The organism is Microbispora sp. GKU 823 (genome assembly GCF_002027145.1).
GTDB classification, from domain to species: domain Bacteria; phylum Actinomycetota; class Actinomycetes; order Streptosporangiales; family Streptosporangiaceae; genus Microbispora; species Microbispora siamensis.
On record NZ_MWJN01000036.1, the window covers coordinates 1 to 81,640 of the forward strand.

At 71.2% G+C, this 81,640-nt stretch carries 79 protein-coding genes and 10 pseudogenes; 45 read left to right on the forward strand and 44 right to left on the reverse strand.

Annotation, left to right across the window (positions count from 1 at the left end):
• Positions 1-91: 91 nt before the first annotated feature.
• The 3 genes from B1L11_RS20015 to B1L11_RS20025 all read right to left on the reverse strand — a co-directional run bounded on the left by B1L11_RS20015 (position 92) and on the right by B1L11_RS20025 (position 3,154).
• A complete protein-coding gene (locus B1L11_RS20015; RefSeq protein WP_256862722.1) occupies positions 92-997 on the reverse strand; it encodes an AfsR/SARP family transcriptional regulator in 906 nt (301 codons plus the stop codon).
• Positions 998-1,167: 170 nt separating this feature from the next.
• Positions 1,168-2,253: a lysylphosphatidylglycerol synthase domain-containing protein gene (locus B1L11_RS20020; protein WP_079315898.1), complete on the reverse strand. Its 1,086-nt coding sequence runs from the start codon at positions 2,251-2,253 to the stop codon at positions 1,168-1,170.
• 88 nt (positions 2,254-2,341) lie between these two features.
• Entirely contained in the window at positions 2,342-3,154 is an 813-nt protein-coding gene (locus B1L11_RS20025; protein WP_079315899.1) for a PIG-L deacetylase family protein, read from the reverse strand.
• 161 nt (positions 3,155-3,315) lie between these two features.
• On the opposite strand from B1L11_RS20025, the gene B1L11_RS20030 reads away from it, so the two are divergent.
• Positions 3,316-4,413: a glycosyltransferase family 4 protein gene (locus B1L11_RS20030; protein ID WP_079315900.1), complete on the forward strand. Its 1,098-nt coding sequence runs from the start codon at positions 3,316-3,318 to the stop codon at positions 4,411-4,413.
• A gap of 381 nt (positions 4,414-4,794) precedes the next feature.
• Here B1L11_RS20030 and B1L11_RS55000 read toward each other — a convergent pair.
• From B1L11_RS55000 to cysS, 3 genes and pseudogenes are all read right to left on the reverse strand, one after another.
• Positions 4,795-4,872 (reverse strand): annotated as a pseudogene (locus B1L11_RS55000) (hypothetical protein); the annotation flags it as partial.
• A gap of 18 nt (positions 4,873-4,890) precedes the next feature.
• Positions 4,891-5,460 carry a hypothetical protein gene (locus B1L11_RS20035; protein ID WP_079315901.1) on the reverse strand — a complete coding sequence of 190 codons (570 nt, stop codon included), beginning with the start codon at positions 5,458-5,460 and terminating at the stop codon, positions 4,891-4,893.
• A 160-nt stretch (positions 5,461-5,620) separates the two neighbouring features.
• Positions 5,621-6,976 carry a cysteine--tRNA ligase gene (gene cysS, locus B1L11_RS20040; protein WP_079315902.1) on the reverse strand — a complete coding sequence of 452 codons (1,356 nt, stop codon included), beginning with the start codon at positions 6,974-6,976 and terminating at the stop codon, positions 5,621-5,623.
• Positions 6,977-7,102: 126 nt separating this feature from the next.
• Between cysS and B1L11_RS20045 the strand changes: the two genes are divergently transcribed.
• Positions 7,103-7,846 carry a DUF427 domain-containing protein gene (locus B1L11_RS20045; protein ID WP_079315903.1) on the forward strand — a complete coding sequence of 248 codons (744 nt, stop codon included), beginning with the start codon at positions 7,103-7,105 and terminating at the stop codon, positions 7,844-7,846.
• 25 nt (positions 7,847-7,871) lie between these two features.
• Here B1L11_RS20045 and B1L11_RS20050 read toward each other — a convergent pair whose 3' ends face one another.
• The gene (locus tag B1L11_RS20050) at positions 7,872-8,159 is read right to left on the reverse strand and encodes a hypothetical protein (RefSeq protein ID WP_079315904.1); all 288 of its coding nucleotides are present in this window, start codon (positions 8,157-8,159) and stop codon (positions 7,872-7,874) included.
• A 241-nt stretch (positions 8,160-8,400) separates the two neighbouring features.
• On the opposite strand from B1L11_RS20050, the gene B1L11_RS20055 reads away from it, so the two are divergent.
• From B1L11_RS20055 to B1L11_RS55005, 5 genes and pseudogenes are all read left to right on the forward strand, one after another.
• A complete protein-coding gene (locus B1L11_RS20055) occupies positions 8,401-9,888 on the forward strand; it encodes an XRE family transcriptional regulator (protein ID WP_256862723.1) in 1,488 nt (495 codons plus the stop codon).
• A 16-nt stretch (positions 9,889-9,904) separates the two neighbouring features.
• Positions 9,905-10,819 carry a phosphotransferase enzyme family protein gene (locus B1L11_RS20060; protein WP_204051390.1) on the forward strand — a complete coding sequence of 305 codons (915 nt, stop codon included), beginning with the start codon at positions 9,905-9,907 and terminating at the stop codon, positions 10,817-10,819.
• Positions 10,820-11,030: 211 nt separating this feature from the next.
• Complete coding sequence (locus B1L11_RS20065; protein WP_079315906.1) at positions 11,031-11,234, forward strand: cold-shock protein; 204 nt, start codon at positions 11,031-11,033, stop codon at positions 11,232-11,234.
• Positions 11,235-11,370: 136 nt separating this feature from the next.
• A complete protein-coding gene (locus B1L11_RS20070) occupies positions 11,371-13,041 on the forward strand; it encodes an alpha-amylase family protein (RefSeq protein WP_256862724.1) in 1,671 nt (556 codons plus the stop codon).
• Positions 13,042-13,206: 165 nt separating this feature from the next.
• Positions 13,207-13,593: pseudogene (locus B1L11_RS55005) on the forward strand (DUF998 domain-containing protein); the annotation flags it as partial.
• Between the two features lie 90 nt (positions 13,594-13,683).
• Here the strand turns inward: B1L11_RS55005 and B1L11_RS51380 are convergent.
• From B1L11_RS51380 to B1L11_RS20085, 4 genes and pseudogenes are all read right to left on the reverse strand, one after another.
• Positions 13,684-14,694: a hypothetical protein gene (locus B1L11_RS51380; protein ID WP_256862726.1), complete on the reverse strand. Its 1,011-nt coding sequence runs from the start codon at positions 14,692-14,694 to the stop codon at positions 13,684-13,686.
• A 57-nt stretch (positions 14,695-14,751) separates the two neighbouring features.
• A complete protein-coding gene (locus B1L11_RS20080; protein ID WP_372974703.1) occupies positions 14,752-15,630 on the reverse strand; it encodes an NAD(P)/FAD-dependent oxidoreductase in 879 nt (292 codons plus the stop codon).
• A gap of 121 nt (positions 15,631-15,751) precedes the next feature.
• A pseudogene (locus B1L11_RS51385) lies at positions 15,752-16,135 on the reverse strand (FAD-dependent oxidoreductase); the annotation flags it as partial.
• A gap of 103 nt (positions 16,136-16,238) precedes the next feature.
• Positions 16,239-17,216: a malate dehydrogenase gene (locus B1L11_RS20085; protein ID WP_079315954.1), complete on the reverse strand. Its 978-nt coding sequence runs from the start codon at positions 17,214-17,216 to the stop codon at positions 16,239-16,241.
• Positions 17,217-17,690: 474 nt separating this feature from the next.
• Between B1L11_RS20085 and B1L11_RS20090 the strand changes: the two genes are divergently transcribed.
• Positions 17,691-19,556 carry a glycoside hydrolase family 6 protein gene (locus tag B1L11_RS20090; RefSeq protein WP_079315908.1) on the forward strand — a complete coding sequence of 622 codons (1,866 nt, stop codon included), beginning with the start codon at positions 17,691-17,693 and terminating at the stop codon, positions 19,554-19,556.
• Between the two features lie 96 nt (positions 19,557-19,652).
• On the opposite strand, the gene B1L11_RS46970 is transcribed toward B1L11_RS20090, so the two are convergent.
• The 3 genes from B1L11_RS46970 to B1L11_RS20100 all read right to left on the reverse strand — a co-directional run bounded on the left by B1L11_RS46970 (position 19,653) and on the right by B1L11_RS20100 (position 21,324).
• A complete protein-coding gene (locus tag B1L11_RS46970; protein ID WP_179155236.1) occupies positions 19,653-19,829 on the reverse strand; it encodes a hypothetical protein in 177 nt (58 codons plus the stop codon).
• 104 nt (positions 19,830-19,933) lie between these two features.
• Positions 19,934-20,902 carry a 2,3,4,5-tetrahydropyridine-2,6-dicarboxylate N-succinyltransferase gene (gene dapD / locus B1L11_RS20095; protein WP_079315909.1) on the reverse strand — a complete coding sequence of 323 codons (969 nt, stop codon included), beginning with the start codon at positions 20,900-20,902 and terminating at the stop codon, positions 19,934-19,936.
• Between the two features lie 32 nt (positions 20,903-20,934).
• Positions 20,935-21,324, reverse strand: coding sequence for a response regulator transcription factor (locus tag B1L11_RS20100; RefSeq protein WP_179155237.1), 390 nt, complete (start codon positions 21,322-21,324; stop codon positions 20,935-20,937).
• A 195-nt stretch (positions 21,325-21,519) separates the two neighbouring features.
• Between B1L11_RS20100 and B1L11_RS48425 the strand changes: the two are divergent.
• The 4 genes and pseudogenes from B1L11_RS48425 to egtD form a co-directional block, all read left to right on the forward strand.
• Positions 21,520-22,371 (forward strand): annotated as a pseudogene (locus B1L11_RS48425) (glutamate-cysteine ligase family protein); the annotation flags it as partial.
• A 267-nt stretch (positions 22,372-22,638) separates the two neighbouring features.
• Complete coding sequence (gene egtB / locus B1L11_RS48430) at positions 22,639-23,949, forward strand: ergothioneine biosynthesis protein EgtB (protein WP_372974705.1); 1,311 nt, start codon at positions 22,639-22,641, stop codon at positions 23,947-23,949.
• Positions 23,950-23,953: 4 nt separating this feature from the next.
• Complete coding sequence (gene egtC, locus B1L11_RS20110; RefSeq protein ID WP_079315912.1) at positions 23,954-24,655, forward strand: ergothioneine biosynthesis protein EgtC; 702 nt, start codon at positions 23,954-23,956, stop codon at positions 24,653-24,655.
• Positions 24,656-24,664: 9 nt separating this feature from the next.
• Positions 24,665-25,627, forward strand: a complete 963-nt coding sequence (gene egtD / locus B1L11_RS20115; protein WP_079315913.1) for an L-histidine N(alpha)-methyltransferase — start codon at positions 24,665-24,667, stop codon at positions 25,625-25,627.
• Here the strand turns inward: egtD and B1L11_RS20120 are convergent.
• Positions 25,617-26,963 carry a HAMP domain-containing sensor histidine kinase gene (locus tag B1L11_RS20120; RefSeq protein WP_079315914.1) on the reverse strand — a complete coding sequence of 449 codons (1,347 nt, stop codon included), beginning with the start codon at positions 26,961-26,963 and terminating at the stop codon, positions 25,617-25,619. The genes egtD and B1L11_RS20120 overlap by 11 nt on opposite strands.
• Positions 26,964-27,229: 266 nt before the next feature.
• Between B1L11_RS20120 and B1L11_RS46975 the strand changes: the two genes are divergently transcribed.
• Positions 27,230-27,400, forward strand: coding sequence for a hypothetical protein (locus B1L11_RS46975; protein ID WP_179155238.1), 171 nt, complete (start codon positions 27,230-27,232; stop codon positions 27,398-27,400).
• A 199-nt stretch (positions 27,401-27,599) separates the two neighbouring features.
• Positions 27,600-28,070, forward strand: coding sequence for a hypothetical protein (locus B1L11_RS20125; RefSeq protein ID WP_079315915.1), 471 nt, complete (start codon positions 27,600-27,602; stop codon positions 28,068-28,070).
• Between the two features lie 332 nt (positions 28,071-28,402).
• Here the strand turns inward: B1L11_RS20125 and B1L11_RS20130 are convergent, their stop codons facing one another.
• The 5 genes from B1L11_RS20130 to B1L11_RS20150 form a co-directional block, all read right to left on the reverse strand.
• Positions 28,403-28,801 (reverse strand): PPOX class F420-dependent oxidoreductase, encoded by a 399-nt coding sequence (locus B1L11_RS20130; RefSeq protein WP_079315916.1) that lies wholly within the window; start codon positions 28,799-28,801, stop codon positions 28,403-28,405.
• 124 nt (positions 28,802-28,925) lie between these two features.
• Positions 28,926-29,459: a DUF6789 family protein gene (locus tag B1L11_RS20135; RefSeq protein ID WP_179155239.1), complete on the reverse strand. Its 534-nt coding sequence runs from the start codon at positions 29,457-29,459 to the stop codon at positions 28,926-28,928.
• Between the two features lie 101 nt (positions 29,460-29,560).
• Positions 29,561-30,190 (reverse strand): ester cyclase, encoded by a 630-nt coding sequence (locus B1L11_RS20140; RefSeq protein ID WP_079315917.1) that lies wholly within the window; start codon positions 30,188-30,190, stop codon positions 29,561-29,563.
• Between the two features lie 230 nt (positions 30,191-30,420).
• The gene (locus B1L11_RS20145; protein ID WP_079315918.1) at positions 30,421-31,374 is read right to left on the reverse strand and encodes a glycosyltransferase; all 954 of its coding nucleotides are present in this window, start codon (positions 31,372-31,374) and stop codon (positions 30,421-30,423) included.
• Positions 31,375-31,454: 80 nt separating this feature from the next.
• Positions 31,455-32,015, reverse strand: a complete 561-nt coding sequence (locus B1L11_RS20150) for an HAD-IIIA family hydrolase (RefSeq protein WP_239108815.1) — start codon at positions 32,013-32,015, stop codon at positions 31,455-31,457.
• Between the two features lie 186 nt (positions 32,016-32,201).
• On the opposite strand from B1L11_RS20150, the pseudogene B1L11_RS20155 reads away from it, so the two are divergent.
• The 12 genes and pseudogenes from B1L11_RS20155 to B1L11_RS20195 all read left to right on the forward strand — a co-directional run bounded on the left by B1L11_RS20155 (position 32,202) and on the right by B1L11_RS20195 (position 41,644).
• A pseudogene (locus B1L11_RS20155) lies at positions 32,202-33,839 on the forward strand (carbamoyltransferase).
• Positions 33,836-34,858: a glycosyltransferase family 2 protein gene (locus B1L11_RS20160; RefSeq protein ID WP_256862727.1), complete on the forward strand. Its 1,023-nt coding sequence runs from the start codon at positions 33,836-33,838 to the stop codon at positions 34,856-34,858. Before B1L11_RS20155 ends, B1L11_RS20160 begins: the two are co-directional and overlap by 4 nt.
• Positions 34,855-35,913 (forward strand): glycosyltransferase family 9 protein, encoded by a 1,059-nt coding sequence (locus B1L11_RS20165; RefSeq protein WP_079315920.1) that lies wholly within the window; start codon positions 34,855-34,857, stop codon positions 35,911-35,913. Before B1L11_RS20160 ends, B1L11_RS20165 begins: the two co-directional genes overlap by 4 nt.
• The gene (locus tag B1L11_RS20170; RefSeq protein ID WP_218671208.1) at positions 35,910-36,953 is read left to right on the forward strand and encodes a glycosyltransferase; all 1,044 of its coding nucleotides are present in this window, start codon (positions 35,910-35,912) and stop codon (positions 36,951-36,953) included. Before B1L11_RS20165 ends, B1L11_RS20170 begins: the two co-directional genes overlap by 4 nt.
• Positions 36,887-37,105 carry a hypothetical protein gene (locus tag B1L11_RS48435; RefSeq protein WP_218671209.1) on the forward strand — a complete coding sequence of 73 codons (219 nt, stop codon included), beginning with the start codon at positions 36,887-36,889 and terminating at the stop codon, positions 37,103-37,105. Before B1L11_RS20170 ends, B1L11_RS48435 begins: the two co-directional genes overlap by 67 nt.
• 3 nt (positions 37,106-37,108) lie before the next feature.
• Positions 37,109-37,660 (forward strand): SIS domain-containing protein, encoded by a 552-nt coding sequence (locus B1L11_RS20175; protein WP_030512289.1) that lies wholly within the window; start codon positions 37,109-37,111, stop codon positions 37,658-37,660.
• A 93-nt stretch (positions 37,661-37,753) separates the two neighbouring features.
• Positions 37,754-38,332, forward strand: a pseudogene (locus B1L11_RS51390) (PfkB family carbohydrate kinase); the annotation flags it as partial.
• Between the two features lie 235 nt (positions 38,333-38,567).
• Positions 38,568-39,038, forward strand: a complete 471-nt coding sequence (gene rfaE2 / locus B1L11_RS51395; protein ID WP_256862728.1) for a D-glycero-beta-D-manno-heptose 1-phosphate adenylyltransferase — start codon at positions 38,568-38,570, stop codon at positions 39,036-39,038.
• Positions 39,039-39,070: 32 nt separating this feature from the next.
• Positions 39,071-39,751 (forward strand): SDR family oxidoreductase, encoded by a 681-nt coding sequence (locus B1L11_RS20185; protein ID WP_079315921.1) that lies wholly within the window; start codon positions 39,071-39,073, stop codon positions 39,749-39,751.
• On the forward strand, positions 39,742-40,215 hold the full coding sequence (locus tag B1L11_RS51400) for a hypothetical protein (RefSeq protein ID WP_256862729.1): 474 nt from the start codon (positions 39,742-39,744) through the stop codon (positions 40,213-40,215). Before B1L11_RS20185 ends, B1L11_RS51400 begins: the two co-directional genes overlap by 10 nt.
• Positions 40,212-40,688, forward strand: coding sequence for a glycosyltransferase family 9 protein (locus tag B1L11_RS51405; protein WP_256862730.1), 477 nt, complete (start codon positions 40,212-40,214; stop codon positions 40,686-40,688). Before B1L11_RS51400 ends, B1L11_RS51405 begins: the two co-directional genes overlap by 4 nt.
• Positions 40,685-41,644: a UDP-glucuronic acid decarboxylase family protein gene (locus B1L11_RS20195; protein WP_079315922.1), complete on the forward strand. Its 960-nt coding sequence runs from the start codon at positions 40,685-40,687 to the stop codon at positions 41,642-41,644. Before B1L11_RS51405 ends, B1L11_RS20195 begins: the two co-directional genes overlap by 4 nt.
• Positions 41,645-42,060: 416 nt before the next feature.
• Here the strand turns inward: B1L11_RS20195 and B1L11_RS20200 are convergent, their stop codons facing one another.
• The gene (locus B1L11_RS20200; protein ID WP_179155241.1) at positions 42,061-42,510 is read right to left on the reverse strand and encodes a transposase; all 450 of its coding nucleotides are present in this window, start codon (positions 42,508-42,510) and stop codon (positions 42,061-42,063) included.
• Positions 42,511-43,812: 1,302 nt separating this feature from the next.
• On the opposite strand from B1L11_RS20200, the pseudogene B1L11_RS55010 reads away from it, so the two are divergent.
• The 7 genes and pseudogenes from B1L11_RS55010 to B1L11_RS20235 form a co-directional block, all read left to right on the forward strand.
• Positions 43,813-45,036, forward strand: a pseudogene (locus tag B1L11_RS55010) (Ig-like domain-containing protein); the annotation flags it as partial.
• 74 nt (positions 45,037-45,110) lie between these two features.
• Positions 45,111-45,791: pseudogene (locus tag B1L11_RS55015) on the forward strand (LamG-like jellyroll fold domain-containing protein); the annotation flags it as partial.
• A 151-nt stretch (positions 45,792-45,942) separates the two neighbouring features.
• The gene (locus B1L11_RS20215) at positions 45,943-46,824 is read left to right on the forward strand and encodes a LamG domain-containing protein (protein ID WP_079315925.1); all 882 of its coding nucleotides are present in this window, start codon (positions 45,943-45,945) and stop codon (positions 46,822-46,824) included.
• Positions 46,734-48,503: a hypothetical protein gene (locus tag B1L11_RS48440; RefSeq protein ID WP_218671210.1), complete on the forward strand. Its 1,770-nt coding sequence runs from the start codon at positions 46,734-46,736 to the stop codon at positions 48,501-48,503. Before B1L11_RS20215 ends, B1L11_RS48440 begins: the two co-directional genes overlap by 91 nt.
• 69 nt (positions 48,504-48,572) lie before the next feature.
• Entirely contained in the window at positions 48,573-49,178 is a 606-nt protein-coding gene (locus B1L11_RS20225; RefSeq protein WP_079315927.1) for a hypothetical protein, read from the forward strand.
• A 62-nt stretch (positions 49,179-49,240) separates the two neighbouring features.
• Positions 49,241-49,849 carry a hypothetical protein gene (locus tag B1L11_RS20230; protein WP_079315928.1) on the forward strand — a complete coding sequence of 203 codons (609 nt, stop codon included), beginning with the start codon at positions 49,241-49,243 and terminating at the stop codon, positions 49,847-49,849.
• Between the two features lie 114 nt (positions 49,850-49,963).
• A complete protein-coding gene (locus tag B1L11_RS20235) occupies positions 49,964-51,115 on the forward strand; it encodes an alpha-hydroxy-acid oxidizing protein (protein ID WP_079315929.1) in 1,152 nt (383 codons plus the stop codon).
• Positions 51,116-51,143: 28 nt separating this feature from the next.
• Here the strand turns inward: B1L11_RS20235 and B1L11_RS20240 are convergent, their stop codons facing one another.
• Both B1L11_RS20240 and B1L11_RS51410 read right to left on the reverse strand, forming a co-directional pair.
• Positions 51,144-51,791 (reverse strand): DUF6461 domain-containing protein, encoded by a 648-nt coding sequence (locus B1L11_RS20240; RefSeq protein WP_079315930.1) that lies wholly within the window; start codon positions 51,789-51,791, stop codon positions 51,144-51,146.
• A 69-nt stretch (positions 51,792-51,860) separates the two neighbouring features.
• Complete coding sequence (locus B1L11_RS51410) at positions 51,861-52,223, reverse strand: hypothetical protein (RefSeq protein ID WP_256862735.1); 363 nt, start codon at positions 52,221-52,223, stop codon at positions 51,861-51,863.
• Between the two features lie 206 nt (positions 52,224-52,429).
• Here B1L11_RS51410 and B1L11_RS51415 point away from each other — a divergent pair, with 206 nt between their 5' ends.
• Positions 52,430-52,666: a hypothetical protein gene (locus tag B1L11_RS51415; protein ID WP_256862736.1), complete on the forward strand. Its 237-nt coding sequence runs from the start codon at positions 52,430-52,432 to the stop codon at positions 52,664-52,666.
• Here the strand turns inward: B1L11_RS51415 and B1L11_RS51420 are convergent.
• Positions 52,624-52,788: pseudogene (locus tag B1L11_RS51420) on the reverse strand (MerR family DNA-binding transcriptional regulator); the annotation flags it as partial. The gene B1L11_RS51415 and the pseudogene B1L11_RS51420 overlap by 43 nt on opposite strands.
• A gap of 33 nt (positions 52,789-52,821) precedes the next feature.
• Complete coding sequence (locus tag B1L11_RS20250) at positions 52,822-53,475, reverse strand: DUF998 domain-containing protein (RefSeq protein WP_256862734.1); 654 nt, start codon at positions 53,473-53,475, stop codon at positions 52,822-52,824.
• Here B1L11_RS20250 and B1L11_RS51425 point away from each other — a divergent pair.
• Together B1L11_RS51425 and B1L11_RS20255 are read left to right on the forward strand one after the other, a co-directional pair.
• Positions 53,474-53,989 carry a hypothetical protein gene (locus tag B1L11_RS51425; RefSeq protein WP_256862737.1) on the forward strand — a complete coding sequence of 172 codons (516 nt, stop codon included), beginning with the start codon at positions 53,474-53,476 and terminating at the stop codon, positions 53,987-53,989. The genes B1L11_RS20250 and B1L11_RS51425 overlap by 2 nt on opposite strands.
• Positions 53,971-54,108 (forward strand): response regulator transcription factor, encoded by a 138-nt coding sequence (locus B1L11_RS20255; RefSeq protein WP_372974704.1) that lies wholly within the window; start codon positions 53,971-53,973, stop codon positions 54,106-54,108. Before B1L11_RS51425 ends, B1L11_RS20255 begins: the two co-directional genes overlap by 19 nt.
• Here B1L11_RS20255 and B1L11_RS20260 read toward each other — a convergent pair.
• Both B1L11_RS20260 and B1L11_RS20265 read right to left on the reverse strand, forming a co-directional pair.
• Positions 54,062-54,805, reverse strand: a complete 744-nt coding sequence (locus B1L11_RS20260; RefSeq protein WP_079315932.1) for a Mut7-C RNAse domain-containing protein — start codon at positions 54,803-54,805, stop codon at positions 54,062-54,064. The genes B1L11_RS20255 and B1L11_RS20260 overlap by 47 nt on opposite strands.
• Before the next feature lie 40 nt (positions 54,806-54,845).
• Complete coding sequence (locus B1L11_RS20265; protein ID WP_079315933.1) at positions 54,846-55,307, reverse strand: MarR family transcriptional regulator; 462 nt, start codon at positions 55,305-55,307, stop codon at positions 54,846-54,848.
• Positions 55,308-55,378: 71 nt separating this feature from the next.
• Here B1L11_RS20265 and B1L11_RS20270 point away from each other — a divergent pair, with 71 nt between their 5' ends.
• Complete coding sequence (locus B1L11_RS20270; RefSeq protein WP_079315934.1) at positions 55,379-56,242, forward strand: alpha/beta fold hydrolase; 864 nt, start codon at positions 55,379-55,381, stop codon at positions 56,240-56,242.
• A 17-nt stretch (positions 56,243-56,259) separates the two neighbouring features.
• On the opposite strand, the gene B1L11_RS20275 is transcribed toward B1L11_RS20270, so the two are convergent.
• Complete coding sequence (locus B1L11_RS20275) at positions 56,260-57,720, reverse strand: aldehyde dehydrogenase family protein (RefSeq protein ID WP_079315935.1); 1,461 nt, start codon at positions 57,718-57,720, stop codon at positions 56,260-56,262.
• A 1-nt stretch (position 57,721) separates the two neighbouring features.
• Positions 57,722-59,356 (reverse strand): choline dehydrogenase, encoded by a 1,635-nt coding sequence (gene betA, locus B1L11_RS20280; RefSeq protein WP_079315936.1) that lies wholly within the window; start codon positions 59,354-59,356, stop codon positions 57,722-57,724.
• 29 nt (positions 59,357-59,385) lie between these two features.
• Here betA and B1L11_RS20285 point away from each other — a divergent pair, with 29 nt between their 5' ends.
• Positions 59,386-60,228 (forward strand): IclR family transcriptional regulator, encoded by an 843-nt coding sequence (locus B1L11_RS20285; RefSeq protein WP_079315937.1) that lies wholly within the window; start codon positions 59,386-59,388, stop codon positions 60,226-60,228.
• Positions 60,229-60,288: 60 nt separating this feature from the next.
• On the opposite strand, the gene B1L11_RS20290 is transcribed toward B1L11_RS20285, so the two are convergent.
• From B1L11_RS20290 to B1L11_RS20310, 5 genes are all read right to left on the reverse strand, one after another.
• Positions 60,289-61,455, reverse strand: coding sequence for an NAD(P)/FAD-dependent oxidoreductase (locus B1L11_RS20290; RefSeq protein ID WP_079315938.1), 1,167 nt, complete (start codon positions 61,453-61,455; stop codon positions 60,289-60,291).
• Positions 61,456-61,472: 17 nt separating this feature from the next.
• Positions 61,473-61,820: a bifunctional 3-phenylpropionate/cinnamic acid dioxygenase ferredoxin subunit gene (locus B1L11_RS20295; RefSeq protein ID WP_079315939.1), complete on the reverse strand. Its 348-nt coding sequence runs from the start codon at positions 61,818-61,820 to the stop codon at positions 61,473-61,475.
• Positions 61,821-61,985: 165 nt separating this feature from the next.
• Positions 61,986-62,330, reverse strand: coding sequence for an SPW repeat protein (locus B1L11_RS20300; protein ID WP_079315940.1), 345 nt, complete (start codon positions 62,328-62,330; stop codon positions 61,986-61,988).
• Between the two features lie 164 nt (positions 62,331-62,494).
• Positions 62,495-64,936 (reverse strand): M14 family zinc carboxypeptidase, encoded by a 2,442-nt coding sequence (locus tag B1L11_RS20305; RefSeq protein WP_079315941.1) that lies wholly within the window; start codon positions 64,934-64,936, stop codon positions 62,495-62,497.
• Positions 64,937-65,161: 225 nt separating this feature from the next.
• The gene (locus B1L11_RS20310) at positions 65,162-65,824 is read right to left on the reverse strand and encodes an SDR family oxidoreductase (RefSeq protein WP_079315942.1); all 663 of its coding nucleotides are present in this window, start codon (positions 65,822-65,824) and stop codon (positions 65,162-65,164) included.
• A 148-nt stretch (positions 65,825-65,972) separates the two neighbouring features.
• Between B1L11_RS20310 and B1L11_RS20315 the strand changes: the two genes are divergently transcribed.
• Both B1L11_RS20315 and B1L11_RS20320 read left to right on the forward strand, forming a co-directional pair.
• Positions 65,973-66,740 (forward strand): DUF4239 domain-containing protein, encoded by a 768-nt coding sequence (locus B1L11_RS20315; RefSeq protein ID WP_079315943.1) that lies wholly within the window; start codon positions 65,973-65,975, stop codon positions 66,738-66,740.
• Positions 66,741-67,310: a hypothetical protein gene (locus tag B1L11_RS20320; RefSeq protein ID WP_079315944.1), complete on the forward strand. Its 570-nt coding sequence runs from the start codon at positions 66,741-66,743 to the stop codon at positions 67,308-67,310. It abuts the gene before it with no gap.
• A gap of 39 nt (positions 67,311-67,349) precedes the next feature.
• Here B1L11_RS20320 and B1L11_RS20325 read toward each other — a convergent pair whose 3' ends face one another.
• A complete protein-coding gene (locus tag B1L11_RS20325; RefSeq protein WP_079315945.1) occupies positions 67,350-68,378 on the reverse strand; it encodes an aldo/keto reductase in 1,029 nt (342 codons plus the stop codon).
• A 135-nt stretch (positions 68,379-68,513) separates the two neighbouring features.
• Here B1L11_RS20325 and B1L11_RS20330 point away from each other — a divergent pair, with 135 nt between their 5' ends.
• On the forward strand, positions 68,514-69,380 hold the full coding sequence (locus B1L11_RS20330; protein ID WP_218671211.1) for a TetR/AcrR family transcriptional regulator: 867 nt from the start codon (positions 68,514-68,516) through the stop codon (positions 69,378-69,380).
• On the opposite strand, the gene B1L11_RS51430 is transcribed toward B1L11_RS20330, so the two are convergent.
• The 8 genes from B1L11_RS51430 to B1L11_RS20370 form a co-directional block, all read right to left on the reverse strand.
• A complete protein-coding gene (locus B1L11_RS51430) occupies positions 69,263-72,790 on the reverse strand; it encodes a helicase HerA domain-containing protein (protein ID WP_256862731.1) in 3,528 nt (1,175 codons plus the stop codon). The genes B1L11_RS20330 and B1L11_RS51430 overlap by 118 nt on opposite strands.
• Positions 72,787-73,518, reverse strand: coding sequence for a hypothetical protein (locus B1L11_RS20340; protein WP_143737409.1), 732 nt, complete (start codon positions 73,516-73,518; stop codon positions 72,787-72,789). Before B1L11_RS20340 ends, B1L11_RS51430 begins: the two co-directional genes overlap by 4 nt.
• Complete coding sequence (locus B1L11_RS20345) at positions 73,511-74,581, reverse strand: DUF559 domain-containing protein (RefSeq protein WP_079315947.1); 1,071 nt, start codon at positions 74,579-74,581, stop codon at positions 73,511-73,513. The genes B1L11_RS20340 and B1L11_RS20345 overlap by 8 nt, the downstream gene beginning before the upstream one ends.
• 102 nt (positions 74,582-74,683) lie before the next feature.
• Entirely contained in the window at positions 74,684-75,229 is a 546-nt protein-coding gene (locus B1L11_RS20350; RefSeq protein ID WP_079315948.1) for a hypothetical protein, read from the reverse strand.
• The gene (locus B1L11_RS20355) at positions 75,226-75,687 is read right to left on the reverse strand and encodes a hypothetical protein (RefSeq protein ID WP_079315949.1); all 462 of its coding nucleotides are present in this window, start codon (positions 75,685-75,687) and stop codon (positions 75,226-75,228) included. Before B1L11_RS20355 ends, B1L11_RS20350 begins: the two co-directional genes overlap by 4 nt.
• Positions 75,684-76,178 (reverse strand): RNA polymerase sigma factor, encoded by a 495-nt coding sequence (locus B1L11_RS20360; protein WP_143737410.1) that lies wholly within the window; start codon positions 76,176-76,178, stop codon positions 75,684-75,686. The genes B1L11_RS20355 and B1L11_RS20360 overlap by 4 nt, the downstream gene beginning before the upstream one ends.
• A 58-nt stretch (positions 76,179-76,236) precedes the next feature.
• Positions 76,237-76,980, reverse strand: a complete 744-nt coding sequence (locus B1L11_RS20365; RefSeq protein ID WP_218671212.1) for a hypothetical protein — start codon at positions 76,978-76,980, stop codon at positions 76,237-76,239.
• A gap of 143 nt (positions 76,981-77,123) precedes the next feature.
• Positions 77,124-78,890: a 5'-nucleotidase C-terminal domain-containing protein gene (locus tag B1L11_RS20370; protein WP_079315950.1), complete on the reverse strand. Its 1,767-nt coding sequence runs from the start codon at positions 78,888-78,890 to the stop codon at positions 77,124-77,126.
• A 122-nt stretch (positions 78,891-79,012) separates the two neighbouring features.
• On the opposite strand from B1L11_RS20370, the pseudogene B1L11_RS51435 reads away from it, so the two are divergent.
• The 3 genes and pseudogenes from B1L11_RS51435 to B1L11_RS20380 form a co-directional block, all read left to right on the forward strand.
• Positions 79,013-79,402, forward strand: a pseudogene (locus B1L11_RS51435) (DNA polymerase ligase N-terminal domain-containing protein); the annotation flags it as partial.
• A gap of 196 nt (positions 79,403-79,598) precedes the next feature.
• Entirely contained in the window at positions 79,599-80,012 is a 414-nt protein-coding gene (locus B1L11_RS51440) for a hypothetical protein (protein WP_256862732.1), read from the forward strand.
• Between the two features lie 56 nt (positions 80,013-80,068).
• Complete coding sequence (locus B1L11_RS20380; RefSeq protein WP_079315951.1) at positions 80,069-80,437, forward strand: hypothetical protein; 369 nt, start codon at positions 80,069-80,071, stop codon at positions 80,435-80,437.
• A 10-nt stretch (positions 80,438-80,447) separates the two neighbouring features.
• Here B1L11_RS20380 and B1L11_RS20385 read toward each other — a convergent pair whose 3' ends face one another.
• Positions 80,448-81,083 carry a sigma-70 family RNA polymerase sigma factor gene (locus B1L11_RS20385; protein ID WP_079315952.1) on the reverse strand — a complete coding sequence of 212 codons (636 nt, stop codon included), beginning with the start codon at positions 81,081-81,083 and terminating at the stop codon, positions 80,448-80,450.
• 205 nt (positions 81,084-81,288) lie between these two features.
• On the opposite strand from B1L11_RS20385, the gene B1L11_RS46980 reads away from it, so the two are divergent.
• The gene (locus B1L11_RS46980; RefSeq protein WP_179155243.1) at positions 81,289-81,459 is read left to right on the forward strand and encodes a hypothetical protein; all 171 of its coding nucleotides are present in this window, start codon (positions 81,289-81,291) and stop codon (positions 81,457-81,459) included.
• Positions 81,460-81,640: the final 181 nt, after the last annotated feature.

Consider the following 81,640-nt stretch of genomic DNA (forward strand, 5'->3'; position numbering starts at 1 on the left):
GAAAAGAAATCCGCAAGAATCTTGTGCGGATACGCTGCAATTACGGTGCAACTTGCACGAGCGGGCGCGGTAATCTCGGACAGGGCGCCCCTCACCCGCGCGCCCGATCCGCCAGGGCGCGCGCCCACCATCCGGGGCGGGGCGTCGCCGGTGGCGAGCGGCCGGGGCGGCCAGGTCGCGCTGATCTCGGCGGGCCGCCGGGGCGCGGGCAGCACGAGGTCGAGCCCGGGGTCCTGGGCCAGGATGTCCGACTCCAGCTTCCGCAGCGCCGGCCCGGGGTCGATGCCCAGCTCGTCGGACAGGATCGTGCGGGCCGGCGCAGTGCGGCGAGCGCGTCGCCCTGCCGCCCGCACCGGTACAGGCCGAGCGCGAGCAGCCGCCAGCCCTCCTCGCGCAGGGCGTGCTCGGTGGTCAGCGCCTCCAGGTCGGGCACGGTCTCGGCGTGCAGGCCCATCCGCAGCCCCGCGTCGGCGTGCCGCTCCCTGGCCACCAGGCGCAGCTCGCTCAGCCGCGCCACCTCCGCCTCCGCCCAGGACTGGTCGGCGAAGTCCGAGTACGGCGTGCCCTGCCAGAGCGCGAGCGCCGAGTCCAGCCGGGCCCGGGCGGCCTGCGGGCTCTCCTCCAGCCGCTCTCCGGCCGAGCGGACCATGGCCTCGAAGCGCAGCGCGTCCACCTGTTCGGGGGCGGCGCGCAGGGCGTACCCCGACGCGACGGTCACGAGCAGGCGGTTGGGCCCGCCGCGCGGGCGGTTCGGCTCGAGCACGCGGCGCAGCCGGGAGATGTAGACCTGTAACCCCGACTGGGCGCCCTTGGCGGTGTCGTCGTCCCACAGGTCGAACAGCAGGGTGTCCACGGGCACGACCTGGCCGCGTGCCACGAGCAGACGGGCCAGCACCGCGCGCTGCCGCAGCCCGCCGAGGTCGAGCTCGTCGGCGCCGGCGTGCGCCCCCACCGGTCCGAGGACCCGGAACGACACCGGGCTCGTCGGCGGGCTCATCGGGCGCTCCTCCGCTGTCGTGCGTCGTGCCTGCCGGCCGCCGCTGGTCGTCCTATCTCAGGCGTCACCGTATGCGCGCCCGCGAAGGGGCACAAGGCATTCACCAACCCGGACACCCTCACCTTCTCGCCCCGCGAGTGTAGGAGATCGGCAGGGTGACCCGCAGTTGATCAGCGGACGCGGGTGCGGTGCGGGGAGGCGGCCGATCCCGCCTCCGCGGCCGCGGCGCGGGTCTCCCGCCTGCGCAGCAGGGCCCATCCGCCGAGCGCGAGCCCGCCCCACGGGATCTCGATGGTGTAGGTCCAGAAGCCGAACAGCACGGCGGCCGCGGTGGCCCCGCCGGCGGGCTGGCCGAACGCCCCGATCAGCAGCGTGGCGACGCCCCCCTCCATGATCCCCGCCCCGCTGGGCGTGACGAGGGCGCTGGTGAGGACGCGGCTCAGCGCGAAGACGGCGACGGTCTCGGCCGGTCCCGGATAGGAGTCGGTGGCGACCAGGCAGGCGGCCATGATCAGGCACTGCAGGACGAGGAAGGCGACCATCCCGAGCGACAGGCCCGCCCACCGGCTGTGGATGATGTCGGCCGTGTCCCTGCGCAGCCGTTCGATCGCCGCCGACGCCGCGTGCTCCGCCGGGCGGAACCGCGGGGGCGCGAGCCGTACGATCCCGTCGAGGACGCGGCCGAGGACGGCGGCGGCGCGGTCCCAGTACAGCGCCGTGGCGACGACGGCGACGAGGACGAGGATCGAGACGGCCCCGACCCAGCCCGCGTTGGCGACCGTGGGATTGGTGGCCTTGCCCGCGATCAGCAGGCACAGGATCCCCACGGCGGGCAGGATGAACCGGAACAGCGAGTTCCAGATGCCGGTGACCAGCGTGTAGACCACGATCGGCCGGTTGGCGAAGCCCCAGCCGCGGGTCATGCCGAACGTCAGGGCCACGCCCGCCGCCCCGCCGAACGGCAGCAGGTTGCTGACCGCGCTTCCCGCCGCGTTGAGCGTGAGCGCCTGGATGTGCGTGAGGCCGGGCAGCGCGGAGGTCATCACGAACGTGTACGCCCACAGGCTCGCCAGCCACAGGACGGTCATCAGCGCGATCATCTGCCATCCGAGACCGCCGAACTGGTGGCCGATCTCGGTCCAGCTCACGGTGGCGCCGGTCAGCGTGTGCACGATCTCCGGGAGATAGAGCACCAGCGCCGCGGCCAGCCCGAGCGACACCACAGACAGCGCGATCTGCAGCCACTTCCTGTTCACCCGCGTACGCCCCCAGTCCGGTGTCGGTCCTCTCCAGTCTGCCGGGCCTCGGGGGCGGCCGTATCCTCCTGGCGGAGGATCACGACCCTTAAGGGAGTGTCTGCGGGCTGCCGTCGAACGGATGCCGCAGGCGGGTGCCGCGGGGCAGGCCACGGCGTACGTACCACTCGGTGCCGAAGACGAAGCGGTAGGCGAATCCGGGGATCTTCAGCATCGCGCCCAGCGTCCGGTCGCCGTCGCCACCGGTGGCCTGGGTGGCGTGGGCCGCCATCGCCGCCCGCTTGGCCTTGGCGTACTTGCGCACGTTGACCCGGTGCGTGATCGCGTCCCGGGGCGAGTAGGCGCGTTCGAAGCTCCGCACGTCGATCGCCGGGTAGAACCGGGAGGCCAGCCGTACGCCCCTGAGCAGCAGGTCGCGGTCGACCGTCGCCTCCAGCACGATGGGCGTCCCGGCGATCTCGGCGGCCCGGCTGCCGACCCGGTAGACCTGCACGTGGTCGGGGTGGCCGTAGCCGCCGGCCGGGTCGTAGATCGTGAGCAGGTCGGCCGTCTCCTCCTTGAGCACCGCGGCCAGCCGTTGCGCCGCCTCCTCGATGTCGGCGTCGATGAACGCGTTGTCCGGCCGGTCGTCGGCCACGCCGCCGTCGATCGCCAGGCCGGAGTCGCCGTAGCCGAGCAGCACGACCCGGGCGCAGCCCAGGGCCGCGGCCGAGCGGTGCAGTTCGTCCATGCGGGCCCTGCCCAGTTCCTCGCCGTGCGGGAGGTCGGCGAGGCCGCGCTCGCCGGCCGTCGCGACGACGAGCACCACGCGGTGCCCCTCGTTGGCCAGCATGGCCATGGTCCCGGCGGTCAGCAGCGCCTCGTCGTCGGGATGGGCGTGGAAGAACACCGCCGTCCTCATCGCGCCCCACGGAACGTCGTCATCGCGTGCTCCACTCGTCTGCGCCGCCGGTTCCGCCCATGATCCCACGTGGCCCGGGTCGCGTGACGCGGCCCTCCCCGTGAGCAGTCCGGATGGGCGTGCGGTTTGATGGGCGTGGCGCGCTCTGACACGCTGACCCGGTGAGGATTCTTCACGTCAGCGACTGCTACCTGCCCCGGCTCGGAGGGATCGAGGTGCAGGTCGCCGACCTCGTCAGGGCTCAGCGTGAGGCGGGCCACACGGTCGAGGTGGTGACGGCGACCCCGGGGGAGCGGCTGCCCGGAGTGCACCGGGTGGTCGCGAACCTCCCGTTCGACCTGCCGGTCCATCCGCGCGGCACGGGGCACCTGCTCCGGATCATGACGAGCGGACGGTTCGACGTGGTGCACGTCCACACGGGAGCGGTCTCGCCGTTCGCGTGGATGGGAGTGCGCGCGGCGGTCCGGGCCGGGCTCCCGGTGGTCGCGACCGTCCACAGCATGTGGGACCCGGTCACCCGGGGCGTCTACCGGGCGCTGCAGGCGGCCTTCGAGTGGCGGCGCTGGGGCCTGGTCCTCACCGCCGTCAGCGAGGCCGCCGCGCGCCCCATCCGCGCCGTCGCCGGACCCCGGGTGCCCGTGCAGGTGGTGTCGAACGGCCTTGACGTGACCTCGTGGCGGCCCGAGCCCGGCGCCGTACGGGACGCCGGGGACGAGACGGTGCACGTGGTGGCGGTGGGCAGGCTGGCGCCGCGCAAGCAGCCGTTGCGGCTGCTCAAGCTGATGGAGACGGCGCGCAACCGGGTGCCGAGGGACATCGCGATGCGCGCGACGATCGTGGGCGACGGCCCCGCTCGTGGGCGCATGGAGCGCTACCTGCGGGCGCGCCGGATGGGGTGGGTGTCCCTGCCGGGCAGGTACAGCCGGGAGCAGATCAAGGATCTGCTGGCCGTGGCCGACGTGTTTGTGGCCCCGGCCCCGCGCGAGTCGTTCGGCCTGGCCGCGCTGGAGGCCCGCGCGGCCGGCGTGCCGGTGGTCGCGCGGGCGCAGAGCGGCGTGGCCGACTTCGTCAGGCCGGGCAAGGAGGGCCTGCTGGGCCGCACGTTCGACGACCTCGTCGCCTCGGTCGTGCGGCTGGCTCGCGACTCCGCCCTGCGTCAGTCGATCGCCGAGCACAACCGGGAGACGGAGCCGGTCCGGTGCTCCTGGCCCGCCGTGCTCGAGGGCTTCGCCCACTGCTACGAGCTGGCCAGGAACTGATCCGGGCCACCGGGGTCTAGTAGGGGAGGACCCTTCCCGAGGGGGTGCGCAGGTCGACCGGGGCGGGAGTTCTCGGTGGCCGCGGTCGCGGCACGATCTGCACCTTCTTCATCGGGGCCCTCCTTTCGGCGGTGTCCGTCAGCTGGTGCCGTCATGATTCCCATGAATTGGCCGAAATTATCCTCCGCGCGTCAGTTCTTGTTCTTGTAACGTGCGCTTCTCGGTCATCCGGGCGTCGCAGGCGGCCGTCGGAACTACTCGCAGGCCGTGGTCCTGTCCGCGCCGGGGCCGCCGTTGCAGTCGTCGGTGCCGGCCCCGCCGTTGAGGCCGTCGCCGCCGCTGCCCCCGTTCAACTCGTCGTTGCCGGCGTTGCCGCTCAGGTCATCGTGGGCGCGCGCCGCCGTTGAGCTCGTCGTCGCCCGCGCCCCCGCGCAGTTCGTCGTCCCCGGGGCCGCCGTTGACCTCGTCGTTCCGGCGTCACCGCGTACGTCGTCCGCGCCCTGCCGCCGTCGAGGGCGTCGTCGTCGTTCCGCCGCGCAACACGTCGTCGCCGGCCTCGCCGCGCAGGCGGTCGTGCCGTCCCGCCGCGCAGGTCGTCGTCGCCCCGCCGCCGCGCAGGTCGTCCCTGCCGCGCCCGCCCCTGAGCTCGTCGTCGCCGTCGCCGCCGTACACCACGGTGGGCAGGGGGACGTTGATGTCCGCCGCGATGACGACGACGTCGTCCTCGTCACCGGCCACGACCTTGATCTTCTTGATCACATTGCCCACCAGGACGGCCTCCCCACCGCGGGGATCGGGGCTGCAGCCCTTGATCGGGCCCGCCTCGTCCTGCACCGCCAGGGAGTAGCCGGTGAGCCCGGGCGCCTGGACGGTCACCTCGTTGGCCACCCCCGGCGTCGCCGTATAGATGAGCGTCGTCTGGGAGACCGTGCACGTGCCGGCGTAGGCGGGCTCGGCCGCCGCGGCGCCGGCCGGGGGAAAGGCGAGCGCCAGCACCGCCGCCGGTGCCACGAGCAGCCGTCGGCGTGCGAACAGATGACTGGTCATCGGGGAGTCCCTTCCTACGAACCGGGGCAAAGTGAACCTCAGGGTTGTACGCATCGTGAGACGGGTCAATAGACGGCACGGCGGGAAAGGGAACGGTCCAAGTCGCGGGGCCGGGCCGGCCGGGATGTGAGCGCTCACCCACTGGCCGGGCGATCAAGATCTATCTGATAAGCGCGGCGTGCTCGATTTGGCGCCGTTTCGCGAGCGCCCTCTCGATGTGCTGCTCCATGATCCGCGCGCGTTCGTGATCTCCCTGCCGGGCGCTGGCGGCGGCGAGATTACGGACCACCCGGAGTACGGCTCCCGCGACTTCCTGCAGATGCGTTTCCCGATGCCAGGTCTCGCTGAGCGGATCGAGGCCGAGGACATTCAGCATGGCCCGGACCGACCGGCATTTCCGGGTGGCCCGTTCGCGGTCCCCTGCCGCCAGTGCCGCGTTGCCCTCGGCCACCGCGCCGTGCACGGCCGCGAGGGCCTGCGGCACGTTCAGGTCGTTGTCCATGGCCTCGCTGAACTGCGGGGGAAGGGACGCGGCGGAGTCGGAGCCCACCCGCAGCACGAACCTCTCGACACGCCGGTAGGCCGCCGCCGCCTCGTCGAGGGCGTCGGGGCTGAATTCCACCGGCGACCGGTAATGGGCCGCCGCCAGGTAATAGCGGAGTTCGGCCGGCCGTACGCGGTCGAGCAGGGCGGGGACGGCCAGCGGATTGCGGAGGTGTTTGCGTATCTTCTCGCCCCGGTGCGTCACCGGCCCGTTGTGCAGCCAGAATCGTGCGAATGAATCCCCGGCGGCCCGCGACTGGGCCATCTCGTTCTCGTGGTGCGGGAATATGAGATTGGCCCCGCCGCCGTGGATGTCGAATTCCGCGCCCAGATATCTGCGGGCCATCGCGGAACATTCCAGGTGCCACCCTGGGCGCCCCTCGCCCCAGGGTGAGTTCCACACCGGCTCGCCGGGTTTGGCGCTCTTCCACAGCGCGAAATCGCGCGGATCGCGTTTTCCGTGCTCGTTCTCCTCGGCCGCCCGCAGATGCCTTGCCTGCTGGCGTGAAAGCGACCCGTAATGCGGGTAGGAGCCCACCGAGAAATAGACGTTGCCGTCGGACTCGTAGGCGTGCCCGGACGCGACGAGCTGCTCGACCATCTCGATCATCTCCGGGATGTGTCCCGTCGCCCGCGGCTCCACGCTGGGCGGAAGGCATCCCAGGGCGGTGTACGTGCGGACGAAGGCGCGGTGGACGGGATCGGTGATCCGCCACCAGGGAACGCCCTCGGAAATGGCCCGGTTGATTATCTTGTCCTCGATGTCGGTGACGTTCCGGCAGAGCAGGACCTCGTATCCGCTGATTTTCAGCCAGCGGTGCAGGATGTCGAAATTCACCTGCGACCTGAGCTGCCCCACGTGCGGCGGAACGACGACGGTGGGACCGCAGAGATAAATCGACACCATTCCAGGAATTCGGGGGACGAAATCGCGGACGGCGCGGCGATGCGTATCGTAAAGGCGAAGACCCACCTAGCCGAGGGTAAGCGACTTATCCGCTCGCTGTCGATAGCGCGGGCCGACCCCGGCCCGCACAGCGGGAAATGGCGATTGTGAGGCCGGGGAATAAGGACGATCCGCCCGCTGGTTGGGGCAGGCATGGAGTCGACGAAACGGGGCCGCGTCCGGGTGGAGACGACGGCCAAGCGCGTGCGCGTCTACGTCGAGGGCCGGGCGGTGGCCGACACCACCCGGGCCCTGCTGGTCTGGGAGGCCCCCTACTACCCGACGTACTACTTCCCGGCGGACGACGTCCGCGTGGAGGAGCTGAAGGCCACGGGAGAGACGCGGCACTCGCCCAGCAGGGGCGACGCGGCGGTCCATGACGTGGCCGGCCGGCCGGGCGCCGCCCTCGTGTACGGGGACGACGCGCCGCTGGAGCAGATCCGGGGCCACGTCCGGTTCGACTGGAACGCGATGGACAACTGGTTCGAGGAGGACGAGGAGGTCTTCGTCCACGCCCGCGACCCGTACACCCGGGTGGACATCCTGGCCAGTTCGCGCCACGTCCGGGTGGAGGTGGGCGGCGTGACCGTCGCGGACTCGCGCAGCCCGCGCATCCTGTTCGAGACCGGCCTGCCGCCGCGCTACTACCTGCCCAAGACCGACGTGCGGCTGGACCTGCTGCGCCCGTCCGAGACCGTGACGCACTGCCCGTACAAGGGCCGCGCGGTGTACTGGTCGGTCGGCGAGGACGAGTCCGGCAAGGACCTCGTCTGGTCGTATCCCACGCCGCTCCCGGAGTCCCAGAAGATCGCCGGGCTGGTCGCCTTCTACGACGAGAAGGTGGACGTGTACGTCGACGGCGTCCTCCAGGACCGCCCGAAATCCAAGTTCGCCTGACCCCCGCTGCCGCTGAGGCGAGGCCTCAGCGGCGGATGACGTGCAGGACGCTGGCGATGCGCTCGGCGGCGGTGACCACGTCGGAGGCGTGCCCGATCCGGCCGGCCCAGGACAGCCAGTACCACCACTCGCCGTCGCTGGCGTTGGACGCGAGCACGTCCTCGGCCATCGTGGGCTCCATGGGGTTGATGACGCGCAGACGCGGATAGAGGCCGGCCGGCGCCGTCAGGCGTACCTGGAAGGAGTGGGCCTCGAGCTGCGCGGCGAGCCTCTCCAGGTGGTCCATCGCCTCGCTGCGGTCTACCGTCGTCATGGTCAGCCTCCGGGGAACGTCAGGACCTATCACCGGAAAGGGTGAACCCGCAACGACCCACCGGCAATCGCGCGGATTCCCCGAAACCGTGCAATAACCAGGGAACTAACCCGGATTCCGTGGAACACACGCGGGTTCGCGAACACGAAGGCATAACAGTCCCGGGGGGTTGTGTGCCTGCGCGTTTACCGTGGGGAAACAACCGTAAACGGGGACCGCTTCACCAGTGGAGGGCGTGCACATGGCCCGCGGAGAGCACTCACCCGCTTGCGCGCGTCGCTGGCGCGAACAGGCACAGGTACGGCAGTGGACGCTCTGGCAGACCGTCCAGGCGATCCACGGGTGTTGCGGCGTCAGCCTGCTGAAGGCCCACCGGCTCGGCCGGGGGTGGTCGGCCCGGCAGGCCATCGAGGAGCTGGAGCACCTGTGCGAGCAGCAGAACCTCGGCCACCCGCGGGCAAGCATCGACCTGCTGAACGCCTGGGAGAACAACCGGGCCCGCCCGCGTCCCCAGACCATCGACCTGCTGGCCCGGCTCTACCGGGCCAACGCCGTACGGCTCGGCCTGGCCGCCGATTACTGCGAGGACCCGGGCGGGCAGAAGATCGTCGTGGTGGGGCCGGGCCAGACCGCCGAGCAGGCCCGGGCCGAGGACCCGGCCGCCGACGACGCGGAGCGCCGGGCGCTGTTCCACCAGGCGATGCTGATGGGCACGCCGAGCGGCCGGTTCTTCGCGGAGATCGAGGGCCTGCGCCACGACCTCGACCGCACGCTGGCCGGGGGCACGGTGAGCGAGGACCAGCTCGACCGGCTGGACGAGCAGGTGCTGCGCTACCGCAGGGAGTACATGACGACCCCGCCGACGCCGATGCTCTGCCGGGTCATGCTGGAGATCTCCGACGTGCGCCGGCTGAGCGCCGTCCGCCAGCCGTCGTCGGTGCAGCGCCGCCTGCTCACCGCGACCACGATGCTCACCCTGCTCGCCGCCGACGCGCTGATGAAACTGGGTGACACCCGCCAGGCCCACGCCTGGTACGGCACCGCCCGCGCCGCCTCCGACGACGTGGGCGACCTGCGGCTGCGTGCGCTCGTGCGGGCCCAGCAGACCATGCTCCTCTACTACTACGGCGACCTGAACGAGACCGTGCGGCTGGCCCGCGAGGCGCGGATGCTGGCCGGCTCGGCCCCCAGCTCGCCGGCGGCGCTGGCGGCGGCGGCCGAGGCCCGCGCGCTGGCCAGGATGGGGGACGGCAAGGCCGCGAGGATCGCGCTCGCCGAGGCGGAGCAGATCTTCGCCCGCATGCGCGGCATCAGCCAGGACGACCTGGCCTTCGTCTTCACCGAGAAGCGGTTGAAGTTCTACCGCACCGGCACGCTGATCGAGCTGGGGGACGCCCAGCAGGTGCAGGGCATCGACGGGTTCCCCCCGGGCTTCCAGACCATCGACCCGGCGCTGATCCTGCTCGACCAGGCGAGCCACCTGGCCAGGAACGGCGACCACGAGGAGGCCTGCAGAATCGCGGCGGACGCGCTGCGGCAGGTGCCGGCCGAGCACCGCACCTCGATCGTCGTCACCCGGGCCAGGGCCCTGCTGGCCGACGCCGACCCCGCGCTGCCCGCCGTACGGCGCCTGCGGAGGGTGCTGTCGGAGTCGTCGCCCACGCTCGCCCTCAGCGGGCTGTTCCCCGCTGCGGACCTCCCCGTCGCCGAGAACGCCGAGAACGCCTGAAACCGCCATGAGGACGATGGAGCCGGCACCGCTGGCCGAGGAGGCGTTCGGGGTCCTGCGCGAGGTCTGCGCGAAGATCGGCGTGGACGCGCGGGGCGCGCGGCTCCTGCGGCTGCGCAGCAACGCCGTCTTCAAACTGCGAGGGGACACGGCGCGCGGGGAGATGGTGGTGCGGATCGCGACCGCGCCGGACGCGCTGACCCGGCTGCCGGTGGTCGTGGCGGTCGCCCGCTGGCTCGCCGACCGGGGCTTCCCGACCGTGCGGCCCGCCGACGAGATCGCCGACCAGCCGATCGTGCACGACGGCCGGGCGGTCACCTTCTGGCGGTACGTCCCCTCGCGCGGCCGCCCGACGACCCGGCAGCTCGGCCGGGTGCTGCGCAGCCTGCACCGCGAGCCGGTGCCGCCGGTGGGGCTGCGGACGCTCACCGACCCGCTCGCCGAGGTCCGGCACGCGGTGGAGCACCGGGCCGAGGTGCTCACCGCCGGCCAGCGGTCCTGGCTGAGCGACCGCATCGAGGAGCTCACCGGGCGCTGGCGCGACCTGGACACCGGCTCGCCGGTGCTGCTGCACGGCGACGCCTGGATCGACAACCTGCTGCGCTGCCAGGACGGGCACGTGGTGCTGTGCGACTGGGACGGCGTGGCCGTCGGCCCGCGCGAGTGGGACCTGGTGCACACCTACCACGGGCAGCGCCGCTTCGGCCTGTCGGCGGCCGACGTGGACGAGTTCGCCCGCGCGTACGGCTCGGACCTGCGGCTGTGGCCCGGCTACAGCACGCTGATGGAGGTGCGGGACATGTACGCCGTGGGCATCCATATCCGCAACGCCTCCGGCGACCCGTTCTCCCGGCAGGAGCTGCCCCGGCGGCTCGACTCGCTCACCCGCGGTGACGGGCACGCCCGCTGGTATATGGCCGCACCGGCATAGCCTCGGGTAATCGCGGGTACTCTCCGTACAGGCTGCGAGTGTCGCAGTGGACAATTCCTGAAAACATGGTTTGTAAAAAGCGCACCCGGGTCATCCCGGCGGCGGATATGCGCGCACTTCCAGCGTCTCACGCGGTCGCGCAACGAATCCGCTACGCAGCCTCATGCTCCCGACCTGGGAACATGGCGTAGCTTCCAAGAAGGAGAAGCAGTTGTCTGAAGGCACTGTCAAGTGGTTCAACGCCGAAAAGGGCTTCGGTTTCATCGCTCCGGACGACGGCACCGCTGACGTGTTCGTTCATTATTCGGCGATCAACTCGAACGGTTACCGTACGCTGGACCAGAACCAGAGAGTCAGCTACGTGACCGTTCAGGGCAACAAGGGACCGCAGGCCGAACAGGTCACGCCGCTCTAGGACGTGACACACGGTGACATCGCGGCCGTGACCGGCCGCGCCGGCGGTACCACGTCGGCCCGCGCCGCTCCGGCGGCGCGGGCCCGATGTTTTGCCGTTCTTTTACCGGGCATCGGGAACGGTCATGAGACTGAGCATGACCTCCGATCTGTGGTGGAAGAACGCGGTCGTGTACTGCCTCGACATCGAGACCTTCGCCGACGGCAACGGCGACGGGATCGGTGACTTCAGGGGCGCGATCCAGCGCATCGACCATCTGGACCGGATGGGCGTGACGTGCATCTGGCTGATGCCGTTCTTCCCGACGCCGGACAAGGACGACGGCTACGACATCACCGACTTCTACAGCGTCGATCCCCGCCTCGGCACGCTCGGCGACTTCGTCGAGTTCATGCGGGTGGCCAGGGACCGCGGCATCAGGGTCATCGCCGATCTCGTGGTCAACCACACCTCCGACCAGCATCCCTGGTTCAAGGAGGCGCGCTCCAGCCGGGACTCCCGCTATCGGGACTGGTACATCTGGTCCGACAAGCCGGAGCCCGACGATCCCAAGGGCATCGTGTTCCCCGACAAGGAGGACAGCCTCTGGGAGTACGACGAGAAGACCGAGCAGTACTACTTCCACCGGTTCTACCGGTTCCAGCCCGACCTGAACACCACCAACCCCGAGGTGCAGGACGAGATCTCCCGGATCCTCGGGTTCTGGATGGAGCTGGGCCTTTCCGGCTTCCGGGTGGACGCCGTGCCGTTCCTCGTCGAGCAGGTCACCGACAGCGGCGACCTGCCCGACCCGCACGAGTTCTTCGCCTGCCTGCGGGCCTTCCTCAGCCGCCGCGACGGCAGCGCCATCCTCCTCGGCGAGGTGAACCTGCCGTACGACGACCTGGTGCGCTACTTCGGCAACGATCTCGGCGACGAGATCACGATGTGCTTCGACTTCATCACCATGCAGCGGACGTACCTGTCGCTGGCCCGCCAGGACTCCGGCCCGCTGGCCGCCGCTCTGCGGGAGCGCCCCAAGGCGCCCAGGGACTCCCAGTGGGCGACGTTCGTCCGCAACCACGACGAGCTCACGCTCGACAAACTGAGCGACGCCGAGCGCGAGGAGGTCTTCGCGGCCTTCGGCCCGGACAAGAACATGCAGCTGTTCGGCCGGGGCCTGCGCCGGCGCCTGCCCACCATGCTGGGCGGCGACCTCGACCGGATCAAGATGGTCTACAGCCTGCTGTTCTCCCTGCCGGGCACCCCGGTGCTCTTCTACGGCGAGGAGATCGGCATGGGGGAGAACCTGGAACTGGAAGGCCGCCAGGCCGTCCGGACGCCCATGCAGTGGACCCCGCACCGCAACGGCGGCTTCAGCGACGCCGACCCCTCGAAGGTGCAGATCCCCATGCCCACCGGGGACTACGGCCCCGAGAAGGTCAACGTCAGCGCGCAGGAGCGCGACCCCGACTCGCTGCTGTCGTGGATCACCCGGCTGATCCGCCACTACCGCGACTGCCCCGAGTTCGCGTGGGGCGAGTACGCGGTGCTCGACACCGGCGTGGACGCCGTGTTCGCCCACCGCGCCGACTGCGACGGCGAGACGGTCGTGGCCGTGCACAACCTCGGCGAGACCGAGGTCGAGGTGGAGATCGGGCTGGACGGGCTCGACTCGTCCAAGGTCCTGACCGACCTGCTGGTGGACGGCACGGTCGAGATCTCCGACGACGGCCGGGCCCGCTTCCCCATGGGCAGGTACGGCTGCCGCTGGTTCCGCGCCTCCACCCCCGAGACGGCCCCGGCCGATTCCGCCGACGTCTCCTAAGGGATCCCTCAGGGGCGGCTCGGGTGGATCTCCGATGGGCCGCCGCCCTCCCCACGGCCAGAGTGAAGAGCCATGGGGATGGTCTTGGGATACGTGCTGGTGGCGACCGGCGCCGTCGCGATGTTCGCGTTACACCTGGTGGCCGGGCTCGACCCGCTCACGGCCATGATCAGCGAGTACGTCTTCGCGCCGCACGGATGGCTGCTGCCGGTCTCGCTGACGTCGATCGCCGCGGGCTCGGCCGTGCTCGCCGTACGGCTGGCGCGGCTGGACCGGCGCGCGGCGCTGCTGGTGGGCGTGTGGAGCGCCTGCCTGCTGCTGGTGGCCGGGTTCCCGACCGACCGGCCGGGGCTGTCGCTGTCGCTCTCCGGCGGCATTCACCGCTATGCCGCCTTCGCCGCTTTCGTCAGCCTGCCGCTGGCCGGGCTGCTCGTCGCCCGGACCACCCGTTCCCGTCTGGTGCGCGTGCTGTGCGCCGTCGCGCTCGGCTCGCTGCTCCTCGTGGTCCTGCCGTACGCCTTCCGGATGCTGCACCTCGACCCCGGCACGGTGCCGGCCGGGCTCACCCAGCGCCTCACCGTTGTCTCGGAGGTGGCGGCGCTGGTGAGCATGTCGATGTCGGCGGCAAGCTTGACGGCAAGGTCAGCCGCCGCAGCTCTGGTAGGTGAAGGTGCCGGCCCTGACCTTGTAGGAGTCACGCACCCGGGTCTTACCCGTCCGGGTGTCGACCCTGAGGATGGTCACGTGGTCGACCTTGGCCGAGCGGATGAGGTGGAGCGTGACCTCGTGCTCTCCGGTCCAGTCGATCATCTCGACCGCGGCGTCCGACGGCAGGGAGAAGCCGACGGAGCCCGTCGTCTGGTCGGTGGTGGCGTCGTAGAAGCGCAGCCGCGCCTTCTTGCCGGCCCCGGTGACGAACGCGACCGTGCGGTCGTCGGAGGACAGCGCCCACGGTACGTTGGCGGCCACGATCTGGGGCGGGACGACGCGGGCAAGCTCGTCGCCCTCGGTGTCGTAGACGCCCAGCTCGGTGGTGTTCTCGTCGGTGTCCTGCTCCACGAGGACGGCTGAGCCGTCGCCGCTGAAGCCGCTGAACGTGCCGAACGCCGTGATCGTGCCGGTCTCGCGCGCCCCCGGGACGTCGAAGATCCGGGCCCTGTTGCTGCCGTCCTTCACGCTGTAGCCCAGGATCAGGCGGGCGCCGTCCTGGGAGAGCCGCACCCAGGCGTCGTCCATGCCGACGCCGCGGGGGAGAAGCTTCTTCGGCATGACGTGCACAGGACCCATGGCGTGCGCAGAGCCGTGGAACTCGCGCACCACCAGGCGGTGGTCGGACTTGCGGAAGTAGGCCACCGACTCGCCGTCGCCGCTCACCGAGAGCGGGGCCTGCATCTCCTTGTTCGGCTTGCCCTTGGCGGTCAGCGGCCACACCATCGCGTCCTTCAGCGTCACCCGCTTGCCGTCGAGCAGGTCCAGCCGCCAGGTGTGGCACGGCGTCGTGGCGCCGTCCTTGGCCGTGCAGGCGTCCACCGAGGCGTAGCGAATCGAGTGGTGTGCGGCCGCGGCGGCGGGCGTGGCCGCCGCGGAGATCGTGAGCGTGGACAGGGCGAGGCCGATCAGCCCCAGCGTGATCGGCAGGGTGGGGTGCCGCATGACTGTCTCCTTTCTGGGAGGTCATGCATTGGACCCGCCCCGGACCTCTCCGGTTCGTCACAAGTCGATTGCGTACGCCTGGCCGTCGAGCATCTCGAGCGCGTCCTCGATGGCCCGGTGGAAGGTCGGATAGGCGTACATCATGTGCCGCAGCCGCGTCGTGGGGATCTCGTTCTGCACCGCCACCACCAGCGCGCCGAGCACCTCCCCGCCGACCGGCCCGGCGCTCGTGGCGCCGACCAGCACGCCGCGCCGCGCGTCCTCCACCAGCTTGACGAAGCCCTCGTGCCCGGCCCCGTGGATCCAGCCCCGGGCCGACTCCTCGACGGAGGCGAAGCCCACCCGCACGTCGAGCCCGGCCTCCCGGGCCTCCCGCTCCGTCAGGCCGACCGAGGCCACCTCGGGGTCGGTGAACGTGACCCTGGGCACCGCCCGGTAGTCGGCCGGAGGGCCGCCCTCGCCGAGGATGTCGCGGGCCGCGATCCTGCCCTGGTAGACGGCGACGTGTGTGTACGCTCCCCGGCCGGTCACGTCGCCCACCGCCCACACGCCGTCGGCGGCCCGCATCCGCCCGTCCACGGTGACGAACCGGGCGCTCTCGTCGAGGCCCGCGTCGCCGGCGCCGATCGCGGCCAGGTCGGTCCTGCGCCCGGTGGCGACCAGCAGACGTACGGCGTGGAGGGTCCGGCCGTCCTCCAGCGTGAGGGTGAAGCCGCCCTCGTCGTGCCGCACCCGCTCGGCCGCGACGCCGGTGTGCGTCTCGATGCCCTCGCCGGCGAACACCCGGGCCAGCAGCACGCCCGCCTCGGGCTCCTCCCGCGCCAGCAGACGGTCGGCGGCCTCCACGACCGTCACCCACGTGCCGAACCGGGCGAACACCTGGGCGAGTTCGCAGCCGATCGCCCCGCCGCCGAGCACGATCAGCGACTCGGGCACGCACCGCGCCACGACGGCGTCCCGGTTGGTCCAGTACGGCGTGTCCTCCAGGCCGTCGATCGGGGGGGACGGCGGGACTGGTCCCGGTCGCGAGGACGATCCCGCGCCGCGCCCGCAGCACCCGGCCGTCCACGGTCACCTCCCGTGGCCCGGTGATCCGGCCGCGGCCGCGTACGAGGTGGACGCCCGCGCTCTCGAAGTGCTCCGCCCTGGCGTCGTCGCTCCAGCCGTCGGTGGCCTCGCCGCTGATCCGGTCGATCACCGGGGCCCACTTGGGGGAGACCCGGACCGAGCCGGCCATGCCGGGCACCCGCCGCGCCTCGGCCAGCAGCCCCGCGGCACGCACCATCATCTTGGAGGGGACGCAGCCCCAGTAGGCGCACTCGCCCCCGATCAGGCCGGCCTCCACGCCGGCGACGCTGAGGCCGGCCTCCGCGAGCCGTCCCGCGACGTCCTCCCCACCGGGTCCCAGGCCGAGCACCACCACGTCGTACATGCCGTCCATGCCGGTCAACTGCCCAGGCAGACGGAGCCGTACCGTGCGGGAGACCCGGGATGACACGAGGGGCGGGCCCGACGCGGGCCCACCCCTTACCGTGCGCGGTCGGTCAGATGAGACCGAGAGCCCGTACGGCGTCCCGCTCCTCGACCAGCTCGTTGACCGAGGCGTCGATCCGCTCACGGGAGAACGCGTCGATCTCCAGGCCCTGGACGATCTCCCAGCGGCCGTTCCTGGACACCACGGGGAAGGAGGAGATGAGGCCCTCCGGCACACCGTAGGAGCCGTCGGACGGGATGGCGGCCGAGGTCCAGTCGCCCTCGGGCGTGCCGTTCACCCAGTCGTACACGTGGTCGATCGCCGCGTTGGCCGCGGACGCCGCCGAGGACGCGCCGCGCGCCTCGATGATGGCGGCGCCGCGCTTGGCGACGGTCGGGATGAAGGTGTCGCGCAGCCACTCCTGCTCGACCTGCTCGGCCGCGATCTTGCCGCCGACCTCGGCGTGGAAGAGGTCCGGGTACTGCGTGGCGGAGTGGTTGCCCCAGATCGTCATCTTCTTGATCTCGGTCACCGGCACGTTCAGCTTGCCCGCGAGCTGCGAGAGCGCGCGGTTGTGGTCGAGACGGGTCATCGCGGTGAACCGCTCGGCCGGAACGTCGGGAGCCGCGGACTGCGCGATGAGCGCGTTGGTGTTGGCAGGGTTGCCCACGACGAGCACGCGGATGTCGTCGGCCGCGTGGTCGTTGATGGCCTTGCCCTGCGGGCCGAAGATGCCGCCGTTGGCCTCGAGAAGGTCGCCGCGCTCCATGCCCTTCGTACGCGGGCGGGCGCCGACGAGCAGCGCGACGTTGGCGCCGTCGAAGGCCTTGGCCGGGTCGTCGGAGATTTCGATGCCCCGCAGCAGCGGGAACGCGCAGTCGTCGAGCTCCATCGCGGTGCCCTCGGCCGCCTTGACGGCCTGCGGGATCTCCAGAAGGCTGAGCTTCACCGGGGTGTCTGCCCCGAGGAGCTGGCCCGAGGCGACGCGGAAGAGCAGCGCGTAACCGATCTGGCCGGCCGCGCCGGTGACGGTCACTTTGACGGTCATGACGATCCCCATTCGCGATATGTGTGACTCACGGATGCTACCCGTCGGCCCGTATCCCCTCGTGAGCAGGTAGCACTGTGTTTCCCGCGTCGCTCGTCGGAGCGCTCAGATCCGCCATCTTCCCTCGTCACCGCTTGGTCGCTTCGCTCCCGCGCGGCTCCTCAGTCCAGATTGGCGGCGCGCCCCTCCGGCTTGCTCGGTTTCCGGCTTCCGCGCGTCGGGGGCGGTCTGGAGGGGACATCCGGCCCCTGGCCACGCGTTTCGCCTGCGAAAGGGTGAAACTTTCACGAAACACGCAGGTGACTTCAGCCGTAACGGCGTGACGGAATCCCTGCTCGGACGCGGGGTGAACGCCGGGCCGCGACTTCGCCGCACATCCGCCCTTGACGGGTCTCTGTACGGCGCCGGGGGCGGTGCCTATGGTTCGTGGGAGCGCTCCCAAGCGCAGTATTCATCGCCAGGAGGACCTTCCCAATGAGATCCACCCCCCGACCGGGAGCCGTGAGCTCCACGGTGCGCCGCGGCCTGGTCGCGGCGGCCGTGCTCGCGCTCGGTTCCACGGCGGCCGTCGCCACCGCCACATCGGCGAGTGCCGCGGTCTCGTGCAAAGTCAACTACACCGCCAGCGAGTGGCAGGGCGGCATGTCCGCCAACCTGACCATTCAGAACCTGGGCGACGCGCTCAGCAACTGGACGCTCACGTTCACCTTCCCGAACAGCAGCCAGAAGGTCAGCCAGGGCTGGTCGGCCAACTGGAGCCAGTCGGGCAGCAACGTGACCGCGACCGCCCTGGACTGGAACAAGTCCCTGTCCACCGGCGGCTCGACGAGCATCGGCTTCAACGGGTCCTGGAGCGGCAGCAACCCGGCGCCGACCGACTTCAAGATCAACGGCGTCTCCTGCAACGGCACCCCGCAGTCGCCGTCGCCGTCGCCGTCGGCCTCGCCGTCGAAGTCCCCCTCGCCGTCCCCCTCGGCCTCTCCCTCCGCTTCTCCCTCGGCCTCCCCCTCCGCCTCTCCGTCGGCCTCGCCGTCGCCGTCGCCCTCTCCGTCCACCTCGCCGCCGCCGCCCGGGACCCATGTGGACAACCCGTACGACGGTGCGACGGGCTACGTGAACCCGGACTGGTCGGCCAGCGCGAAGTCCGAGCCGGGCGGCTCGCGGGTGGCCAACATCTCCACGGCGGTCTGGCTGGACCGCATCGCCGCGATCAGCTCCGGCTCGGCCGGCAACAACAGCATGGGCCTGCGTGACCACCTCGATGAGGCGGTCAGGCAGGACGCGGCCAACGGCAGCGCGCCTCTGACGATCCAGGTCGTCATCTACGACCTGCCGAACCGCGACTGCTCGGCGCTCGCCTCCAACGGTGAGCTGAAGATCGCGCAGAACGGCCTCGCGCGATACAAGAGCGAGTACATCGACGTGATCGCCGGAATCATGGCGGACCCGAAGTACTCGAACCTCCGCATCGTGACGGTCATCGAGCCCGACTCGCTGCCGAACCTGATCACCAACGTGAACGCGTTCCAGGCGTGCCAGGAGGCCCAGTCCTCGGGCGCCTACGTCCAGGGCGTGCAGTACGCGCTGAACAAGCTGCACGCGATCTCGAACGTGTACACCTACGTGGACGCGGCGCACCACGCCTGGCTCGGCTGGGACAGCAACTTCCAGCCGATGGTGAACCTCTTCTACCAGGTCGCGTCCGGCACCACCGCGGGCGTGAAGAGCATTGACGGTTTCATCGTGAACACCGCCAACTTCTCCGCGACGGTTGAGCCGTACTTCAACATCAACACCACCGTGAACGGCCAGTCGGTGCGCCAGTCCAAGTGGGTCGACTGGAACTGGTACGTGGACGAGCAGTCCTTCGCGGTCGGTCTCCGCAACGCCTTGGTGGCGAAGGGCTTCCCGAACACCATCGGCATGCTGATCGACACCTCCCGCAACGGCTGGGGCGGCGCGGCCCGGCCGACCAAGGCCAGCACCTCCACCGACGTCAACACCTTCGTCAACGAGTCGCGCGTCGACCGCCGTATCCACGCCGGCAACTGGTGCAACCAGTCCGGCGCCGGCATGGGCGAGCGGCCGAAGGCGAACCCCGCCGCCGGTCTCGACGCCTACGTCTGGATCAAGCCTCCGGGTGAGTCCGACGGCTCCAGCACCGCCATCAACAACGACGAGGGCAAGGGCTTCGACCGGATGTGCGACCCGACCTACACCGGTAACAACCTGAACGGCAACAACATGTCCGGTGCTCTGCCGAACGCCCCGGTCTCGGGCCACTGGTTCTCCGCGCAGTTCCAGCAGCTCATGCAGAACGCCTACCCGCCGCTCTCGTAACCCGAGGCGTGCCAGGCGCACAAGAAAGCGGGCCCCGTCGCACTGCGGCGGGGCCCGCCCCTTTTCCCGGCCCTGTTTTCCGGCCATGGGGCCGGGTCAGGTGTAGTGGTTCGACCTGCTGCTCCGGGTGAGCTTGAGCACGACCGACACGATCAGCGCGATGGCGCCGATGATCAGAACCCACTTCAGCGCCCCGAAGATGAGCCCGATGACGGAGCCGAGAAGGAAGAACCCGACGATTACGGCTGCGGCGATGAGGAGAATGCGTCCCATACCTTCACCGTACGGGCCGCCCTCCCGCCGATCACAGGGCCGAAGGCCAAGTTCAGGGCAGACTCAGGGTCATCTCAGGGTGGGGGAGGGGGCCCGCTGGAGCGTCAGTCGTTGGCGTGCAGCGCGGCGTTGAGCTCGATGCCCCTGCTGTCGCGGGACACGGCCTCGACCGCCCCGGTCGTCGAGTTGCGGCGCAGCAGCAGGCCCGACTTGCCCGACAGCTCCCTGGCCTTCACGACCGCCCCGTCCGGCAGGGTGACCTTGGTGCCCGCCGTGACGTACAGCCCGGCCTCCACCACGCAGTCGTCGCCCAGCGAGATGCCGATGCCGGAGTTGGCCCCGAGCAGGCAGCGCTCGCCGATCGAGATGACCTCCTTGCCACCGCCGGACAGCGTGCCCATGATCGAGGCCCCGCCGCCCACGTCGGATCCGTCGCCCACGACGACCCCGGCCGAGATGCGGCCCTCCACCATGGAGGCGCCGAGCGTGCCGGCGTTGTAGTTGACGAAGCCCTCGTGCATGACCGTGGTGCCGCTCGCCAGGTGGGCGCCGAGCCGTACGCGGTCGGCGTCGGCGACCCGCACCCCGGAGGGCAGCACGTAGTCGACCATGCGGGGGAACTTGTCCACGCCGTAGACGGTCACCGGACCACGGGCCCGCAGGCGCAGCCGCACCTCCTCGAAGCCCTCCACCTTGCACGGGCCGTGGTTGGTCCACACGACGTTGGCCAGCAGCCCGAAGATCCCGTCGAGGTTCACCGTGCGCGGCCGGACCAGACGGTGGGACAGCAGGTGCAGGCGCAGGTACACGTCGTGCGCGTCGACCGGCGGGGCCGACAGGTCGGCGATGCCGGTGCGCACGGCCACGACCTCGACGCCCCTGGCGGGGTCGGGGCCGACCAGTTCCGCCATGCCCTCGCCGAGATCCTCGCCCGCGATCGGCTCGGTGCCCACGGCCGGGGGCTCGCCCAGCGCCGGGAAGGGGAACCAGGTGTCCAGCACGGTGCCGTCCGCGGCGATCGTGGCGAGGCCGATGCCGTACGCACCCGAGCTGGTGGAGTCGATAGCTGTCATGTGCACCTACGCTACCGGCTCACGACGCGGCATCACCTGGGCGGACGAGGCCCGACTCGTAGACGTACCGGACGGCCTGGGCGCGTCGACGACCCGGCCCGTGACGGCGGGTCGAGCAGCACCTCACCCCGGGCGGCGCTGCGGATCGCGGCGAACAGGTGCTCGGGGGGCGAGACCTTGAGCAGGAAGCCGCTGACCCCGGTGTGCAGGGCCCGGTCGAGGTTCTCGTCGGTGTCGTAGGTCGTCAGCATGATCACGCGCGGCGGCTCGGGCGCGGACAGGATCCGCCGGGCCGCCTCCAGACCAAACAGCGCGGCCCGCTCCCGCATGCCGATGAGCCCGTGGCCGCCTTCCTGCCCGGCGCAGCTCGTCCACGGCGGCCCGGCCCGTCTCCTCGATCGACGCGAGCACCTGCCGCTCACGCTCCTGGTCCTCGCGCAGCCGGGATCGTCGGCGTCTCGATGATCCGTATGCGCGACGAGGAGTGGGCGACCTCCGCCGCCGCGTGACCTGCGTTAACGCACTGTTTCAGTGGGTTTCAGGTTGAAGGGGGGGATTACGGGGAAAGCTGACTCGGCACGACCGAGTCGCGTAAACATCGGCCCGATGGGGGGCGAATGACCGACGTGCAGAGGTACGCCCGGGACTGCTTCCGCGGGGTCACCTCCGACCGGTTGGGCGTCGAGCTGGAGTTTCTGGTCTTCGACGCGGACAACCCCGCGCTTCCCGTCCCCATCGCCCGGATCGCGGGCGCGCTCCCCGCGCTCCCGGGTGGCAGCCGGGTGACGTTCGAGCCGGGCGGGCAGCTCGAACTGTCCGCCCCGCCGGACGTCCTGCCCGCCGCGATCGCGAAGCTCACCGCCGACGTCGACGCCGTACGGCGCGCGCTCGCCCGGGCCGGGCTGCGGCTGGGCGGCCGCGGCCTGGACGCCCTCCGCCCGCCCCTGCGGCAGTTACGAGAGCCCAGGTATGAGGCGATGGCCGCGTTCCTGGACTGGCCGGACGGCCTGACGATGATGTGCTCGACGGCGTCGGTCCAGGTCAACCTGGACTTCGGCGAGGACCCGCGAATCCGCTGGGAACGGTCCCACGTGCTCGGCCCCGTGCTGGTCGCGGCCTTCGCCAACTCGCCCGCCGGAGGGTGGGTCTCCGGCCGCCAGGCCGTGTGGAGCAGGCTCGACCCGAGCAGGACGGCGCCGGTTGCACGGAACGGCGACCCGGTGGACGACTGGGCGCGCTACCTCCTCGACGCCCGTCTCATGCTGGTCCGGGGGGACGGCGGCCTCCTGCCGGTCCTCGACGGCTCGGCGTTCCGCGACTTCGCCCGCGTGGCCGGGCGGCCCCCCGGCGAGGCCGACCTCGCCTACCACGCCACCACGCTCTTCCCGCCCGTACGGCCACGGGGCTGGCTGGAGGTGCGCTACCTCGACGCGCAGGGGGCCGCCGAGTGGCCCGTGTGTGTGGCCGTCGTCCACGCGCTCGTCACCGACGACCGGGCCGCCGAGGCTGCTATGGAGGCCGCCCGGCCGTCGCCGACCGGTGGGGGACGCCGCCCGCCTCGGTCTCGCCGACCCCGACCTGCGCCGCTCCGCCTCGGCCTGCTTCGCCGCCGCCGCCGAGGCCCTGCCCCGCCTCGGGGCCGAGCCCTCGCTGGTCGCCCGCGTGCGCGCGTTCGCCTCTCGGCACATCGAATCCGGCCGATCGCCGGCCGCCGACCAGATGGAGGAGATGTTGGCGTGACCGATCTCGACGCCGTCCTGGGCAACGCCGGCCCGACCGGCCTGAAGGAGCGGATCGCGGCCGAGCTCGCCGCCGTACGCGAGCGGTCGCTCACCTACACCGACGCGGACGACGACATGCTCGTGCGCCAGCACTCGCCCCTGATGTCGCCGCTGGTCTGGGACCTGGCGCACGTCGGCAACTACGAGGAGCTGTGGGTCCTGCGCGAGGTGGGCGGCATCGAACCGCTGCGCCCGGAGATCGACCACCTCTACGACGCGTTCAAGTATCCGCGCAAGGACCGGCCGTCGCTCCCGCTGCTCGGCCCCGCCGAGGCGAGGAAGTACATCTCCGGCGTGCGCGGCCGGGTGCTCGACGTCCTCGACCGGGTGGACCTGACCGACCCCGATCCGCTGCGGGCGGGCGGCTACGTCTTCGGGCTGGTGCTGCAGCACGAGCACCAGCACGACGAGACCATGCTCGCCACGCTCCAGCTGTCCCGGCGGCCCGGCCTGGTCCGCGACGGGGAGCTGCCGCCGGGCAGGCCCGCCGCCGAGCCCGAGGTGCACATCCCCGCCGGGGTCTTCACGATGGGCACCGACACCGTGGCCTGGGCGTACGACAACGAGCGGCCCGCCCACCGGATGTACCTGCCGGGCTACTGGATCGACCGCCATCCCGTCACCAACGGGGCCTACCTGGAGTTCGTCGAGGACGGCGGCTACCGCGACCCGCGCTGGTGGCTCCCGCAGGGCTGGGAGTGGGTCGAGCGCAACGGCGTGGAGGCCCCGCTGTTCTGGACGCGCGACGGCGACACCTGGTGGCGGGTCCGCTTCGGCCGGGAGGAGCCCGTGCCGCCGGACGAGCCGGTGCAGCACGTCTCCTGGTACGAGGCCGACGCGTACGCCCGGTGGGCGGGCAAACGCCTGCCGACCGAGGCCGAGTGGGAGAAGGCGTGCGGGGGCCGCACGTACCCCTGGGGTGAGGCCGATCCCGGCCACCTCGCGCGCTGGGCCAACCTCGGCCACCGCGCGGCCCGGCCCGCGCCCGCCGGGGCGTACCCGGACGGCGCCAGTCCCTACGGGGTCGAGCAGCTCATCGGGGACGTGTGGGAGTGGACCGACTCCTGGTTCCAGCCCTATCCCGGCTACCGGTGCTTCCCCTACGAGGAGTACAGCAAGGTCTTCTTCGGGGAAACCTACCGGGTGCTGCGCGGCGGGTCGTGGGCTACCCATCCTTGCGCCGTCCGCACGACCTTCCGCAACTGGGACTACCCGATCCGGCGGCAGATCTTCGCCGGGTTCCGCTGCGCCCGCTCGGAGGAGTGAGGGGATGTGCCGCCACGCGGCGTGGCTGGGCCCGGCGCGGTCCCTGACCACGCTCATCAGCGACCCGGAACACGGCCTGCTGCGCCAGTCGTACGCGCCGCGCCTGCAGAAGTACGGCACGGTGAACGCCGACGGGTTCGGCTTCGGCTGGTACGACGGGTCCCGGCCCGTGCGCTACCGCCGTACGGTGCCCATCTGGGCGGACGCCAACATGCCCGGCCTCGCCGCGGCGGCCCGCTCGTCCTGCCTGATCGCGGCGGTGCGATCGGCCACGGTCGGGATGCCGATCGAGGAGACGGCCACCGCGCCGTTCGCCGACGGGCCCTGGCTGCTCAGCCACAACGGGCGGGTCAGGCGCGAGGCCGTCCGGCCCCTCGCGGCCGACGCGGAGAGCGTGTGCGACTCGGCGTGGCTCGCCGCGGCCGTGTTCACCCGGTTGCGGGACGGCCTGCCGCTCGCCGACGTCCTGCCCGCCGTCGTCCGCGCGGCCGCGGAGGGCGACCCGGAGGCCCGGCTCAACCTGCTCGTCACGGGAGGTTCCCACCTGGCCGCCGTCGCGTGGGGCGACACGTTGTTCACGCACCTGGTGGAGGGGGTGCTCGTCGCGAGCGAGCCGCTTGACGACCGGCCGGGCTGGCGGGCCGTGCCCGACCGCAGCCTGCTGCTCGCGTCTCCCGACGGCGTTTCGGTGACACCCATCGATTGAGAGGCGACCATGGTTACCGATCATCTCGGCGGCGACTACCTGCGCCAGGCCCTGGAGAACGACGTACGCGCAGGGCTCACCTCGTCGCCCAAGTGGCTGCCGCCCAAATGGTTCTACGACGCCGCGGGCAGCGAGCTGTTCTCGCGGATCACCCGGCTGCCGGAGTACTACCCCACCCGGCGCGAGCTGGAGATCCTGCGCCGCCGCGCCATCGACGTCGCGGCGCTCAGCCGCGCCGACACGCTCGTCGAGCTGGGCTCGGGCACCAGCGAGAAGACCGTGCTGCTGCTCGACGCGCTGGCCAACGCGGGCACACTGCGGGCCTACACGCCGGTGGACGTGGACGACGTCACGCTGGAGGCCGCGGCGGAGCGGCTCGCCGTACGCTATCCCGGCCTGGACGTACGGCCGGTGCGCGCCGACTTCGAGCAGCACCTGGCGCTGCTGCCGAGGACCGGCAGGCGGCTGGTGGCCTTCCTCGGCGGCACGATCGGCAACCTTCCGCCCGCCGCGCGGGAGGTGTTCCTCAAGGAACTGCGGGCCACGCTGCGGCCGGGCGACACCCTGCTGCTCGGCACCGACCTGGTGAAGGACAGGGAACGGCTGGTCGCGGCGTACGACGACCCGGGGGGCGTGACGGCCGCCTTCAACCGCAACGTGCTGCACGTGCTCAACCGGGAACTGGACGCCGGGTTCGAGCCGGAGGCGTTCGAGCACGTGGCGCTGTGGGACGAGGACAACGACTGGATCGAGATGCGACTGCGGGCCACCCGGCCCATGGAGGTCCCGATCCGGGCGCTCGGGCTCACGGTCGCCTTCGCCGAGGGCGAGGAGACGCGCACGGAGATCAGCGCCAAGTTCCGCAGGGAGGGCGTGCTCGACGAGCTGTCCCGGGCCGGGTTCGCGGTCTGCCGCTGGTACACCGACAGCGCCGGCGACTTCGCGCTGACCCTGGCCGCGGTCACCGGCTGAGCGCCTGCCCACCGCCCACGGGTGAGACGCCCGCGGGCAGCGGCAGGCGCAGGACGAAGCGGGCGCCGCGCGGTGAGTCCTCGACCCGCAGCGTCCCGTGGTGCGCGTCCGCCGTGACGCGGCACAGGGCGAGGCCCAGTCCGGTGCCCTTGGGGTCGCGGCGGCGCCCGTCCTTCAGGCGGACGAACGGCTCGAAGACCCGCTCGCGGTCCTCCGGGGCGATGCCGTCGCCGTCGTCGAGCACGGTGACGACCGCCTCGTCCCCGGCCCGCCCGACCGTGACGTCGACCCTGCTGTACGCGTGGCGCTGGGCGTTGACCAGCAGGTTGGTCAGCACGCCGCACAGCTGGACCCGGTTGCCGAGGACGGTCACCTCGTCCTCGACCTCGACGTGCACGGGCACGCCGTCCGTGCGGGCGGCGGCCTCCTCCCGCACGAGCGCCCCGAGGTCGACCGGCTCGGGTTCGGCCGTCGCGGCCGTTCGGACGCGGGCGACCGTCAGCATCTCGTCGATGATCGCCTGGCACCGCTCGGTGGTGCGCACCGCCGTACGGATCGTCTCGTACGGATCGGTCTCCTCGCGGTAGAGCAGGGCCTCCTCCAGCTGCGTGCGCAGCCCGGCGAGCGGGGTCCGCAGCTCGTGGGAGACCATCGAGGCGAAGTGCCGCTGCTGGCGCACCGAGGAGTCGAGGCGTTCGAGGAAGTTGTTGGAGGCCCGCGCGAGCTCGGCGATCTCGTCGCGCCCGGGCGGCTGGGGGACGCGCAGGCTCAGGTCGCGCACGCTGATCTCGGTCACCATCTCGCGAATCTCTCTGACCGGCCGCAGCGTGCGGCCCGCGGCGCGCCAGCTCGCCCAGGTCCATCCGGCGGTCATCAGCAGCACTCCGATCGCGATGAACAGTTCCAGCCGCCGCGTGGCCAGGAGGGCGGGCTCGGTCCTCCCCGCGTACACGGCGTGCGGCTCGCCGTCCCAGAACAGCCGGGACTGCACCGGCAGGACCCGTACGGCGGTGAGCACGACGCACCGGCCCTGGTCCGGGCACTCGATCCGGTACTGCAGGCGGTCCTGGCCGCTGGGGAAGGGGGAGGTCAGCGGGGCCCGGCCGCTCGCCGACCGGCTGGCCGTGATCACCCGGTTGCGGGAGTCGACGAGCTGCACCAGGTCCTCGTGCGTGGCCGGCGGCTCGGGGATGCCGTTGGGGCCCATCGAGGCGATCCAGTCGGTGGCCACCCGCTGGGTGTCCATGAAGAGATGGCTGTGGATCCGGTTGCGTACGGCGATGTCCAGCCCGAACCCGATCACCGTGAGGACGAGGAGGGAGAGGACCGCGCTCATCAGGGCGGTCCGCGCCTGGATCGAGCGCGGGCGTAAAAGGGAAGGCATGTGCCAGCCCGCCATGACCCCTCCGTTCGTGTCCGTAATGCAATGCTCAGGAAAAAAATGTTAATAAGAGCTATCCGGAAACCGGGCCGCCTGAACGTCCCGGATCGCAACCCTTGCGAAAACAGGGGGAAGGATCGACGATTCCTTTGCCTGATCAAGCATTCGCGCTGGTAGGCGGCCTGGACGACGTCCTTACAGAAGTGAAGGATGTTTTCCCTGTGAAAATCGTGCTCGCGTCGGCCGCGAGGATGAGACAGGCGGCGACGACCGCCGCGACCGTGGGTCAGGGGACGACCAGGGGAACGGCCGGGCTCGCGCCGGGCGCGCCACGAGAGGGCTGCTTCGAAGGACTGCTCACGCTCGCGGACATGAGCGAAGAGGAGCTCTGAGCATCGCCTGGACACGACGTCGCGGCGCGGCCGCTCTCCGGCCCGCGCTCATCGCCGGTCGTCCAGCAGGCGATTCCTGATTCCGGGACGCGAAATTCTCTGGAAATCAGTTTCGGCCGCTCCAAGCCGACTGCAAGTCTCCTCCAAGGAGGATGCGGAAATCTCGGCCGTGACCGATCGGACGAGAAAAGGGGAAACCATGCTCGTGCGTTCCAAGTCCGGCTTTCTTCTTTCGCTGGCAGGCCTTCTCGGGGCGCTGGCACTCGCCGGCGCGACCCCGGCGAACGCCGCCGCGGCCGAAGCCGGAATCGGCCTTACCCTGTACGTATGGGACGTGGACGAGGAGGGAACCTGGAGCAACGGCGACGAAGTCTTCATCAGCGTCGTGCACAACGGATACACTCAGCGCCTCGCCCCGACCAAGGGCACTATCGACGTCAACGAATCCGACGAGGGCCAGCAGGTCGCGATTCCGTCCGCGAATCCCCTCAAGTTTCCGCTGGGCGACAGAGTAACGATCCAGGTATGGGAGGACGACGTCTCAGGGGACGATCTCCTCGCGGAAGCCAGAGACGTCCCCGTCGAGTGCAATCGCCCCTTCAGCGGATTCACCGAAATCGCCAAGCAGAAGTATTACAAGTACTCGTTCGACGGCAAGATCGTCTGTTAGTCCCGCTTCCGGCTCGTCAGGATCCGCGGGTGGTGAGAGCGCGGGACCTCGACGACGTCCCCACCCCGTGGGGCATGCGCACTTCGCGGCGATGACCTGGTCGTGCGCGAGGCGACGGAAACCGAGAGCCCGCGCCGAGTCGGCGGGATCCCCGCCGGCCCGTCGGCGCGGGCTCTTGCGGTCAGTCGGCGGGCCTGAAAACTCGCATCGCCCTTGTGTGGAAGCTGGTGTAGAAGCCGGTGCAGACGTCGAAGCGCCGGGCCCGGAACCGGTGAGGGCGTGCGGGGAAGGCGTGCCGGGCGGCTCCGCGTGCTCGCCCGGCGAACGCCCCGTCAGCGGCCGGCGCTGGAGATGACCTTCTCGGGAACGACGCGTACCGTGATGCGCTGCTCTCCCGGCTGCCGGTAGGGGTAGGTGTCCACCCCGAGGTACTTCTTCGCCAGGCCGTCGATGACCGCGTCCGCGCCGTCGAGCTCCAGCTCGGCGGTGCCCGAGACGCTGACGAAGCGGAAGGCGTTCTGCGGGTCGAGCACGCTGACCGACACCCGGGGGTTGTCGCGCAGGTGCCGCTCCTTCGCCCGCCCCACGGCGGTGTTGAAGACCACTTCGTCTCCGTCGACGTCGACCCACACCACGGTGTTGTGCAGCGATCCGTCCGGCCGGATGGTCGTCACCCAGGCGTGGACCGGTTCCTTCAGCAGGGCTACGGCGTTCTCGTCGAGCTTGCTCATGTGGCTCCTCCTCGGTTCGTCAGCGCTGCCCCCAGATCGACAGCACAGGGCAAGACCACATTCTTCCCCCGAGGATGTGGGACATGATCCGCGCCCTACCGCCGGACCCCCGCACCGCGCTGGCCTAACCGCCCGCCTGAGCCGAGACGGGTTCGGGCGTGGGCATGACGCGCCGGACCTGCTCGCGCACGCGGGGCGCCAGTTCGGTGGTCAGGGGCGCCTTCTCGGTCCGCAGCCGGTTGAGCGCGAGGGCGAGCGCGGTGCCCCACAGCAGGTGTCCCGCCAGCAGCGCGGCCTGACGTCCCGCACGGTCCTTCGGGACGGGCGGGTACGCGCCGATGCTCGGCGCCAGGCCCTGGTAGCCGAAGTACCACACCAGCAACCCGTACGCCGTGCCGATCGGGACGGGCACCCGCTGCCCGGCCGACAGCAGGCCCAGCACCGAACCACAGGAGGAGCCGAACGCGAAGTGCGCGATCGTTCCCAGCACGTTCTCGCCCTTCTTGGGCTTGTCGCGCCCGGGAAGGGTCATCCGTACGAACCGCCGCGGGGGCGGCTCCTCCAGCAGGCCGGCCCTGTCCGCCGCCATCAGCATCGCGCTGTACACGGCCGTCGCGAGCGCGCCGCCGACGGCGCCGTTCACCAGGTTGCGCATCATGAGGAGCCTCTTCCCACCCGGACCGGATCACCTGCCCTCGCGGTGCCCCGTTCTCGGTAAACAATCAAGGTCCCGCCTCGCCGGCACGGACGCAGCGACGGTCACCGGCCGGTGAGTCTGCGGAGAAGCCGGCGGAGGGATCCGGACCGCGACTCGGCGGCAGGCACGGGTTCGGCCTCCCGATCAGGGGTGGCCGCGTGGAGGGGGGCGGCCGCGGAGCCGGGCTCGGTCTGTGCGAGCCGGCAGCCCAACGACATGTAAGCACGCAACTGGTCGTAGTAGATGCGCCCGGTGGCGAACCTGCCGTCTTCCACCGTCCACATCCCGCACCCCGTCCAGGAGACGGGGCGGCCGGTGCCGGGGATCTCGGTGCCATCCGGGAGCAGCATCACTCCCGACTGGCTCCCCGAAGTGACCCATTCGACGGCGATGGTGTCACCGCGGACCCGCATCGTGGTGACCTCGGTCGTCAGGTCGGGCACGGTGGAGAAGAACTGGCCGAAATACCACTCGATCTGTTCGTGCCCCTCGACCATCCCGACGGGGGTCACGATGACGGCATCTGGGTGGAAACAGTCCAGAAGACGCCTCTTGTCGTGCGTGCAGAGTGCCTCCGCGAAAGCGTCATGGATCTCCCGGGAATCGGGCATGGCTCCCCCCTGCCACCCTGCAGGATGTTCCCGCAGGGAAGACCCGCCGGTCTCAACGAGGGGTAAGGCCTTCCCCAACATCAGTAGCGCGACACGGATGGCTGGACGGCGAAGACCGCTGGTTGGCGCTCTTCGGGGAGCGCATCACGTTTTCGGAAGCCGAAGGAATCTGATCCCAAACAGCGCGAGCGCCAGGCTCCCGATTCCATCAGGGGTTCCCGGTGCCGGATTCCGGGGCTCGCGCATGGACCGCAGACGAGAGCCACCGGGGCGACCGGTCCTGGTCGTCGCGGTGGCTCAGGCGGAACAGGTCACCGCATGACGATCGAGGCGAGCAGCTTGTCCCAGTCGGCGAGGAAGCGGTCGAGGTTGTAGCGGGCCAGCGCGGCCGAGCGGGCCGCCTTGCCCGCTTGTACGGCGAGCTCCGGCTCGTTGGCGAACCGGTCGAGCGCGCGCAGCAGCGTGGGCAGCTTGGTCGAGACGACCCCGGCCTCCGGCGGCACCGCCTCCACGGCCTCGGTGGTGGCGAGCGCGACGACCGGCATGCCGACCATCATGGCCTCGATCAGCGACAGCCCGAGCGAGGTCCAGCGGTAGGGGTGCAGGTAGACCCGGCGCCGGGCCAGCTCGGCGTGCATGGCGGCCTGCGGCAGGTCCTCGAACACCTCCATCTCCCCGGCCAGGCCGAGCTTGGACGGCAGGTTCGTGACCTTCATGCCGAACACGTCGAGCGGGGCCGTGGCGGCGAACGTGGGCAGCAGGTCGGTGCCCGCCACCCGCCAGCGCCTGATCGGCTCGTTGACGACCACGCCGGCGCGGGCCAGCTCGCCGGTGTAGAGGTAGCCGGGGTCGACGACGCCGTGCTCGATCACGTGGGTGGGGGCGTGGCCGGAGTCCCAGAACAGGTCGTTGAAGTGGGTGACGTGGACGATCGGGATGTCGCCGCGGTCGGCCAGCGGATGACGGGTCTTGGGCACGTCCCCCGCGGGCGTGTTGTGCTCGACGTAGACGCCCGGCACGTCGCGCCCCAGCCACTCGCGGGCCAGGTCGATCTCGTGCGGCCTCTGGTAGACGACCACGTCGACGTCCTCGCCGGCCAGCCGGTCGTACGGGACCTCCCGCGCGCTGTCGGGCCAGGGATAGGTGTCGGCCCGGCCCCGCCCGTCGGGACCCCGGTCGGGGGTGAGCGGCACCAGATAGTCGTGTCCCCCGTGCACGAAGGAGGTGGTCCACGACCCGTGGACATGCCAGACCATGATCTTCATCGCATCGCTCCCCGTCCGTCGTCTCGTGGACCTTGGAACACCGTGCCTCCCCCGTCGGGCGCTTCACCCACCTGCCCTGGTCATGCCCTCTTCATCCTCAGCTCTGAGCGGAATTCCCCGAGCACCAGATCGAGCGCCGCGGCGAGGTCGGGCGCCACCTCGGGGGCGGCCTCCACCTCCTCCGGCAGCGTCACCGGTGTCGGCACGAGGATTCCCCGTGCGCCGGCGGCGCGGGCCGCCTCCACGTCCCTGCCGATGTCGCCGATCACCACGCAGTCCTCCGGACGGACGCCGAGCCGCCGGGCCGCGCGCAGCACGAGGCCGGGCGCGGGCTTGCGGCAGCCGCAGTGGTCGCCGTCGTCGTGCGGGCATATCTCCCACACGTCGAACGGGCCGAGCAGGGCGTCCACCCGGTCGTTCACGGCGCGCAGGGCCTCCGGGGCGATCAGGCCCCTGGCGACCCCGGACTGGTTGGTCACGATCCCGACCGGGATGCCCTCCGCGCGCAGCCGGTCGAGCGCCTTCCGGGCCCCGGCGACGGGCTCCACCCGCTCGGGATCACTGTTATAAGGAACGTCGTGAATGAGCGTTCCGTCACGGTCGAAAAGCACCGCGGCGGGTGGGCGGGCGGACAGTGGCACGAGCGACCTCCTGCACGAATCGCCCGCCGGGCTACCCGGGGGACAGATCGGCAAACACCGGCCGACAGTTACGCAGAGTAGCAGTTATTGAGTGCATCCCCCACTCACGTCGACTTCTCTACAAAGGAGTGTTTAGAAGCGCTTCTCTCGGTAACCAGACCTCCACTGTGCCACGGAGGGAAACCGATGCGGTTCTTGGGGATAAACGCGATTTTTCATGATCCAGCCGCTGCGCTGGTCGTGGATGGTGAGGTGATCGCCGCAGCAGAGGAAGAGCGCTTCAGCCGTCGCAAGCACGGCAAGCGCCCGGTGCCGTTCGCCGCCTGGGAGCTGCCCGAACTGGCCGCCGCGTGGTGCCTCGAACAGGCCGGGCTGCGGCCCGAGGACCTCGACGGCGTCGCCTACTCCTACGACCCCCAGCTCGTGGTGCCCGGAGGGCCGGGGCAGGACGAGCGCTGGGAGGACCTGCGCACCACCTACGCACACCGCGCCCCCAACTTCCTGGCCACCGCGCTGCCCGGGCTCGATGCCGCCCAGGTGCGTTTCGTCCCCCACCACATCGCGCACGCCGCGTCCGCCGGGCTTGCCGCGCCCTACCGAGAGTCGGCGGTGCTGGTCTGCGACGGCCGCGGCGAGGCCGTCTCGCACCTCGCCGGGCACTACCGGGACGGCGAGCTGACCGTCCTGGCGAGCCAGGCGCTGCCGCACTCCCTCGGGCTGATGTACGAGGACCTCACCCAGCACCTCGGCTTCCTGCGGTCGAGCGACGAGTACAAGGTGATGGCCCTCGCCTCCTACGGCGAGCCGCGCTTCCTGCGCGAGATGCGCGAGCTCGTCTACGCCACGGGCGACGGCGGCTTCCGGGTCGAGCCGATCGACTGGAGTGTCTACGCCAAGGCGCTCGGCAAGGGCGAGAAGTGGACGGCCGACCACGCCGACCTCGCCGCGAGCGTGCAGGCCCGCCTGGAGGAGGTGCTGCTCGATCTCGCCACGTGGCTGCACGAGCGCACCGGCGCCCGCTATCTCACGATGGCCGGAGGAGTGGCGCTCAACTGCGTGGCGAACACCCGTCTGTTCGCCGAGGGCCCGTTCGAGGAGGTGTGGGTGCAGCCCGCGGCGGGCGACTCGGGCACCGCGCTCGGGGGAGCGCTGCACCTCGCGCAGGCCAACGGCGACCCCGTGACGCCGATGCCCGGCGCCGACCTCGGGCGCGGCTGGAGCGACGAGGAGCTGGGTGCCTGGCTCGACGTGGCGCGGGTGCCGTACGAGCGCCCCGCCGACCTCGCCGCGACCGTCGCCGCCGAGCTCGCGGCCGACCGCGTGATCGCCTGGTTCCAGGGACGCGCCGAGTACGGCCCGCGCGCGCTCGGCCGCCGCTCGCTGCTCGCCCACCCCGGCAACCCCCGCAACACCGAGCGGCTCAACGACGTGAAGGGCCGCGAGCAGTTCCGTCCCATCGCCCCGATGGTGCTGGCGGAACGCGCCCCCATGATCTTCGGCAGGGGCCCGATGTCGAGCCCGTACATGCTGTTCGTCCACGACGTGCGGCCGGAGTGCGCGACCGCATCCCCGCGGTGGTGCACGTCGACGGCACGGCCCGGATCCAGACCGTCGAGCGCGGCCGCGACCCGTTGCTGGCCCGGCTGCTCGAGGAGTTCGAGGCGCGCACCGGGCTGCCGGTGGTGGTCAACACGAGCCTCAACACGGCCGGCGCCGATGGTGGACGACCCGCGCGACGCGCTGGAGTGCTTCGGCTCGGCCCCGGTGGACGTGCTCGTCCTCGGTCCGTACGTCGTGCGCAGGGGGGCGGTGTTCGCCGGATGACGACTGAGATGACCCGGGAGACGAACCCGGCTCCCACCGGGGAGCCGCACCAAGGAACGGGGCCGGCGGTCACGGTCGTCATCCCGACGATCGGGCGGCCGAGCCTGGCCGCCACCCTCGCCGCGGTCGGTTCCGGTCCCGAGATTCTCGTGGTGGACGACCGGCCGGGGGAGAGCCTGGAGCCGTTGCCGGTGCCCGACCACGTACGCGTGCTCAGGTCGGGCGGGCGTGGCCCGGCCGCCGCGCGCAACGCCGGATGGCGGGCCGCGACGACGCCGTGGGTGGTGTTCCTCGACGACGACGTGGTGCCGGGCCCTGGCTGGGTCCGCGCGCTGACGGAGGACCTCGCCCGCCTGCCCGAGGACGTCGGCGGGAGCCAGGGACGGCTGGAGGTGCCGCTGCCGGCGGGCCGCCGCCCGACCGACGCCGAGCGCAACACCGCAGGGCTGGCCGACGCCGACTGGATCACCGCCGACATGGCCTACCGCAAGACGGCCCTGGAGGCGGCCGGCGGGTTCGACGAGCGCTTTCCCGGGGCGTACCGGGAGGACGCCGACATCGCGCTGCGGGTCGAGCAGGCCGGGTTCGCCCTGGTGAAGGGCGAACGCCTGACCCGCCACCCGGTGCGCGACGACGGCTTCTGGTCCAGCGTGCGCTTCCAGCGCGGCAACGCGTCCGACGCGCTCATGCGCCACGTGCACGGCCGCGACTGGCGGGCGGCCATCGGCGGCCATCCGGGCAGGCTCAGGCGGCACGCCCTCACCACCGGCATGGGCCTGCTCGCGCTCACGCTCGCCGCGACCGGGGGGCGCCGGAGGCGACTGGCCGCCGCCGCGGGACTGGCCTGGCTCGGCCTCACCGCCGAGTTCGCCTGGGCGCGCATCGCCCCCGGCCCGCGTACGCCGGAGGAGATCGCGCGCATGGCGGTGACCAGCGTGGTCATCCCTCCGGTGGCCTGCGCGCACCGGATCAGGGGCGAGGTGAAGGTACGGACGGGCAAGACGGGGAGGCGCTCGTGATCGGGACCGCTCTGGTGGTGCGGCCCGACAACGCGGGCGACGTGCTGCTCGCGGGGCCCGCCGTGCGCGCCGTCGCCGCCGGGGCGCGGGAGGTCGTGATGCTCGCCGGCCCGTACGGCAGGGCCGCGGCCGAACTCCTGCCCGGCGTCGACCGCGTCCTGGAGTGGCGCGCCCCGTGGATCGACCCCGACCGGATGCCGATGACCTCCGAGCACGCGGCCCGCCTGGTGGAGCAGGTCCGCGCCGTCGGCCCGGACGTGGCCGTCGTCTTCACGTCCTTCCACCAGTCGGCGCTGCCGACGGCCCTGCTGCTGCGGCTGGCAGGCGTGCCGCGGATCGCCGCGATCAGCGAGGACTACCCCGGCTCCCTGCTCGACGTGCGTCACGTCGTGGACGAGAGCGTGGACGTCCCCGAGCCGGAGCGGATGCTCGGCCTCGCCCGCGCCGCCGGCTTCGACCTCCCGCCGGGCGACGACGGGCGGCTCGCCGTGCGCGGTCCGCTGCCGGACGTGGAGCACCTCACGGGCCCGCCCGGCTACGTGGTGGTGCATCCCGGCACGACCGCGCCGGCGAGGGCCTGGCCCGCCGAGCGCTGGGCGGAGGCGGTCGAGGCGCTGCTGGCCGCGGGCGAGCGGGTCGTCGTCACCGGCAGCCCGGGCGAGCGGGCGCTGACCGCGATCGTCTCCGGCCCCGCGCTCGGCTCCGGTTTCGCGCTCGATCTGGGCGGGGCGACCACGTTCCCCGAGCTGGCCGCCGTGCTGGCCGGGGCGTCGGCGGTGGTCGCCGCCAACACCGGCCCCGCCCACCTCGCGGCGGCCGTCGGCACGCCGGTGGTCAGCCTGTTCGCGCCGGTCGTGCCCGCCGCCCGCTGGGCGCCGTACGGCGTGCCCACGGTGGTGCTCGGCGATCAGAACGCCCCCTGCCGGGGGAGCAGAGCGCGAATCTGCCCCGTGCCCGGCCATCCGTGCCTGACCTCGGTCGGCGGGGCGCAGGTGGTCGACGCGGTGCGCCGCCTCGCCGCGGTCGACGAGGCCGTGAAGGAGGTGGTGCCATGAGGATCGCCCTGGTGTCGGAGCACGCCAGCCCGCTGGCGACCCTCGGCGGTGTGGACGCCGGCGGGCAGAACGTGCACGTCGCGGCGCTGGCCCTGGCCCTGGCGGAACGGGGCAACGAGGTCGTCGTGCACACGCGGCGGACCTCCCCCGACCAGCCGGACGTCGTGCCCATGGCGCCCGGCGTCACCGTCGAGCACGTGCCGGCCGGGCCCGCGGAGCCGCTGCCCAAGGACGAACTGCTGCCGCACATACCCGAGTTCGGGGCGCACCTGGCCCGCACCTGGAAGGCCGAGCCGCCCGACGTGGCGCACGCGCACTTCTGGATGAGCGGGCTGGCCACGCTGACGGCGGCGGAGCCTCTTCACATCCCGGTCGTGCAGACCTACCACGCGCTCGGCACCGTGAAGCGGCGCTGGCAGGGCGAGGCCGACACCAGCCCGCCGGGCCGGATCGCGATCGAGCGCGACATCGGCCGCCGGGCGGTCGCGGTCATCGCGACCTGCTCCGACGAGGTGGGGGAACTCGTCGCGATGGGGGTGCCGCGCGACCGGATCAGGGTCGTGCCGTGCGGCGTCGACCTCGGCCTGTTCCGCCCGGACGGCCCGGCCGCCCCGCGTGCCGACCGGCCCCGGGTGCTGAGCATCGGGCGCATGGTGCCGCGCAAGGGGGTGGACACCGTCGTCCGCGCCATGCGGCAGCTGCCCGGCGCCGAACTCGTCGTCGCGGGCGGCGACCCGGGCGACGAGGAGAGCACGCGGCTGCGCACGCTCGCCGACGGCCTCGGCCTCGGCGACCGGGTCCGGCTGATCGGCAGCGTGAGCCGGGCCGAGGTGCCGGCCCTCATGCGCTCCGCGGACGTCCTGGTGACCGTCCCGTGGTACGAGCCGTTCGGAATGGTGCCCCTGGAGGCCCTGGCCTGCGGGGTGCCGGTGGTCGCCTCGGCGGTCGGCGGCCACCTCGACACCGTCGCGGGATGCGGCGTGCTCGTGCCGCCCCCGGCGGCCGCGCGCGCTGTCCCCGCGCGCTCGGCGACCTGCTGACCCGGCCCGGCGTGCGGGCGGCGCTGTCGGCCGCCGGGGTCCGGCGGGCTCGCGCCCGCTACGGCTGGCCCAGGATCGCCGAGCAGACCGAGTCCGTGTACCGAAACCTGGTCGGCGGGTGCCTGGGCACCCTCGCCGCCGCGGGAGGCTGAGCGATGCATCCTCATCTGGCCCGGCTGAGCACCGCGCTGACGGCGGTGGACCCGGAGACGCCCAAGATCCACGCCTGGGGCTACAAGCTCGCGGCCGTGCTGAGCGGCGGCGGGCGGCTGCTCGCCTGCGGCAACGGCGGTTCCGCCGCGGAGGCGCAGCACCTGACCGCCGAACTGGTCGGGCGCTACCGCGCCGACCGGCGGCCGTACGCCGCGATCCCGCTGCACGGCGACACCTCGTCCCTGACCGCCATCGGCAACGACTTCGGCATGGCCGAGCTGTACGCCCGGCAGGTGCGGGCGCACGGCCGCCCCGGCGACGTGCTGATGTGCCTGTCGACCAGCGGGACGAGCCGCAACGTGACCGAGGCGGCCGAGGCCGGGCGCGAGTGCGGCCTGACGACCTGGGCGCTGACCGGCCCCGGGCCGAACCCGCTCGCCGAGCTGTGCGACGAGGCCCTGACCGTGCCCGCGGACGACACCGCGACCATCCAGGAGGTGCATCTCACGGTGATCCACATGCTCTGTGACGTGATCGAGAAGGCCGTCGCGTGAGCGGACCACTCGTCATCGTCGGACGACTCCCTGCTCGACGTCGACGTCGAGGGCACGGCCGACCGGCTGTGCCCCGACGCCCCCGTCCCCGTCGTGGAGGAGCAGGCGGAGCACCACCGGCCCGGCGGCGCGGGGCTCGCGGCGCTGCTGGCCGCCCGCGACGGCACGCGGGTCGTCCTGATCACCGCCATGGGCGACGATCCCTCCGGCCGCTGCCTCGAGGGCCTGCTGTCGCCTTCCGTCGAGATCGTGCGGCTGCCGCTGCGCGGCACGACCGTGCGCAAGACGCGGGTGCGCGCCCGCGGGCAGACGCTGGTCAGGATCGACACCGGTGACGGCAGGGCGATGGGGCGGCCCGGCCAGGTCGCCTCCGCCTCGGCGTTCGCCCGCGCGGCCGACGCCCTCGCCTCGGCGAGCGCGGTCCTGGTCGCCGACTACGGGCGCGGCGTGGCCGACCTGCTGCGTGAGCGCTGCGCGGGCTCGACGTGCCCTTGGTCTGGGACCCCCCACCCCCGGGGGTCGCTGCCCGTGCCGGGATGCGCGCTGGTCACGCCCAGCGAGGCCGAGGCCCGCGGAATGTGCGAGGAGCCGTACGTCTCGCCGGAGCGCACCGCCCGCAGGCTGGTGCGCGACCTCGACGCCGAGGCCGTCGCGATCACGCTGGGCGAGCGCGGCGCGATGCTGGCCCGCCGCGGCGGCAGGTTCGGGCCGGTCCCCGTCCCGCACGTGGCGGCCGGAACGGACGCCTGCGGCGCGGCGACCGCTTCGCCGCGGCGGCGGCGCTCGCCCTGGCGGACGGCGCGTCCACCGAGGACGCCGTCGCCCGCGCGGTCGGCGAGGCCACCAGGTTCGTGGAGGAGGGCGGGCCGCCGCGCTGCGCCTGCCGCGCCCTGCCGCCGAGTCGCCGGTGCCGTTCGGGCCGGCGCGTCCGCCTTCGAGGTGGCCGCCGCCGTACGCGCCGCGGGGGGGCCGCCTGATCGCGACCGGCGGGTGTTTCGACCTGCTGCACGCCGGGCATGTGAGCCTGCTGCGGCGGGCCCGGGCGTTAGGCGACGCCTTGGTGGTCTGCGTGAACTCCGACGACTCGATCCGGCGTCTCAAGGGACCGAGCAGGCCGTTGGTGAGCGAGCGCGACCGGGTCGAGGTGCTGCGCGCGCTCGGCTGCGTGGACGCGGTGACGGTCTTCGACGAGGACACGCCGTCGCGGGTCATCGAGCGCCTGTGCCCGGACGTGTGGGTGAAGGGCGGCGACTACGACGAGCGGTCGATGCCGGAGGCCGAGGCCGTACGCCGGGCCGGCGGGGAGGTCGTCATCCTGCCGACCGTGCCCGGCTACTCCACCACCGGCCTGATCGCCGCCGCCCGAGCCGCTTCGTGACTTCGGCCGCCTACTGAAAGGGATTCACCTCAATGGTGGGAAACGTATTGATCACCGGTGGCGCGTCCGGCCTGGGCCGGGCCACCGCAATGGCGGTCGCCAAGGCCGGCGGACGGCCGCTGGTCGTCGACGTCAACGAGCCGGACGGCGGGTTCGACCACGTGCGGGCCGACCTGGCCGACCGCGAGCAGGCCGAACGGGCCGTGCGCGAGCTCGCCGACCGGGCGGGCGGGCTCGACGGCGTCGTGACGGCGGCGGGCGTCGACGCCTGCGGCGGCTGGAGGACGTGGCCGCCGAGCAGTGGGGAACGGGTGATCGGGGTCAACCTGCTCGGGACGGCCGCGGTGGTCCGGGCGGCCCTGCCCTACCTGCGCCGGTCGGGAGGCAAGGTCGTCACCGTCGCCTCCACGCTCGGGGTGCGGGCGCTCAGCGACGCGACGGCCTACTGCGCCTCGAAGTTCGGGGTGGTGGGCTTCACCCGGGCCCTGGCGGCCGAACTGGCGGGGCAGGTGGGGGTGACCCTGCTGATCCCCGGCGGCATGCAGACGAACTTCTTCAACGACCGTCCCGACCAGTACAAGCCCGGCCCCGACGCCCGGCTGAACCAGCCGGAGGACGTCGCCTCGGCGATCCTGTTCGCGCTCGGCCAGCCGCAGGGCTGTGAGGTCAGGGAACTGGTCGTGTGCGCCTCCACGGAGACGTCATGGCCCTAGAAGATCCGCAAAGACCGGTGCTGCTCGCCCTGCGCGGGCTCGGGCTCGGCGATCTGCTGACGTCGGTGCCCGCGTTGCGGGCGCTGCGGCGGGCGCACCCGGAGCACCACTTCGTGCTGGCCACCCCGGCCTACCTCGGCGGGCTGCTGCCGCTGATCGGCGGCGTCGATGAGCTGCTCGACGTGTCCGGCCCGGGGCCGGTGCCGTACGAGTCGCCGGACGTCGCGGTCAACCTGCACGGCAGCGGCCCGGAGAGCATCCAGGCGCTGCGCCGCACACGGCCGGGCCGCCTGCTCACGCACGCCCACCACCTGGTGCCGGGCCCGGACGGCCGCCCTGGGAGCCGGAGACGCACGAGAGGCGGCGGTGGTGCTCGCTGCTGGAGTGGTACGGCATCCCGGCCGACCCGGAGGACCTGGCGCTGGGCGACCCTGGGCCGAGCCCGCTCGCCGGCGGCGAGGTGATCATCCATCCGGGAGCGGCGTTCCGGGCGCGGCAGTGGCCGCCGGACCGCTTCGCCCAGGTCGCGGCCGAACTGGCCGGGCAGGGCCACCGGGTCGTCGTCACCGGCGGCGTGACCGAGATCGCGCTCGCCCGGCACGTGGCCGCGCTCGCTGGCCTGCCGGAGGAGTCCGTGCTGGCCGGCCGTACGAACCTGCCCGAGCTCGCCGCGCTGACGGCGCACGCGGCGCTCGTCGTCTGCGGCGACACGGGCATGTCGCACCTGGCCACCGCCGTCGGCACGCCCTCGGTCATCCTGTACGGCCCGGTGCCGCCCGCGCTGTGGGGGCCGCCGCCGGGCCGCCCGCACATCGCGCTGTGGGCCGGGCGCAGGGGCGATCCGCACGGCGACCGGCCGTCGGAGGGGCTGCTGGAGATCGGAGTGCCCGAGGTGCTCGACGCGGTCAGGAGGTTGCGAGGAGTGGGAGTGCGGTGAAGGGGTCCCGTGTCGTGGTCACCGGGGGAGCCGGGTTCCTCGGCTCCTACCTGTGCGGGCGGTTGGTGGAGCGCGGTGCGGCGGTCGTCTGCCTGGACAACTTCCTCACCGGGTCGCCGCGCAACGTGGAGCACCTGATCGGGCGGCCGGCGTTCCGGCTCGTGGAATGCGACCTCACCGGGTTCGTCCACGTGCCGGGCCAGGTCGACCTGGTGCTGCACTTCGCCTCGGCCGCGTCCCCCGCCGACTACCTGCGTCATCCGATCGAGACGCTGAAGGTCGGCAGCATGGGGACGCTGCACGCCCTCGGGCTCGCCGCAGAGAAGGGCGCGCGGTTCGTCCTCGCCTCCACCAGTGAGGTGTACGGCGATCCGCTGGAACACCCGCAGAAGGAGACGTACTGGGGCAACGTCAACCCGGTCGGGCCGCGCAGCGTATACGACGAGGCCAAGCGATTCGCCGAGTCGCTGACCACGGCCTACCGCAACTCGCGGGGTGCCGACACCGGGATCGTGCGGATCTTCAACACGTACGGCCCGCGGATGCGGCCGCACGACGGCCGGGCGATCCCCACGTTCATCCGTCAGGCGCTGCTCGGTGAACCGATCACCGTGACCGGCGACGGCAGCCAGACGCGGTCGATCTGCTACGTGGACGACACGATCGACGGCGTGCTCGCGCTGGCCGAGAGCGACTTCGCCGGGCCGGTGAACATCGGCAACCCGGCCGAGATGTCGATGGCGGAGCTGGCGGAGACGATCCGCGACCTGGCGGGCTCGTCCTCCCCGATCCGGTTCGTCGAGCGGCCGGTCGACGACCCCGCCGTCCGCCGTCCCGACACCTCGCTCGCCGAGGAACGGCTCGGCTGGCGTCCGCGCGTCGACCCCGTCACCGGCCTGCGCCGTACGATCGACTGGTTCGAAAAGGAGCTCACCTCCTACTCCGTCGCCTCCTGACCCCGCCGCCCCGGACCTTCGGGGCGGCGACAGGCGTCTTGTTGGGGCTCAGTTCATTCCTGTCCCCTTCGGGGCGGTGCTGACGCCCTGCTCCTGGAACAGCTTGTACAGGTGCCGGATGGAGATGTGGTGTGCCGCAGCGATCATCTCCGCGTCCAGATCCGGATATCGCCGAGCCGCTGCTCGGGGTTCAGGCATGCCAGTCAACCAAAGGGACTTCACGAAAGCCGGTGAAGGTCAGTCACGAGGGACCCGTGAATGGACACGCTGACGGCACCGAATGTGATGCGAATCACTACTGATGGACCCTTCACGGACAGGGGACAGTGTTTGAAATCGGCAATGCGTGCTCTGGCCGCTTCGCTGCGTGGCGGTGAATGCGTGGACGGGATCGCGTAGAAGCCAGACCGACCTTGTTAGAACACCAAAAGCATGACCTGCTCGACGTAGTCGCGCTCCCGGAGACTTGCGGCCATCATTGCGAGGGCAACCAGTGGCCGGGTTATGTCTGGGATGAGGCGCTTCCGGCCGTTCTTCTTGGCGACGTCATCGTGTGCGGTGCTCGCATCGTCGGCATCTAGGAGGGTCTGCGGGCGGGCCCTGATGCCTAGTTCGGACAGCAGCGTGGCGATGACCCCTGTCTGCTCCCACCGCTGGAAGTGCCAATAGACCGTCTGCCAGGGCGGCAGGTCCGTGGGCAGGTATCGCCAGGGACAGCCCGATCGCACCAGATACAGGATCGCGTTCACGATCTCCCGGCGCGGATGCTTCTCCGGACGCCCGTCCGTGCTGGGTGCCGGCAGCAAGGGCTGGATCTGTTCCCACTGCGCATCGGTGAGGTCGGAGGGGTAACGGCGAGGGGACACACGCACATTATGGCGACAAATCGGACCAGGGAGAAGATCGCGTCGTTGTGCCCAGGTAGTTGACGACCTTTTCAAACATGTCCGTGGAAAGTAGCGCAGCGTAGTGGTCGCCCATGGTGTGCGGGTGATCGTGGGAGGGTGGGTCACCCATTTGATCGGGCATTTTCTTCTTCTTGTCGTCCTGCCGGTCCAGTCGGTGATCACGCCCCGTAGATCTTGACGTACGTTTCTGGCGTCCGGCTAAATCCACCTAATTGTGCTCTTTCGGGCTCGCATGGAAGTGGAGTGTGCGTGACACCGTTACCCCCGAAAGCTTCTGAATGGGCAGATCTGCCCAGACGGCAACGTCCGAAACGCCGCGGTACCCCGTTGCTGCGAACAACGGTCCTGTTCGTCGCCACGAACATGGCTATTGGACTGGCCGCCATCCCATCCCGGGCAGAAGAGCCACAACCGGCCGCGCCCCAGAGTTCCGAAGCCTCGGAGGCCGGGGATGGCAGGCGTGCCGTCGACCCGGTGGTCGAAGAGGCCAAAGCCAAGGCCCACAACTCTGGCAAGAGGGTGGAGATCCCGGAACGCAACACCGAGACGGTCACGCTGTACGCCAACCCCGACGGCAGGACCCTCCATATGGAGCTCAGCGCCCAGCCGATCCGGGTCAGGAACGCTGACGGCAAGGGTCTCACGCCGATCGACACCACCCTTGCCGAGGCGGACGGTGTCATCAAGCCCAAGGCCATTCAGGGGAACCTTGTCCTGTCCGCCGGCCAGGACAAGACCCTGCTCAGGAGCCGGGCGGCGGGCGCCACGGCAGAGATCGCCGCGCCGTCGGTGCTGCCCAAGCCCAAGCTGAAGGGCAACGCCGCCGTCTACTCTGGCGCGTACGGCAAGGGCCGGGACCTGCTGGTGACCGTGAACCCGACCGGTTTCCGGCAGCAGATCACCATCGCCGAACGGCCTACCGGCCCGGTCTCCTTCAAGGTGCCGGTGGAGCTGCCCGAGGGGCTGTCGTTCAAGAAGAACGCCGCGGGCAGGCCCACCATCGTGGGCAAGGACGGCGAGACGCTGACGGAGGTACGGCCGACCCTGGTGCAGGACGCCAATGCCGCCGACGCCAACGCCGCCATGGGGGCGGGGAAGGTCGGCAAGGCCGCCGTCGCTCTCGGCGAGGATGGCAAGACTCTGGTGTTCACGCCGGACGCCGCGTTCCTGGCCGACCCGGCAGTCACCTACCCGGTGACGATGACCGCCGCGGTGTCCGACTGGTGGGAGGGTCACACCGGCCAGTCGTCGCTCGGCGGCATGGACACCTTCGTCAACAATGCCGACTACCCAGACAGCTGGGACAACTTCCTCCTCGACCGGATCCTGGTCGGCAAGTCCAACAACGGCGCGGTGCGCTGGCGCGGCTACCTCCAGTTCCCGGACATCCCTGCCGAGTTCGCGGGCAGCACGGTGGAGAACGCCGACCTGATCCTGTGGAACTACTACTCCAACGCCTGCGGCGAGCGCGTCGGCTCCGGCATCACAGCGCGGCAGATCACCTCCGACTGGGATGAGCTGACGCTCACCTGGAACAACCAGCCGTCCGTCACCAACACCGGCGCGGACACCGAGTACGGCGCCTACAGCGACTACAACTGCACAGGCTCGATGGCCTACGCCTGGGATCTCATCCACTCGGTCGACGACATCGTCCAGGCATGGGTCGACGGCGCCACCAACTACGGCATCCAGCTCACCGCCGGCAGCGAATCGGATGTGACGAACTGGCGGCGCTACCGAACCGACGAGGCCGGCGGCTGCAAAACAGAGCCGCTGCAGAACTGTCAAGGGACACTTCACCCGCCCATCCTCACCGTGGACTTCGAGCCGCCTCCCCCGCCGGTCGTCGATGGCTTCACCTTCATGTCGCCCGACCCCATCACGAGCCTCCCGACGTGGGAGGAGGCCCGTGCCAGGTCGATATATGAGCCGACGGGCAGCGAGCAGACGAGCATCAGCAACGAGTTCGCCGGTCAAATCGCGGGACAGCGCGACGGGGAAGCCTTCGAAGTGCGGACATCCGATCTCGATCTCCCCGCCGAAGGCAGTGACGGCGATGACGGGAGCGGTGAGGACACCCGCCCGCCGCAGGTGGTCGCGGTCGAACCTGCGAACGGCGCCGTCGACGTCCCCCTCGGCACCAAGTTGAAGGTCACCTTCTCCGAACCGGTTGACGAGGCCACCGTGGTGCTCAAGGATCCCGGCGGTGTCGAAGTCACGGCGACGATGGCATATGACAGCACCAACACGACGGTGACCGTCACACCGGCGCAGGCACTGAAGCCGGAAACCACGTATACCGCGGTGGTCTCGGGTGCGCTCGATTCCGCGGAGAACACCATGGTTCCGTATTCGTGGTCGTTCACCACCGGCGGTCCGGACACGACGGCGCCGACGGTGACGGCGACGAACCCCACTGCCGGAGCTACGGATGTGCCGGTCACCTCTCCGGTCACTGTGACGTTCAGCGAAGCGGTCACCGACGCGCAGTTCACACTGAAGGACCCGGCCGTACGGCGGTCGCGGGCGCGACGGCCACGGACACCACCCACACGGTGCTCACGTTCACCCCCGCCCAGCCGCTGGCTGCGACCACCGCGTACACCGCCGAGGTGTCCGGGGCCAAGGACGCCTCGGGCAACCCCATGGCCCAGCCGTATACCTGGTCGTTCACCACCGGCGTGCAGCCGCCGACGGGGCTGGTGGCGGCCTACGGCATGGACGAGGGTGCGGGGACGAGTGTGGCCGACTCGTCCGGCCACGGCAACGCCGGGGTGTCCACCACCGCCTCCTGGCAGAACGGCAAGTACGGCAAGGCCCTGTCGTTCGACGGCACGTCCAGCTGGGTCACGGTCCCGGACGCCGAGTCGTTGCGCCTGACAACGGGGATGACGCTGTCAGCCTGGGTCAACCCCGCAGTGGTGGCCGACTGGAGCACCGTCGTGGCCAAGGAGCTGAGGACCTCCGAAGGCCTCTCGTACTCGATGTACGCCGCCAACGGCGGCTCGGTCCCATCGGGCTGGGTGCAGACCTCTGCCGATGACTACTCGGCGGTCGGAGGCGTCTCGCCGTTGCCGGTGAACACCTGGAGTCACCTGGCGCTCACGTACGACGGTGCTGCCCTGCGGTTGTTCGTCAACGGTCAGCAGGTCGCAGAGACCGCGCTCAACGGCGGCCTCCACGACGACGGCGGCCCGCTGCGGATCGGCGGCAACGACATCTGGGGCGAGCTCTTCCGTGGTCTGATCGACGAGGTGCGCGTCTACAACCGCGCCCAGAGCGCGACCGAGATCCAGACCGATATGACCACTCCCGTGGGCTCCGGCGCGCCGGACCCCACACCCCACACCCACACCAACCCCCACCCCCACCCCCACCCCGACGCCGGTGGCGGGGCTCGTGGCGGCGTACGGCATGAACGAGAGCACCGGCACGACCGTGGCCGACTCCTCCGGCCAGAACAACACCGGAGCAGCCCGGGACACCAGCTGGGCGACCGGCAGGCACGGTGGCGCGCTGTCGTTCAACGGCACCTCCAGCTGGGTGACCATCCCGCACGCACCGTCGCTGCGGTTGACGAACGCGTTGACGCTCTCGGCATGGGTGCGTCCCGCGGCGCTGGGCACTGTGTGGCGCAGCGTGCTGATGAAGGAGCACGCCGAGGCAGGCGGCGGCTACGGCCTCTACGCCGCCACCGAGTACTCCGCCCCGGCCGGCTGGTTGCAGACCGCCGAGGAGGGCGGCGCCCTCACTGGCAGCAGTCAGCTGCCGCTGAACCAGTGGAGTCATCTGGCTTTCACCTACGACGGCGGCATGGCCACGGTGTATGTCAACGGTGCCCAGGTCTCCCAGGCGCCGATTGCCGGCGAGGTCATCGACGACGGCGGCGCGCTGCGGATCGGCGGCAACGCCTTTTGGGGCGAGTTCTTCAGCGGCCTGATCGACGAGGTGCGCGTCTACAACCGCGCCCAGAGTGCGGCGGAGATCCAGGCCGACATGAACACCCCGATCCCCACCGCCCCGACGCCCACGTCAGCCGAACGCCGCACCGCGTCCACCGGCGGCGCCCCGGGCATCGCGAAACTGGCGGTGTCCAGCGATGAGGGAGCATCCGGCGCCACGGAGCTCACTGTGTGGGTGTCGGATCCGCGGGGCGTCCGGCGAAGGTCGAGGTGGAGGTGGCGCGCGAGTCGGCCAAGTCGTCGAAGCCCAGACTGCCGAAGGACGAATGGGCGGCGACGAAGGAGCTGGCCTGGACCGGCACGGTGACGGGGAAGGCCGATTCGCCGCGGCACACGCTGCGGGTGCCGGCCGGCAAGCTGCAGAAGGGGCAGCGGCTGCGTTGGCGAGCCCGCGCGACGGTCCCCGGCGCGTCCGGCGCGTGGTCGGATTGGCAAACGTTCGAGGTCGGCGATGCCCGGGCGGCTGCCAGGCCAGTATCGGCTGAAGCCTCCCAGGCCACAGCGCCCCAGGCCGCAGCCGCGACTTCCGGCTTCGAGTACAAGCACCCGTCGCTGGAGGACTGCTATTCCACAGCACCTGCGCCTTGGCGCACTGACGCGTGGTCGCGGATGCAGGAGCGCCCGCACTCGGCATGCTGGACCACGTGGATCGGACACGGAGGATGGGAGGAGTACGACGACCACGGCGTCAAGAAGCGCAGAAACAGGACGGCCTGGTGGGTCAAGCTGTTCCCGGGTCCGCTGCGGATTCCGGCGAAGCTGCTGGACAAGGTGACCGACGATGACGTTTTCACCTTCCGGGCGACCTGGGTGGCACACACCTACATCGGCGATCACACCGGCAACGCCATCTACAAGGGCGGCACAACCACCGCCGGCCTGAAACCGCAGAACATCAAGTTCTTCGTGAAACTGACCGACTTCGGCATCTGGAACAGAGGCGACCGTCGTACGGAACTCGACGATGACCTGGACGACGTCCAGATCGAGTTCGACCTCGCCACGCAAGGGTGCCAGATCCAGCGGGGGGATCCGACCCAGCTCAAGACGATCGAGGGCTGGCGTTCGACGCCGTATCTCGAGTACCTGGTCAACACGCCCAAGCCGGCCGCGCACGACAGAGAAGTCTGTTCCATCATGCCCGCCATCACCCAATACAAGGAGAACAAGGGCCGGCTGCCCCTGTGGGACCAGGAGCTCCTCAGCCAGCAGGGCAAGAGGCTCGGCGTGGTGCGGTGGGGACAGGGAGTTCCCAGCAACAGCCTGTGGTCGCCAAGCTTCCGCTGCGACTGGAAGCAACTCGGAGGCTTCAAGAAGGAGGAGGGGAATACCGGCGGCTGTATCTACATCAGAGCCGACCGGGTATTCACGATGTCCAAGAGCCGGGATGACGAGTTCCTTGACGTCATCCGCCATATCGAGAAGGCGCTGAACCCGGCGACAAACGCCGGCACCTATCCGCCGTACCGCCCGGGAGACACAACGAGCAATCGAGATATCAACCTTCCGCCGGTGAAGGGGCCCCTGGGGAACGAACTGCCGAAGGTCATCGCGGGCAACTACGCGAAGCCGCCGAACACCCCTGAGGGTGCTCCGCTGTGGAGGGGCACCGACAAGGGCTACGATGAGAACCGGGCGATCTTCTCCAAGCATCCGTTCTCGGTGCCTCAGGATAACTTCGCGATGGGGAAGCCCGGCGCCCCCAACTATGGCGTGAATTACTGCAAGTACTACACCTCGGATGTCTACGTGCAGTACGGCTACACAGAGGTGCAGTGTGACGAGTACCCATTCGCATCCACCCAAGAAGGGGCCGCGAAAGACAAGATCAACTATTCCGTACAGGGGGTCCGGAAGAGCCATAACCTGCTGCACGGGAAGCTTCTCAAAGCTTTCTACGGCCATTACCGGCTCCTTACCTATGATCCTGTGGATACAATCACCAAGGTCAGTGACAGCCCGTTCTGGGTGAAAATCGTAGACTGACGTCCGTAAAATGCGGGGCTGCTAAGTGCGGCCCCGCATTGCCCATTAGACGTAAGGACGCTGAGAACAATGAATGGAGAGCTGGCGCTTCCCGCGGAGGACCAGTGGGATCTGCTGGTCGAGTACGGGCGCGGGCTCGAGTTCGGCTTCCATGCCCTCTGGGTGGAAAGCGACGATCCAGAGGAGCTGGCGCGGCTACTGAAGGTGGATCCAAGTACTCGTCTGGAGTGCGACCTGGCCACCATGCAAGATGTGTTCATAGGTCCGCCGGAGAAGGCCATCTGGATGGGTCCTCACGCGCCCGGCTGGACGCATATGTTCGCCTTCGGCATGTACTCCTTCCATCCCGTGCTTCGTAACCTGGGCAAGCGGCGGGTTTTCGAGATGTACTTCGCGGGAGAAGTGGGCGAAGGACTTGAGCCGCTGTACCTCAACTACGACGGAGAACAGCTCGGCGACGTCACCCCGCCGGACGCAGCGGGTGGAGAGATGGACATTCCAGAATATCGTCCCTATGCGGCGGGGCTGGAGCTCGGCACGGCACGGGACCACGAGCGGGATATCCATCTCATGTTCTGCATGATGGGTCGTATCACAGGACGCTTCGCCGACCGGGACTGGTGGACGGCGACCCGCACCTTCTACCGCATACCCGACAGGTCGTGGGAGACGTGATGACACTCTGCCTCGTCCCGATCCGCTGTGCGCTCGCGCCGGACCCCGCGGGATGACCTGAAATGACGCAACCCGAGCAGGCGCTCCCCGCGGAGAACCAGTGGGATCTGATGGTCGAGCACGGGCACGGTCTCCAGAACGGATTCCACGGGCTCTGGGTCGAGGGCGACGATCCCGAAGAACTCTCCCGGCTGCTCCGGGTGGATCAGGACTCCCGCCTGGAGTGCGACCTCGAAACCGCGACAGAGGTGTACGGAAGCACACGGGAGCGGGGCGCTGTGTGGATCGGCCCGCACGCCCCCGGCTGGACGCATGTCCTCGTCTTCGGTCTGCATCCGTACCATCCCGCCATCCTGAATCTTGGGAAGCGCCGTGTCTTCGAGATCTTCTGCCGCGAAGAGCTGGGCGAGCTGGATCCCTTGAACCTCTACTACGACGGAGCACAGCTCGGAGACGTCACCCCGCCGTACGACCAGGGGGGCGACATGGATCTCCCTGAGTACCTGCCGTACACGCTTGGACTGGAGCTGGGGGAGACAAGGAGCCTCAAGCGGGACATGCATCTCATGGCGAGCATGGTGGGTCGCATAACGGGACGCTTCACCGACCGGGATTGGTGGACGGCGACCCGCACCTTCTACCGCATACCCGACAAGGCATGGGGGACATGATGAGAACTCGTAGAACAGCCGCCGCCGGCGGGCCCCGGGCGCTTTTCCGCATACTTGGCCGTCGCTTGGCCGCCCGGCTCGGGTAGTGCACCCCGCCCGGGGTAACGCGCACGTATGAATTTCGCGAAGTACCAGGATGAGCTGTACGCCCAGGGACTGACCGGCCATCAGCCGCCGTATCCCATGACCTTCGCGGAGCTGGAAGACCGGGCGTCGGCCGCGATGAGGCCGAAGGTCTGGGGATACGTGGCCGGCGGCGCGGGCGACGAGCACACCCAGCGGGCCAACTGCGAGGCGTTCACGCACTGGGGCCTGTATCCGCGCATGCTGGTCGCCCCAGCCGAGCGCGACATGTCGATCGAGTTGTTCGGGATCAAGCTGCCCACGCCGGTGTTCATGGCGCCCATCGGGGTGATCGGAGTGTGCGCCCAGGACGGCCACGGCGACCTCGCGTGCGCGCGGGCCTCCGCTCGCACGCACGTTCCGTTCTTCGCGGCGACCCTCTCCGCGGATCCGATGGAGGACGTGGCCCCTGCGCTCGGCGACACGCCCGGCTTCTTCCAGCTCTACACGCCGCCGGATCGGGACCTGGCCACGAGCCTGGTGCACCGCGCCGAGGCGGCGGGCTTCAGGGGCATCGCCGTCACCCTCGACACCTGGGTCACCGGCTGGCGGCCCCGGGACCTGCGCGGCTCCAACTATCCACAGGTGCCCAGCGGATGCCTGAGCAATTACACCAGCGACCCGGTTTTCCGGAAGGGACTGCGCCCCGGCGAGGACGCCACCGAGGCGGCGGTGCGCAGGTTGCCGATCTTCGGTGGCCCGTTCAGGTGGGACGACCTGGACTGGCTACGGTCGCAGACCAGGCTGCCGCTGATGCTCAAGGGCATCTGCCATCCCGAGGACGTCCGTCGCGCCAAGGACCACGGCGCGGACGCCGTCTACTGTTCCAACCACGGGGGACGGCAGGCCAACGGAGGACTGCCCACCCTGGAGTGCCTGCCCGGCGTGATCGAGGCCGCCGACGGGCTGCCGGTCCTGTTCGACTCGGGGGTGCGCAGCGGCGCCGACGTCATCAAGGCGCTGGCGTTGGGCGCGACCGCGGTGGGGATCGGCCGTCCGTACGCGTACGCGCTGGCGGTCGGCGGCGTCGACTGTGTCGTGCACGTGCTGCGCTCGATACTGGCCGAAGCGGACCTCATCATGGCCGTCGACGGATACCCCACCCTCAAGGACCTCACGCCCGAGGCGCTGCTCCGCGTGTGAGGCCGCCTCACGGCGTCGTGTCCCTGATTCAGGCACCCGTGCCGGGGCCCGCCGCCTCCACCGCGACGGGCCACTGGAAGGTGAGGTAGGGATGCGCACCGGACAGCCATTCGCCGGTGAGCCGCACCCCGGTCACCAGCTCCACCACGGTCATCGCGGCGGCCTGCCAGTCGTCCTCGTCCCCGGAGAGCAGCTCGGTCATGGCACGCAGTTCGGGCTCCAGCACCGCGAAGTCGTCGCCGGCCCATTCATCCCAGAACATCGCGTCGAGGCCGACCAGCACCCGGCCGTCGGCCGCGTAGCTCAGCCTGTTGTCGCCCTCGACGTTCCAGTAGACGCCGCACACCCGGCCGTCGCGGCTGAGCCGCCGCAGGACTTCGGGCAGGCTGCCCAGGAACCCGTTGTTCTCGAACATCATCACGGCCGATGCGGCCGGTTCCACCGTCATCGGATGGACCCCGTCGTCGTAGGGAAGCGCTTCTAACGGCGCGGCCTCGTGCACCTCGTGCCGGGTCCCGCCGCTCACCCGAAATCCGATGTCGGCGACGGAGAACGGCCGGTGGTCGTGCGGGACGACGACCGTCCAGCACATCGCCACCTCCAGCCACGGTTCCTCCCGCAGCAGCTTCCGGTAGTGAGAGAAGATCTCAGCAAAGGCAGGGCGGTCGTCGTTCAAGGGACGCTCCGGAGCAGGCGGAAGATCTGTCGGCGTGATCGTGCCAGAAGGCGCCGACAGAATGCTCCGTCATCGGTCAGAACGGGCTCTCAGCGCGTCGGCGAACCAGGTGAGGGCCGGGGTCAGCGGGTCCGGGGGCGGCCAGCCGTTGACCACCGAGAGCAGCCGGAAGTACGACTCCCTGCGAGGGTCGTCCGCGGTCTCCAGCAGGGTGAGCAGCCGGCGTCGAAGGGCGGCGTCGTCCGGGTGGCCGACGAGGTCGGCGTACCGTGCGGTCACGGCGGCGACGATCGCGTCGGCCTGGCGTGAGGCGCTGTCGACGCCCGCGGCGAGCGCGGGGGCGACGTGGTCGCGGACCAACGCCACCGCGTCCGGGCGCGGGCCGTCTCCCCGGACGCGGTCGGCCAGGTGCTGCTCGGCGACGCGCCGCATGAACGCCCCGAACTCCGGGTCGGCGGCCAGCCCGGCCAGCTCGATCCACGCCTCGACCTGCTCGTCCTCGGGGTCGTCGGGCAGCTCGGGGGGTCATCGTGCGCCTGATTCCCGTCAGGTCGGCGTCCAGGCCGCCGAAGGCGGCGTCGAGGAAGCCGTCGACCAGCCGCCGGCGCTCGTCCTCGGAAAGCCTGGCGAGTCTGTGCATGAGATCCATCTCCTCGGGGGTGGAGCCGCGCCGTGCCACCGCCGTCGCCACCGCGCGCCGCAGGCGCAGCACCCGGATCTGCGTCGCCAGCGCCTCGGCGTGCGCCGCCGCGACCTGCGCGAGCGTGGCCTCCCGGTCCAGGACCCTGCGGATCGTGGGAAGGTCGATCCCCAGGTCGCGCAGCGTCCGTACGAGGTCCAGCCGGGCGGCGGCGTCGGTGTCGTACAGGCGGTAGCCGGCCGGGCTGCGGCCGGTGGGCGGCACGATCCCGCAGTCGGAGTAGAACCGGATGGCCTTGACCGTCAGTCCGGTCCGCCGTGCCAGCTCACCGATCGAGTAGAGCGTGTCGCCGTCCATGCCCCCACCCTCGCGTCTCCCCCTACCGGAGACTCAACTCGGCTCTCCTGCCTCCCGGGAAACTCCGAAGGCAAGCAGATGGACGGCGAGGAGGCTGATCCAGCCGAGGTCCACCGCGATCAGGATGCGCTGGATCAGGCCCGCGTTCGCGGCGCCGGCCTCCCAGGCCGTGCCGAACCAGACCATCAGGACGAGCCCGGCCGCGGCCGTCAGCAGCAGGTACGCGCGCCAGCCGCTTCCGAGGCGGCGGGAGATGGGGAAGCAGGCGGCCGGCAGGGCGAGGAAGAGCACCACACCGGCCACGTCGTGCGCCTGATGGTGCCAGCTCGTCGTGATCGGGTCTGAGCTTCCCGGTGGATAGCCCCGCATCGGATCCATCGTGAACAGGCCGGAGACGACCATGGCGAGCCCGGCCACGCCGACGAGCAGGGCACCCACCGGTGACCGCAGCACAGTGCGCACCGCGGCGGCGAAGCCGAGCAGCGACAGCCCCGTGAGCAGGAAGTTCGCGATCTGGATCCAGCCCCGGTCGCCGAGGCTCAGCGCGCTGCCGGGATGGCGGAACGGGTCGTAGCCCGAGCGGGCCGCGCCCTCCACCAGGATCACGCCCAGGAAGAGCGGGCCGCTGACGGCACCGCACAGCAGTGTCGCGGGCCGTGCTCTGCGAGACTCTGCGATGGCATCCATGCCGTCATCCCACGCCCGACGCCCGGCCGAGCTCGCCGCGCTCGACGGATGGCCCGCGACTCGCCGCACACTGCGCGACTGGACGGCGGACGCCGTGCTGTTCGGTTTCTCGGCGGTCATGTGGGTGGAGAACCGGGACTTCCCGCCGGAAGGCGTGGACTTCGTGCCCGGCTGGATGGTCGCGGTCAACCCGTGGGCCGGCGCCCTCGCCTGCCTGGCGTTGTGGTGGCGGCGCCGCCTGCCGGTGCTCCTGGCCGTCGCCATGGTGCCCGCGCTGCTGGTCTCGGGATCGGCGCTGGGCGCGGCCATGGTGATCACGCTCACGGTGGCCGTCCACCGTCCGTGGCCGCGCGCCGCGATGGTCACCGCGGCATACCTGGCGGTCGTCGGCCACTACGCGCTGTTCGGCCGGCCTCCCGGCGTGGAGCGGCCGGTGATCGTGGCGACGACGCTGCTGCTGTTCGTCGTCCCGTTCTGCCTCGGGACGGCCGTGGGTTGTCCAACGCGGAGATAGCCCAGCGGCTGTACATGTCGGTGGGCGCGGTCAAGGCACACATCTCCAGCGCGCTGACCAAGCTCGGCCTGCTCAACCGGATCCAGCTCGCCCTGCTCGCCCACGACGCGCGGGACTGACCGTGTGGAGGGCGCGGTCGACGACGGCGGCCAGGTCGCCGCCGTGGGCGCCGTGCCAGTAGATCCGGCCGCAGGCGAGGCAGCGGGCGAACTCGTCGTAGCTGCGCCGGGTGCCGGGCTCCAGCGCATCCTCCACCTCGGCCTTGCCGACCGGGGCGAGCCGCCCGTTGCAGGCCGTGCAGCGGGTCCACGGGGTCAGCGGCGGGCGGAAGCGGTCGAGCACGTCGAGGAACTGGTCGTCCGGCCGGGCGCCGCGCACGTACGCCCCGAGCCGCAGCGACCGGCGCCGCAGGATGCCCCGGTCCTGCGTGAGCAGCACCCGATCCTCGGCGTTGGCCTGCTCGATCAGGGCGTCGTCGTCCATGTCATTGCGGTACGCGGTGTCCAGGCCGACCAGGCGCAGCCGCCGCGCCAGCGTTCCCAGATGGACGTCGAGGACGAACCGGCAGCCCGGCACTGCCTGTGGCCTGGGCACGGCCGGCACCGCCACCACCTCGTCCGGACCCGGCCGGTGTGATCGGGCCACCGGGCGGCCTCCGGCGACCGGCTCGCCGATCTCGGTCAGCGGAACGCCCGCCGACTCGATCAAGTGGCCGAGCGAGGACGTCCCGTCGTACGGCAGGAGCACCTCGGGCCGCCGGTTGCGCGGCGCGAGGAAGATCCACAGCTCGGGCGCGAAGCGTACGGACACGTCCATGTCCCCAGCATGCCCCTGGGGCAGGGCCGCGGCGACGGGGTCATGTCGTCAACGCGTCCAGCGCCGTCCGGAGGAAGAGCCGCACCGCGGCCAGGTGCCGCTCGTCGAATCCGGACAGCACCCCGACCGTCCTGTCGATCAGCGGGCCGAAGTAGCTCCACCCCAGTTCCTTGGCGCGGTCCTCGACTCTCAGCAGGACCCGGCGCCGGTCCCTGACGTCGCGGACCCGGCTGACCAGGCCGAGCCGTTCGAGCCGGTCGACGACCCCCGTGGTGCCCGCCGAGTTCAGGCCCAGCCCGGCGCCGAGGAAGCCGGCGGTGGCGTCGATCCCGGCCCGCTCCGCGTCCAGCAGGCAGATGAGCGCCCGCACGTCGGTGACATGCATGCCGTGCTCGGCCGCGAACTCCGCCTGACGCAGGCCGTACTCCACCGCGACCGCCCGCAGCAGATGGAAGATCTCCATCTCCGGGCCCTCGTGCTCGCGCGCCACCCCTGGCGTCATGGCAGCCCCTCCTCGGCTTATTATCTCGCTCAACGAGATTATTGCTCAGCGAGTGATTTCCGGAGGCGGCCTTGAAGAGCATCGACGAGGCGTTCTACGCGGCGTACGACGCCGTCCTGGCGGCGAACTGGCCCGCCTCAACGGAGTCGGCCGCGATCAGCACGCCCTACGGCACGACCCACGTCAACTCGGTCGGCCCCGCGGACGCGCCGCCGGTGGTCCTCCTGCACGGCGGCGGGACCACCTCGACCGTCTGGTCCAGCACCGCGAAGGCACTCGGCACGGCCTACCGGGTGCACGCGGTCGACACCGTCGGCGAGGCGGGCCGCAGCGTCGCCGGCGAGCGCGCGGTCCGCAGGCTGGGCGACCAGATGGCCTGGCTCGACGCCGTGCTCGACGGACTCGGCGCTACGACGGTGTCCATGTGCGGGCACTCCTATGGCGCGTGGAGCGCCCTCCACTACGCGTCGCACGCGCCCGGCAGAGTGAGGGCGCTGGTGCTGGTCGATCCGACGAACTGCTTCACCGGTTTCTCCCGCCGTTATCTCCTGCGCGCCCTGCCGATGCTGCTTCGCCCGACCGTACGGCGACGCCGCGCGTTCATCGACTGGGAGACAGGGCGGACGGCGCTGGACGAGAAGTGGCGCCGCCTCAACGATCTCGCCGCCGGCTTCCCCGCCGCCCGGCCCCTGACCGGTCCGCGTCCCGGACCGGAGGAGTTGCGGGCGCTGCGGCCCCCGGTGCTGCTTCTCCTGGCCGAGCGCAGCCGGGCGCATGACATCGGCCGGGTGGCCGCCTCCGCCGCGGCGCTCCTGCCCCGCGTGGAGACGGCCGTACTGCCCGGCGCCACACACCACACCCTTCCCCTCGCGGCGCCACCCGAGATGGACGCGCGCATCGAGAGGTTCCTCGCCGCGCACGGGCGGGACGCCTGAGCTGTGCTGTCAACGTACTACCGGGGACGGAACCAGTGCTGGGGGCGTGGATCGATGTTCTGCCAGATGTGCTTGATCTCGCGGTATTCGTCGAGGCCGGTCGGGCCCAGCTCGCGGCCGATGCCGGACTGCTTGAACCCGCCCCACTCCGCCTGCGGCACGTACGGGTGGTAGTCGTTGATCCACACCGTGCCGTGCCGCAGCCGCCCGGCCACCCGCTGGGCCTTGCCCGCGTCCGTCGTCCACACGGCCCCGGCCAGCCCGTAGTCGGTGTCGTTGCCCAACGCGACGGCCTCGTCCTCACCCGAGAACCGCTCCACCGTCAGCACCGGCCCGAACGACTCCTCCCGGACCACCCGCATGTCGCGGTGGCAGCCGTCCAGCACGGTCGGGGGGAAGAAGTACCCCTTCCCCTCAAGGCGCCGCCCGCCGCAGCGCAGTTTCGCGCCCTCGGCGATCCCCGCCTCGACGTACGCCTCGACCTTGGCCAGATGCTCGGCGGAGATCAGCGGTCCGGTCTCGGCCTCGGGGTCGAACGGCCCGCCCAGCCTGATCCGCTCGGCCCGGCGCACCACCGCGTCCACGAACTCCTCGTGGATCGAGTCCTCCACCAGCAGCCGGGCGCCGGCCGAGCAGACCTGCCCCGAGTGCAGGAACACCGCGGTCACGGCGAGATCGACGGCCGTGTCGAAGTCCGCGTCGGCGAACACGATGTTGGGGTTCTTGCCGCCCAGCTCCAGCGCGACGCGCTTGACCGTCCGCGCGGCCGAGGCCATGATGCCCCGTCCGGTCGCCAGCCCGCCGGTGAACGACACCATGTCGACGCCCGGGTGCTCGGCCAGCGGCGCGCCCACCTCCGCGCCGGCCCCGAGCACCAGGTTGCCCACCCCCGGCGGCAGCCCCGCCTCCTCCAGCAGCCGCATCAGCAGGATCGCCGTGGACGGGGTCAGCTCGCTCGGCTTGAGCACGAAGGTGTTCCCGGCCGCCAGCGCGGGCGCCACCTTCCAGGAGGTCTGCAACAGCGGGTAGTTCCACGGGGTGATCAGGCCGCAGACCCCGACCGGCTCGTACACCACCCGGCTGATCGCGTCGGCGCGGCCGGTGTCGACCACCCGCCCGGCGTCGGTGCCGGCGATGCCGCCGAAGTAGCGGAAGCACGCGACCACGTCGTCGACGTCGTACTCGCTTTCCACCAGGCGTTTGCCGGTGTCGAGCGACTCCGCCCGCGCGATCTCGGCCTTGTCGCGCTCCAGCAGACCGGCCACCCGCAGCAGCAGCGCCCCGCGCTCGCGCTCCGGCGTACGCGGCCACGGACCCTCGTCGAACGCCTGCCGGGCCGCCGCGATCGCGGCCTCCGTGTCGGCGCGGGTGGCCTCCGCCACGGTCGCCACGTGCTGTCCGTCGGCCGGGCAGTGGATCTCGCGCCGGCCGCCCTCGGCGGCGTCGCGCCACTGCCCGCCGATGTGCAGGTCCTTCATGTCAGGCGTCCTTCCTGTGCCGGTAGAACTCCACCGGCTCGGGGGCCAGGGGAGTGTTACCGAGGATCAGGTCGGCCGCCTTCTCCGCGACCATCATCACCGGCGCGTAGATGTTGCCGTTCGTGACGTACGGCATGACCGAGGCGTCCACGACCCGCAGGCCCTCCAGGCCGTGCACCCGCATGGTCAGCGGGTCGACCACGGACATCTCGTCCACGCCCATCTTCGCGGTGCAGGAGGGGTGCAGGGCGGTCTCGCCGTCCTTGGCCACCCAGTCGAGGATCTGCTCGTCGGTCTCGACCTCCCGGCCGGGGGACAGCTCGCCGCCGTTGAACGCGTCCATCGCGGGCTGGTTGAGGATGCCGCGGGCCACCCGGACGGCCTCGACCCACTCGCGGCGGTCCTGGTCCGTGGACAGGTAGTTGAAGCGCAGGGCGGGCTTCACCCGGGGGTCGGCGCTCTTGATCTTCACCGAGCCGCGGGCGTCGGAGTACATCGGCCCGATGTGCACCTGGTAGCCGTGCCCGCCGGCCGGTGCCGAGCCGTCGTAGCGGACGGCGACGGGCAGGAAGTGGAACATCAGGTTGGGGTAGTCGACGTCGTCGTTGCCGCGCACGAAGCCGCCGGCCTCGAAGTGGTTGGTCGCGCCCGGCCCCGAGCGCAGGAACAGCCACTGCGCGCCGACCAGCGGCCGGTTGCGCCACTTCATCGCGGGCTGCATCGACACCGGCTGCTTGCAGGCGTACTGGATGTAGACCTCCAGGTGGTCCTGGAGGTTCTCGCCGACGCCGGGCAGGTCGTGGACCACGTCGACGCCGTGCGCCTTCAGGTGGTCGGCGTCGCCCACGCCGGACAGCTGCAGGAGCTGCGGGGAGTTGATCGCGCCGCCGCAGAGGATGACCTCCCCGGCCCGCACCCGCTTGCCGTCGAACTCGACGCCGACCGCGCGCTTGCCCTCGAACAGGATCTTCGTGACGAACGCGCGGGTCTTGACCGTCAGGTTCGGGCGGTTCATCACCGGGTGGAGGTACGCCCGGGCGGCGGACAGCCGGCGCCCGCGCCGTACGTTGCGGTCGAACGGCGCGAAGCCCTCCTGGCGGTAGCCGTTCACGTCGTCGGTCAGCGGGTAGCCCGCCTGCTGCACGGCCTCGAAGAAGGCCTTGAACAGCGGGTTCCTGGCCGGGCCGCGCTCCAGCGCCAGCGGCCCGTCGTGCCCGCGCATCGGGTCGTTCGCGTCGGCGGCCAGGCAGTTCTCCATGCGCTTGAAGTACGGCAGGCAGTGCGCGAAGTCCCAGGTCTCCATGCCCGGGTCGGCGGCCCAGCGCTCGTAGTCCATGGGGTTGCCGCGCTGGAAGATCATGCCGTTGATGCTGCTCGACCCGCCGAGCACCTTCCCCCGGGCGTGGTAGATCCGCCGGCCGTGCATGTGCGGCTCGGGTTCGGACTCGTACTTCCAGTCGTAGAACCGGCTGCCGATGGGGAACATCAGCGCGGCCGGCATGTGGATGAACACGTCCCACAGGTAGTCGGGACGGCCCGCCTCCAGCACGAGGACGCGGTTGGAGGGGTCGGCCGACAGCCGGTTCGCGAGAGCGCTCCCCGCTGATCCACCACCGACGATGACAAAGTCATACATGTCCGCCTCCCGGGCAGGATGATATTGATATGCGCAATAGAGTGCAGCATCCGCAACGTCACGCGTCGGACCCCGGCATCGCGGGGCCCGACGAGACCGCCGCGCGGTCCGAGGGGAGCGGCGGCGTCCAGTCGGTGGACCGGGCCGTGACGATCCTGGAGATCCTCTCCCGGCGCGGCGAGGCCGGCGTGAGCGAGGTCGCCGCGGAGATCGGCGTCCACAAGTCCACCGCGTTCCGGCTCCTCGGCGCCCTCGAGGCGCGCGGCCTGGCGGAGCAGGCCGAGGACCGCGGAAAGTATCGCCTCGGCTTCGGCATCGTCCGGCTCGCCGCCGGAGTGGCCGCGCGGCTCGACCTCGTCCAGCAGAGCCGCCCGGTGTGCCGGCGCCTCGCCGAGGAGATCGGCGAGACCGTCAACATCGCCGTCGCGCGGTCCCACTACGCCATCAACCTCGACCAGGTGCGCGGCCAGGCGGCCGTGACCGCGCACAACTGGGTCGGCCAGCCCACCCCCCTGCACGCCACGTCGAGCGGCAAGATCCTGCTCGCCCACCTCGACGAGCGGCGCCGCGAGCGGCTCATCGCCGCCGCAGGGCTGGAGCGCTTCACGCCCGCCACGGTGACCGACGCCGCCGAACTGCGGCGGCAGCTCGACGAGGCGCTGCGGCGGGGCTACGCGGTCACGGTGGAGGAGTACGAGATCGGGCTGAACGCCATCGCCGCGCCCATCCGCTCCCACGAGGGCGAGGTGGTGGCGGCGGTCAGCGCCTCCGGCCCGGCCTACCGGTTCAGCGAGGAGCGCATGCGCGAGTTCGCGCCCGTGCTCGTCGCGGGCGCCGCCGACATCAGCCACCGTCTCGGCCACGCCGGGTGACCGGGGTCGCCGCACGCCCGCAGGCGCCGCAGCGACGTCCCTGCCGGGACACGACGGCGTTCATCGCGCTCCGGCGGGCTCGTTCAGGCGGCGCCGCCACCGGGTGAACGAGCGCGGCTGGTCGACGCCGAGCACCGCGACCGTGCGGCCCTCCCGCCGGTAGACGGCCAGGAAGCGGCGGGACGCGAGGTCGCCCTCCTCGACGCTCACCTCGTCTCCCGGCAGCGTGTGCCCGGCGAACTGCACGCGCATGCCGTACTGGTCCGACCACAGGTAGGGCGGCGCGAGGGCGTCCGGCACGGCGGCGCCGCCGGACAGCAGCGTCCGCGCGGCCGTCGCGGGACGCCGCGCCGCGCCGGTCCAGTGCTCCACGCGCAGGTGGGCGCCGAGGGCGGGGTCGAACCAGGCGGCGCAGTCGCCGACCGCGACGACTCCCGGCACGCTCGCCGCACCGCCGGTGTCGCAGAGAACGCCGTCGCCCACCTGGACCCCGCTGCCGTCGAGCCAGTCCACCGCCGGCCGCGCGCCGATGCCGACGAGCACCACGTCGGCGTCCAGACGGCGCCCGTCCTCCAGCAGCACCCCGTCGACGCGGCCCTCGCCCGTCAGGGTCCGTACGGCGGCGCCGCAGATCAGGCGCACCCCGTGGTCCTCGTGCAGCCCGGCGAGCGCGGTGCCCATCTCGGGCCCGAGCGCGCGGGCGAACGGCGCGGGCGCCGCCTCGACGATCGTCACGTCGAGCCCGAGCGTGCGGGCGACGCAGGCGACCTCGGCGCCGATGAAGCCCGCACCGATCACCACGAGCCGCCGGGCGGCGTCGAGACCGGCCCGCAGAGCCGCCGCGTCCTCGATCGTCCGCAGCGTGTGCACCCCGGCGAGATCGCCCCCGAGGGTGCGGGCGACCGAGCCGGTGGCGATGACCACGCCGTCGGCCTCGACCGCGGAGCCGTCGGCGAGCGTGATCCGCAGCGGCCGGCCCTGTTCCAGCCCGGTGGCCGCGACGCCCAGGCGCCACTCGGCGTCGAGGTCCTCGCCGTCGCCTTCCAAGGCGAGGTCCGCCGTCGTCATCTGGCCGGCGAGGAACTCCTTGGACAGCGGGGGCCGGTCGTAGGGGCGGTGCGGTTCGGCCCCGACGATCGTCAGACGCCCGCCGAAGCCCTGGTCGCGCAGCGCACGGGCGGCCGACAGCCCGGCGAGCGACGCGCCGACGATGGCGACGGATTTCACGGCACCCTCACGGCGTCTCAGGCCGACCCGGTGCGGACGCCGGGCGGGAGGTTCGGCGGCAGGTCCGACGGCACGACGTAGACGGTCTCGTCCCGGACCACCACCTGGTGGGTGCGCACCGGCAGCTTCGCGGGAGGAGCGTCCACCCGGCCCGTGCGCAGGTCGAAGCGCGACGCGTGCAGGGGGCACTCCACCTCGCACCCTTCCAGCCACCCGTCCGCCAGCGACGCGTCCTGGTGGGTACAGGTGTCGTCCACCGCGTACAGTTCACCGTCCTCGGTGTGGAAGACGGCGATCGGGGGATCTGTCTCGATTCGGAGGGCCTCGCCTCTGGGCAGGGCGGCGAGGGGGCACGCAGGAATCATGCGAAAGTTCCCAGTTTCGTAAGGTGGAACAGGAAGCGCTATGCGCAACAGAGTGAGTGGAGATCGCGCCAAAGTCAAGGGGCGAAAAGGCGTACGGCCCCGCCGCCGGTCGCCGTGAGGGGCGACGGGCAGCGGGGCGTACGCGAAGGTGGGGCGGGAGAGGGGTCAGGCGGCGACGGTCGTGCGGCCGCGCACCTGTAGGACGGTCAGCAGGCCGACGACGACGGTGACGGCGCCGGTGATCCAGGCGGTCCACGCCGAGGCGGAATCGCCGTCGAAGCCGAACGCCCAGGGGGAGACGAACAGCAGGGCGCCGAACGCCGCGGTCACCCAGGAACTGGCGCCGCCCGCGCCCAGGATGGACCACAGGGCGGAGACGACGAGCAGTGCGCCGAGAACGAGCAGCGGCTGCGTGGCCGCCTGGGCGTCGGCCCAGAAGAACGGCGCGAGCACCGCGACCAGCCCGGCGACGAGGGCGACGATGTCGGACAACGATCTCGTGAGATCCATCCGTGCCTCCGTACGGGAGAGGTGACCTATGACCTTGACGGTCTGCCTGATTGACCGGCCGGTCAACAATCCGCTACGTCAGGATTTCCTAACCCTGAGTCACCTTGTCCGGAACGCGGCACGATATCCCGGGCGGTGAACGGCGGCCACGGTGAAGCGGATGGTCAGCGGCCGACCTTCACGGTCTCCTTGTTGTAGTTCTTGCCGTTGCCGTCCGGCTTGTAGTTCTTCTCGACGTTGCCCGCGAGGTCCATGGCGAACCAGTGCACCTCGGTGGTCTTGTCGATCGAGATCTTCGCGGCGCCCTCGCGCATGCCCGAAGAGGTCAGCTTGGGCGAGCTCAGCGTCGGCCGGCTGCCGTCGAGGGTGTAGTAGACGTTCGCCGGCTCGTCCACGTTGAAGGTGAACGTGGTCGAGGTGTCGGTCGTGTCGGTCACCACGAGCGTCGAGTCGGGCCGCTGCTTGTCCTTGTCGTAGGCGCGGGCGACCTCGAGGATGCCGATCTGGCCGTTGGAGAACTCCATCGCCTCCTCGTGGCCCTCCTCGAACGGAGGCTGGAAGCCGACCGCGCGGTACTGCTTGGTCGCCGGGTCGTAGACGTCCGCGCCGACCTCGAAGTCCCAGCCGATGATGCCCTTGTTGTACCAGAACTCGTCGGCGCTGTTACCGGCCGCCGAGTACAGCACGTCGATCACCGGGCCGGTGCGTCCCGGCCAGATGGCGGTGCCGCGCCAGCCCTGGACGGCGGACAGGATGTGGTTGGAGGCGTTCCAGAAGTACTCCTCCGTGCCGAGGTCCGTCCGCGGCAGCGTCTCCCGTCCGGCGGTCTTGTACGCCCCCGGAGGCCACATGAAGTAGCCGCCGTAGGAGTGGGTGTTCATCGCGAACTTGATGTTCGGGAACTTCTCCGTGAGCCACACCTCGTTGCGCGTCTCCGGCTCCGACAGCTCCGACGGTCCGGCGAAGGTGTCGCTGGTGCAGCTGGTCGAGCCGCCGGTGTATCCGTCGCGGACGCTGCCCACCGAGAAGTTGCGGTTGAGGTCGACGCCCCAGGAGTTGCGCCGCCCCGGGTCCGCGGCGTCGGGAGCGCAGTAGTTGACCATGTTCCTGCGCTGCATGTTGTAGTCGTACATCGAGTAGTGGGCGCCGTCGGGGTTGATCGTCGGCACGATGAAGATGTCGAGATCGTCCACCAGCTTCCTGGTGTCCGGGTCCTGCGCGTAGTTGCGCAGCAGCCGCTCGGCGGTCTCCACACAGGTGATCGGGGTCACCCACTCGCGGGCGTGCTCCTGGCAGTAGAGGAACACGCCGGTCTTCGAGCCGTTCCTGCTCTTGCCGATGCGCAGCGCCTTCATCTGGAACGGCTGACGCGAGACGCTCGCCGGCGCCTTCAGGTTGTCGGTCAGCTTGGTCGCCGCGGCCGCCGCCACCACACCGGTGCCCGTGCTGGTCCGGTAGAGGCTCGCCGTCAGCAGCGCAGAAGCCGCGGAGTTGCCGTTCAGCGCGGCGACGACCTGGGAGGCCGTGCTGGTGACCGCGCCGGAGGCGTCCGTGGCCAGGTTGACCACGACGTCCTTGCCGTTGACGGCGACGGAGAGCGGGGCGGAAGCGGTGGCGGGGTTCACCAGCGCGACGCTGACGTCGTTGCCGCCCTCGCTGCCGTACGCCTTGGACGTCACGTAGAACGTGCTCGCCAGCGCGCTCCCCGACCCCGTGCCGAACTGCGCCTGCGCCTGGCGGCGGTAGCCGTTCGTCTTGTACGGGAGGTCGATGATCTCCGAGATCTTCGGGAACTCCTTGGACAGCGACACGATCCGGTTGGTGACCTCGGTGGGGTCCATGTAGTGGTCGACGAAGTCCTGCACGTAGTGCTTGCTCGGCGCCTTGCGCGGCTCGCCCAGCCACTTCGTCACCGGCACGGTGATCGAGCCGCCCCGGTTGCTGGTGATGGTGACCCGGGTGGGGACCGCCGTGATCGGCAGCGGCGAGTTGAACCGGTGGTACATGTACTGCCCGGCGTCGGTGAAGCGGGACATGGTCGCCGTGCCGCCGGAGTCGGGGGCGGTGCCGGGGCCGCTGTCCCAGGTGGCGGTGAGGACGGTCTGGGCGTCCGTCGCGCTCGTCTTCACCTCCACCGACAGGAAACGCTGGTCGTCGAGGCTGGTGAACCACTCGGCGCGCAGCGGGGTCAGCGTGTCGGTCGCCGACGCGTCGGCGGACGCGGCGGCGAGGGCCTGGCGCCGCTCGGCCAGGTTCGCGGCGTAGTCGCTCTGGTCGGAGATGGCGTCGCGGACGTCGAAGCCCTGGTCGCGCAGGCTCTGCGCCTCGTCGGGGCTGAGCACGGCGTGCACCTCGATGCCGCCGTCGACGGGCTTGGTGTACTCGGCCAGGTCGACGCCCAGGGCGACCAGCTTGTCCACGCCCGACTGGTCGGCGACGACGACGCGCATCAGCGCGACGCCGTTCTGCGCGGTGCTGGACGCCCGGTCGGGGGGGACCGGATCGGGGGAGAGATCGGCGAGTGCCGGGAGGGCGTTCAGGGTGATCGCCAGGGGGAGTGCGAGTGCGGCGGCGTAGCGTCGCGCCCTGCGGGGAGAGCTCCTCATCGAGTTTCCTCCATCTGGCGTGCCTTCCGGGGAGGGGGGTCAGCCCGGAGCGGATCACGCGAGGTCGAGGGAAGTCTTTGCCACCTCGAAAAAGTCGTCAAGGCGCACGAACTCCCCAAATACGGGATTTTTCCGCAATGAGATGACTCGGTGCCCAATTGGGTATTTAGCGCCTCTTGTCATGTGGGACCGATATGAGTAGCGGTCCGGGATGGCCGTCCTTCGTCACCGCATCAGCACGAGGCGTACGGCCTCGGCGACGGGCACGCCTCCGCCGATGAGTTCGAGGACGCGATGCCGCGTCTCCGGAGCGTCGATCAGCGCGGCGATCACGGCGGCGACGTCGTCGCGCGGCACCGCTCCGGGGGGAAGCGGCGGGTCGGCCAGCGTCACCAGGCCGGTCCCCGGCCCGTCGGTGAGCCGTCCCGGCCGCAGGATCGTCCAGTCGAGCGGGCGGGCGCGCAGGTCCTCCTCGGCCGCCGTCTTCGCGGTGATGTAGGCCGCCCAGACCTCGTCGCGCCCCGGCGCGGGCGGCGATCCCGCGCCCATCGAGGAGATCTGGATGAAGCGGGACACCCCGGCACGCTCGGCCGCGCCGGCGAGCAGCACCGAGGCCCCCTGGTCCACGGTGAACTTGCGCGCGGCGCCGCTGCCGGGTCCCGCCCCCGCTGCGAAGACGACGGCGCCGGCTCCCAGCAGGATCTCGGTGACCTCCTCCGGCGTGGTCCGCTCCAGGTCGCACAGCACCGCCTCGGCGCCGGCCGCCTCCACGTCCGCGACCTGATCCGGGTTGCGGATCAGCCCCACCGGCGCGTCGCCCCGCCCGCTCAGCAGGCGTGCCAGCCGAAGGGCGACCTTCCCGTGTCCGCCCGCGATCACCACGCGCATGCGCCCACCTCCGCGCCGATCCTGCCACGACCCACCCTGGCGGCCCGGGCAGGCCGCGCCGTCACTTGCCCGTCTTCGCTGGTCATTGGTTACCTGTTGTGATAGTCATGTCACTACAAGTAATCAGCAAAGTGTCTGTGGAGATGTCATGCTCATGGGCGTACTCGCGGTCGCGGCGGCCGTCGGGCTGGTGGCCATGGCGGCCCTTCTGTTCCGCGCGCTGGGCCGGGGCACCGACGATCGCGATCCCGGCGGCGCGTCCGCCGGTCACGCCGGATCGATGCTCTCCTCGCTGTTCCTGCTCGTGTTCGCCATCGCGATCGTCGTGCCGTGGACCTCGGCCGACTCGGCGCGGCAGAACACCTACGCGGAGACCCAGGCTCTCGTGGAGGCCTACTGGGCCGCCGCGCCGCTGCCCGCTCCCGACGCCGCCCAGGTGCGCGAGGGACTGCGCGAGTACGCGAACTACGTCGTCGAGGACGAGTGGCCGCAGATGGCGGCAGGACATCTCGGCACCGAGGGGACGGCGCGGCTGGAGGCGCTGCGCGCCCGCGTGACCGAACTGCCGGTCACGACCGACGAGGCGCGCGACGCCAGGGACGCCGTGCTGGAACGGATGGCGGACCTGTTCGCCGCCCGCCGGCAGCGCGCCGCCGACGCGGGCTCCGTGCCGCCTCCTGGTGTCATGCTGCTGACGGTCCTCACGGGCGTCCTCGTCGTCGTCTTCCCGTTCCTGGCCGGGGCCCGGCCACGGGGGCTCACGCTCGTGCCGGTGATGGCGATGGCGGTCCTGCTCGGCGTCGGCGTCTATCTCGCCTGGAACATCTCCCGCCCCTTCAGCGGTGGCCTGGCGGTCAAGCCCGACGCGTTCGTGAGCGCCCTGCACGAGTTCCAGCGGATCCCCGAGGGCCGCTGAATGGGCAGGACCGCGGGCCCGCGCGTGGCCGTCGCGCTCGTCTGCGCGTGTGCCGCGATGACCTGTGCCGCGCTGATGTGGGCCACGTCGGCGGCCGCGTTTCCCGCGCCGGTGCGGGCGGCCGCCGGCGCGTCCCGCACGGCCGACGATCCGGACGGACCGGGCCTGCGGGTCGGCGTCTGCCTCGACGTGGACGTGATCGTCGACCTGCACGCCGAGGTCGGCATCGGCGGGCCCGGCTGCACGCCGCCGACGCGCGTGCCGCCGCCCCGCCCTCCCCGGAGCCTCCGGCGCCGGCTCCCGAGAAGCCCGCACCGGCGCCCCGGCACTCCCCGCATCGGGTGGTGGCCGCGCCCCGGCCGTCCGCGGGGCCGCCTGTGGCGCGCCGTCCCCCGCCCTCGCGCGACGCCGAGACCCACCCCGTCGCCGTCGAGGTCGCCGGTCGCCCGAGTGCCGGCCATGCGCGCGATCGCGCCCGTACGGCACCGCAACCCTCTGGGGACGCTCACGGTCGTCGTGGTCCTGTCGGTGGCGATCGCCGCCGCCGGTGCCGCCGCCTTCCGCCGGTAGGGGTACACGGGCGGCGGCATCGGAGCGCCGACACGGCTCTCATCGCCGGACCGCGCCGGGAGGGGGATCGACGAGTGCGGCGGCGAACACCCACGGCGAGGTCTGGGCGATGAAGTCGCCGGGGAACCCGAGGGTGAACTCGGTGGCATCCTCCAGGCGCGTGCGCATCTCCGGGGGAAGGGTGAGACCGGCGGCCGCGAGATTGCCCCGGAGCTGACCGGCGGAACGCGCCCCGACGATCGGGTGGACGGCGGGAGAGCGGCTCATCGTCCACGCGATCGCGACCTGTGCCGGAGTCGCGCCGATCTCGTCGGCGGCCTCCTGCACGGCCCGGGCGACGGCGTGGTCGCGGGCCGAGAGCGACTCGGCCTTCAGCCGTCCCGCGGGCACGGCCCCGTCCGGGCGGGTGTACTTGCCGGACAGCACCCCGCCGCCGAGCGGGCTCCACGCCGTGACGCCGAGCCCGAGGGACTCGGCCATGGGCAGCAACTCCCGTTCGACGTCGCGTTGCAGCAGGCTGTACGGCACCTGCAGGCCGATGAAGGGACTCCAGCCGCGCCATTCGGCCAGGGTGTTGGCGCGGGCCACGACCCAGGCGGGGGCGTCGGAGATCCCCACGTACAGCACCTTGCCGGCCTGGACGGCGTCGTCCAGCGCGCGCATGGTCTCCTCGATCGGCGTGTCACGGTCCCACATGTGCACCCAGTAGAGGTCGACGTAGTCCGTGCGCAGCCGGCGCAGGCTGGTCTCCAGGGAGGCCCGGAGGTTCTTTCTGTGGTTCCCCGCGGCGTTCGGGTCGGAGCGGTCGCGGGAGACGGTGTACTTCGTGCCGAGGACGAACGACTCGCGCCGGCCCTCGAGCAGCTCGCCGAGGATCTCCTCGCTGGCTCCGTCGCGGTAGTTGACGGCCGTGTCGATCATGTTGCCGCCGGCCTCGGCGTACAGGTCGAGCATCCGCCGGCACTCCGCGGGCGGCGCGCCGACCCCGCCCTGCTCCCCGAAGGTCATCGCGCCCAGGACCAGTTCGGACACCCGCAGACCGCTCGTGCCCAAGGTGCGGTACCTCATGCCGTGGCCGATCCGCCGAGCATATCGGCGACCACCAGATGGATGGCTGAAAGCGTCATAGGCGCCACCATACATCGTGTATGGACACCATGTCTGTACTGAATGTCCGTACAGCACGTCGGTATCCTGAGGGGCATGCCTTTGAAGCCCGGCGCACAGCACGCCCGTAGATCAGCCGCGGAGCCGGCGTCCACCGGGTTGCGGGAGCGGATCCTGTCCGCGACCCGCGAGCTGCTGCGGGAGCGCCGCTTCGACGCCCTCAGCGTCGCCGACATCCTCACCGCCGCGGAGGTCTCCCGGGCGAGCTTCTACTTCTACTTCCCGAGCAAGCAGGCCGTGCTCGGCGAGCTGGTGCGCGACGCCGTGACCCAGGGACAGCAGGCCGCGCGCCCGTGGGTCGAGGGGCTTCAGATCGACGGGTCGCGGGATCCCGTCGCCGCGCTGCGTGCGGGGGTACGGGACGGCGCCCGGCTGTGGCGCGACAACGCGGGCGTTCTCATGGCGATCGTGGAGAACCAGGGCTCGGACGACGGGCTGCGAGCCCTCTGGCTGGAACAGATGGACCTGTTCACCGACGCCGCCGCGGCCCGTATCGAGTCCGACCCGCAGGCTCGGGGAGCGGCTCGGGGACATGAGCGTGCGCGCCGTCGCCGCGTCGCTGGACCGTGGATGGGCGAACGGCTGTATTACCGTGGCGGCGGCCGGTGTCCCCCCGTTCGACGCACGAGGAGGTTCTCGTCGACGTCCTCACCAACGCCTGGACATCGATCCTCTACGGCCGGCCGGTGGAGTGTCCGAAAGACCCCGCAGACTGATCACCGGCCCTCAGGCACAGCGGAGCCGGCGCCGCGCCCGAGGGCGGCACCGGCTCCGCGCGCTCTCGTTCAGGACCGGTTCGCCCGGGCCACGACCTCCTCGCTCGTCAGGGGGCTGCTCGGGTGGTGGCTCAGGCACATCGGCGTACGGACCTTCGTGAACGCCCCGCCCTCGAACGCCGCGTAGAACTGGCCGGACCGCAGCCGCGACACGTCGGGGACGTCGCCGCCCTTGGCCCTGGCCAGCTCCCGCGCCGCCGTGATCTGAGCCGGCGCGTTGAGCAGGCCGAAGAACTGGGTGGCGGCGTTGCCCGTGATCCGGTTGTGCAGGCCCTTCGGCGCCTGGGTGGCGAACACCAGCCCGAGGCCGTACTTGCGGGCCTGGGCGGCGAGGGCGAGCGTGCTCTGGGTGCACACGGTCGCCGTCCCCGACGGCGCGAACGTCTGGGCCTCGTCCATGACGAACAGCCCGCCGAGCGGCCGGTCTCCGGCGGGATGCCGCTTGATCCAGGAGAACAGCGCCATCTGGAGCTGGTTGACGAAGCCCTGCCGCTGCGCGTCGGAGGCCATGCCGGTGAGGCTGATCACCGACACGCGGGCCCGCTTCCCCTCCGGCGGCGTCAGCAGGACGCCCGGATCGACGGGCGTCCCGGTCCCCGCGAACAGGGGATCGCTGATCGTCTCCGCCCTCAGGTGCTGGGCCATCTCGGTGGCGAGCCTGGCCGCGCCCTCCAGACTGCTCACGCCGTCCGGCAGGTCGTCGAGCAGGGCGATCAGGCCGCCCAGCCCCGTGCCGCCGCGCCGTCCGTAGTGGGCGACGGCCTCGCGCAGCACCGCCTGCCCGAGATGCGCCCTGGCCGTCTTGGTCTCCAGCTTCGCCCGGGGCACGAGCGCGGCGAGGGCGGCGTCCACCGCCTCGCCGAACTCGTCCGGGTCGTCGGCGACGCTGCCGAAGTCGGGCAGCGGCTGGAAGCTCAGCGGGCGTCCCGACTCCTTGCGTGGTGTCCAGACGACCACGTCGGTGTTCGCCAGGTAGTCGTCGGCCCTGACCGCGTCGCCCTCGCCCCACTCCGCGGGTGGCTCCGGCCACCGGTCGCCGAGCCGCGCGAGGTCGTTGTTGGCGTCGAGGACGATCGCCGAGACCCCCTGAAGGGCGCACTCCTCCACGAGACGGCGGATCAGCACCGTCTTGCCTGAGCCGGAGCCGGCGAAGATCGCGGTGTGCTTGCGCAGGGTCTCCAGCGGGATCCGTACCGGCCGGTCGTCCGAGGTCGCCGCCCCGATCGTCAGGTACGGAGCCGCCGGGGCCTCGTCCGAAGGGGCCTCGTCCGACGGGTGCGGCCTGCGCGGCTGAGGAACGGCTGGCGTCTCCGTCGCCGACCCCTCCGCAGACCGCGCCTCGACCGGCATCTCCACGGCCGCAGACGCCTCGGGGGAGGGCGGCGGTGGCCAGACCTGCAGATCGGGAACGGCCGGGCCGAGACCCAGGCCGCCGGGGAACGCGACGTCCGTACCGGCCGGTTCCGGCACACCGCCGGAGGCCGGCGAAGGCGCGGTCTCGGAGGCCGGTGGCGGCGCAGTGTCGGTGCCGGAGGCCGGGGAAGGCGTGTCAACGGGGGCCGGGGACGGCGCGCCGGCCACCGGGAGCGGCGCGAGCCGCGGCACGACCTCCCGTTGGAGCAGGTGCCGGTCGGGATTGGCAGTGCGCCGGGGGCGGTCCGGCGACCGGGTCGCCTTGGAGGACCTCCCGCTCCCGGCATCGGACACGCGTGGAACGGCCGCGTCGCTCAGCGCCTCGGCGAACAGCTTCACCTCGCTCGTCGGCTTGCGGGAGACGAGCCATGCCTGGAGGTCCGCCGGGTTTTCGACCAGCAGGGTGCGAAGCGCCGAGAAGATCCTCAGGTCGTCCTCCTCGACCTGGAGGACACGGCCGCCCGCCTGCTCGAAGGCGGCCAGGGTCTCCTGGGTGACCGGTCCCTTGGCCCAGCTCTGGTTCCTGAGCACGAACAGCTTGCGCGCGGGTATCCGCTCGTCGAGCCCGGCCGCCGTGGACGCGGCCTTCAGCCGGTTGAGCGCGGCGATGTGATGGGACGCGGAGATGGCCCGGAAGCACCAGTGGGCCTCGTTCTCTGTCGCCTCGTCCAGGGTCCGCCGCAGGCGGGCGTGCAGGGGCGGCTTCGTGCTCGGGGGCGGGTCCTGGGTGAACAGGCGCCCGTCCTCGCCCTGCTCGGCGATCCAGGCGGACAGCCCGGCCGACAGCAGTCCCGGCATCACGGCGTCCTCCGTGATCGGGTCCAGCGCCTCTACCACGTCCGCCCGCTGCCGCAACTCCGCGAACCGCCTGTCGAGCGCGCCGAAGTCGGGTTCCTGCTTCGGCGGCGGCAGGACGGGAACGACCTTGCGTGATTCGGAGCCGGTCAGCCGTTCCAGCTCCGTGACCTGCCCGCTCGCCAGGCACGACCGCACATGCGTGTCGATCCGGATGAGCAACTGGCGAGGCGTGTACTGGTATGCCTCCTCGAACGCCTCCGGCTTCACCGGCCACGTCGGATACGGCGGCGTGAACCCCACCGCCCCGTACTGCGCACTGAACCGCTTCTCGATCAAAGCCATGGCGGTTCCCGCGTCCGGGATCGTCCCCAGCGGCAGGGGCGTCCGGAAGCGGTCCTGGACGGTGTCCGTGGCATGCTTTTCGATCAGCGTCCATGTGACGGGGATGCAGGACAGCACCGTCAGCGTGCGGCGGGTGACCTCGCGAAGGGTCATCAGCCCGCCCGCGACGCGTTCGATCACCCTCCGGTGCTCCGGATCCTCCAGCGATCCACCCCCGGTGCGGGTCGCGGACTGGGCGATCAGCGTGTCGACCTGGTCCACGGCGATGACGGAGGGACCGGTCAGCGCGAGAAGCCTGGACAGGTCGTGGACGATCTCCTGCGGTGTCTTCTCGACGGTCCGGAACCCCCATTCCGCGCGCTCGCCGGGCTCTCCCTGCGGCGCCGAGATGAGGTAGGCGTCACCGATGTCCTGCGCCGCCAGGTCGTGCGAGGCCCGCAGCGTGAGGGCCCGTGCGGTGTCCTGCACGTCCCGGCCGACGTGCGGGTCGTACCGGCGCAGGGCGTCGATGAAGGCATCCAGGTCGGCACGGGACAGGGGGACGTCGCCGATGATGGGGCCCCGAGCCGGCTGCGGCACCTCGGCGAGCACGCAGAGGCGCCACAGGAGTTCCCTCAGCTGACTGCCGTCTCCGGCCATCGGCCGGGAGAGGCTGTCGAGCATGGAGAGCAGCACGCTCTCCCAGAAGTCCTTCGCGTCGAGCAGGCTGACGAGGAAGAAGTAGGCGTCCTCTTCGTGCACCTTCTCGCGTACCCAGCCGAGCAGGTGCGTCTTGCCCGTTCCCCGCTGGCCCTGAATCGCGACGCCGATGGGGCTCGCGGCGACGCTCTCCTCCGCCTCCAGCAGGCCGTCGAGGATGACCTGCGCGGCGTCCCGGTGCATCCCCTCGACATGGAACGGCAACGGGCGCCACACGTCGTCGGCGACCCGCGTGTAGTTGAACCGCAGGGCCCGGAGGGCGTCGAGTTCGTCGCTCGTCATCATGCTCCGATCAGGATGAGGTGCTTGGCCTGGTCCCCGATCACGACAGCCGCGCCCCTGTCCTCGTCGGTGAGCATCTTCTGGTTGGACTCGGGCACCAGGCGCACGTCCGGCAGGCCGATCATGTGACGAAGGACGGCGTCGACCTCGGCCCTGGGGGCGTCGCCGAGCAGCGGACGCAGCCGGGTCAGGCTGACCCAGGCGTTCGGCTTGTCGGCGAGCTGCGCGTACGCCTTGCGGATCATCGTCTCGACGTCGTCGGACGGGCGCGCGGACCCCCTCGCAACCGACGTCTCCGGGATCGCGATCGGTGCCGCCGCCACCTCAGCGGCGGACGGCCGGTCAAGCGGTGCCTCGGTGGTCGCCGGGGGGAGGTCCTCCTCCCGCCCGAAGATCTCGGCGAGGCTGTTCTCGCTCCGGGCGACGTGCCGCTGGAGGTTGCCGACGAGGGCCTTGACCGCCGCCGCGGCGAAACCGGTGCCCGGCGCGCTGATGCCGTCGCGGACGAGCTCCGACGCGTGGTGCCAGCCCTTGTCGGTCAGCACGTGGCTGAAAGAGCGTCCCGTTCTCCGGCTGGTGACGAACTTGCCCTCGTTGAGGGTGGTCCGCTCCTTGCCCGTGATGGTGACGCCGTACTTTTCCTTGAGCTCGGGATTGGACATCTCCCGGTCCTCCGCCATCAGGATCAGGAGGGCGCAGGTCGCGGAGAAGGACAAGGGTTTGTCAGGCATGGAGTGACCCTTCGAGCGTTCCATGACGGCACTGGTGGAGGAAGCGCTCCAACTCGGCGAGCACGGTGCCGAGGCGTTCCAGCACCTGCTCGTTCGTGAAGCGGCGGACGGCGTAGCCGTCCCGGCGGAGGCGCAGGTCGCGCTGTCTGTCCGCGGCGAGGCGGAGCGGCCTGAGATGCTCGGGCCCGTCGATCTCGATCACGCATCGCTCGGCGCGCCAGAGCAGGTCGACGCGGATCGGGTTGCTGAGCGGCCCCGAGGCGTGAAGCTGGTTCCACTCGCGGCCCGTCGCCCAGGCGCACGGCGACAGGGCCGCCTCCAATCGTCGCTCGGCGGCGCTGGCCGGGTGCGGCACTCCGGCGAGAGGCGGAAAGGCGAGCGCCGGCAGCGGGACTTCCTCGGTGCCGCCGGGCTCGATGTCGCGGACGAGCGCCGCCACCTCGTCGGGGATCGGGGCGGCCACGGTCTCGATCCGGTCGACGAAGCGCGGCGGCGGCCCGGTGAGCCAGACGCCGAACCCGCCGTGGTGGGCCAGCCATTCGCACGCCGCGACCAGCACCTCCTCTGCGGACGGGCCGAGCTCGTACGGCATCCGCACGAGGATCGCGGCCTCCGGCCGCCGGTAGCCCGCGCGGAGCACCCGGGCCAGCCCGGCGGCACGGATCTCGGGCGGGAAGGTTCCCCGGGCCTCACCCCGCAGAGCGCGTTCCGCCAGATGCGCGAGGAAGGGCGCGAAGTGCCTGGTGGCGGAGCCGGTACGCAGGGCGAGGGCACGAACGGCGGGGACGGCCGCGCCGCCGGATCCGGTGATGCCGTCCGCCTCGGGCAGCCAGGCGGGGAACATCGCCAGCGCGGCGGCCTCCAGTTCCCGCAGCACGTCGGCGACCACGTCCGCGGGGGTCCCGGCCGGGCGGGGGACGTAGGTGACCAGCGCAGGCGCGTCATCGGGCAGGGGCTCGAGCGCCAGCGCGACGGCATCCGGGTCGCCGTGCAGGTGCACGTCCCTGCCAGCGTGCAGGTGCACGACCCGGCCCGTGGGAAGCTCCCGCCACGAGCGTGCCACGCCGTTCCCGCCTGTCGTTGAAGATCCAACAATCTCGACCCGGCAGAGGGTATCGGGCAGTGGCAGGACCGTGCACGAAATCCGGAATTTCCGGTTCGTAGCCTACGGTCGGTCGCCGATCTCGTCGGTCCAGCCCGAGGCTTCGTACACGGTCTTCTCGCCCCTGCGCGCGCCTGGGTAGACGGTGCGCCCGGCGCGCCTTTCCTCTCTGTCCGGGCCGTTGTACTCCTCCGCGAGCAGGCGCGCCCCCGACTCGTCGACGACCAGGCGGTTCGCACCGTCGGCGGAGACGACCGCGGCGCCGGGACGGCCGATCGGGTCGACGACGCCGCGCTCCAGCCTGAGGCCCGGCTGGCCGGCGAGGATCCGCAGCATCGCGGCCCGGGTGGCCGGAGTGGTCGGGGAAGAGAGCACCAATCGTGTCATCCGGAACGTGAAGTCCGCGTACGGCTCGTCGCGCCGGTGGGCCTCGAGCCAGCGGTGCAGGCCCTCGACATCCCGGGGCAGCCGCCAAAGGTCGTCCTGGGACAGGTCCTCGCCGCCGATGCCGAACAGCAGCTTCATCGTGAAGTCCTGCGTCCTGGGCGTGGGCTTCGCCGTCCGGGCGCCCTCGCCCGCGACGACCTCGATGTCCGGGCCGGTCGTCATGCGGCCCCGGCCGGTGGCGCCGTCGTACCAGGTCTCGGTGGTGGAGACGAGGATCCGGCCGACGGCCGCGGCTGGTAGGTCCGTTGCCGGCTGTACCAGAAGCGGCCCGCCTTCCCGTCCGCACGGGCGGCGTTGTCCGCGCCCGCCAGGAGGAACGACCGCGCGTCGAGCGTCACGAGGGGCGTCGCGCGGCTCGGCGGCGCGGAGGCGACGCGGCTCCCCGCCGGCTCCTCCGCCTTGTGGGACACCGCGACACCGGCCACGACGGCCGGGACCGCCACCACGGCGAACCCGGCCGCCGCCGCACCCGCGAGCACCAGCCGGGCCCGTACGGACGAGGGCCGGCGGGCGGGAAGGTCGGCGAAGATCCGGGCGAGGTCGGCCTCGCGGCGGCGGTGGTAGGTCTCGTCGAGAAGGTCGTCGGGCCGCAGGGCACGGATCAGTTCGTCGGTGTTCATCGCATCTGCTCCTGGAGGATCGCCTGAGGGGGATTGAGCATGTCCGCCAGACGCCGGCGGGCGCGGTGGAGACGGACGGCGAACGTGCGCGCCGAGCATCCGACGACCTTCGCCGCCTCGGGGGGGCCGAGGCCGTACCAGCTCGTGAGGATCAGGGCCTCCGCGTCGGCACCGGAAAGGCGGGTGAGGGCGTCGAGCGCCGCCTGCCGTTCGCTGATCTGGTCGGCCACGTCCCCTTCCGGAGACAGCGTGGTCAGCCGCAGCCGCCGCATGTCGAGGTGGCGTTGCTTGCGCAGCAGGTTGCGGGCGACGGCGAGGAGCCACGGCAGGGGGTGCTCCGGCACCTGGGCGAACCGTCGCCAGGCGATCAGGAACGTCTCGCTCGCGATGTCCTCGGCCGACTGCCGTTCGGCGCGGAGCAGCGCGTACCCGAGCACGTTCCGGTAATGCCGGTCGTACAGCTCGGTGAAGCGTTCTTCGGGGTCATCCATATTCAGTAGTTCCACTTCGGAGCCCCCGATTACAGGGCCCCGCCGGAAATCTCGCGGACTACGCCGTCTCGGATCTGATCAGGCGGAGGAACGCCTTGATGCCCGAGAGGACCTCCTGGTTGTCGGTGAGGCGGCTGAGGGAGTCCTCGAATTTCCTGCCCATCGCGTCGAACCGGCGGTCGAGGTCGTCCGCACGCGCCGTGGCCGCGTGGAACCCGGCGCGCGTCTCCGAGGTGAGGGCGTCGAGGCGCTCGGCCAGTTCGGCGGCTTTGGCCTCGGACTCCTCGGCCTGACCCTCCAGGGTTTTGACCCGCTCGACGAGCGTGACGACGTCCTCGCGCGGATACCGGACCTCCTCCAGCATCGTGGTCATGCGGTTGCGCAGGTGGGAGAACCAGGCTCCGGCGGGCCTGAAGAACGTGGCGATCAGGTAGAAGACGGCGAAGTAGTAGCCGACGGTCTCGCCGGAGAAGTAGGTGACGACCGCGAGCAGGGCGGCCGACAGCAGGTGGGCGGCGACGGCCGCCCCGCGCATGCGCACCGCGATGCGGCGGGCCTCCGCCTCGCGCTCGGGCGAGACCTCCACCCCGCGCTCGCGGCTGATCCGTATCTCGTGGATCAGGGCGTGAGCCTGGAAGTACAGGTTCCACGGCACCGTCAGGAGCACGATCAGCCAGAGCAGGCACAGCGCTCCGAAGCCCAGCGAGACGACCACCGGCAGCGGCACGTCCACCACGTAGACCAGGACGATCCCCGCGATCGTGGACACGATCGCGAGAAAGACGATCCCGCTTCTGCTCACGGCCATCCTTTCCGCCGGCTGTTCGGACACGTCAGTGTCGCCGCCGGACCGGCGCGCGGGCATGAGCGGGATCACCCGGATCGACTGAGTACGACCGCTCAGGAAGAAGGGGGTGGCCCGGGACGCGGACCACCCCCCGCTCACTACTTGAAGACGGGAACCCCGTCGCGGACGAGCTTCCAGTTCGCCTCGGCGAACGTCGCCGGGTCGATGGTGCCGGTCGCGGCGGCGTACTCGATCAGCGCCTGGCGGATCTCCACCTGGGCGTTGTAGACCACCGGGGCGGTCGAGACGTGCGGGAAGCCGCCGCCGCCCGACTGGCGGTAGTTGTTGATGGCCACGACGAACTGCTGGTCGGCGGTGACGGGCTTGCCCTGGTAGGACAGGCCGACGATGCGCTGGCCGACGGGCTTGGAGATGTCGATGTCGTACGTCACGCCGGAGAGCTGGTCGTAGTTGTAGTCGGGCGTGCCGCCGGCGTTGGTGAGCGTGGCGAGGTCGATCGGCGCGCCCGGGGCGACCTGGGCGAAGTACTTCGCCGAATACTCCAGGAAGTCCTTGATCTGGGCGCCGTTCAGCTTGATGCCGAGCAGCGTGTTGTCGTAGACGTACAGCCCGGCCATGTCGCGGACGCTGACCGGCCCGGCCGGGAACACGGCGGTGCGGCTGAACGGCGCGGCGATCGACAGCACGGGCAGCGAGGCGTCGGCGGTGCCGGCGATGGCCTTGCTGACGAGGTCGGTCTGGACCTTCTGGATGTAGTCGAGGATCGGCGTGTCCTTGTACGGCGACTCGGCCGCCGACAGCTCCTGGGTGGACTGCGCGATGACCTTGTTGACGTAGCCGACGGTCTTGTCGTGCTGCTCCTTCATGAGCGCGACGATCTTCGGGTCCTCGGCCACCGTGTTGGTGTTGAGCGTGGTGGACGACTTGCCGGTCACCGTCCACTTCCCGCGCTCCTTGGCGAGCGTGAAGTCGACGACGCTGAGGCGCTGGCCCCACTTGCTGGGCTCGGTCAGCAGCACCTGCTGCCCGGTGACCTTGTTGGTGACGAAGCGCTGCGGCACGTCGTTGTGCGCGTGGCCGAACAGGACGGCGTCGACGCCGGGCACCTGCTCGGCGACCATGGCGGCGGCGTTCTCCACCGGCAGGTCGGAGCCGTACGACGACAGGCCGTTGTCCCCGGCGTGGGCGGTGACCATGACCACGTCGGCGCCGAGGCCGCGGATGACCGGCACCCACTTCTTGGCGGTCTCGACGAGGTCGAGGAACCTCAGCTTGCCGTCGACGTTCGCCTTGTCCCAGATGGCGACGCCGGGGTTGGTGAGGCCGAGCACGCCCACCTTGATCGGCTTTTCGCCCTTCACCTTCATGGTCTTGATGACGAACGGCTGGTAGGCCGGCAGGCCGGTCTTCGCGGAGACGGCGTTCGCGCCGAGGACCGGTGCCTTCATCTGCTTGACCCACGCGCCGAGCAGCGGCAGGCCGTAGTTGAACTCGTGGTTGCCCAGCGTCACGGCGTCGTACCCGATGGCGTTCATGGCCTTCGCCATGGGGTGGACCTCGCCCGTCGAGGTGATCGGCTCGACCTTGGCGTAGTAGTAGTCCAGCGGCGTGCCCTGGAGGGTGTCACCGGAGTCGAACAGCAGGGTGTGGTCGGCGCCGCGGTCGGCCCTGATCTTCGACACCATCGTCGAGATCTTGGCCAGGCCCACGTCGTTGTGCGCGCTGTCGTCGTACTCCGCGTTCTTGTAGTAGTCCCAGTTGAGCGCGTTTCCGTGGATGTCGGAGCTGGCCATGACGGTGATCTTGACCGTGTGGCTCGGGGCCGCGGTGGCGGGGGTGCCGGGCAGGAGGAGACCGAGGGCCACGACGCCGGCGCCCGCGGTCAACCTGATCGCTGAACTCATGCTGCGTGACGATAGTGATTGCCAATTACCAAGTGGTCACGAAGTCCTTAACCGGACATGTCGCTACAAGGTGACACGCTTGTCACCCACGGGGGAGTCGCGCCGTGGGTAGGACGAGTGGGATGGCGGACAAACTCGAGACCTACCGGGCCAAGCGCGACGCGACGCGCACCAGCGAGCCGATCCCCGCCGAAGGGCCGCTGCCGCGGGGTGAGGACGACACGTTCGTCATCCAGGAGCACCACGCCCGGTCCCTGCACTGGGACCTGCGCCTGGAGCGGGGCGGGGTGCTGGTCTCCTGGGCGATCCCCAAAGGCCTGCCGCCCGACCCCGCGACCAACCACCTCGCCGTCCACACCGAGGACCACCCCATGGAGTACGCCCGGTTCGAGGGCGAGATCCCCAAGGGCGAGTACGGCGGCGGCACGATGACGATCTGGGACCGCGGCCACTACGCGACCGAGAAGTGGAGCGACCGCGAGGTGAAGATCGTGCTGAGCGGCTCCCGGGTCGCCGGCCGCTACGTGCTGTTCCAGACCCGCGGCCGCAACTGGATGATCCACCGGATGGACCCGCCCAGTGGGCAGTGGGAGCCCCCGCCCGCCTCGCTCGCGCCGATGACGCCGGTGACCCGCGCCCGCGTGCCGCGCGACCCCGAGGCGTACGCCTGGGAGTTCTGGTGGGGCGGGGGCGCGGGCGCTCGCGTACGTGGAGGGGGGCAGGCTCACCCTGCGCGACGCGGGCGGCGCGGACGTCACCGGGGAGCACCGCTGGTTGCGCCCGCTGGCCGAGTCGTTCGGCAGCAGGGCGGTCGTGCTCGACGGCGAGGTCGTCACGTTCGCGGGCACCGCCGTCTACGTCGCCTACGACCTGCTGTACGACGACGGCCGGTCGTTGCTGGACGAGCCGTTCGAGCGCCGCCGTACGGGCCTGGAGGACCTGGCGGTGAACGGGCCGCGCTGGCAGACGGCGCCGTCCTGGCCCGGCGAGGTGGACGCGGTGCGGCGAACGGCGGCCGAGCAGGGCCTACCCGGCGTGGTGGGCAAGCGCCTCGACTCCGCGTACGCGCCGGGGGAGGAGTCCGCCGCCTGGGTGCGGCTGCCCGGGAAGGCAACAGGGTAAGGCCGCAGGGTAAGGCCGGTGGCGGGGGGTAGGGAGAACGAGGGGGAGGTGTCGAGATGTCCGAGCAGCACCACCCGGTCACCGGCGAGCACAAGTACGAGCAGGAGATCGCCTCCGCGGAGGAGCACGAGGAGCGCCCGGGACGCAGCCTGATCACGACCGACCACGAGGTGATCAGGCGGTGGGCCGAGGAGCGGGACGCCAGACCCGCCACCGTCCCCGGCACCGAGCACGAGGGCCGTCCTGGCGTCCTCCGGTTCGACTTCCAGGGCTACGGCGGCGAAGACCTGCAGGAGATCTCCTGGGACGAGTGGTTCACGACGTTCGAGGAGCGCAAGCTCAACTTCATCTACCAGGAGCACCGCAAGGACGGCAGCCCGAGCAACTTCTTCCGGCTGGAGAACCCCGAGCGCGAGGACGCCTGAGCCCTTTCGCCTAGGCTTTCTCGCCGTCCCGGGTTCTCTCGCCGTCCGGTGCGGCGGCGCTCACCGACCGGAGCAGACCGAGTTCGGCGGCGTAGTCCTCCAGCTTGGTTCGCAGCTGGCGGCGTCCCCGGTGCAGCCGCGACATGACCGTGCCGATGGGGACGTCCATGATCTGCGCGATCTCCTTGTAGGCGAAGCCCTCCACGTCGGCGAGGTAGACCGCCAGCCGGAAGTCCTCGGGCAGCTCCTGCAGCGCCTGCTTCACCCGGGAGTCGGGCAGCCCCTCCAGTGCCTCCACCTCGGCCGACTTGAGCCCTGACGAGGTGTGCGAGGCCGCCTCGGCGAGCTGCCAGTCCTCCACGTCCTCGGTCGCGGACCGCTGCGGCTGCCGCTGCTGCCTGCGGTAGGTGTTGATGTAGGTGTTGGTCAGGATGCGGTACAGCCAGGCCCGCAGGTTCGTGCCCTCGCGGAACTGGTGGAAGTTGCTGAAGGCCCGCATGTAGACGTCCTGCACCAGGTCTTCGGCGTCGGCGGGGTTGCGGGCGAGCCGTAGGGCGCCGGCGTAGATCTGGTCGATGTACGGCAGCGCGTCCCGCTCGAACCGCAGCCGCCGTCGTTCGACCGCCGTGTCGTCGACGATCGTCATATCCCCACCTCCTTGAGAGCCTGCCTCTATCAGTTACGACCGCTTTGTCCGGTCCGGTCGCACGGTCCGCCTACCCCTCGTCTCCCTTTCAACACGGCTCGCGCTTCTGTTTTCGGCTACCGTGCCCGTTCCCGCGACCTGACCGAATGTCCGAGCCACCCGGGGGTACGCGAAGACGGAGAGGCAGCAGCCCGAGGAGGATGCCATGCCCAAGGACAACGCGGGGCCGGAGCACCTGATCCCTGACCGGCTGCCGCCGCTGGCGCAGTCACCCGACGTGGAGCCCTGTTCGGACCTGGACGGCGGCGCGTCGGGCGACTGGCACGCCCCCGGCGCCGACTCGCCCGACGACGTCGAGGAACCCGCCGACGAATGATCCGTACCGGCCGGGGGGCGGCGTTCAGGCGGCGTCGCGGCGACCGGCCGGCGGGACCGTTCCGCCGGGGGCAGGGCCACCGGCGGGGCCACCGGGGGCGGGGCCGCCCGAAGAGGGTCCGCCGGGTGCGGGGCCTCCGGGGGCGCGGGTGCCGCACACGCTGGTGCTCGCGGCCTGCGAC

Coding starts and splice junctions, on each gene's coding strand:
- B1L11_RS20385 (WP_079315952.1), bottom strand. CDS start 81,083: ATGACGATCGTCGACGACACGGCGGTCGAACGACGGCGGCTGCGGTTC.
- B1L11_RS20315 (WP_079315943.1), top strand. CDS start 65,973: ATGCTCATGGGCGTACTCGCGGTCGCGGCGGCCGTCGGGCTGGTGGCC.
- B1L11_RS20260 (WP_079315932.1), bottom strand. CDS start 54,805: ATGGACGTGTCCGTACGCTTCGCGCCCGAGCTGTGGATCTTCCTCGCG.
- B1L11_RS20145 (WP_079315918.1), bottom strand. CDS start 31,374: ATGAAGATCATGGTCTGGCATGTCCACGGGTCGTGGACCACCTCCTTC.
- B1L11_RS20170 (WP_218671208.1), top strand. CDS start 35,910: ATGAGGATCGCCCTGGTGTCGGAGCACGCCAGCCCGCTGGCGACCCTC.
- B1L11_RS20285 (WP_079315937.1), top strand. CDS start 59,386: ATGCGCAATAGAGTGCAGCATCCGCAACGTCACGCGTCGGACCCCGGC.
- B1L11_RS20055 (WP_256862723.1), top strand. CDS start 8,401: ATGGCCCGCGGAGAGCACTCACCCGCTTGCGCGCGTCGCTGGCGCGAA.
- B1L11_RS20185 (WP_079315921.1), top strand. CDS start 39,071: ATGGTGGGAAACGTATTGATCACCGGTGGCGCGTCCGGCCTGGGCCGG.
- B1L11_RS20325 (WP_079315945.1), bottom strand. CDS start 68,378: ATGAGGTACCGCACCTTGGGCACGAGCGGTCTGCGGGTGTCCGAACTG.
- B1L11_RS20340 (WP_143737409.1), bottom strand. CDS start 73,518: ATGCCTGACAAACCCTTGTCCTTCTCCGCGACCTGCGCCCTCCTGATC.
- B1L11_RS20060 (WP_204051390.1), top strand. CDS start 9,905: ATGGAGCCGGCACCGCTGGCCGAGGAGGCGTTCGGGGTCCTGCGCGAG.
- B1L11_RS51430 (WP_256862731.1), bottom strand. CDS start 72,790: ATGATGACGAGCGACGAACTCGACGCCCTCCGGGCCCTGCGGTTCAAC.
- dapD (WP_079315909.1), bottom strand. CDS start 20,902: ATGACAGCTATCGACTCCACCAGCTCGGGTGCGTACGGCATCGGCCTC.
- B1L11_RS20380 (WP_079315951.1), top strand. CDS start 80,069: ATGTCCGAGCAGCACCACCCGGTCACCGGCGAGCACAAGTACGAGCAG.
- B1L11_RS20140 (WP_079315917.1), bottom strand. CDS start 30,190: ATGTTGGGGAAGGCCTTACCCCTCGTTGAGACCGGCGGGTCTTCCCTG.
- B1L11_RS20175 (WP_030512289.1), top strand. CDS start 37,109: ATGCATCCTCATCTGGCCCGGCTGAGCACCGCGCTGACGGCGGTGGAC.
- B1L11_RS51410 (WP_256862735.1), bottom strand. CDS start 52,223: ATGCGGCGCGTCGCCGAGCAGCACCTGGCCGACCGCGTCCGGGGAGAC.
- B1L11_RS20355 (WP_079315949.1), bottom strand. CDS start 75,687: ATGAACACCGACGAACTGATCCGTGCCCTGCGGCCCGACGACCTTCTC.
- B1L11_RS20125 (WP_079315915.1), top strand. CDS start 27,600: ATGCTCGTGCGTTCCAAGTCCGGCTTTCTTCTTTCGCTGGCAGGCCTT.
- B1L11_RS20330 (WP_218671211.1), top strand. CDS start 68,514: ATGCCTTTGAAGCCCGGCGCACAGCACGCCCGTAGATCAGCCGCGGAG.
- B1L11_RS20370 (WP_079315950.1), bottom strand. CDS start 78,890: ATGAGTTCAGCGATCAGGTTGACCGCGGGCGCCGGCGTCGTGGCCCTC.
- B1L11_RS20320 (WP_079315944.1), top strand. CDS start 66,741: ATGGGCAGGACCGCGGGCCCGCGCGTGGCCGTCGCGCTCGTCTGCGCG.
- B1L11_RS20035 (WP_079315901.1), bottom strand. CDS start 5,460: ATGACCAGTCATCTGTTCGCACGCCGACGGCTGCTCGTGGCACCGGCG.
- B1L11_RS20275 (WP_079315935.1), bottom strand. CDS start 57,720: ATGAAGGACCTGCACATCGGCGGGCAGTGGCGCGACGCCGCCGAGGGC.
- B1L11_RS20045 (WP_079315903.1), top strand. CDS start 7,103: ATGGAGTCGACGAAACGGGGCCGCGTCCGGGTGGAGACGACGGCCAAG.
- B1L11_RS20050 (WP_079315904.1), bottom strand. CDS start 8,159: ATGACGACGGTAGACCGCAGCGAGGCGATGGACCACCTGGAGAGGCTC.
- B1L11_RS46970 (WP_179155236.1), bottom strand. CDS start 19,829: ATGGGACGCATTCTCCTCATCGCCGCAGCCGTAATCGTCGGGTTCTTC.
- B1L11_RS20310 (WP_079315942.1), bottom strand. CDS start 65,824: ATGCGCGTGGTGATCGCGGGCGGACACGGGAAGGTCGCCCTTCGGCTG.
- B1L11_RS20015 (WP_256862722.1), bottom strand. CDS start 997: ATGAGCCCGCCGACGAGCCCGGTGTCGTTCCGGGTCCTCGGACCGGTG.
- B1L11_RS20085 (WP_079315954.1), bottom strand. CDS start 17,216: ATGACCGTCAAAGTGACCGTCACCGGCGCGGCCGGCCAGATCGGTTAC.
- B1L11_RS20235 (WP_079315929.1), top strand. CDS start 49,964: ATGAATTTCGCGAAGTACCAGGATGAGCTGTACGCCCAGGGACTGACC.
- B1L11_RS48435 (WP_218671209.1), top strand. CDS start 36,887: ATGCGGCGTGCTCGTGCCGCCCCCGGCGGCCGCGCGCGCTGTCCCCGC.
- B1L11_RS20305 (WP_079315941.1), bottom strand. CDS start 64,936: ATGAGGAGCTCTCCCCGCAGGGCGCGACGCTACGCCGCCGCACTCGCA.
- egtD (WP_079315913.1), top strand. CDS start 24,665: ATGGTTACCGATCATCTCGGCGGCGACTACCTGCGCCAGGCCCTGGAG.
- B1L11_RS20135 (WP_179155239.1), bottom strand. CDS start 29,459: ATGATGCGCAACCTGGTGAACGGCGCCGTCGGCGGCGCGCTCGCGACG.
- B1L11_RS20130 (WP_079315916.1), bottom strand. CDS start 28,801: ATGAGCAAGCTCGACGAGAACGCCGTAGCCCTGCTGAAGGAACCGGTC.
- egtC (WP_079315912.1), top strand. CDS start 23,954: ATGTGCCGCCACGCGGCGTGGCTGGGCCCGGCGCGGTCCCTGACCACG.
- B1L11_RS20160 (WP_256862727.1), top strand. CDS start 33,836: ATGACGACTGAGATGACCCGGGAGACGAACCCGGCTCCCACCGGGGAG.
- B1L11_RS20025 (WP_079315899.1), bottom strand. CDS start 3,154: ATGAGGACGGCGGTGTTCTTCCACGCCCATCCCGACGACGAGGCGCTG.
- B1L11_RS20295 (WP_079315939.1), bottom strand. CDS start 61,820: ATGATTCCTGCGTGCCCCCTCGCCGCCCTGCCCAGAGGCGAGGCCCTC.
- betA (WP_079315936.1), bottom strand. CDS start 59,356: ATGTATGACTTTGTCATCGTCGGTGGTGGATCAGCGGGGAGCGCTCTC.
- B1L11_RS51380 (WP_256862726.1), bottom strand. CDS start 14,694: ATGCGGCACCCCACCCTGCCGATCACGCTGGGGCTGATCGGCCTCGCC.
- B1L11_RS20225 (WP_079315927.1), top strand. CDS start 48,573: ATGAATGGAGAGCTGGCGCTTCCCGCGGAGGACCAGTGGGATCTGCTG.
- B1L11_RS20090 (WP_079315908.1), top strand. CDS start 17,691: ATGAGATCCACCCCCCGACCGGGAGCCGTGAGCTCCACGGTGCGCCGC.
- B1L11_RS20230 (WP_079315928.1), top strand. CDS start 49,241: ATGACGCAACCCGAGCAGGCGCTCCCCGCGGAGAACCAGTGGGATCTG.
- B1L11_RS20300 (WP_079315940.1), bottom strand. CDS start 62,330: ATGGATCTCACGAGATCGTTGTCCGACATCGTCGCCCTCGTCGCCGGG.
- B1L11_RS20350 (WP_079315948.1), bottom strand. CDS start 75,229: ATGACGACCGGCCCGGACATCGAGGTCGTCGCGGGCGAGGGCGCCCGG.
- B1L11_RS20070 (WP_256862724.1), top strand. CDS start 11,371: ATGACCTCCGATCTGTGGTGGAAGAACGCGGTCGTGTACTGCCTCGAC.
- B1L11_RS20265 (WP_079315933.1), bottom strand. CDS start 55,307: ATGACGCCAGGGGTGGCGCGCGAGCACGAGGGCCCGGAGATGGAGATC.
- B1L11_RS51400 (WP_256862729.1), top strand. CDS start 39,742: ATGGCCCTAGAAGATCCGCAAAGACCGGTGCTGCTCGCCCTGCGCGGG.
- B1L11_RS20360 (WP_143737410.1), bottom strand. CDS start 76,178: ATGGATGACCCCGAAGAACGCTTCACCGAGCTGTACGACCGGCATTAC.
- B1L11_RS20120 (WP_079315914.1), bottom strand. CDS start 26,963: ATGAGCGCGGTCCTCTCCCTCCTCGTCCTCACGGTGATCGGGTTCGGG.
- B1L11_RS20250 (WP_256862734.1), bottom strand. CDS start 53,475: ATGGATGCCATCGCAGAGTCTCGCAGAGCACGGCCCGCGACACTGCTG.
- B1L11_RS51425 (WP_256862737.1), top strand. CDS start 53,474: ATGCCGTCATCCCACGCCCGACGCCCGGCCGAGCTCGCCGCGCTCGAC.
- B1L11_RS51415 (WP_256862736.1), top strand. CDS start 52,430: ATGAGATCCATCTCCTCGGGGGTGGAGCCGCGCCGTGCCACCGCCGTC.
- B1L11_RS46980 (WP_179155243.1), top strand. CDS start 81,289: ATGCCCAAGGACAACGCGGGGCCGGAGCACCTGATCCCTGACCGGCTG.